Here is an 85,969-nt window from a genome sequence, read left to right as displayed (position 1 = left end):
ATTTTATTAGTGGGCTTGCCTTTTCAATCAAAGACAAGAAAATAGCGCTATGGCCCTCAAACCCTTCTCTGATCAGCCTTTGGCTCTTCATTTGCTAAAACTCTAACCTGCATGCAGATTATTGAGTCAAGCATGCCCGTTAACTCTCTAGCTTTTTCGCTAACCTCTTGATATAAAAAACTTTTTCTTTGAAAACACAAGCAAAACAGGTTGTTTTTCGTGCGGCAATTCTAAGGAAGAAAAAATAAGCTGTACAAAAGAACAGTTTGAGCTGGGCACGCTACCGCCCCAAGATGGCAAAAAAAGTCTTTTCGCATCCTGCGAGCGGGGTTCATCCTATAAGGCACGTTTTATCAAAGATGTGCGGCAGATGCAATAAGACCTTTTCTTATTGATCAGCAACTTAGGCAGGCAGAGTAAGCCTGCCCCCACGCTAAATAGGCCGGCCCGTTAATCAGGATACCCGTGCCTTTTAGGTGGGCTAAGTGCTTAAGGTGCAGTCGATCAAGCATCAAGAGGAGTGATCATGGCGCAAGACGAGTCTTTTTTTAGTCGTTTACCTTTTATAACGGATTTTCAACACGTCTTTCAGCATGAAGCCTACCATCCTCTTCCAGAGGACTGGTGGTTAGTGATCACGGATATTCGCAACTCAACCCAAGCGGTTGCAGCAGGGCGTTATCGAGAAGTCAACTCGCTGGCAGGCTGCACTGTAGCAGCTCTACTCAATGCTCTCCGCCCTTTAGAGATCCCCTATGTTTTTGGTGGCGATGGTGCCAGTTTTTGCATTCCTCCCAGCCATGTTGAAGTCGTGCGCGATGTTTTGGCCGGCTGTCAGCATCTGGCTGAGCATTATTTTGGCCTTTCGATGCGTGCCAGCCTTTTGCCTTATCGCGAGATCAGTTCCAGCGCGTCTTTAGCGGTTTGCCGTTATCAGCAAGCGCAGCATCTTCAACAAACTTTTTTTAGTGGTCAGGGCCTGCTGGTAGCTGAGGCGTTGATCAAAGAGTCAGATCAATGGGCGGTGCCTCAAGGTGCAGATCTTAGCACTGCTGATTTTTCAGGCTTTGAGTGTCGCTGGCAGGCGATCCCGAGCCCAAAGGAATGGATGGTCAGCTGTATTGTGGCCGCGCGGACACCGGACACCAAGCAGCGCTTGGATCTTTATCAGCAGTTGATCCACAAGATGGATGTTTTGGCCCACACCCTCCCCTTTGATGCTTCAGGGCTAGAACTCACACTCGATCCCTCTCAGCTACGTAGCGAGACACTGGTGCGCACGGCTTCGGGAGCAAACGCAACCTGGTCTGCGTTCAAGTTGCGCCTTGAAACCCTGCTTGGCAAGGTGATGATGTTGCTCAAGCTTCACCTCGGCGGAGTGCATTGGGGTGAATATAAGCAAGAGACACGCGCCAATACTGACTTCCGCAAGCTGGATGGGTACTATCGCTGTATTTTTGCCGCTGATGAAAATGAACTTGCACCACTCAAAGCTTGGCTAGAGGAGCAAAAAATGGCGGGTCGACTTTTTTATGGCTTGCACTTAAGCCATGCCGCTCAGCTCACCTGCTTGATTAGCGAAAGCCGTCAACGTCATGTGCATTTTATTGATGGCTGCCAAGGCGGCTATGCACTAGCGGCGCAGGCACTGAAAGCACAAGAGGCCGCTATGGTCCTTCAACGCTGATTTTCTGTTAAGCTCGTCTTCTTTTTCTTCTGCATCCTGTGGTGTCCTTGTTGAACTCTGCCTCTTTTGACTTTTGGCGCACACCTTGGTGGCGCATGCTGTGGATTGGCGCCCTTGGCGGCAGTCTATTTCACTGGCTGCATCTACCCTTAGCCTGGATGCTTGGCCCGCTGCTGGCCAATCTCATCGCCAGTCAACTGGGTTGTGCTGTGGGTTTGCATCCCAAGGTGCGCAGTTTTTTCTTGGGTATTCTTGGCTTAATTTTGGGTGGGCAGGCGTCTCAAGAGACGCTGATGCAGGTGAGCCAATGGCCCGCGAGTCTGGGGCTACTGTGCCTAGGCGTGACTGTGATGATTATCGTCGTCGCCAGCTATTTTCGTTGGATTGCTGGGATGGATCGTGCCAGCTCGTGGTTTTCTGCGGTGCCTGGCGCGATGACGGCGATGATTATGATGGGTGGGCAGGCAGGTGGCGATGAACGCCAAATTGCTCTGGCTCACGCGTTGCGCTTAACCTTCGTTATTCTGCTCGTCCCTGCATTGCTGTGGGCTTGGATGCCGGCCGCCACTTTGTCTCACCAACCCATGCTGTCTCAGCAACCCGCTCAGATGGAAGCGATGCATCTCTGGCTTCTGTTGGGTGTCTGGCCAGCTTGGCAGCTGGGTCAGCGCTTGCGTTTTCCTACCCCTGAACTCACCGGCCCTTTAGCCTGGTCTTTAACTTGGGCTTTACTGGGCTTTCCCTTTCAGAGCCCTTGGCTACTCACCTCAGTGACGCTACTGGTGCTCGGCGCTTCGATTGGCGCCCGTTTTTATGGCACGCCGTGGCAAAGTATGGTGTGGATCGCCAAACACGCTTTAGCTGCGTCCTTACTGGGTCTCACTGTCGCCGCCATCAGTGCGTGGATCATGCATTGGTGGCTGGACGTTCCGCTGATCACGGCGATGTTGACCATGACACCCGGCGGCGTGGGTGAAATGGCCATGATGGCTTTGGCCTTGGGGATCGATCCTGTTTTTGTCGCCGCGCATCATCTTTTTCGCATCCTCGCCCTAATGCTGTTGATTCCGCTACTCGCGCCTTGGTGGCGTACGCCTGCAGCCCCTTGATTCTAGGCTGGCCTATTCATACTGTTCCAAAAACGCGTCTATAAGCTGACACACCCACGTCGGGCATTCCTGATGCACCGCATGAGAAGCGAAAGGCAGATTGGCAAAATGGGCGCTAGGTAAACGTTTTTTTAACTGTACCGCCTCATCTAAAGTAAATAGAAAATCGCTCTCTCCACGCAGAATCAGCACCGGACAGGTGATCTTGGTCACCGACTCGTCTGGGTAACCCTGAGCCGAGGTATCCAGCCACACTCTTTTCACAGCATCGACCAAGGCAGGGAAGTCAGGCTGAGGATGAGTAGACTGATAATCGGCAACAGCTTGAGGAAAGCGAGCTTGCCAAGTCGCTGCAGTGAGCCCCTCGAGTAAGGGGCGCGCTGGATCAGTATCCTGCAAACGCCATTGCGCCCCTAAAGTGATGAGGCTATCTACCTGCTGCACAGCGGCGCTCGCAAGCCGATAACCAACAATGCCGCCATCACTGAAACCGATCACAGAATAATGCTCGACACCAAGATGCTTCAGCACACACTCAACATCGTGTTGATAAGCAGCATAGCTGCTCGGCTGAGGTCCTAAAGTCGATAAGCCATGACCAGAAAAGTCCAAGCTGATCACACGATAGCGCTCTGCTAGGTGATCGGCTAAAGGCTGCATTTCATTCAAGCACCCTAGCCCCCCATGCAGTAAAAGCAAAGTCTTGCCTTGCCCGATAACCTGATAGTGGATGCGATGCGTACCCTGCTCAAGAAAAAGACTGTTTTTCATCTACTTCACCTTATAAACCAATAGAACACAGTGAGCCTAAAAAAACTAAGCTTGCCTACAAGGTCAAGATACTAAACTCATACTGGATAAAAAACCAGTGCTTGCGAATTAATGCAGTAACGCAGGCCGGTGGGCGCGGGCCCATCAGGAAAAACATGGCCTTGATGGCCTGAGCAGCGGGCACAGCGGACTTCAACACGCTGCATGCCATAACGATGATCCGCCACTTGATGCAAACGATTGGCGGCGAGCGGCTGAGTAAAGCTGGGCCAACCTGTACCTGAATCAAACTTATGCGCCGCATCAAAGAGCGCAAGATCACACAGCGCACAGTGATAGGTGCCAGGGCCAGATTTGGCTAAATAGCCGCCACAAAAAGGCGCTTCTGTGCCTTCATGGAGCAGGATATGGCGCTGTTCTTCGGTCAGTTTCAGCGCCAGTTGATCACGCTCTTCAGGGCTGATGGGGGTCACATCATCGGGACGCAGGGAGAAAGACATAGATTAGACCTTATCTGAATCAGGGGATGAGGAATCAGCTTCTTGCTGCAAGCGACCGCTACAGGCTTCGCTGGCTTGTGTGAACCAGGCAGCGAGTTGTGCGGCTTCGCCTTCGAGCGTCAGTTGAACCTGCTGCTGATAATCAACTTGGATTGTGAGATCATACTGCTCCGCCAAGCGACGTAAAAGGGATTCATGCTCAAAACCTGCGCGATAACTGCGCGTTTCGAGCTGACGAATCGGGACCAAAGGCGCATCGTTGAGGGCCTGACTCACCGCCTGACTATAAGCCCGCACCAGACCGCCAGCGCCAAGCTTAATCCCACCAAAATAGCGCACCACACTGGCCAGCACCCCTTCCAGCTCCTTATGCTGCAGCACATTCAGCATCGGAGCGGCGGCTGTACCTGAGGGTTCACCATCATCGGATAAACGAGCCTGACCTTGCAGCAGCAGCGCGAAACACACATGGCGCGCCTCTGGGTGCTGCGCGCGCAGCAGGGCAATCTCCTGTTGTGCCTGCGCCAAGCTATTCACCGGCTGCACACAGCCGATAAAGCGAGATTTTTTGATGTCCAAATGACTCGTGACTGGTTCAGCCAAAGTCCATGCCATGCGTGACTCCCAAGCCCCTCTCCTGCGACGGATTGTATCGAGATCAGGGGCGAACAAATTAGATAACGGTATATCCGTGATGCGTCAGCAACTGGTAGACAGCTTCGAGCGGCAGACCAACAACATTGGTATAGCTACCCTGAATCTGCTCGATAAAAGCAGCCGCCTGACCTTGGATTGCGTAGCCTCCTGCCTTGTCTTGATACTCCTGCGTCGCGATATAGGCTTCTATTTCTGCTGGGTCAAGGGCTCGCATCTTGACCTGCGTGGTGACAAGACAGTGGCTCGTCTGCTGGGCTGTTTTGAGCACCACGCAGGTTTGTACTTGATGCTCGCGCCCAGCAAGGCGCGTCAGAAAGCCAGCGGCTTCTTCTGGACTGGCAGGCTTACTCAGAGCTTGTCCATCGAGCACGACTTCTGTATCGGCGGCAAGAAGCGGCCAGGCTTGCTGGGCCGGTGTCAGGCGCTGCCAGCTGGCTTCGGCCTTGGCTTGAGCAAGACGCAACACACGGACACTGGCCGCTTCACCTTCGATTAGGCTTTCATCTATCTCTGCCGGTTGAATCATCAACTGCAGCGCGGGTTGCAACTGGAGTAAAAGCTGCTGGCGACGGGGCGAGGCCGAGGCCAGGATGATGTGAGTCAGCCGTTGGGGCATGGGCGAGTTCTCTACAGGTCAAATCAAGATCACAACACAGGAAAAAACAAAGGCCCCGCAAGGCCTTTGTTGTGATGCAGTGGCACGCAGCGCAGCGCTTAGTCCTGCGGCATGGCCAAAGGTTCAGGAGAAACGATGATCCCGTTATTGTCCGCGTAAACATAATCGCCTGGAACAAAGGTCACGCCGCCAAAAGACACAGCAACTTGGTATTCGCCCACGCCTTTTTTCTCTGATTTTTTGGGATGGGTGCCCAGTGCTTGCACACCCAGATCCAGATCCGCGATCACATCGACATCACGGATGCAGCCATACATGATCACGCCTTCCCAGCCGTTTTGTACAGCCTTCTCTGCCAGCATATCGCCAAGCATCGCGCAGCGGAAAGAACCACCGGCATCAACAACCATGACCTTGCCTTCACCTGGCTTTTCAACTTCTTCTTTGACCAGCGAGTTGTCCTCAAAGCACTTGATGGTGACGATCTCGCCACCAAAAGAGCCACGGCCACCGAGGTTGCTAAACAGCGGCTCGACGACTTCAACAAGATCTGGGTAGGCATCGCATAAATCCGGCGTTACATAGTGCATATCAAACTCCTTCATTGGATAAAAATAGAACAAGGCTCAAACCACTTTTTCGCCCTATTCAGCCGCATCATTCGCCAGGTTAAACCAGGTGTCTAGCACCGCATCTGGGTTCAAAGAAACCGAGTCGATCCCCTGCTCCATCAACCAGCGTGCCAGATCGGGATGGTCTGATGGGCCTTGACCGCAAATACCGACATACTTGCCTTGTTTTTTACAGGCTTGAATCGCCATCGACAGCAGGCGCTTCACGGCGGGATTTCGCTCATCAAACAGATGCGCCACGATGCCTGAATCACGATCCAGACCAAGCGTGAGCTGCGTCAAATCGTTCGAGCCAATCGAGAAGCCATCAAAGTACTCGAGGAACTCTTCTGCCAGCAAGGCATTGGCAGGCAGCTCACACATCATGATCAGCTTCAAGCCGTTTTCGCCACGCACCAGCCCCTTGGCCTCAAGCAGTTCAGAAACACCCTTGGCTTCGCCGACAGTGCGCACAAAGGGCACCATGATCTCGACATTATTGAGCCCCATCACATCACGCACCTTCTTCAGAGCGCGACATTCAAGCTCAAAGCAATCTTGGAACTTCTCTGAGATATAGCGTGAAGCGCCACGAAAGCCGAGCATCGGGTTTTCTTCTGCTGGCTCATAGAGCTTACCGCCGATCAGGTTCTCGTATTCGTTGGATTTAAAATCAGACAAGCGCACGATCACCCGCTTAGGCCAGAAGGCCGCCGCAAGACTGGCAATCCCCTCAACCAGCTTCTCGACATAGAAATCGACAGGGCCTTGATACCCCTGAATACGCGCCGAGATGGTTTTTTGCAAATCACTCGGCAGACTATCGAATTCAAGCAGGGCTTTCGGATGCACGCCGATCATGCGATTAATGATGAACTCCAAGCGTGCCAGACCCACCCCCTCATTCGGGAGGGCTGCAAAACCAAAGGCACGATCTGGATTGCCGACATTCATCATGATTTTGAAAGGCAGTTGCGGCATGGCATCAATGCTATTGGTCAGCAATTCATAATCAAGAATGCCAGCATAGATAAAGCCGGTATCGCCTTCGGCACAGGAGACAGTCACAGGGCTGCCATCTTCGAGCACTTCGGTGGCATCACCACAACCAACCACCGCAGGAATACCCAGCTCACGCGCGATAATCGCGGCATGGCAGGTGCGGCCACCGCGATTGGTGACGATGGCCGAAGCCTTTTTCATCACTGGCTCCCAGTCGGGATCGGTCATATCGGTGACCAGTACATCGCCAGCTTCGACCTTATCCATTTCGTGTGGGCCGGCCACAATGCGCACCTTGCCTGCACCTATACGCTGACCAATGGCACGACCTTCCACCAGCACCTGCCCTTGTTCCTTGAGCAAAAAGCGCTCCATCACATTGCTGGCATCGCGACTTTTGACGGTTTCAGGACGCGCCTGAACGATATACAGCTGACCATCATCACCATCCTTCGCCCACTCAATATCCATCGGACGCTGATAGTGCTGCTCGATAATCATGGCCTGGCGCGCCAGCTGCATGATTTCGTCATCGCTGAGCGAGAAGCGTTGGCGCTCGGCCAAAGGCACTTCGACGGTTTTCACTGAGTGGCCAGCGCTGGTGGTATCGCCATAGATCATCTTGATCAGCTTGCTACCGAGATTGCGGCGCAAAATAGCAGGGCGGCCAGCTTCCAGCGTGGGTTTATGGACATAGAACTCATCGGGATTGACGGCCCCTTGTACCACGGTTTCACCCAAACCATAGGCGCTGGTGACAAACACCGCATCACGAAAACCCGATTCAGTATCGAGGGTAAACATCACCCCAGCCGCGCCAGTTTCTGAGCGCACCATCTTTTGGATGCCGGCCGACAGCGCGACCTGAGCATGATCAAAACCCTGATGGACACGATAGGAGATGGCACGATCATTAAACAAAGAGGCGAAAACCTCATGTACGGCCTGCTTGACTTGCGCCAGCCCTTGAATATTGAGGAAGGTTTCTTGTTGACCGGCAAAGGAGGCATCGGGCAGGTCTTCTGCGGTGGCGGATGAGCGAACCGCAACTTTGAGATCTGGGTACTGGCTTTCCAGATGGGCATAGGCCTCGGCCAGCGCACTTTCCAAAGCCTCAGGGAAGGGAGTCTCGATAATCCAGCGACGTATCTGCGCGCCTGTTGTGGCCAGCGCTTTGACATCATCCACATCGAGCTGGGCTAAAGCCTGGTTGATGCGCTCAGCTAAGCCATCATGTTGTAAAAAATCGCGGTAGGCCTGAGCTGTCGTGGCAAAACCACCCGGAACCTGAACACCGACAGCACCCAGATGACTAATCATCTCGCCCAGAGAGGCATTTTTTCCACCAACACGTTCGACATCCTGCATACCCAGGTGATCAAACCACAGAATATGCGCATTATTCATCGCTGTTGCACTCAAGACCTGTCTCCCATTGAAATGCGGCTCAATAGCATAAAAAAGCAAATCTAGGCACAATACGGCCAGAATTCACTTTTCACATGGATAGAGCTGAGGTTGCTCGTCTGTGTGCCATCATAACATGTTTTGTATTGAGAATAGGATGCACCCATGCCAAACAAGCGTACTGCCTTTTTCATTTCGGATGGCACCGGGATCACCGCTGAAGCCTTGGGCCGCAGTCTACTGGCCCAGTTTGAAGCGATTCAGTTTGAGATGATCACCAAGCCTTATGTCAATACAGAAGAAAAAGCCTTGCAGCTGGTGGCGCTGATCAATCAGACCTGTGTCGATGAGCAGCAAAGACCCCTGCTGATCGATACCATCGTGGACCAGAAAATCCGCCGCATCATCAACACCAGCCAAGCCTTAAATATTGATGTCTTCTCTACTTTTTTAGCGCCTTTGGAAGAAGAACTGCAAACCCATTCCACCTACTCGGTGGGTAAAAATCACGCACTCACCAAGGAAAAAGAAGACACCTATAAAGCGCGGATTGATTCGGTCCACTTTGCCTTGGATAATGATGACGGCGCACGCACCCACCACTATGACAAGGCCGACTTGATTCTGGTTGGCGTCTCACGCTGTGGCAAAACCCCCACCTGTATTTATATGGCACTGCAATTTGGTATTAAAGCGGCCAACTATCCGATTACTGAGGATGATCTGCTGGATAGCGAGCTGCCCAAGGCCCTGCGTCCTTATCGCCATAAGCTGTTTGGCCTGACAATTGAGCCTGAGCGTCTGGCCTCGATCCGGCATGAGCGCCGCCCCAATAGCCACTATGCCTCACTCAAGGTCTGCCAACGCGAAGTGCAGGAGGTTGAAAGTCTCTATCAACGCCACAATATTGACTATATTGACTCCACCCACTACTCGATCGAGGAGATTTCAACTCGCATTCTCGCTCAAGCAGGGATAGAAAGGCGTTTTCGCCCGAGTATCTAAGGGCGTTGCAATCAGGACTAACCCACTCGCACTCAGGTTGATGATGATGAAATTTAGCTATAGCAACACCACGCAGATTTTTTTTGGTGAAGGACAGATCGCACAACTCAGTCGCTGCTTGCCTGAAGACAAAAAAGTGCTGCTGCTCTATGGCGGTGGCTCGATCAAGAAAAACGGGGTGTATGAACAGGTGGCTCAGGCCCTAGAAGGCCGTCAATGGGGTGAGTTTTCTGGCATTGAACCCAATCCGCAATATGACACACTGATGCGCGCGGTCGAGAAGATCAAACAAGAAGGTTTTGATTACCTGCTGGCCGTTGGTGGTGGATCGGTCGCTGATGGCGCTAAGTTTATTGCCGCTGCGGCCTGCTTTACAGGCGAAGACCCTTGGCAGATTTTAACGCAAGGCGCAACGGTGCATCAGGCGCTGCCGCTTGGCTGTATTCTGACGCTCCCGGCCACGGGTTCTGAAACCAATACCAATTCGGTGGTCAACCGTGGTCATGAAAAGCGCGGTTTCTCCTCATCCAAGGTGCGCCCTGAGTTTGCTATTCTCGATCCGGCCACCACGCTGAGCCTGCCGCTGCACTATTCCATCAATGGTGTCGTGGATGCCTATGTGCATGTGATGGAGCAGTATTTAACCTACCCAGTCAATGCCAAGGTGCAAGATCGCTTTGCTGAAGGTCTGCTGCTGACGCTGATCGAGGAAGGCCCCAAACTCCTGACTACACCCGATGATCTTGAAGTGCGCGCCAATATCATGTGGGCCGCCACCCAAGCCCTGAACGGCCTCTTGGGTGTTGGTGTTCCCCAAGACTGGGCTACCCATATGATCGGCCATGAACTGACTGGTCTTTATGGTGTCGATCATGCCCGCAGCCTGAGCATGGTTTTGCCCGCGCTGATGGATTATTGCCGCCAGGACAAGCGCGCGAAGCTGCTGCAATATGCTGAGCGTGTTTGGCAGCTGAGAGAAGGCAGCGAGGAAGAGCGCATTCAAAGCGCCATCCGCTTGACCGCTGATTTCTTCCACCGCCTGGGAGCACCGATTCATCTGAGTGAGGTGGATCTAGGCGCTGAAGCCATCGATGCCGTGATCGAACAGCTCGAAGCCCATCAGATGTTCCCACTGGGTGAGCAGGGTAAGCTCGGCGCAGAAGAAGTGCGTGCACTGCTCAAGCGCGCGCTCTAGCCCATCGCCGCCATAGATAAAAACAGCCTCATCATGAGGCTGTTTTTTTATTCGTGATCCTTCGCAACGCCGCTATTAACGCGCCAAGCGCTTGAGGGCAGCGCGAATCAGATCCGAAGTGCCCTCCACTTCTTCGGCCACCGCTTTGATCACCTGCGCGGCATCCGCTGGCTTATAACCCAAGGCGACCAAAGCGGCCTCAGCCTCCATCTGCGGGTCCAGACTCAGCGAAGGGCTGGTGCCAACGGCTGTCGCTGAGGGCGTATCCACTGAAGCAGACCAAGCCTTCAGGCGATCTTTGAGATCCAACAAAAGGCGCTCTGCGGTTTTTTTGCCGATACCAGGAACCCGCGTTAAGGTGGCCACATCCTGCTGCTGCACCGCACGCAACAGCGCATTCAGACTCAGCGAAGACAGCAACGCCAGAGCCACCTTGGGGCCAATGCCGCTGACTTTAATCAGCTCACGAAACAACTGGCGCTCGGCCAACTGCATAAATCCATACAGGAGCTGCGCATCTTCACGCACCAGATGGTGAATCCACAGCGTCAACGGCTGGTCTAACTCTGGCAGCTGCGCAAACACCGACAAGGGTAGCTCGACCTCATAGCCCACACCCTGCACATCCAACAGCGCCCAAGAAGGCTGCTTTTCAATCAATCGACCTTGCAAACGCCCTATCATTGACTGTCCTTTCTGTTTATCTTGTGATCTTCATCGCGCTGATCTTCGACCGATAAGAAAACCGGCAGATGCAAATGCCAGCGGATCGCAGCCAAGCGCAACCCCAGCACCACACTCATCGCGACCAGTGTATTAAAGGTTTCCCAGTGATCTGGCAAAAACCAGGTCAGATTGACATAAACAAATGCCCCAGCAAAAACGGCGGTGGCATAGATTTCCTTCTCAAAAATCATTGGCTTCACCGCGGTGAGGACATCGCGCACGATACCACCAAAGACGCCGGTCATCACCCCTGTCACCACAGCAATCAGCGGCGAATGGCCCAAACTCAGCGCCACATTGGCACCAATAATGGTGAAGACCGCTAAGCCTATCGCATCGGCAATCTGTATCGCTTGATGTGGAAAGCGTAAGCGACGGGCGGAAGCAAAGACCAGCACCGAGGTGGTCACGGTAATCCAGATATACAGATTATCCTGCACCCAAAAAACCGGCAGTCGCCCAAGAATTAAATCACGCAGCGTGCCGCCACCGATGGCCGTCACCGTACCCACCACGATCACACCAAACAAATCCAAACGGCGTTGGGCCGCCGCCAGTACACCGGCCGCCGCAAAGACGACCGTGCCAAAAAGATCGAGAATCAGAATAAACAACGGGAGATCAAAGTTCATGAAGTGCATTTCCACAGGACACAAAGGCGAGCATTCTACTGGACCTGATCGCCACTGGATACTGATCGAAGGTCGAGCGGAACACTAAACCCCCTTATGGCGCTGCGGATCATAATCACGCCAACGACTCCCCCCACGCCCCTTGGCTTGCAGCTGCCCTGATAAGGCCAGCAAACCTGAAGAGGTATAGCCGTGGCATAGGGCAATCGCCAGCGCATCAGCAGCATCAGCCTGAGGTGTCGCAGAAAGCTTCAGTAGATGCACAACCATCTGCTGCACCTGGGTTTTATCTGCTGCACCACTGCCGGTGACCGCCAGCTTGACCTCCTTGGCAGAATACTCATGCACCGCAAAACCGTGATTGGCTAAACAGACGAGCGCGGCGCCGCGGGCCTGCCCCAGCTTGAGCGCAGAATCGGCATTTTTAGCCATAAAGACCTGCTCAATGGCTACTTGATCTGGACGATACTGGGCGATCAATTCGCTGATTGAGGCATAGATCTGCGCCAGCTTCTGCGCCAGTGTCTCCCCCTGCAAGCGAATACAGCCACTGGCATGATAACTCAAACGCCCCTGCTCGGCCTGCACCAAGCCGTAACCTGTAATGCGCGAGCCTGGATCGATCCCAAGAATCAGCGCCATGCTGAATCTGCTCGCTGCAGATCATGCCACGACGGGGCTTGCAGATTTGGACTTTTCATCTTTCTCTCAACAATCAGCATTTTAACAAGGTGCTCTTCACCATCCCTCGGTCAAAAAAAAGCCCAACCCCGAAGGGCTGGGCCGACATCCTGCTACCAAAGAGCTTATTCCGCTTCGGTATTGGCCTTCACCCGCAGGCGCAAGCTGAGTTCTTTCAACTGCGCGGGGCTGACTTCACCGGGCGCTTCTGTCATCACACAGGCGGCAGACTGGGTTTTCGGGAAGGCAATCACTTCACGAATCGATTTGGCACCGGTCATCAGCATCATCAGACGGTCCAGACCAAAGGCCAGACCACCGTGGGGCGGTGCACCAAACTTCAACGCATCCAGCAGGAAGCCAAACTTCTCACGCTGCTCTTCTGCACTGATTCCCAGCACACGGAAAACCGCCTGCTGCATAGCTTGATGATGGATACGGATCGAACCACCACCTAACTCTGTTCCATTCAGCACCATGTCATAGGCGCGCGAGAGCTGTTCAGCAGGGTTGGCTTCTAACTCTTCTGGCGTACACTTGGGCGCAGTAAAGGGGTGATGCAGCGCGCTGAGGCTGCCATCGCTGTTTTCTTCAAACATGGGGAAATCAACAACCCACAGCGGTGCCCATTCGCAGGTGTAGAGGTTCAGATCTTCACCCAGCTTGCAACGCAGCGCGCCGAGGGCTTCGTTCACGATCTTGGTCTTATCGGCACCGAAGAAGATGATATCGCCATCTTCTGCACCAACACGATCCAGCAACTGATCGATGATGCCTTCCATAAACTTCACAATCGGGGATTGCAGGCCATCTAGACCATCTGCACGCTTGTTGACTTTAATCCACGCCAAGCCACGCGCACCATAGATACCAACAAACTTGGTGTAGTCATCAATCTGCTTGCGCGACAACTCAGCACCACCTTTGATCTTCAGCGCTGCCACACGGCCTTTGGGATCTGTGGCGGGGCCAGAGAAGACCTTGAAGTCAACATTGGCCATCAAATCACCGACATCCACCAGCTCAAGCGGGATACGCAGATCTGGCTTATCCGAGCCATAACGATCCATGGCTTCAGAGTAAGGCATGTGCGGGAAGTCACCCAGATCCACACCCAGCGAGCCTTGGAAGATCTGACGAATCATGCCTTCAGCCGCACCCATGATATCGGCCTCATCGACAAATGAAGCTTCCATATCGATCTGGGTAAATTCTGGCTGACGATCAGCACGCAGGTCTTCATCACGGAAACACTTGGCAATTTGATAGTAGCGATCAAAACCGGCCACCATCAGCAGCTGCTTAAAGAGCTGTGGCGACTGAGGCAAGGCAAAGAAATGACCTTCATGCGTCCGGCTCGGCACCAGATAATCACGCGCACCTTCTGGTGTGGCCCGTGTCAAAATCGGCGTTTCGATATCCAAAAAGCCTTGTTCTTCAAGGAAGTTACGGATTTGGTGGGTCACGCGTGAACGAAAACGCAGCTTTTCTGCCATATCTGGACGACGCAGATCCACATAGCGATACTTCAGGCGCACATCTTCGCCGACCTTGCCGTGCTCATCGAGCATAAAAGGAGGTGTTTCGGCGGTATTGAGCACTTCAACTTCCTTGGCCAGCACTTCAATCTCACCAGTTGGCATGTTCAGATTAACTGTGCCTTCTGGACGACGACGTACCAAGCCACGGATTTTCAGTACATATTCACTGCGTGAACGATCTGCACGCGCAAAGGCTTCTTCGGTATCCGGGTCAACCACCACCTGCGCTAAACCATTACGATCACGCATATCGAGGAAGATCACCCCTCCATGATCGCGGCGGCGGTGTACCCAACCGCAGAGAAGGACTTCTTGATCGAGGTGACTGGTGTTTAAATCACCACAGTAATGGCTTCGCATAGATAATTCCTGTTTTCTAAGGTCAATGTAAAAATCAGTGAAGGTGACAACAGCCACCTGGGACGGTGATCAGGTCAGGGAAAGGCCCCTGCAACAAAAACAGGGCTACGCGCCCTGTTTTCACCCCCTGGCAGTCTTAACTTGCCGCTGGGCAAGAGGCACAGGCAGCATTGGATGACCCAGCCGAGCTGGATTCAGCCACATTCTTTTTGTTACCACTTTTGAAATCAGTTTCATACCAGCCACCACCAGCTAGACGAAAACCCGCTGCCGAGACTTGGCGCGCTAGGGTGTCCTTGCCACACTCAGGGCAGCGTGTTGGGCCTGCCTCACTCATTTTATGCATCACTTCAAGCTGATGATCACAAGCCTGGCACTGATATTCGTAAATTGGCATGATGTAAGCCTCTTATCTCTGTTACTGCTCTATCCAAAAAGACCAATCAATTGAGAAGTTGATCACAAGGATCAACCCTCTTACAGTCGGGGCAAGGCCATCTCATTTCAAGGGGCGCATTATAGCCTAGTCCGTGAGCTTGTCACCAGAGGCCTGCGAAGGCGATGGCCTACGAGCAGGGGGCTGTTCAAGCTTATGCCACAGGCGCTCAACCAGCGGTTTATGCACCAAGGTGCAACGATAAAGATGGATTTCTAGCGGAATCACCCAATGCGGCCCACCGCAGATCACCAACTGCCCCTCGGCCAGCTCGCGCTCAATGCTAAGCCGAGGCACCCAGGCAACACCCAGACCTTCTAACGCCATACCTTTGATACCTTCAGCCATGGCGGTTTCATAGACGGTTTTAAACTGCAATCCCACTGGCTTTTGGCGTAGCAAAATCCGCAAGGAGCGCTCTAAAAAAGCCCCTTGGGTATAGGCCAGAAGGGGCAGCTCCTGCTCATCTGAAGCATCCAGATCAAAACAGGGCTGGCCTTGGGCATCGCGCGCGCAGACCGGCAGCATTTCGGTACACCCCATCCGCTGCGACGGAAAATGCTCTTGATCCAACTGGAGACTGCCCAAGGGGTCATGGTAGGCGAGCATTAAATCACAGCGGCCTTCGCGCAGCGCATGGGTGGCCTCACCCACATTCATCGCCGTCATCCGTGAGTTGATCGGCCCCGCCACCTGCTGTAAGCGACGCACCAGCTGCGGAAAGAAATTAAAAGCCAGCGAGTGGGCGACAGTAAACTCCAACAGCTGGCCGGCCTCAGCATCCAACCCGCGCAAATGACGCAAGGCCTCCCCGAGCTGTTCCACCACATTGCGCGCGGTAATTAAAAACAGCTGCCCATCGGCGGTGAGCTCCAATGGCGACTGAGTGCGGTCAACCAAGGTCACACCCACCGAGCGCTCTAACGATTGAATCCGTCGACTAAATGCCGGTTGAGTGACGTAACGTCGCTTGGCCGCCTGAGAAAAACTCCGTGTAGCCGCCAGGGCCACAAAATCCTCTAACCACTTGACTTCCAGATTCACACTGCAATCCTCACGACCAGGCACAAGGGCTGAGACAACAGACCACAGGATGCCTGCGACAAAAAGGCGACATTTTAACTGAAATAAATGCAAAAAGATTGGTCATACTCAGCCGAACCGATGATAAAACAGCTATCTTGTTATAGTATTACCGCCTCTCGCTTGCTTATCATCCCCTTTTTTCCTAGCCAGAGTTGTCAAGTCACCATGCTGATCCGCCTTGCTCCACGTTTTTTGCTCTTTTTTCTTCCCTTTTTACTGGCTCTGGCCCTTGTTTTCTTTTTCTTTCCCAGCCCTATGCCTGAACCTGAAGCTGAGCCGCTCAGCCATGAAGTGCTCGAAGTCCTTGAAGCCACTGATTTTCATAATGCGCTGATTCCCGCCTTATCACCGCCGCCCCAGTGGGAACGCTACACCCTGCAAACTGGGGATCGCCTGTCTCACCTATGGCAAAATCGCATGCACCTGCCTTTAGCGACCCTCTATCGTCTACTCGATCAGCAGGAGGGCGCACAACGCCTGCATCGCATTCATCCTGGACAGCATATCGAATGGTTAGCCAGTCGTGATGGACAACTGCTCGCACTACGCATCTGGGCAAATCGCGCTGAAGGCCATGAGTGGGTGCGCGATGGACAGCAGTTCGCCTTTAGCAGTCTCAGCAATCAACGTGAGGTACGCTATGTGCGCCTCGAAGGCGTATTGGACGGCATTCTGATCAACAGTCTGCAAAATATGCCTGAAATCGCCGGTCAGGAAGGAGCCATTGCTGCGGCACTGGATCGTCATCTGCCTTTGCGCCGTGATGCACGCAATGGCGACCACTTCTCCTTGCTGGTTGAACAAGAGTGGCTCAGTGGTGATCCACGGCCTTATTCCACACGCTTGATGGCTTTTGAATACCAAGGGGATCGCTTGCAGATTCGGGCCGCACGCCACACTGACGATCGCTTTTATACGCCCGACGGAGAAAGCCTGATCCCACCCTTTAGCCGCATACCCTTGATGCAGAACTTTCGTATCAGCTCGCACTTTAACCTGAATCGTCGCCATCCGATCACTGGGCGCGTCCAACCCCACTATGGCACTGACTTTGCGACCCCTATCGGCACGCCTGTAGTGGCACCCGCTGACGGTACTGTGCTACGTCGTGGCTGGCATCCCTACGCAGGGCACCATGTGGTGATAGCCCATGGTCAAGGCTATGAAACCCGTTATCTGCACCTAAACCGAATTCTGGTCGATCGCGGCCAAAGCGTCCGCCGTGGCCAACAAATTGCCCAAACAGGCAATTCAGGCCGCAGCACCGGTCCTCATCTACACTACGAACTCCATATCAACGGCCGCCCAGTGAATGCGATGCGGGTCGAGCTGCCCTCGACCGAGCGTCTTGAAGGCCGGGATCTAGAACAATTTACAGAACAGAGCCGCCAACTTTTTGCGACCTTGGATCAGCAGATGACGACACGCCAACTGGCACTGAGTCTTCGCAGTACACCCAGCAGCTAAGGAGTCTCTGATCTATATCATCAACGCAGCATCACCCAGCGCAAAAGTGAATCAGAGGTTGCCTTAATCGGCTTTGAGCAATAGATTTCACTAATCACCCAGAAGGAGCCACTGATGACTTTTCAGGCTGTGATGTTAGAACAACAAGAGCGCCAGACGCTGGCGCGCCTCACCTCGCTGAGCAGTAGCGATCTACCAGACGAAGAGGTGCTGGTGGCGATCGACTACTCCACATTGAATTACAAGGATGCCTTGGCAATCACCGGACAAGCCCCCGTAGTACGCCGCTTTCCGCTGATTCCCGGCATCGATTGTGCTGGCCAGGTACTCGAAAGCCGCCATGCTGATTTCCAGCAAGGCGATAGAGTCCTTCTGAACGGCTGGGGTGTCGGCGAGCAGCACTGGGGTGGTCTGGCACAGCAAGCGCGTCTCAAAGGCGACTGGCTGATCCATCAGCCTGAAGGGCTCACCTCGCGTCAGGCAATGATTCTGGGTACTGCTGGCTACACGGCCATGCTATGTGTGATGGCACTGGAACGCCACGGCATCACCCCTGCAGCAGGCCCAGTGCTGGTGACTGGTGCAGCAGGCGGTGTCGGCAGTGTGGCCGTCGCCCTGCTCGCCCGCTTGGGTTATCAGGTCGTCGCCTCAACAGGTCGACCTGAAGAAGCGGATTTCTTAACCCAACTTGGGGCAACGCAGATCATCGATCGTGCGGAACTGAGCACAGCAGGCAAACCCTTAGCGAAAGAGCGCTGGGCCGCCGCCATTGATAGCGTGGGCAGTCATACCCTAGCCAATGTCTGCGCCAGCTTGCAGTATCGCGGTGTCGTCGCGGCCTGCGGTCTGGCACAGGGGATGGATCTTCCTGCCAGCGTGGCACCGTTTATTTTACGCGGCATCACCCTAGCGGGTGTCGATAGCGTTTATTGCCCAGTCGCAGAAAGAAAAATCGCCTGGCAAAGACTCAGCGAGCTGTTGGATGAGTCCATCTACACCCAACTCCTGCTTGAAGAAGTCTCGTTAGCGCAAAGTCTAGAGCGCGCACCAGCGCTGCTGGCAGGCCAGATCCGTGGCCGCCTGCTGGTGGACGTGAATCGCTGATTCCTGTACATTGCGCTTCACTTTTAGCCCCTGTTTGATGCTGGTTTAAATCGCGGTCAGGTCTTACCTCACCGCGTTTTTATTCGGGCCTTTTATTCTTGTATCACGAAGGTAGAAAGATCATGCGCGCTTCTCAATTATTGATCGCCACTTTGAAAGAAACTCCCAATGATGCGCAGGTGATCAGCCACCAGCTGATGCTGCGTGCTGGCTTGATTCGCAGCATCGGTTCTGGTCTTTACACTTGGCTCCCCTTAGGCCTGCGCACGCTGCGCAAGGTTGAACGGATAGTACGTGAAGAAATGGATCGCGCTGGTGCACAAGAAGTCCTGATGCCGGGTATTCAGCCAGCGGAGCTCTGGCAGGAATCAGGTCGCTGGGAAGAATATGGCAAGGAGTTGCTGCGCCTCAAAGATCGCCATGAGCGCGAATTCTGTGTCGGCCCCACGCATGAAGAAGTGATTACCGACCTGCTGCGCCGCGAACTGCGTTCTTACAAGCAGCTGCCTTGCAACTTCTACCAGGTGCAAACCAAATTCCGTGATGAAATCCGCCCCCGCTTTGGTGTGATGCGTGCGCGTGAGTTCATTATGAAAGATGCCTACTCCTTCCATCTGACCCAAGAATCCTTACAGCAAACCTATGATGCGATGCACGCTGCCTATTGCCGTATCTTCACTCGCTTGGGCTTGGATTTCCGCCCGGTGATTGCCGACAACGGCTCGATCGGTGGTACAGGCTCGCATGAATTTCATGTGCTGGCCGATTCAGGAGAAGACGATATCGCCTTCTCCGATACCTCGGACTATGCAGCCAATATCGAAAAGGCTGAAGCCCTGCCGCGTGAGACCCAGCGTGCTGCGCCAAGCGAGGCGCTGCGTCTGGTCCCCACCCCCGAAGCCAAGACCATTGCTCAGCTGGTTGAGCAGTTTGCTCTGCCGATTGAAAAGACCGTGAAAACACTGATCGTGAAGGCAGCGGAAGGCGGCCTGATTGCCTTGATTCTGCGCGGCGATCATGAACTGAATGAGATCAAAGCAGCCAATTTACCTCAGGTTGCCAGCCCACTTGAAATGGCCAGCGATGAGGCCATCCGTGCCGCCATCGGTGCTGGGCCCGGCTCTTTGGGGCCTGTTGAACTTCCATTGCCCTGCATCATCGATCGCTCAGTCGCGCTGATGAGCGACTTTGCTGCCGGTGCCAATCAAGACGGCCAGCATTATTTTGGCATCAACTGGGAGCGTGATCTGCCTCTGCCCGAGGTAGCCGACCTGCGTAATGTCCAAGCCGGTGATCCTAGCCCCGATGGTCAAGGCCAGCTACTGATCAAACGCGGTATCGAAGTCGGCCATATCTTCCAGCTCGGCACTAAATACGCTGAAGCAATGAAAGCCAGCGTCCTGGACGAACAAGGCAAGCAAGCCATCCTGACTATGGGCTGCTATGGTATCGGCGTGAGTCGCGTTGTGGCTTCGGCCATCGAGCAAAACCATGACGCTGCAGGGATTATCTGGCCAGACAGCCTCGCGCCCTTCACCGTTGCGCTGGTGCCAATGAATGCACATAAATCGGAGCTGGTTCGTGAAACCAGTGAGCGCCTCTACCAAGAACTACAAGCGGCGGGCATCGATGTGCTACTGGATGATCGTGATGAGCGTCCTGGTTCTAAGTTCGCGGATTTGGAATTGATTGGTATTCCACACCGCATCGTGATTGGCGAACGCAGCCTCAAAGAAGGCCAGCTGGAATACAAGCACCGTCGTGCCAGTGAAGCCCAGATGCTGCCTGCCGATCAGGCCTTGGCCTTTTTGCAAGAGCAGATACAGGCTTAAAACCTTGGCTGAAAGCCCGACCTTCTCCCAGAAGATGAGACCCAATCTCGCTCTGGGTTGTTGAAGCCGTTCAGCAAAACGCCCTGCCGATGTCTTGATTGATGATCAGCAGGGCGTTTTTTATAGCTCATCCAGAACTTTCTAAAAACCAGAACTTTCTAAAAACCAAAGCGCCATAAATAATAAAGGCAGCCGGCGAGTGAAAGGGTAAAGACAAGAATCAAATTCACTCGGTAACTATCCTGCCGACGCCGCCGGCGCATGCCATTGAGCAGCAGGCCTGAACCAGAAAGCACCAAAATCAGCAGCATCAATAAAAAAGCTTGAAAGAAAAAAGTCTGGTCCCAGTCAGCCTGCACACTCAAACCCAACCAGCGATCAAAGAAGGTTTCGACCTGCGGGCGGGCATGATCAATCAGCAACAGGGTTGGCAGCATCAGCAGCCAGCTTAAAGCCCCAAAAATACTGATCAAACGTGTCCAAAGATCTGGCTTCTGGCGCCGATCACGAAACAGCCTAGGTTCACGCTCTCTCAACCTATCCACCTTGCCTCTCCTTTCTAACGCCATCACCCATTCCACCTTAAAAAAATACGCATCCAAAAAGCCGTTCCACGATGTTACCTCACTGACGCTGATCCTCGAAGGCATCAGCGCTTTTCTAGGCTATAGATCAAAGCTTCACTTCACCCAGTCCCTTTAAAATAACGCGCTTCAGACTCGAACGCACTCAGTTTTACGCTATGCTTCACTAGCAGATCGTGCTGATATTCAAGGAATCGAAAACGCATGCCCAAATTACAAACCAAAATGATGGCAGCCCTTGTTACCGTCATGCTACTACTGACCCTGGTCATTACCCTTGCCAGCCTGCTGTCACTGCGCGAGTTTTCTATTCGCGCTGCAACCGAGCATACACGGACGGCTGCTGAGATCACTCTGGTGGCGCTCACTGAATCGATGGTCAATGGTACGATTCATACTCGTGATTCGTTTTTACAGCGTATCGCACATGTTGAGGGCCTTGATAGTGTGCGCGTCATTCGCGGCCCGCTGGTAGAAGATCAGTTTGGTCACGGCCTACTTGAAGAAACGCCAGGCGATGCGATCGATCATGCTGTCCTGATCAATGGAGAGGCGGTCTATACTCTCTCGGGCGGTTATCTGAGCCCTTATTTTCGTGCCACCCTGCCCTACATTGCCAGTAGCCAAGGCGAGGTGAACTGCCTCAGCTGCCATGCCGTGCCGGAAAACTCGGTGCTTGGTGCTGTCACGCTGACCGCATCAATTGAACCCATGCGCCAAGCTGCTCTGATTACGGTCTTTTTTCTAGTGCTGGCCGTGCTTGCCTTTGCGCTACTGTGCTTGTTCTTTTTAAAGCGCCTATTGAACCCACTGGTGTTAACAGCGCAGGAAATTCAAGCCGCTGTTGATCAAGCCAGTGCAGGACATTTTGATTTGCGTTTACAACCACGCAGTCAGGATGAGATCGGCAGCATTGCCGAAAGTTTTAATCGCCTCACTGCAGGCATTAACCAAAAGCTCAGTGAAATCAGAAGCAATGTGGCCCATCTGGTCATGACACAACCCAGCCAGCAGGGTGATCTACTTGCCGAAACAGCGCAAACCGTTGCCGGGCTGGTCAAGGTCGCCAAGTTCAAACAGGCTATCGAAGAAGATGAACACATCAGTGAGGTCTATCAACGGATCAGCGATGTGCTGCAAGAAGAGTTTTTGCTGCACACCTTTAGTATTTATGAGGTTGATGCACAACAAAAACGACTGATCACCGTTAATGTCGATGGAATCGCTCAGGCGCCAACCTATTGGTGCTCGGCTGATATCAATGAACACTGTCGCGCTTGCCGTGCCGTCCGCACTGGACACCGCATTGATGGGATAGATCACACCAGTTTATGCCGCTCTTTTGCCGATGAAGCCCGCAAAGAAGAGTCCAGCTATCTGTGCTTGCCGATTCTGCAAGCTGGCGGGGTAGGCTGCGTGATCCAGCTGGTGCTCTCTGCAGAAGAACAGGCCCGCATCCCAACTCAACTCCCCTTGATCGAGGCCTATCTGCGCGAAGCCGCCCCAGTCCTTCAAGCCAAATCCCTGATGGCGAGCTTGAAAGAATCCACACTGAACGATGCCATGACTGGGCTGCGGAATCGACGCTTCCTTGAAGAATACTCAGAAAGCCTGATGAGCCAATGCAAACGCCGCGAAAGTGCGATGACCTTGATGATGCTGGATCTGGACTATTTCAAAACCGTGAATGACACCTATGGCCATGATGTCGGTGACCACATTCTGATTGATCTGGCGCACATTTTTCTGGCGCAGGTACGGGATTCAGATCTGGTGATCCGTTACGGCGGCGAGGAGTTCTTGATCATTCTGCTTGATACTCCAGCCGCAGCCGGCGAAAAGGTAGCAGAAAAAATACGTCTGGCTGTTGAGGAGCATCAATTCAAGGCTGGGCATCAGCTGATCAATAAAACCCTCTCGATTGGTCTGGCCGACTTTCCACATGATGGGCAAGCCTTTTGGCAGGTGCTTAAATTTGCTGATGTCGCCCTGTATACTGCCAAGGATCAAGGGCGTAATCGTGTGATTCGCTTTACACCTGAACTCTGGCTCAGTAAGGAGAAGTATTGATTCTACGTGTTTATCTTTCTTGGGCGCAGTCAGGCCAGGCTTGGCGCTGGTTGGCCCTTCTGCTGCTGCTTGGCAGCCTCACTCTCGGACTACTGAGCTGGGTTATTCCCCGTCTTGATCCACTCCAGCCTTGGGCATGGATAAGCAGCCTGCTGCTGCTCTGGTGGACCAGCTTAGTCAGCCTGTTTCAATCTCCCTTTTTGCAGCAACCACCCCCTTCCACACGCTGGGCAGGCTTGAAGTACAAATGCAAACGCGGCTTATGGCACGCCGCTGCATGGCTTCATCTGCTACTGGGTGGGGTGGTCATGTGGCTCAGCCTACGGCTACTCCTGCTGGCCCTGCAACAAGGCCACGCCTAGAACAGTCTCTGCAGCTCTAGAGGCGCAGTTTAGCTCAACTGACGCAAGAACTCAGAAACCTCGGAAAACTCGGGACGACGCACTTCAACACGGATCGCATCTAGGCCCCAAAGATTGGCTGGATTAATCTGGACTCGCTCTGTCGCATCACAAACATACTTGATGCCATAGTCTGCATCCGAAGTCCGCCTTTTGCGCGGTGAGGGAAAGAAGTTGCCATCTGATTTTTTGATACTGGCCACCACAGGACACTTGGGATCAGGAGTCCGCCCGACCACCACTCCTAGGTCGCCATTATTTAAACGCACAAACACACCGGGTGGATATAAGCCCAGCTCAGTAATAAAAATGCGAATAATTTTGGCGTCTAAAGTGACGCCACCCTGCTGCATCAAATCCTTTAAAGATTCTTTTAAGCGCAGCGGACCACGGTAAACACGTGGTGTCACCATGGCTGAATAGACATCGGCCACAGCGAGCAACCTTGCTTCATAACGCACCGCCTCGCCTGTTAAGCCCGCAGGATAGCCACTGCCATCGAGTTTTTCATGGTGCTGGGCGACGAGCATCAACCAGAGATCATCATCCACACCAGCATTCTTGAGCTGCCGCACACCTTCGATGGGATGACGGTGAATCATATCGCGCTGCTTGTCTGTCAGGGGCGATGTCTGCTGATGGAGAATCTTTTGGTAGGGATTCATCGCCAGGTTGCTGGTCAGCGCGGCAGCTAACACACTCAGGCGAATTTTTTGTGGGATTTTTAATCGATCCAGCACCAGTTCAGTCAGAATGGCAATCTGCAAAGGGTGATGGACAATATAATCAAGTCGATCGTTTAAATGCACTGCGCCCAGCAAGGCATCTGCATCATGCTGAACCAAGCCCTGCACCTGAGTCACCAAATTAAAGATGCGCCGCTTCACCACTCCTGGGCCAAAGACTGTCCCTTTTTCTAGCTGAGCAAAGAGCTCGCCTAAACGAAAACTTAAATCTTCAAACTCAGCAAAGGGGTTCACCTTACGCTTATTAAACTGTGCTGGCTGAGGAAGATCGCTTTCTATTTGATAAGCAAAATAGCCGACTTTTTCAAGGATCAACTGAAACTCGGCGGATTCAATAACTCCGCCCTTCTCTAGTAAAAGCTGGCCCTTTTCATCACAGATCGCCCAAGGTACAGGCTGATTCAGCTGCAACTGACCAGAGTTGATTTTTTGTAGGTCGAGACTGGTAAATGGCATAGTGATCTCTGTAGCAACATTGAGTTCTGCTGATATTCGGCTGACATTCAAATCTTAACTGATCAACATCAAATTTCATACAACCAACTTACACTTTATTGACCCGCTGACAAACCTCATCCAATAAAAAGGCCGACTCGAGGTCGGCCTTGAATGCGGCATCACGCAATTACTTAGAGCTGCTGCTCCAGCGCGGGCACAGCCTCAAACAAATCGGCAACCAAACCATAGTCAGCGACTTGGAAAATGGGCGCTTCTTCGTCTTTGTTGATCGCTACGATCACTTTAGAATCGCTCATACCAGCCAAGTGCTGAATCGCGCCAGAGATACCCGCAGCGATATACAGCTGAGGTGCAACGATCTTGCCTGTCTGACCGACCTGCAGATCATTCGGCACATAGCCAGCATCCACTGCCGCGCGCGAGGCACCAACAGCTGCACCCAGCTTATCAGCCAGCTTGAAGATGACTTCAAAGCCTTCCTGACTGCCGACACCACGACCACCAGAGACGATCACGCCTGCGGCTGTCAGTTCAGGGCGATCAGAAGCGGCAATTTCAGCGCCGACAAAGCTTGATAAGCCTGTATCTTGAACGCTGCTGAGCGCCTCAATGGCTGCACTGCCTGTTTCTGCTACAGGGTCAAAAGCCGTACCACGAACCGTGATCACCTTGACGCTGTCTTCGCTTTGTACTGTGGCAATAGCGTTACCTGCGTAGATAGGACGCTTGAAGGTATCTGCACTTTCTACAGCGATGATTTCAGAGATCTGGTTCACATCCAGCAGCGCCGCAACGCGTGGGCTGATGTTTTTGCCAGAAGTGGTGGCCGCGCTCAGGATATGGCTGTAGTTGCCACCGATTTCGGCTACCAGTGCGGCAAGGTTTTCTGCCAGTTGATGACCATAAGCCGCATTGTCAGCCACCAGAACCTTGCTGACACCTGCCAGCTTCGCGCCTGCTTCAGCGGCGGCTTGGCAAGCTTCACCAGCCACAAGCAAATGCACATCGCCACCGATAGCCTGCGCAGCGGCAACAACGTTAGCGGTCACGGCCGCCAGTTCAGTATTTTGGTGCTCGGCAATAACTAAAATGCTCATTAGACCACCTTCGCTTCGTTTTTCAGTTTATCGACCAGCTCTTCTACGCTGCCCACCTTGATGCCTGCTGAGCGCTCGGCAGGCGCTTCCACTTTCAGCACCTTGAGCTTAGAAGCCACGGTCACACCATAGTCTTCTGGCTTCTTCTCATCGAGAGGCTTTTTCTTGGCCTTCATGATGTTTGGCAGCTTGGCATAACGTGGTTCGTTCAGGCGCAGATCGGCACTGAAGACCGCAGGCAGTTTGACTTCCAGCGTCTGTAAACCACCATCAATTTCGCGCTTCACTTGGGCTTTATCACCATTGACAGTAATTTCAGAAGCGAAGGTGCCCTGCGCCAAGCCGGCCAACGCAGCCAGCATTTGCGTGGTCTGGTTGTTATCAGAATCAATAGACTGTTTGCCCAGCAAGACGATTTGTGGCTGTTCTTCTTCTACAATTTTGGCCAGAATTTTAGCCGCGCTGAGTGAATCCACAGCCGCATCAGTTTCAACCAAAATACTGCGATCTGCACCCAAAGCCATCGCGGTACGCAGCTGTTCTTGCGCCACTTTTGGGCCGATAGAGACAGCAATCACTTCTGAGGCGATGCCCTTTTCTTTCAAACGGACCGCTTCTTCAACTGCGATTTCACAAAAGGGGTTCATCGACATTTTGACGTTAGTCAGGTCGACATCGGTTTGATCCGCTTTCACGCGAACCTTGACGTTGTAATCAACGACACGTTTCACCGCAACAAGAACCTTCATAGATTCTCCGTTCTCTTTAGGGTTGGCACTCACAGATTCAATAAGGTGAATCTGCACGATATAAATCGGTGTTCACGGATGCTGATCGGCTCTTTAAAGCTCACAAAAGACGATCAGACTGTGACTTGCGCTTGATAATGACTCGATTCACGCTTTCAGTCAAACTTCTGCTTAAACTGACGGGTCACATTTTTAAGCTTATAATGGCCGCAGGTCAAACATGAGACAGTCGCTTGACTCTTGGGCTTTTGGCCTGTTGACTGACAGGGTGACTTGACCAAAACCAAACGACCGTTTTAAATACACTCTAACAGCTCTGACTGGGAACGCAAGCCTCTTGCCCTTCCATGCAGATCCCAATAAAAAATGAAAGATTAGCCTGAGGAGAAATACTGTGGAACGCGAATCGATGGAATTTGATGTACTCATCGTTGGTGGAGGCCCAGCGGGGCTCTCTGCAGCAATCCGCCTTAAGCAGCTCGCCAATGAGGCAGGTCAAGAGCTTGAAGTCTGTGTTGTTGAAAAAGGCTCAGAAATCGGTGCCCATATTTTATCTGGCGCTGTCATTGATCCTTGTGCATTGAATGAGCTGATCCCTGATTGGAAAGAAAAGGGTGCGCCCCTTCATACCCCTGTGACCGAAGATCAGGTCTACCTGCTGCGTAGCGAAACCTCTGGCGTCAAACTGCCTGGTTTTGCCGTACCCAAGCCCATGCATAATGATGGCAACTATATTGTCAGTCTCGGTAATGTGACTCGCTGGTTAGGTGAGCAGGCCGAAGCGCTAGAAGTCAATATCTTCCCTGGCTTCCCCGCTTCCAGCATTATTTATGGCGAACAAGGTGAAGTCCAAGGCGTCATCACTGGCGATATGGGGATCGGTGCGGATGGCCAACCCAAGGACAGCTTTGAGCCAGGGATGGAACTGCGTGCCAAGTACACCCTGTTCACCGAAGGGGTACGTGGTCATCTGGGCAAGCAGCTTCTGGCCAAATTTAAACTCGATGAAGGCAAGGATCCGCAGCATTATGCGATCGGCATCAAAGAGCTGTGGGATATTGATCCGAGCAAACACAAGCCTGGCTTGGTGGTTCACGGCTCTGGCTGGCCGCTCAGTGGTGATACTGCCGGTGGTTTCTTCCTTTATCACGACACCAATAATCAAGTTGAAGTCGGCCTGATTGTTGACCTGTCTTACAGCAACCCTCACCTGTCTCCTTTTGATGAGTTCCAGCGTCTGAAGCACCATCCTGTGCTCAAACAGCATCTCGAAGGAGGCAAGCGGGTCAGCTATGGTGCCCGCGCGATTGCCAAAGGCGGTTTTAACTGCCTGCCCAAAATGACCTTCCCAGGTGGTTTTATTCTGAGCTGCAATGCGGGTACGCTGAACTTCGCCAAGATCAAAGGCGTTCACACCGGTATGAAGTCAGCGATGCTGGCCGCTGAAACCGTGTTTGAAGCGCTGCAAGCCGGTGATGAAGGCGGACAAGAACTCACTGCCTTCCAACAGAAGTGGGAAAGCAGCTGGGCTTATGATGAGCTGAAGCGCTCACGCAACTTTGGTCCGGCAATGCATAAGTTTGGCACCTTCTTGGGCGGCACCTTCAACTTTATCGACCAAAATATTTTTGGCGGTAAAATCCCGCTGACGCTGCATGACACCCTGCCTGATCATGCTGCGCTCAAGCCAGCCAGCGAATGCCCAAAAATCGACTATCCCAAGCCAGATGGCAAGCTCAGCTTTGATAAGCTGTCTTCTGTTTTCTTGGCGAACGTGGTGCATGAAGAAGATCAGCCAGTACACCTGCGTTTAACGGATCCTGATCTGCCGATTCGTGACAATCTGCCCAAATACGATGAACCTGCGCAGCGCTACTGCCCTGCCGGCGTTTATGAGGTCGTTGAAGGCGCAGATGGTGCACCACGCTTCCAGATCAACTTCTCGAACTGCGTACACTGTAAAACCTGTGATATTAAAGACCCAGCACAGAATATCACTTGGGTCACGCCAGAAGGCGGCGGCGGTCCGAACTATCCCAACATGTAAGCCAGTAGCAAGCCAAAACAAAGGAGGCCTCGGCCTCCTTTTTTGTCCCTTTGGTGAGCCCATCACAGACCCATCTCTGACTTGGCTAGACGGTTTAATCAAAATACCGGCATAGATAAGCCGTTTGCACTTCTATTTTGACCTGAAACTCACTGGCAGCAGGCACATTAAAGCTCTGCCCCTGATGAAAGGTACGATAGGCGGGATCACCATCGAGCAAAACCTGCATCGAGCCTGTCACCACCGACATTTCTTCAGCCTGACTGGTGGAGAAGGTGTATTCACCGATATCCAACACACCAACAGTGAAACGCCCTTCCTGATTATTGAGCGCGATGGATTTAACCTTCCCTTCAAAATACTCATTGACTTGCAGCATGGTGTTCTCCAGATAAGAACTTAAGAAATAAGAGCTTAAGAAAATCGCGAATGAGCTTCAAAATAGAACCCACTGAATTAAAAGCTGAAACCCACTGCAAAGCAAGTCTTCCTTCTCCTCAGCCATCTTGACCCTTATACTCTTCGGCTTTCTTCATCATCAAGTGAATCTGAGGCATGATCAGTAAAAATCAACTCAAGTTTTTGCGCTCTTTGCATCAAAAAAAAGGCCGCTTGGAACAGCAGGCCTTTCTGGTAGAAGGCGAGAAGAGCGTTGTGGAGCTGCTACACGCCGATTGGAAGGTGATCAGCCTCTATGCCAGTGACGCATTTATTGCACGCTATACCCCTTTACTGCAACAGGGCGACTACCCTGTCTATCCAGCCTCAGCGGCGGCACTCACTCAGGCCAGCACCTTGAGCAACAATCACACGGCCTTGGCCGTCGTGGCCTCGCCAAGACCAGCGGCGCTACAGACCAGCGGCTGGACACTGGCACTCGATCAAATCAATGATCCGGGCAATCTCGGCACCCTGTTGCGTATTGCAGACTGGTATGGTTTTCGTCAGCTGGTCTGCTCACCCGGCAGCGCCGAACTGACTAACCCCAAGGTCATCAGCGCCAGCAAAGGCTCTTTTTTGCGCATACCGCTGCATGTGTGCCCACTAGAAGACTTCTTCAGCCAGCTTGATCCTCAGGTTCCTGTACTGGGCGCTTTTTTAGAGGGTGACTCCATCCATCAGCTCACAGCGGATCAGCTTGGAGACTCAGGTGTCCTACTGCTGGGTAATGAGGCACAAGGGATTCGGCCCGAGCTGCAAGCGCAGGTTAACTGTCGTGTGACCATTCCTTCTTTTGGGCAAGCCGAATCCTTGAACGTGGGCGTGGCCGGTGCCATCTTGTGCGATAATATTCAGCGTTTGAGGGCACGCACATCCACGCGTTAGGGAAGATGGCAGATTAGGCCAGCTGCAACCAGGCTTCATGCAGGGTTTTCACCCCCACCTGCGCAAACTCAACACGACACAAACGCTTAGGCTGATCGCCTTGAATATCAAGGAGTCGGCCGCGCCCAAAACGCGAGTGTTCAACCTCAGCTCCCGGCTGCCAAGCACGCAATGCGCCCGTGTGTATCGGGGCTACTGGCGGGGAGACTGCCTTAAGATGCTCCTTTGCGGCAAGAAAGCGCGGTGCGGCACCAGGATGGACCTGCTGCCAATAATGACCCTGTAACTCTGGGTAGCGAACCTGCAGCTGAGCCGGTGGCGCAGGTGCTGCAAGCGCAGCGGCCAACTGCAAGGCATCCTGTAGCTGAGCCTCCTCTACAAAGCGGCTCACAGGACTGGCGGCCTCACCGCTGGCCAAGACTAAGGTGTGCTTGGCCCGCGTCATCGCCACATAGAATAAACGCCTTTCGGCCTCTTCTTCTTGGGCGCTCAACCGCCCAAAGCGCCCCATATAAGGGAAATCACCTTCGTTCAGGCCATATAGGCCCACCCAGCGCCATTCCAGCCCCTTTGCGGCATGCACCGTCAAAATCACAGGCACCCCTTCCTGCTGCTGTGCCTGCATCGCACTGCCTTCTTGCTGCGCCTGCTCCAGCTCGGTGATCCAGGCCTCAAGACTGGCTGGCCCGCGCTCGGCATAACGCCGCAGACCTTCAATCAAGCGCAGGGCTTCATCCGCCGCTTCTTGATTGGCGGCAGCCTTTCGCAACACTTCTGGGGCCCGCGTGGCCTCCATAATCTGATCAATCAGCTGCACTGGACTCAAACGCCGGGCCTTCACACGCAGCTGCTCGAGGAGTTTTAAGCGCTGCTGCACACGCCGCCTCTTCGCTATTGGCCACTGCGCCAAGACCGCATCGAGACCAATACTGCCCGCCTGACGCTGGGCCTGTACACACTGCTGGCGCTCAGCTTCGCTTAAATAGAGGGTAGGAAAGCTCAGCAGTTGATCAAAATCCTGCTGCACCTTGGGGTGATCAAAGTTCAACGCCTGCCCAGATTGGCCAAAAAACGCCAAGCGCGCATAGGCCATTAAGCCCTTGATCTGAGGACGATTAAAAATAAAGTGCTCTTGGCGCAACAGGCGAAAAGGCTGATGGGCCTTCAAAAAGGCCAGCTGCACCGCCAGACTTTGTGACCAGCTGCGCACCAGAATCGCCGCTTCTTGCTGCTGTTCCGTAGCGGCAGCCTGATAGGTTTGTAACAACCAGCTTGCGCCCTGCCCCTGAACCAAGGTCGCTGGCTCGGCACGAGGGCTCGCCAGCGTGATTTGCGGGGGGCGTTCAAGGTTATGCTGAATCAATTGATTAGCTGCCAGTGCCAGCGCATGACCAAAGCGAAAGGTACGACTGAGCGGATAATCTGTCACCGGTGAAAAGTCCGCATGGAAGTGCCTGAGCATATATTCAGGTCGTGCACCACGCCACTCATAGATACACTGATCAACATCACCGACCACCATGACCTGCGCCTGCCCAACCAGCGCCTTGAGTAAGCGCTGCTGAACGGCGTTAATATCTTGATACTCATCAACAATGACCTGCTCCAGATAACCCTGCAAGCGGGCCTGCAACTCGGGCTGTTCGACTAGGCGCATCACTGGCCGCCAGAGCAGATCATCAAAAAACATCTGCCCTTCTTGCTCTAATAAGGCTTCCAGACGCGCAAAAGCCTGGACAAAGTGCTGGTACTGACCACTGAGGTTCAAGCTGGCATAACAGTCTGCAGCTGTTTCAAGACCACTTTTTACCAGAGTGCAGAAGCTTTTAAAGCCTTCCAGCGTTTCTTCTTCTAACCACGGAGCCGCTTCTTCCTGCTGCTCCTGAGCAAGTAGCGTTAAGGCTTGGCGGGTCAAACGATCGACCATCCATTCTTCTTGCACCAAGCGACGCCTTGGCAGTACGCCCCAGCGGACAAAGCTCTCTGTCAGACGATGTCCCAACGAGTGAAAGGTGCGGACATCAGGTGGACGAAGCGGAGTACCGGCTAAAGCCTGCATCAACTTGGCCTGAAAATCTTCTTTGGCGGCACGGTTGTACATCACAATCAAAATGCGCTGCGGCGGCACCTGCTGCTGTAAAAGATGCACCACGCGCGCGACGAGGGTCGTCGTCTTGCCTGATCCAGCCACTGCACGCACACGCGCATGGCCCTGCTGATGCTGCACAACCGCCTGCTGTTCCTCGGTCAACACGCGTCAACATCCTGATAAGAAAGCAAGAAGGTTTGCTGGCAGCTGGTCAGCACCCATGCGGGACGACCATCCCAATCTGCTTCTTCGGCCCATTCCAACATGCGGTAGTAGGCCTGAGTCAGCCAGCGGGCTTCAACGCCCGCCCAAGTGGTGATATAGGGACGGACCTGGCGTTCGCTTGGCTGATCTGCCCCCTCATCGACTTGGCTCTCCACTAGGCGCAACGGATGCGCCGCATCCAGCGTCAGCCAATCTCCATACTGGGTTTCGCAGCGAATTTCTGGCCCATCGGTACCGAGATGACGTTCGCAGTCAATCACGAGCAAAGGGGTTTCCTCAACGCGCACGCGGTTTTTTTCTGTTGGTGTCACCAGATAATATTCGCCATCCGCCTCACGCCTGAGCAGGCGCGTTAGCAGACGGGCTACATCGGGGCGTGTAAAGGGACGGCCTTCATAAAACCACTGACCAAAACGATCCACAAAAAAATCAAGCGTCAGCAGCTGAGTCGGTGACCAGCTTTCAACAGGTGGCCGTGCTGTTTCTTGCGCCAAGGGCAAGCTGCGTTGAATAAGGCCCTGCAAACGAGACACAAGCGCCTCCTAGACTGTCTGATCACTGGGGAGCGTATCAGCACGCTTCTTGCCGCGCTGGCCTCGGTTGCCCATACGCACGCCAATATCCATCATAAAACGAAAGAACTCATCCTTATCCTGGATGACATCCTGAAAAAATTCAGATTGGTACAAGACTGCCGCACCATGCACAAAAGCCCAGGCCGCACAGTAGTGAAAATAAGGAGGCACATCTTCTAGCAGCCCCTCATCGACCCGCGCGCCTATCAGCTCGGACAGACTTTCCAAATTCTTGGCACGAAAACGATGCAGCTCATCAATCATATCCGGCACCACATTGCTTTTAACCAGCTTTTCTTCAAGGCGGTTAAAAAGCAGATACTTGGCTGGCTCTTGCATACGAAACTCAAAATAAGCGCGTGAGAGCGCTTCTTTATCTTGAGAAATTTTCGGTGATTGAAACAAGGCGGCCATTTCGCGTTCATAATCCACCATTAAACGCAGGTAGATCTCTGATTTTGTGCTGAAGTGTTTGTAAATGGTGCCCTTGCCGATACCCACCTGCTCGGCAATCATCTCCACGGTGACGCGATCTTCGCCCTGCTGCAAAAACAGCGTGAGGGCGGCTTCCAAAATACGCTGTTCACGTTGGCGAAATTCACGCACTCGGCGGGCTTGTTTTTCTACGGGAGATTCAACCATGGACAACTCCTAGCGGCGAGCCACCCTCAATCGGATGACCAGAAAACAAAGTTTGGTCACAAGATTAATCAGCTTCGGGCACGAAAGCAAGCCTTCGCCACTCGCAGCGGCTAGCTGTTCAACTCGAACTCAGGGGTGAATACAGGCCGCGCACACTGAAAAAGACGGAAAAAGTTCTCGGTCGTTTGCTGAGCCACCAGCTCTGGGCTTAAACCGCGCAGCTCTGCCAGACAACTGGCCACCTCACGCACATAACCAGGCTCATTCTGCTGGCCACGAAAAGGCACAGGAGCGAGATAGGGCGCATCGGTTTCAACCAGTACACGATCCAGCGGTACCACACGCGCCACTTCACGCAGCGCCTTGGCAGAATGAAAGGTCACAATACCAGAGAAGGAGATATACAACCCCATGGCGATCACTTCACGCGCAAAGGCCAGATCTTCGGTAAAGCAGTGAATCACCCCCTGCCCGCCACGCTCACAAAAAGGGCGCAATAAAGCCAGGGTATCCTCAGCAGCATCACGGGTATGCACAATAACCGGCTTGTTCACCGCCAAGGCCACTTCAAGATGCTCAGCAAAAGAGGCGCGCTGTTGCGCTTGGTAGGTCTGATCATAGTGGTAATCAAGACCCGTTTCGCCTATCGCCACGACCTGCTCATGACGAGCTTTTTCAAGCAGATCCGCAGACGTCAGCGCTGGGGCCTCTTGGTAATGCAGCGGATGCAAACCCAGGCTTAGGCTCACATCAGCAAAAGGTGCCACCAGCGCTTGCAAAGCATCAAACTGGTGCGGATCAACATTAACCGATAAGAAGTGCTTCACACCCCGGCGACGCGCAGCGGCCAGCACCTGCGCCAGATCCGCGTCAGCCCCGACCGAGGTACGGGTTAAATCCAGCATATCTAAATGGCAATGGGAATCAACTAGATGCATCGTATTCTCTCTCAATGGATCGAGCTGCGCCCTCCTTGACATCTTCGCTTGATCTTAAATCGTTTGGGTGGGTTTATCGCTCTGTAGCAGCTCGCCAAGCAGCTTCTCGATCTGCTGACGTGGTGAGATCACACCCTCTTCAACCTGCTCAAAGTGGATGCCAACACCCGGCGTTCGACGCCCTTGCGCACCCACAGGCGTGCGCCATGCCACACGACCGTGAAAGCGCCGTGGCTCTGCTTCGCCAGGCAGCTGCACACTGACAAAAATCATTTGCCCAGGATGAAAATAGCTCGCCGTTGGAATAAATAGGCCGCCATTTTTGAGAAAAGGCATATAGGCCGCATAAAGGCTGGGGAGATCCTTGATTGTCAACGTAAGATGCTTAGATGTTTCATTCATCGTGCAATGCCCTCTGAAATGTAATCACCAGACCTTCTAAAAAAAGTTCTTCATTTGGATGGGTAAGCAGATGCCTTTGGCGCTGCTCTAGCTCTTGCTGAATCGCCAGCAACTGATGGACTGAAAAACAATCTGCCCACTGCTGATAGAGTGGCTGCTGGCGCGTATCATAAACCGCGGCCTCACCGGCCATCATCAAACGCAGCGTATCCGCGCACCAGTTTTGCAAAGTGGTGATCATCCACGCCAGCGGCAGCTTCTTCAAGGGCGCGATCAATTCCAAAGGATCAGCGCCACAGGTGAGCTGCTCCATTAAACGCACCAGTTCAACACGCTGCTGCTCAACACCGCTTTCCAGCAATTTCAAGGCGGCAAAGGGCCGACCACCTGCCGCACGCAGCAGCTGCTCCGGCTGCTGATCGGCGCTCAGCTGACAAGTGAGCCAAGGCAGGGTTTCTGCTGAAGGCGGAATAGAAAGCGCCCAGTGTTGGCAGCGGCTTCTCAAGGTGGCGGGCAAGCGCGATGGCTGATCACTGACGAGCAGAAACAAGGTGGATGGCTCGGGCTCTTCGAGCGTTTTCAATAACGCATTCGCTGCGTGCAGATTCAGCGCCTCCGCTGGCCAGAGCAGGACGACCTTATAGCCCCCCTTCTGCGCACTCTGCTGTAAACGCTGAGTCAGATCGCGGATGGCATCAATACGGATCGCCTTCCCTTCAGCCTCGGGCTGAAGGTTATACCAGTCTGGATGAAAGCCGCTTTCGAGCAGCTGACAGCCAGCACAATGCCCACAAGGATGCTGACCCTGAGGCTGCTCACAGAGTAAAAAATGAGCCAGCGCACGCGCTAAAGTCCGCTTGCCTAAACCGGCCTCTCCACTGAGCAACAACGCATGCGGCAAGCGATCAGCCTGATATTGCTGATGCCACTGCTGCCACAGGCTGGCATGCCAGGGCAGAGGCAAGGCGGGTTTTTGTTCAGCCTTGGCGACAGACATCAGTGCGCCTCGGCTTGCCAAGCCGCCATCAAGCGATCAAGCGGCTGAGCCAGTTGCTGCTGCACCTGCTCCAGCGGTTGCGCGGCATCAATCACATGAACACGTTGCGGATCAGCTTCTGCCCGTGCCAGATAAGCTTGACGCACTCGGGTGAAGAAAGCTTGATTTTCCTGCTCAAAACGGTCCAGCTGCTGCCCACGCTGATCAAGACGAGCGGCAGTGTGATCCAGCGGCAAGTCCAGCAAAAAGGTCGCATCAGGGCGACGCTCCTTTTGCACTAACTGCTCCAGATACGCAATATCGGCAACAGGATAACCTCGACCACCGCCTTGGTAGGCAAAGGTGGCATCGGTAAAACGATCACACACCACCCATTTTCCTGCCGCCAAAGCAGGATTAATAACCTGCTGCAAATGCTGGGCACGTGCGGCAAACATCAACAGTAATTCAGCCTCTGCACTCAGGGGTTCTGCTGGCGAGGCTTGTAGCAGCAAGCCGCGCATCTGCTCTGCCAAAGGTGTACCGCCTGGCTCTCGCGTGGCCACCCAAGGAATAGACGCCTGATCCAGACGCTGGGTTATCCAACGTAAATTGGTGGTTTTGCCCGCGCCCTCGCCGCCTTCCAAAGTCAAAAATAAACCGGGACGTTTAGTCATCAGCAGGTGTCTCCGTGTTCGCTGGAGCTGGCCAGGAGCGATAATCTTCGCGACGATTCAACTGATACTGACGCACCGCGCGATTATGCTCTTGCAAGGTGCGCGAGAAATGATGGGTTCCATCTCCGCGCGCCACAAAATAGTAGGTCTCCCCTGGCGCTGGGTCGACACTGGCGCGCAAGGCAGCCTCACCAGGCAAGGCAATGGGCGTAGGCGGTAAACCATGAATCACATAGGTATTCCAAGGTGTAGGTTCACGCAGATCACGACGAGTAATACGCCCCTGGTAACGATCACCCATCCCATAAATAACAGTCGGATCAGTTTGCAGGCGCATTCCACGCTCCAAACGCCGCACAAACACACCCGCAATATCACGCCGCTCGTGGGGCGCGCCTGTTTCTCGTTCGATGATCGAGGCCATAATCAGAGCCTCATAAGGCGAGGCATAGGGCAGGGGCTCCTGACGCTCGGCCCAGACAGTCTCGAGCAAACGCTGCATACGCTGGTGCGCTTGACGCAGGATATCCAGATCACGCATCCCCTTGTGATACACATAGGTACTGGGAAAAAACCAACCCTCTGCCGGCTGATCCGGCTGACCTAGGGCTGCCATGATTTCCGCTTCCGTCCATTCGGCTGTCAGCGGCTCAAGATAAGGCGCGGCGGCAAGGCGCGCACGAAAATCATTGAAGGTACGGCCCTCTGGAATCGTTAGGCTATACTGCACCACTTGGCCGGATTCAAGCAGTGATTTCAGCTCCATCAAGCTCAAACCAGGTTCAAGACGATACTCCCCTGCACGAATCGCGGCCGGATCTTGCGTCAGGCGTAGCCAAAGGCGCAGAGGCAGCAAATGCTGCACCAGGCCTTCGCGTTCCAGCTGCTGAGCCACCTGCATAAAGCCGCGTCCTGCGGGCACATCAATATTGCGCGAAGTATCCAGCTGCAAAGGCTGATGAAGCTGCTGCCAGCCCCACACAGCAGCCAGCCCGATGAGAAGAAACAGGGCCAAACTGAAAGCAAAAAATAACTTTTTGATCATAAAGAATCACAGTGAACTGACTGAGGAAGGGACAGGCAACCCCATCTGAGGATGAAAATCTGCCATCAGTGCCAGCGTTGCCCTCCCAACAGACCAGTGCGCCAGAGTACCACCAGCATGGTCAAGGCGCGTAATCGGCCAAATACCCTGCACACTATTGCAAAGAAAAATTTCATCGGCCTGCTGTAGATCAATCAGCTGGGTTTTAACTTCAGCGACCTCTACACCCAGCAAGCGAATGAGCTGCCTGCGCATCACACCCGCCAGTGCGCCCGATCCCAAGCAAGGCGTGTACCAACGCCCCTGAGAACGCCAGAAGAGGTTACGCGCTATGCCTTCTTTGATCTCACCTTGCGCACTGTAGAGCAGGGCTTCACGATAGGGTGCGGGACAAGCATCTGCAGCCAGGACTTGTGACAAGCGATTCAAATGCTTGGTCTCTGAATGCGGCCCAGAGGCTGGGCAGGCCAGCCACCAGACAGGCTGACCCAGATACAGACTAGGCTCAATCTGCATAGGTTGCGCATGGACAAGGCGATGCCAAGGCAAGCTGGCTTGCTGACGCGCATATCCCTGACCACCGGGACCAGCGAGCAGCATAACCTTCAGACGCCCTTCACCCTGCTGCTGCGCCAGCTGCATGACTTCTTGCTCTAGACTCTGCCAGAGGCTGGCATCCAGACTGACGCCCAGTTGATCCAGGCCTTTTTGCAAACGCTGCTGATGATCTGGCCAGAAAAGCGGCTGCTGCTGCCAAAGGCGCACACTGGTGAACAAGCCTTCGCCAAAAGCGAGGGCCCGGCTGGCCAGTAACCAATCAAGATCACTGGGCAGCGGTGCACGACCATCCAGCAGCAACAGGGACATGGCTTAAACCTGACTAAAAATCAGGCTGCCATTGGTGCCACCAAAGCCAAAGGAGTTGGACAGGGTGTGCTGGATGCGCATCGCGCGGGCTTGATGCGGGACATAGTCGAGACGACATCCCTCTTCTGGCTGATCCAGATTGATCGTTGGTGGCGCCACCTGATCGCGTATTGCCAGAATACAGAACACCGCCTCGACAGCACCTGCTGCACCCAAAAGGTGGCCGATCATCGATTTGGTTGAACTGACTGCGACCTGACTGGCTGCCGATCCCAGAGTTTTTTCTATCGCCAGACTTTCTGCGATATCACCAGCGGGAGTCGAGGTACCATGCGCATTGATATAGTCGATCTGATCTGGATTGAGTCCAGCATCACGCAGCGCATGCTGCATCGCCGCTGCGGCACCACGACCATCTTCGGGCGGTGAGGTCATATGATAAGCATCATCACTCATACCAAAACCGGTCAGCTCAGCATAGATGCGTGCGCCACGGGCCTTAGCGTGTTCATATTCTTCCAAAACCAGCACACCCGCACCATCACCTAATACGAAGCCATCACGGTCTTTATCCCAAGGGCGACTGGCTGCTTGCGGATCATCGTTACGTGTAGATAAGGCGCGCGCTGCGGCAAAACCACCGAGACCCAGTGGAGTGCTTGCTGCTTCAGCACCACCACAGATCATCACATCCGCATCACCATAGGCGATCGTACGTGCTGAGTAACCGATATTATGCGTACCTGTCGTGCAGGCGGTGGTAATGGCAATGTTCGGTCCACGGTAGCCATAGCGAATGGCCAGATTACCGGAAATCATATTGATGATCGAACCAGGCACAAAGAAGGGAGAAACCTTACGCGGGCCACTATTGAGCAAAGCCTCATGGCTTTTCTCAATCATCTGCAAGCCGCCGATACCTGACCCCAGAGCACAGCCGATACGCTCGGCATTGGCCTCGGTCGTCTCCAGCCCTGCATCCTCTATCGCTTGAATCGCTGCTGCCATACCATACTGAATAAAGGTATCCATTTTGCGGGCATCTTTAGCCGGCATATAGTCTTCTACATTGAAGTTCTTCACTTCAGCAGCAAAACGGGTACTGAAGGCGCTCACATCAAACTTTTCGATCAGTGACATGCCACTGCGACCAGCAAGAATAGCTTCCCAGGATTCCGTGAGCGTATTACCCAGCGGCGTGACCAAACCCATCCCCGTTACCACAACTCTTCTTCGAGACATGCCTCTTCTCCACACTGAGGTCGAGCCGACCCTTTTATCCGATCTAACTGCACTGCACCGAGACAGTCAGACACAAAAAATTGGCGCGATTATAGCTTAAACAATAAAAAACCGCTGCACCTGTTTGAGGTGAAGCGGCTTAATGCTCGGCGAGCTGGGCCAGACACCCAGCCCTTCACAACTTACTGGTGAGCGTTAACGTAGTTAATCGCTTCTTGTACAGTCGTGATTTTTTCAGCTTCTTCGTCAGGAATCTCTGTCTCAAACTCTTCTTCCAGAGCCATGACCAGTTCAACAGTGTCCAGAGAATCAGCGCCCAGATCCTCGACGAACGAGGAAGAGTTCTGAATTTCCTCTTCTTTTACACCCAGTTGTTCGGCGACAATCTTCTTTACGCGCTCTTCGATGGTACTCATAACGTTTTATTACTCCTGATTAGACTCTTGCCGTGCAGTGCACTTGATGATTTGCAGGCTAGTTTATAAACCGAGACTCAGCGATGCAAGGTAAAAATTCAAACCACTGATTTAACTTGTTAAATCACTGACTTAAAAATCACCTGCGGCTCAGCCTCGAAGAAACACTCTTAACGCATATTCATACCGCCATTCACATGCAGGGTTTCACCAGTAATATAGGCCGCCTGAGGACTGGCTAAAAAGCCGACCGCAGCCGCAATTTCCTCTGGTTGCCCAAGACGTGAAAGCGGGATTTGTTGCGCCAGGAAAGCTTTTTGCTCTTCTGGCAACACCTCAGTCATATCTGTTGCAATAAAACCAGGAGCAACAGCATTGACAGTAATATTGCGCGCGCCTAACTCACGGGCCAAAGAGCGTGTCATGCCCTCCATCCCGGCCTTGGCTGCCGCATAGTTGGCTTGACCTGCATTGCCCATCGTCGCCACCACAGAGCTAATATTGATAATTCGCCCCCAGCGCGCCTTGGTCATGCCTTTCAAGCAGGCCTTGGTCATACGAAATACAGACTTGAGATTGGTGTCCATCACCTCATCCCATTCTGTCTCTTTCATACGCAACATCAAGTTATCTTGTGTGATACCGGCATTATTGACCAGAATTTGCGGTGCGGCATATTTTTCTGTCACTGCCTTTATTAACTGATCGATTGAGTCAGCATCAGTGACATTCAGCACCCAGCCCTCGCCTTGAATTCCAGCCTGCTGAAAGGCTTCGCTGATCGCCTGTGCGCCAGAAGCACTGGTTGCCGTGCCAATGACCGTCGCACCCAATGCGGCCAATTGCAGTGCAATAGCACGACCAATACCACGACTCGCCCCCGTCACCAGCGCAACGCGCCCTTCGAGATTCTGCTGCATAAATGAAGAAGTCATTATCGCGTCCTATTCAGCTTCTACACGAAACAAGTCAAGAGCGGACATCACCGAATCAGGATCATTGACCGCCAAGGATTTTGCATTCTTAACAATGCGCTTATTCAAGCCAATCAATACCTTGCCTGGGCCACACTCAACATAGGTATCCACGCCCTGTGCTGCCATATACTCAACGCATTCTATCCAGCGTACTGGACGGAAGAGCTGCTCAACCAGATGCGCACGAATCACGTTCACATCAGACTCAGGCTGAGCATGGACATTTTGCACTACGGGAACACGCGGCTTATTGAGCTGGATACGCGCCAACTCTGCTGCCAGCTCTTCGGCGGCTGGACGCATCAGCTCACAATGCGAAGGCACACTCACGGGCAAGGGCATGGCTTTACGCGCACCTGCGGCTTGGCAAGCAGCGATCGCACGCTCGACTGCAGCTGTACTGCCCGCAATCACGATCTGACCTGGCGCATTGTAATTAACAGGCTGAACCACCTCGCCCTGCGCTGCACTTGTACAAGCCTGCTCGACTTCTTCGGCTCCGAGTCCGAGAATCGCGGCCATCGCGCCTTCACCAGCCGGAACCGCAGCCTGCATCAACTCACCGCGCTTACGCACCAGACGCAAACCATCAGCAAAATCAAGGGCACCACTGCAGACCAATGCAGAATACTCGCCTAAACTATGACCCGCCAACCAAGCAGGAGGCGCTCCCTCAAGCTCCTTCCAGACACGCCAGATGGCAACACTGGCGGCCAATAGGGCAGGCTGGGTTTGATCGGTTTGATTGAGCTGCTCGACTGGGCCTTCCTGGACAAGCTGCCACAGATCATAGCCCAAAACCGCAGAAGCTTCTTCAAAGGTCGCTCGCACTACGGCATAGCGCTCGGCCAGTTCAGCAAGCATCCCCAACTGCTGGGAGCCTTGCCCTGGGAAAACAAAGGCTAGGTTAGAAGCCATAAATCACCTTGTTGTCTTTCTTTAGCGGGTTTTTATGGGCGCGCATTCTAGCATAGCGGCGACAGAAGACCATGCTTTTACTGAGAAAAAGCACAGTAAAACTCAAACACCAGTTTGAAAACCAATCCTTAGAGGGGGTCTTCAGCCCTTGATTTTGCAGGACTGCGCGTGGTTTTTACATCCATATATTCACGCTGAATCACGGTTTCTAAAGCATTCACCGCACTCACCAGCTCTTCAAAAACCACACGTTTATTTTTCAATTCGCCAATCTGTTCCATATTCGGTGCCTGCCCCTGTTGCTGATCCGCAAGCTGCAACACAGCCTGTACATACTCAGCGCGCGCCTGCGCGACCATCGTCAGCAAGGGAGTCAAGGACTCCATCGACAGCTCAGGCACCAAGGGGTTAATAATCGAGCGATTCACACCACGACGCAGGTTATCTAGCTCAATAAGGAGACGATTTTTCATTTTTAATCCTTTTTTCTTCTTCATAGCACCTGTCAAGACCGACGCTTGAGGCTGCCTTTTAGGTACAACACCGACCCAATCAACCCAGGAGAATACCCGCACGATGATCCATCCGGCATTCTCACTCAGTATAACCAGCGCCCACTGAAAAACCTTGGCTTTTAAGTCAGGATCTGTATCTCTTGTGCTGTCAAATGTCGCCATTGCCCCTCAGGACAGGTCACTGGATCCAGTAGCAGCTCACCGATGGATTCACGATGCAAGCTCACCACATGATTACCCAAGGCAGCGAACATACGGCGCACCTGATGATAGCGCCCTTCAGTCAGGCCCAGCTTCACCCTGGTTGGACTCAAGCGCTCTAACTCAGCAGGCAGGGTTGGTTTTTCTTCACCTTCCAATAACAAGCCTTCGGCCAATTTGATTTCGGCCTCAGCACATAAGGGTTCAGCCAATTCAGCCAGATAAACCTTTTTCTTTTTATGCCGCGGCGAAGTCAAACGGTGCGCCCATTGACCATCATCGGTCAGCAACAGGAGTCCTGAGGTCTCGACATCAAGCCGCCCCACGGGTTGAATCCGATCCAGCTGAGGCACATCGAGCAAGTCAAAAACCAGCGGATGATGGCTACTTTTGCGTGAACACTCATAACCCAGCGGCTTATTGAGCAGCAGATAACGTAAGCCCACTTCTTCAAGCAGCTCGCCCTGCCAGCACACACGATCTTCGGCAGAGACAGCCATCGACGCCTGTTTAGCAGGCTCACCATTGACGGTCACCTCACCTTGCGCCAACTGCTGCTTGACCTGCCCTCGCGTTAAACCTGTGGTATGACTAATAAATTTATCTAGGCGTTGAGTTTTCTGACCCATCGTGTGTAATCTTCTCTTTTATCTTGATTTTGATAAGGCAGGAATACCATGAGTCGCTACTGGAGCCCCCAGGTTCATCAACTGTCACCCTATATTCCCGGTGAACAGCCACGCATCCCCAATCTCATAAAACTGAACACCAACGAAAGCCCTTATGGACCTTCGCCTCGGGTCATGGAGGCCATACAGGCCGCCAACAATGAAACGCTGCGCCTCTACCCTGATCCTCAGGCCACAGCGTTAAAAGCGGCGCTGGCTCAGTATGCGGGGCTCAGCGCCGAAGAGGTTTTTGTGGGCAACGGTTCAGACGAGGTCTTAGCGTTGGCCTTCCAGGCTTTTTTCCAGGGCCGCACCGAACCCCTGCTCTTCCCCGAAATCACCTATAGCTTTTATCCCGTCTACTGCCAGCTATATCAAGTGGCTTACAAGATGCTGCCGCTCAGGACTGATTTTACCCTGCCCCTGACAGATTATCAGCAACCAAACGGCGGCATTATTTTCCCTAACCCCAATGCACCCACTGGGATCGCGGTCTCACTGGCCGAGATCAGCCGCCTTTTAGAGCACAATCAGGATTCAGTGGTTATCGTTGATGAAGCCTATGTTGATTTCGGCACCGAATCGGCGGCGTCGCTGATTCAGCGCTTCCCTAACCTACTGGTGACTCAAACCTTCTCAAAATCCTGGGCTTTGGCCGGTCTGCGAGTCGGTTTTGCCTTGGGGCATCCTGATTTGATCGAGGCGCTGAACCGCGTCAAAGACAGCTTTAACTCCTATCCACTGGATCGCCTCGCGCTGGTCGGTGCCCAGGCTGCATTGGAGGACCTGCCCTATTATCAGGCTTTAAACCAGAAGATCATCGCCAGTCGTGAGCAGCTGAGCCAAGACCTCACTGCACTGGGTTTTGAGGTGCTGCCTTCCAAAGCCAACTTTGTATTTGCGCGCCATCCGCACCATAGTGCAGCAGATCTAGCAGACCAACTGCGCCAAAATGCGATCTTAGTGCGCCATTTCAAACACCCCAAAATCGATCAATTCTTGCGCATCACCCTAGGAAATGAAGAGCAAAATCAAAAACTTATTAAAACATTGGCGCATTTAGTGACGACTGACCGCTAGGTCATGCCGCACCAGCATGGAGCATACCCTAGACGCATAGCATAAGCTTGCGCTATATTAAGGCACCTTTTTTCAGGGGCCTTTTTTTTGGCCTGCCACAACAACCTTGATCCACTTCGCAGTGAGGCCACTTGCCAGAAAGGCGCTCACGAGCAGCAGAACTCGGCCACTGTGCAAGCTCACTGCCTGTAAAAAGAACATCTCTTCTTCTTTTTATTTGATCATCAACCAAGGAAACTCCATGCCCTACGTTCATGACACGATCGCTCGTCTTCAGAAAAGCAGCCCAGCTCAGACTGAATTCTACCAAGCTGCTGAAGAAGTCCTCGAATCGATTCGCCCACTTCTTGATCGCAATCCACGTTACCGCGAAGCCAGCATTATTGAGCGCATCATCGAGCCAGAAAGACAGATCTTGTTTCGGGTCACCTGGCTCGACGATCAAGGCAAGATCCAGGTCAACAAGGGCTATCGCATTCAGTTCAATTCTGCACTTGGCCCCTACAAGGGTGGCCTACGCTTTCACCCAAGCGTGAATGCCGGCATCATCAAGTTTCTGGGCTTTGAGCAGATTTTCAAGAACGCCCTGACTGGCCTACCGATTGGTGGTGGCAAGGGCGGCTCAGATTTCAATCCCAAAGGCCGCTCTGATGCTGAAATCATGCGTTTTTGCCAATCCTTTATGACTGAACTCTATCGTCATATCGGCGCGACAATTGATGTCCCTGCTGGCGATATCGGTGTTGGCGCTCGTGAAATCGGCTATTTGTACGGACAATACAAGCGTCTGACTGGCTCTTATGAAGGTGTGTTGACAGGCAAGGGGCTGAATTGGGGTGGCTCACTGGTACGCAAAGAAGCCACGGGTTATGGCGCGGTGTACTTTGCAGAAAACATGCTCGGTGGTCGCAGCGACAGCCTTGATGGTAAAACCTGTCTCGTCTCTGGCGCAGGCAATGTGGCCATCTACACGATCGAGAAACTCTATCAGCTTGGTGCGCTACCCGTCACCTGCTCTGACTCTCAAGGCACCATCTATCATGCCGAAGGCATCGATCTTGAGCTGCTGAAAGACCTGAAAGAAGTCCGCCGCACCTCTTTAGAAGACTACCTCAAGGTCCATCCTTCTGCGCAGTATATTGCTGTGAAAGACTATCCCAAAGATGGCCATGCCGTATGGCGCTTCCCTGCTCAGGCGGCCTTCCCATCAGCAACACAAAATGAGCTGACTGCGGCGGATGCCAAAGCCCTGCTCGCCAATGGTGTCATCTGTGTCAGCGAAGGGGCCAACATGCCTTCAACAGCGGATGCGGTGGATCTCTTCTTGGCCGCTAAAATCGCCTACGGTCCAGGCAAGGCAGCCAATGCTGGCGGCGTGGCCACCAGTCAGTTGGAAATGGCGCAAAATGCCAGCATGTCGATGTGGAGTTTTGATCAGGTTGATCAGCGCCTACAAGGCATTATGCGCGGTATTTATGAGCAAAGTGCCAATACAGCTGCTGAGTTCAACGACCCGACCAACTTTGTACTGGGCGCGAATATTGCCGGTTTCCGTAAAGTGGCCGATGCCATGATTGAACAGGGCGCAGTGTAACGCCGCCCTTGCCAATCTGCTTCTTTTCAAGGGGCAGATTGGCTTCTCTCCTCACGCCTTCTTTTTATTGTCTAACGCCCAGTGCGATAACCAACACGAAAACCACCCCAATGCTGCCCCTGCAAATAGATGGGTACAGAAAGATCATGTATCACTTCACCTGTATCACGCTTGTAGGTCTGCACCAATAAAGGCAAGGTGTTTTTGGCACCACGCTGACCTGTTGCATCAGTAAAGATACGCTTGCTCCGACTCTTAATCAGATCCACCTGCTGATCGCCTGTTGGCGGATGGGCATATTCTTGATTATGCGTTGGCACATAACCACGGCGATCAAAAACGATGGCATAGTAAAAGCCAGATGGAAAGGCCTGACGCAAGGGTTCTTGAATCTGCGGCAGATGACGATCGGTAAAGGCATCAAAGGGAGTGGTGTACTTTTGCGGCTGAGTTCCGGCAATCGGTTGGTAATGCGGCTCAAAGAAATCCTGTCGACTCAACTCGCCTTTTTGGATGGCCTGTTCAAAAAGAGCGGCGATCTGATCGGCAGCTTGACGCGCCAGGGTATAGGCCTGCTGATGTGCTGAGTCAATTTTCTGCATCGCCAGCTCGCCATTCATCTGCTCAGCAGCCAGCATAAGCTGCTGAGCCAACTGCGCTAACTGATGCATCGAGGCCTGCCCATCGACCGCCTGCTGATCCAAGCCAACCAAATCCTCACTGACCTGCTGCATATGCTGGTGGCTGGAATTCACCGCCACAGCAATCTGCTGAATCTGCTGTTCTACTTCATCAAACTGCTCACCCATCACCTCAAGGCGCTGCCCAACACCATCCACCGCGCCCACACCTTGAGTCACTCGCTCCATCAAACTCCCAATCTGCGCCACGACTTCGGTTGTGCTCTGCTGGATTTCATCGATCATCTGCTCCACTTGGCGCGTCGAGTCGGCCGTACGCGCGGCCAGATTGCGCACCTCATCGGCCACAACCGCAAAACCACGGCCTTGCTCGCCTGCGCGTGCTGCCTCGATTGCCGCATTCAACGCGAGCAAATTGGTTTGTTCAGCAATGCCTTCTATGACTTGCGTGACCTGCTGGATACTGCGACTTTTTTCATCCAAAACAGCAATTAATGTCAGCGCCTGTTGGGAACCACCGGCCAACTCATGCATTTCGGTTTGAAGATGCTGCAAGGCCTGACGGCTGATCTGGCTTTCTGCTCTCGCCTCAGCTGCTTTATCAGCAACATGGGTGGCATGCTGAGAAACCTGCTCAATAGCCACTGCAATCGAACTGGCGGCCTGATTGACGCGTGAGGCGGCTTGCCCCTGCTGGCGAAACCCCTGATCCAGCTCATCGGCATGATAGGAAACTTCAGCCGTTGAAATCGCCGTCACACTGGCACGTTCCGACAAGCGCACCGCCATTGTTTTCAGCGCCCAATAGTCTTGCAGGGCCAGGGGGGCATGCTTTGCAGGACGCAAAGACTCAAGCTGGCTTGCATTCGCATTCAAAATAGACGTGTACTGATCCTGGACCGGAGCGGATGGAGGCCGCACATGATGACTGAGTATAAACGCACCCAGCGCCAGCACCAGACCCACCAACCGCCATCCTCCTTCCGCAAGCAGCAAGATACCGAGCGCAAGCAGCAAGATGCCCCCACTGAGTAACAGTAATCTAGGCATGCTTTATTCCTCGATTTTATTATCTTTATTTTATCAACTAGGACTGACACTCAGCTGAGAAGCCTCTGAGCGTACACATCTCACTGACTAAGAGAAGGTCTCTATCTGGCCTCCAGTGTAAACATCTGCACCTAGGCTCACCAGACACGCGACTGTGCAACTTTAGGCTTAGGCACCGCCAATGGCGGTAAAGCCATCAACTCAGGCACCTGCTCAGCCCAAGACTCGAGTTGATCGCTCTCGGGCCGCTCATCCCACCAGATCGCCAAGGCATGGCTCCCCCACTCTATTGCAAAAACACCTGCGGGCAGCTGAGTCATCCAATGTGCAAGTGCTGCTTGCTGCTCAGAGGTGAGGCTTTTTGTTTCACCCTGCTGTAGTATCCAGCCTTCAATCCAAGGCGCGCCAAACTGACCGACTTCACGGGCCACCTCAACACGCATCCAACGCCAAAAACTCAGCAAGGGCAGCGCATCTGGCTGGCGCATCCAACGATAAGCGGCACCTTCAAGCCGAGTGTGATCATCGATTTTTAACGGCAACACACTGACTTTGACGCCTAAACGCCGCGCCTTTTCCCTTAAAGCAACCAATTGTGTCTGGCGTGCGCTGGGCTTTAACCAACTGACAGGTAACAAAATGAGCACCAGAACAAGAAATATCCATCCAATTTGCGACACAAGCACCTCACGGTTATCAATCTAAGATACAATCGGCATATGGCTGGTCTTTTGTTGAAAAAAGATCAACCCGCTGGGTCTGAGATCACACCAGGCCGAGCGAATGGATACTCTGCCGTTCAGATCACCACCTAGATGAAGGACACCCTAATCATGAGTCAAGCTTACCAAAATATTCTCGTCGCGATTGATCTTTCAGATGAGTCACGCTTGGTTTTAGAGCGCGCCCAGGAAGTCGCTCAGCGCAATCAACAGGCTAAAGTGCATGTACTGCACACCCTCGAACCCCTTGGGTTTGCCTATGGTGGTGATATCCCGATGGATCTAACCAGCATTCAAGAACAGCTGGATGAGCATGCTCGTCAGCGCCTCAGCAAGCTACTGGAAGGCATCGATATTCCTGCTGAGCGTCAACATATTTTAGTGGGTATGCCGGATACTGAGGCCCATCGCCTTGCCGAAGAACTGAATATTGATCTGATTGTGGTTGGCAGCCATGGTCGCCACGGTCTCCAGCTCTTGCTGGGCTCAGTTTCCAGCGGTGTTCTCCACGGCGCACCTTGTGATGTATTGGCCGTACGTGTAGGCAAGAAGGGATGAAGCCAGAGCACGACCAACTGCTAGACACCTCAGGGCTTTACTGCCCTGAGCCAGTGATGCTACTGCACCAGAAGATGGCAGAGCTGACTTCAGGTGAGGTTCTACTGGTCGTGGCAACCGATCCAGCCACAACGCGAGACATCCCCAAGTTCTGCCGTTTCTTGCAGCAAGAGCTTTTAGAGACCGAAGAAGGCGAGGTTTTTCGTTACTGGATACGCAAGGTCAGCTCTTCTTAAAGAAACCGACCCCAAGAGGTTGCACCGAATAGACTAGAGAGCCTCGTTGACGCCCTCTAGTACCTGAGTTGCCCAAGCACGACTGGTCAGCCAGACTTGATTCAACTGAGCAACCAGATCTGGGGCGCGATCGTGCATCTGTGCGTTTTCAAAGGCTTCAACAAGATTCAGCAGCTTACCTAAGCGCTGCTCGCGAAACAAAATTGCGCGCTTAACGTCTTCACCCAAGGGCAGCTGCGCCACAATCTCCACAAGCGTCCCGCCCATCAGCAAATCCATCATCGACATCAATCCCGCCATAAAAGCCGTGCGTGGATTAATCTGCGTCATGCGGGCAGCCAACTGCTCACACATCGCTGCACGCGTTAAGGCTTGCGGCAAACTCAACAGGCTTGAAGGACCATTATTCGCCAGCATCACCGTCATCACAATGGTTTTGACTCGCTCCAAGCCTAGGGTATTCAAGGCTTGGTGAATGGTTGTGACTTCGTTCAAGCGACGAAACATGGCGGAGTTAGTATATTTCAGCAACAAGAAGGTCAGCTGAGGATCCTGCGCAATCAAAGGCTCCAGCTTGGCATAATCAGGCTCCGGCTCTTGCAACTCCGCCATAATACGAATCTGCGCACCCTGATTACTGCCGCGATTACGCGAGGTGGCTTCACGCACCTCTGGCTTGGCATAAAAGTAGCCCTGAAAAAACTCAAAGCCTAAATCACGATAGCGCCGAAAGGTATCCAGATCTTCGACCTTTTCGGCCAGTAAACGCAGGCCATGTTCTTGATAGAGCGCGATATCTCTGGCACGCACAGGCTCGAATAAATCGACCTTGATGATGCTTGCCACATTCAATAAAGGGCGAGTCTGCTCAGTCAGCTGGAAATCATCTAAAGCCACGTCATAGCCCAGCGCGCGGATTTTTGCCAATGCCGCGACGATTTCAGGTTCACCGGAGACACTTTCCAGCACCTCGACCACCACCTGCTCTGGATTCGGCGGTAAAAGCTCTGGTTTAAGCAGCCATTCACGTGGCGCATTAAAGAAAATTTTGCGCTGCCCAACCAGCTTATCGATTCCTGTCTCATAAAAAGCAGCACTGCAAGCCCTTGCCGTGGCCGTCAACTGATCGTCAATCTGCGCAAAACTGGCAGAAGCACTGGATCGATAAAGAAGCTCATCCGCAACATGGCGCATCTTACCATCACAAATGGGCTGCAGAGCTATACAGTAGTTCTCGGGAGGGGCAGACGCGCTATTCATATTCATCCTTGCGACTTCTAGATCGCAGTATCAACAGGCAGATCATGATGGCCTTGCTCTGAAAATTCAGAGTCAAGCAAACACTCAGGCTTCATGCCTTTTATCTTATCTGCCATTATACCCAATCTAGCGCAATCTATGCACAAAATGTCACAGGCAAGCCGAAAGAAAATACAGCGCCTTGCTGCGAATAGCGTTATTTTAAAGACATCAAAAGCCACTGCGATAAAAACAACGCTCTGAGAAAGGCCGCAGAAAAACCATGCTTGAGAAACTCCGACCCGGCGAGCTCACCGTAGGCCGCAAAACCACGATCGATATCTATGCCAAAGGTGGCCGCCTCCTGCTTTCACGCGGCGCCATGATCGCCAATGAACAACAGATCGAAGTGCTGATGGAGCGAGGCTTGGTCAAGCGCGATAGCAGCCAACGCGTTGATTATAGCAGCGAGTTCAAACCCTTCCGCTACAGCAACAAGGTCAACCCTTTTCTGGAAATGGAGGAGTATGAAAGCCTGCTGCGGCGCGCTTTTCGCCATACCAAAAGCCAGAATCCAGGCGCCAAAGAAGCCTTCTACCGCGATATACGCCAACTCTGTACGCAGATTTATGGCCTCGCACAGCAGGCACCTGATGCACTGCTTGGCAGTATCCACTGGCCAAACACGCGCGATCATTCGGATTACGGCATCCACCATCCGCTACAATGCGCCGCCATGATTGCGGTCATGGCATCAACGCTACAACTCAACAGCGAACAGACCTTCGCCACGCTGGCTGCGGCTTTAACTGCCAATCTCGGCATGCTGAGCATACAGGACAAGCTCAACAAGCAAAAAGATCCCTTGAGCGAGGCACAACGCACCACCATTCGCCAGCACCCTGAGCGCTCACTGGAGATCCTCACCGCGATGGAGATCAAAAATCCAGTATGGCTACGTGCAGTGCAACATCATCATGAACGCTTAGATGGGAGCGGTTATCCGCAAGGGTTAAAAAATAATGCTATTGCCAGCGAGGCCAAGCTTCTGGCGTTAGCCGATATTTATATTGCGCTGCTCAGCCGACGCGAATACCGCGAGGCCTTACCTGCTAAACTGGCTTTGCGCAAGATCTTTGCAGAACGCGGTACCTTGGTGGGTCCGGCTCTCACCAAGCTCTTCCTACAGCAGATCGGCCTTTACCCACCTGGCACTGCTGTCAAACTCCGCAATGGCGATGTTGCTGTCGTGACCCATCGGGGAGCAGAGCTTCAGCACCCGATTTGCGCAGGTATTCGCGGCATCAATGGGCAAGCCTATATGCATCCTCCGCGTCGCGACACCCAAGAAACAGACTACGCTATCGTTGAGAGCCTTTCTAATGAGCTGCTGAAACCCCTACAGCCTTTCTTGTTTTGGGGCCTGCATGTGCGTAAGGCCATCGAACTTTAAGCCACAACTCAGCCCTAAGCTTTCCAGCCCCCTCTTTGACACGCATAAAAAAACCGCCACATAAAGTGGCGGTTTTGTGTCAGCTTGGGTTCCAGCTTAGTTCTGGTTTTCCATCTGCTGCTTGATCAGGTCACCAATGGTGGTGGGGCCAGCTTGCTCAACTTGCGTTTCGCGCTGCGCAGCCATAGCATGCTCAGTTTCAACCTTGTCTTTTGCTTTGATCGACAGGCTGATCACACGGTTCTTGCGATCAACATTGACGATACGAGCTTCAACTTCGTCGCCTTCTTTCAGAGCGTTACGCGCATCTTCTACACGCTCAGCACTGATTTCAGAAGCCTTCAGGACAGCCTGAACTTCATCATTCAGGTTAACCAGTGCTTCTTTCGCATCAACAGAAGCCACGACACCCTTCACGATCGAACCCTTGTCGTTCAGCGCCAGGAATTCGTTGAAAGGATCGCTTTCAAGCTGCTTGATGCCCAGAGAAATACGCTCACGCTCTGGATCGATCGACAGGATGATGGTTTCAACTTCTTCGCCTTTCTTGAACTTACGTACGGCTTCTTCGCCTGCTTCGTTCCAAGAAATATCAGACAGGTGAACCAGACCATCGATACCACCGTTCAGACCAACGAAGATACCAAAGTCAGTGATGGATTTGATCGCACCAGAAACCTTGTCACCCTTGTTGTACTGACCTGAGAATTCTTCCCATGGGTTCGCACGGCACTGCTTGATACCCAGAGAAATACGACGACGCTCTTCGTCGATATCCAGGATCATCACGTCGACTTCGTCGCCCAGGTTGACAACGGCCTTAGGATTAACGTTCTTGTTAGTCCAATCCATTTCAGAAACGTGAACCAGACCTTCAACGCCTTCTTCCAGCTCAGCGAAGCAGCCGTAGTCAGTCAGGTTGGTGATGCGTGCCTTGATGATAGAGTTCTCTGGGTAGCGCGCTTTGATTTGGATCCATGGATCTTCACCCAGCTGCTTGAGGCCCAGAGAAACACGGTTACGCTCACGATCAAACTTCAGTACCTTCACGTTGATCTCGTCGCCAACAGCTACGATTTCAGAAGGATGCTTGATACGCTTCCACGCCATATCCGTGATGTGCAGCAGACCATCAACGCCGCCCAGATCAACGAAGGCACCGTAATCAGTCAGGTTCTTAACGATACCTTTCACTTCCTGACCTTCGGCCAGGTTAGCCAGCAGCTGGTCACGCTCAGCAGAGTTTTCTGCTTCCAGTACAGCGCGGCGAGAAACAACGACGTTGTTACGCTTGGCGTCGAGCTTGATGACTTTAAAGTCAAGTTCTTTGTTCTCAAGGTGTGCAGTATCACGAACAGGACGCACATCCACCAGAGAGCCAGGCAAGAAGGCGCGAATCGTATTGATATCGACAGTGAAACCGCCTTTGACCTTGCCGTTGATGATCCCTTTGACGACTTCGTTTTTCTCGAAAGCTGCTTCCAGCTCAATCCAAGATTCAGCACGACGTGCTTTTTCGCGAGATAAGCGAGTCTCACCAAAACCATCTTCAACGCTTTCCAGAGCCACCAGGATTTCAGCACCGACTTCAAGCGCGTCGCCGCTATCAAACTGGTTACGTGGAATCACGCCTTCAGATTTTAAACCGGCGTTGACCGTTACCCAGTCACCATCGATATCAACGATAGTGGCTTTGATAATGGAACCAGTTTCCATGTTGACTTGTTGCAAGCTTTCTTCAAAGAGTTCGGCAAAGGATTCAGTCATGAAATTTGTACTCAATTAATGTCTTTTTAATGCGGCAATGGCCGCCCTCCGCGCCACCAGCAAACGCGGGCCTGGATTATTTCCAAGCAGGGATGTTAGCGCCGGTTAAGCAGGGTGGAATTTTCATTTGAGAAGCTGCGATTCCAACCTACTCTACACCCACTGCGAGGACCTCCGTACTACTCGACTTGAAGCCTTCTTAAGCGGAGGATGCTTAAGAGATCAAGCCACGGCTTTTCGCCTCAGCAAGAATCAGGTCGATCACATCTTGGATGCTGAGTTCTGTTGAATCCACAATGAGTGCATCATCAGCAGGCTTCAGCGGCGCAGTGGCGCGATTCATATCACGCGCATCACGCTCCATGATGTCCTTTTTAAGGTCCGATAGACTAGCAGCTATACCCTTCTCATGCAACTGCTGCTGGCGGCGGCGAGCACGTTCATCGGCACTGGCCGTCAGGTAGATTTTTAAAGGTGCTTCAGGGAAGACGACTGTTCCCATATCTCGCCCATCACAAATCAACCCTGGTGCCTCAGCAAAGGCACGCTGGCGTGCCAATAAGGCTTGACGCACCGCTGGCAAGCTCGCCACCTGCGAGGCTAAACCACCAACTCGCTCAGTGCGAATTTCATGGCTGACATTCTCACCTTCCAGCACGACCTGAACCAGGTCGTCATCACCGGTAATAAACTGCACATCCAAGTGCTCGGCTAAAACACTCAAAGCCTCTTCCTGATCGAGTGCAACGGCATGATGCTCTGCTGCCAACCCGACCAAGCGATAGAGAGCACCTGAATCTAACAGATGCCATGACAAATGATGCGCCAGACGACTGCTGACCGTCCCCTTTCCTGCGCCTCCCGGGCCATCCAGGGTAATCACCTTTGCGTGCATAACTTCTCCCATCCATTGATTGGTCAGACCAACAACAGCTGACCAGTGGGCGGCATTATACCTAGAAAGATGGCGAATAGGTTACACGAGCGGATTTTGCCAAGCTTGCAGCTGAGCCAGCAGCTCACCTTCGAGCGCGACAGCCTTTTGTGTTTTCATATCGGTAATCACAAAGGTGATCTCAGCATCAGCGACCAGCTTATCTGTGCCCTGAAGGTAGATGACCTGCTTCATCACTGCACTCTTCCCGCCAATACGGCTGAGCGAAGTCTGAATATCAATCAGCTCATTCATATAAGCACCACGGCGGTAGTTGATATTGATATTCACCACCGCCAAGCCCAAGCCCGAACTCATAAACTGCGCTAGATCTGCCTGTTTTTCGAGAAACTCCCAGCGGGCTTCTTCGAGAAACTCCAGATAGCGTGCATTATTAACATGACCATAAAGATCGAGATGATAGCCACGAATTTTAATCAGTGTACTGGTGTGCATGATGGATTCCTTGCAATAGCGGACAGGGGGCGCGAAGGGTGCGATGGCGAACCACCGCAGCGACATCACGCCACATCGAGTCAGGAGTGTAAGACTTTCACGCGGATTTTAAAACGGGCGTTTTTTCTGAGCCAGATTGAGCACCATCAAGAGTAGCGCCATCAGGGGTAGCGCGATCCAAAACAAGCGCTAGAATCGAGCCAACCCTAAGCTAACCGACAAAAAGCCAAGTTTGATAAGCCACAAACACCAACAGCAGGAAACCGCCCTCATAGCGATTAATTCGCCCCGGCCGACCCAAGGCAAACACCAGCATCAGCAAGGTTAGGGCCAGCATCAATGGCAGGTCACGCCAAATCAAATCCGGCGCCAGCTCACCGCTCACCAGCAAGAAGGGCAGAGGCAAGACGGCCAACAGATTAAAGATATTTGAGCCAATGACATTACCGATCACTAAATCGGCCTGCTGACGTCGCGCCGCGGCAATGCTGGCGGCCAGTTCGGGCAGGCTGGTGCCTACGGCCACCAATGTGAGGCCAATGACCAGATCACTGACACCCAGACTGAGCGCAATACCCATCGCTCCATTGACAAACAGGCGCGCGCTGATGACCAGCAGCACCAGACCAATCAACAGCTGCCCCAAAGCAGCAGGTGTTGAAAGCGGTGCAAGGGTGTCGCTGACCTCATCCACCAAGCGCGTATCTCGCCCCTGACGTGCCAACCAGTAGCTCCAGCCAATAAAGCCCGCCAGAGCCGCGAAGAGCACCCACCCCTTCCAACTTTGGAGCTGTAGATTCCACAAAAGGCCCGCCGCCAAAGCACTCACGGCCAATAAAATGGGCAGTTCACGCTTCATGGTTTGTGATTGCACCACTATCGGTTGCATCAAGGCGGTCAAGCCAAGAATCAGTGCAATATTGGTGATATTCGAACCCAGCGCATTCCCAACCGCCAAGCCTGGGTTTTGATCTACTGAAGCCTGGAAAGCAACCAGCATTTCTGGCGCAGAGGTGCCAAAACCCATCAACAGCATACCGATTACCATCACCGGCACACCAAAGCGTTCCGCCGTCACACAGGCCCCAGTCACAAAACGATCCGCGCTATCAATCAGCAGATAAAGCCCAGCAATCACCAAAAAAATATTTTCTAACACGGTTTTATCTCAACATGGCTATCGAGCCGGAGGATCAGGGACGAACCGGCTCCAACACACCGCGCACTTGATCTTCAACACCCCATAAATCGAGCACTGAGGCCTCAGTGTGCAGTCCAGCGCGCCATCTTAGCTGATAGGGCATACCGCGCAAGTGGTGCAGACGCTCAATGATGCCTGAGCCTAATAGCTCCATAGGCAGTACAAAACTCCACACCTGCTGTTGCTGCTCTTGTGCCGCTAAAAGCCAGTCACCTTGCGCTGTGATCTGCTGCAAGGGCAACCACTGGCCCTGCGAATCTTGCCACTCCACTCTGACAGGATCGAGCAGCACGCCAAAAGTATTCGGATTGATGAGTGTTAACGCCAAATCCAGCGCCACATGATGAAGATCAACCCAGCGCCAGCTCACTTGGGCATCGAGTTGCTGAAGCAGCTGCGGTACGCGCAGAGTGTCCTGCTGCTCAACCTGCGCCCGCACCCGCTCTTCTGCATCGAGCAGCTCAAGTTGCAAGCGATATTCAAGCCCACCCTGCACCTGTTCTAATGGCAGAAGCTGATGATCGAGCGCCAAAAAAAGCACCAAGGCTTCTTGATCAACCCATTCGAGAGTTTTAATGCCTTCTAGTGTCGCCAAGGACTGTGCTTGATCGAAGAGCTCCAGTCGGTAATGCCAGAGATAGCCATTTTCATGCTGAGGTGCAAAATGAGCTACAGCCACCCCCACAGCGAGCACAGCCTGATCATTCTGGCGTAATAGCTCGACCTGACCCAACTGCAACTCAGGCTCAGGGGCAAGCCCGGGAGCACGCAGCAAAATCAGCAGCAAAGGAAAGACCAGAATGGCCAGCAGAACCCACTTTTGTAGACGCGACATACTTCTCTCCCTGTCGGTTAATCAACAATACACCTAAGAAACCTCTGATCAACATCATGAGCGCAGGGCAGCATTCATTCCAGACGAATACCGCACTTCGTGCATCCATGTAGGTCGCAAGCGAATCAGAGCTTCCTAGGTTTTTCCTTTACAGCAGCCTGGGCTTGCTGTGGCAGGAAGATCAATAGAAAAACAATAAGAGAAATGACCTCAGGCACCCAACCAGCGATCTGATGCACCTTGATTTCTCCCCGCTGGCCGGAACAAAGGGCCGACTTCTGATGTATAATGCCGTGCAGCAGGTCATGAAGACAAGCCTTCACCTAAGCGCCGCGGATGACCTAAGAAACCTCAGATAAACTCTTGCGCCTGCTTAGGCTGCGTTGATCAGAGGCTTCCTCAAAGCGCTTTATGAGCTTCGAGTTCTTTATTGATACCTGACCACCGAACAAGAGAGAAGACAATGACAGATCAAACCCATGCCCAGCAGCATCAGAATGTCGATCGCGGTGAAATCGCCAAGTTTGAAGCCCTGGCTTCACGTTGGTGGGACCCAGAAAGTGAGTTTCGTCCTCTGCATGCCATCAACCCCCTGCGTGCCAACTGGATTGATGAACATGCTCAGGTGGCAGGTAAGAAAGGCGTTGATATTGGCTGTGGTGGCGGCTTATTGACTGAGGCACTTGCTCAGCGCGGCGCGCAGATGACCGGAATCGATATGGGTGAAGCACCGCTTTCTGTCGCGCGCTTGCATCAGCTGGAATCAGGTTTAGAAGTCAACTACCGTCAGATGACGGCTGAAGCCCTCGCTGCTGAAGAGCCTGAAAGCTATGATTTTGTGACCTGCATGGAAATGCTTGAACATGTCCCTGATCCTGCTGCCGTCATCGCCGCCTGTGCTCGTTTGGTGAAACCGGGCGGACAGGTTTTTTTCTCGACACTGAACCGCAATCCCAAGTCCTATTTATTTGCGATTATTGGTGCAGAGTATCTGCTGCGCTTACTGCCCAAAGGCACGCATGAATACACCAAATTCATCAAGCCATCAGAGCTAGGACAATGGGCGCGCCAGGCTGAGTTAGAAGTGAACCAGCTGATGGGCATGACATATAACCCCCTGACCAAAAAGTACAAGCTCACCCCACGCGATGTGGATGTGAACTATCTGATGTTCTGCACTAAAGGCTAAATCATGTTTCGATTTTCTTTGCGTACAGCGGCTGCCTTACTCAGCAGCCTCAGTCTGGCCACGCTAATCAGCGGTTGCAGCCTCCCTCTGACCACAAGCGACACGCCGCCGCCACTGAGCCTGCCTGCTGACTTTCAGGCCAGCGGCAATGAGCCACCCTGGCTACTGCGTATCGAGCAGGAACAGGTGTACTTTGCGCAAGGCTATACCCCTTCTTGGCAGAGACAGACTATTCACAATAGTGATGGATTGACCCAGCAGATCGAGACCGAACAGCTGCGCATCCAAATTCGGGAGCAGGTCTGTCGCGATAGCATGAGTGGTATGCCACACCCCTATAGCGTCAGCATCACGCCAACGCACACAGATGGCGATGCACAACTCCAGGGCTGTGGCGGTGATCCATTGACCTTGCTCGTCGGGCGTTGGCAGCAACCGCAAGAAGAGAGCAAGCCACTAGAAATCACCTTCACCAGCGAAGGGCAGGTTTATGGCTTCAGTGGCTGTAATCGCTTCTCGGGCCGCTTTGATCTCAGCGGTGAAAGCCTGACTTTCCCTCCCCTTGCCTCAACCCGCATGGCCTGTGCTGAGCCAGCCATGACGCGCGAACAGGATTTCTATCAGCGTTTAAATCAGGTGAATGGATTTGACCTCGACAGTGAGGGGCGTCTACATTTACTAGATTCCGCTGGTGAGCGACTTGAATTTGTGCCCTACCCCTAAAAACCAAGGAGAACAAGTTGGACACTGAACCCCCACGAAGTCAGCCCATCCAGGCCATATTATTTGACCTGGATGGCACACTCGTTGATACCGCGCCTGACCTGGCGCAGGCCTTGAACCGTCTGCGTGAAGAAGAAGGTCTGTCGCCCCTGCCCTATGCCTTGATCCGCGATCAGGTTTCCAACGGCGGCAATGCCTTGATTCAATTGGGCTTTGGCCTAACCCCTGACCACCCAGATCAACCGCGCCTGAGGCAAAGACTGCTCGATCTTTATGCCCAAGCGCCAGCACAATATAGTCAGGTTTTTCCTGGTCTTGACCAGCTGTTACTCGAACTAGAGCGCCAACCCCTGCCTTGGGGCATCGTGACGAACAAACCGCGCTTCTACACCGAGCTGGTGCTACGCGGGCTCAAACTCCACCCGCAGGTGGTGGTCTGCCCCGAAGACCTCGGTGTCAGCAAACCTGATCCAGCCCCGCTGCTTTTTGCCGCACGCCAACTGGCGGTTGCCCCTGAGGCGTGCGTGTATATCGGGGATCATCAGCGGGATATCGAGGCCGGAAAAAGGGCCGGTATGCGCACCCTGACAGCAGGCTTTGGCTATATACCGCGCGATGAAAACCCTCAGCACTGGCAGAGTGATTTTATTGCTGAAACAGCAGCAGCACTGGTGCACTGGCTCCAACCCCGCCTGGCCGATGAACTGGCTTTCGCCTTTGGCTAGAGCAGGTTAACCCTGCATTAAAAAACGCCCCATCCAGTCAAGAACTGCATGGGGCGTTGTGCTTTCTGGCTCACTCAGCGATTAGCCCAGTAGGCGCACCAGCAACGGAATCAAAAAAGCACTCAATAAGCCCGTTAATCCCATCGACAAGCCGGCAAAAGCACCAGCCAGTTGGCTGACACTAAAACTTTGCGCTGTACCAAAGCCATGCGCGGCTAAACCCATCGCAAAGCCCTGCACGGCCTGATCTTCTATTTTCAGCCAACGAAAAATAAACGGCCCCAGCACACAGCCCACCGCACCAGTAATCAGCACGATGCCAGCTGCCAAGGCAGGAAAACCACCCAGCTGCTCAGCAATACCCATCGCGATCGGTGAAGTCACAGATTTAGGCAGCAAAGAGAGCAGCGTGCCCTGCTCACCACCCAGCCAGGTCACCAGAAAATAGGTGGAAAGAACCGCAGTCAAGATACCCGCCAGACACGCCAGAATCAGCGGCACGAACTCGCGACGAATCCGCTCACGGTGATCAAACAGGGGCACGGCCAAAGCCACTATGGCTGGCCCCAGCAGAAAATGAATAAACTGCGCGCCTTCAAAGTAGACGCCATAAGGCGTCTCAGTGAGCAGCAAAAAGCCGACCAACAGCGCAATCGCCACGAGCACTGGATGCAAGAAGGGGGTACCGCGTGCGCGCCGATTAATCCACTGCGCCGCCATAAAAGCCAAGAGCGTCAGCAGCAAATGCAATAAGGGGCTGGCCGCCAGATACACCCACAAATCAACAAAGCTCTGAGGGACGAGGCTATCTAATACAGAGCCATCCAATACAGTACTATCCAGTACAGTGCTATCCAATACAGAGCTATCTGGTGCAGGGCGATCAGACATCAGGCGTCTCCTTACTCAAACGACGACGCAAAAACTGCAACACCAATAGCGTCACCACCAAGGTTAAAGCCGTGCTCACCACCAGTGTCACCGCAATCACCCACCAATCCTGCTGCAACAGGCGGCCAAAATTAATCAAGCCCACACCCGCAGGGACAAACAAGAGCGGCAGGTAGCGCAGCAAGCCTTCGCTCGCTGCACGGACATCACTGGGAACCTGACGTTTCAGCAACAACACGGCCAGCATCAAGGCCATCCCCAGCACCGGCCCAGGCACAGGCAGGCCCACCAAACGCACCAGCAGCTCGCCCACCAGCTGAAAAAACAGGAGCCAGGCAAAACCAAGCAACATTAGTTAAATACCACCGTTTTGTTGCCATGCACCAGCACGCGATCCTGCAAATGCCACATCAAACCACGCGCCAGCACGGCCTTCTCAACATCACGGCCAAGACGCACCATATCCGCTGCAGTCTGACGATGATTCACGCGCACGATGTCCTGATCAATGATCGGACCAGCATCCAGCTCCTCGGTGACATAGTGACAGGTTGCCCCAATCAGCTTCACCCCACGCTCATAGGCCTGATGATAGGGTTTCGCTCCTGCAAATGAAGGCAAAAAGCTATGGTGAATATTAATGATTTGATGCGCGTACTTCTCGCAAAGCGCCGGTGGAATGATTTGCATATAGCGCGCTAAAACCACGGTATCGGCCTGAGCCTCATCGATCAGCCGCTCAATTTCAGCGTAGGCTTCGGCTTTATTATCTTTGCGTACTGGGACATGAACAAAAGGAATACCGTGCCATTCAACCAGATCCTGTAAATCCTGATGATTCGAAATCACCAATGGAATATCACAGGCCAGCTCACCACTTTGCCAACGGTGTAATAAATCCACCATACAATGGGCTTCTTTAGAGCACATCAGCACAACACGCTTGCGTGTTTGCGAGTCAGAAATCTGCCACTGCATGTCATATTCTTTGGCAATCGGGCTAAATGCCGTGCGAAAAGCATCCAGACCAAAAGGCAGTGAATCGGCACGAATTTCATGGCGCATAAAAAACTGCTGTACTTCTAAGTCCGAATGGTGATTCGCCTCAGTAATCCAGCCGCCGTACATGGCCAGAAAGTTACTCACCTTGGCCACGATACCAACACGGTCAGGACAGGAAATAGTTAATGTATAAGTTGGATGCATCGCCATCTTCGCCTTATTGACTTGCTTACCCAGAGAGGGAAAAAGAAAAAACAAAAAAAGTTGAGTCGGCATCAAGCCGACCCAAATAGGATTAAGGATCTAACGCTCGGTTAGAGTTCAGCGTTGTGGTAGACGTTCTGCACGTCATCTAGATCTTGCAGCAGATCGAGAAACTTCTCTAACTGGGGACGATCTTCATCGCTGACCGGTGTCATCACCTGGGGCACAAACTGAATTTCATCGACAGCAAAATCCAGCTCACCAAAAGCAGCCACCAGCGCCTGACGGGCCTTGGCATAATCGGTATGAGGTGCAAAGACCGTGATCTGGCCCTCTTCATTTTCGATATCAGTGACATCAACATCAGCTTCCATCAAGACTTCGAGCACCGCTTCCTCATCACCTTGAAAGACAAAAATAGCACAGTGATCAAAGAGATGGCTCACACTGCCTTGCGTGCCGATTTTGCACTTCACCTTAGTGAAGCATTGGCGCACATCTCCAAAAGTCCGATTTGGATTGTCTGTTAAGCAGCTGACAATCGCCATCACATTACCAGGGCCATAGCCTTCATAGCGCGCGACAGCAAAGTCTTCGCCACCAGCACCCTGCGCCTTTTCAAGCGCCTTCTCAATCACATGCCCTGGAACCTGATCTTTCTTAGCTTTTTCAAGCAGGCCACGCAGAGTCAGGTTCGCACTCGGGTCGGCCCCGCCCGATTTAGCACAGGCATAGATCTCACGCCCATATTTGCTATACACCTTGGTTTTCGCCGCAGCGGTTTTTGCCATGGATTCTTTGCGGTTCTGGAAGGCACGTCCCATCTGATTATCCTATTTTGTTACGAGTTAAAAAACGTGGAATCGATGTGAAGCAAAAACAGCGAGTTTACTACACTTTCACTGCTTTTGAACTGTCCTTGCAGCCCAAAGCCCAGATCAGCTGGCCTCTTTTGGTCGCGCCACAGCCTTTCATTGACCGATATCGCACCAAAATAGATCACAAAAGCCAACACACCCACCTCGATGCACTTTTTCTGGGCGCTCAATATGGCGAGTTTGCCCTTTGAAGGGGCAAAATCCGAGCACTGGCCATTCTGGCCCGCTTCTTGCGTTCAATAACAGCATTGTTCATTCTTTTATTCACATTGATCCCGGATACGATGAGTTCCATACACCTGCCACTTCATCTTCTTCCCAGACAAGGTAGCCCGGACGCTATGCGCATACACAGCCACTTCCAACCGATTATTAGTCTGACGCATCGGCGTGTTGTGGGTTATGAAGCCCTGTTAAGAGCCTCCATCGCGGGGCAAGCCTGCTCTCCTATCGAGGCCTTCCAGCGTGCCAGTTGCGAAGGACGCATCCAGCAATTTGATCGCGCCTGCATCTCCAACCATCTTCGCGCCTTTAGCCAACTCGCCACCGAAGATCAATGGCTGTTTTTAAATCTACGCAGCGAAACCATCCACCCTGACAACCAACGCTCAGCCTTTTTAAAACGCTTTTTAGAGCGCAAGGGTCTGGGCAGTGAGCGTATGGTGCTTGAAATTCTCGAAGACGCCATTGATGACCCACAACAACTGAAGGCTTTTGTGGAGCACTACAAGGCCGCCGGCTATTTAATCGCCATCGATGATTTTGGGACGGGCGCCTCTAATTTTGATCGTATTTGGCAGCTCGAACCTCATATCGTGAAGCTGGATCGCTCTATGCTGGTCAATGCACGCAATAACAGCAAGCGGCAGCGTTGGCTGGCACGTTGCATTGCACTCTTGCGCGAAACCGGCGCGTTGGTCTTGCTTGAGGGGGTGGAAACAGAAGACGATGCCTTGCTGACACTCGACAGTGAAGCTGACCTGGCACAAGGCTACTATTTTGCACGCCCCAGCGCTGATGGCGCCTTTGAAGAAAGGCGTTTACTGGATTCCATTCAGGGTTTGCATCAACAGGCATTAAAAGGCCAATTGCAGCGCCACCTTGCTCAGCTGAACAAAGAAAAAGAAATCAAAAATCATCTTTTGCAAGCCGCGCAAGCCTTACAGCAACAAGGTGACTTTGCACAATCCACACTGGCACTGCAAAATCACCCGGCCATTGAACGGGTTTACCTGCTCAATGCGCAAGGGGTGCAAACGGTTGAAAACATCTGCGCAGCAGATAAAAAAACCGCGCCTATCTATCGCCCATTAAGCAAGAGTGTTGGCGCACTCTGGGCCAGAAGAAGCTATTTTCGCAAGGCGTTGGAGCAACCAGGGCAAATTCAACTTTCAGAGCCTTATCTGGGCCTGCCTGATGCCAGCTTGGATCGCACCCTCTCCATCGCACTTCAGGTGGGTCAGCCAGCCCAGCTTTTGGTGCTTTGTGCCGATCTGCCCGCTGCTTATTTGGAGCCTTGAGTCCAACCCAGCAGCCCAGTCAGTGGCAGGCACAAGAACAAGCTTCTAAGATACAAGCAGAAACCGCTCCCTTGGACATTGAGGCTCGATGATGAAAGCACCCTTGTTATTTAATCTTGATCTGATCTTTGAACAACCAGATCAAGATCCAGCCGAACTCACCACCCATCTAATCGAGCAGCTCCATGCTGAGGTTGGGCAACTCGATTATCGCCTCTTCCCTGATGGAGAGAGCTATCTGCGTAGTATCACGGATGTACATGCACGCGATTGCCTGCTGGTCTGTAGCCTGCACAACCCTAATCCCAAGCTCTTACCCCTACTCTTTCTGGCTGAGCTCTTACGAGAAATGGGCGCAGCGCGTATCGCGTTAGTGGCACCTTATTTAAGTTATATGCGCCAAGATAAGCGCTTTATGGCTGGTGAATGCGTCACATCACGCCATTTTGCACGCTGGATCTCCCAAAGTTTTGATTTTCTTGTCACGGTGGATCCGCATCTTCATCGCTATGCCTCACTCGATGAGATCTACAGCCTGCCCAGCCTGGTGATTCGCTCATCAGCCAGTGTGGCGAACTGGATACAAAGAAAGGTCTATCAGCCATTGATTATTGGGCCAGATAGCGAAAGCCGCCAGTGGGTCGAAGAAGTCGCTCAGCTGGCTCAAGCGCCTTTTGAAGTGCTAGAAAAAACCCGCCTGAGCGATACCGAAGTCCGTGTATCAGTCCCGCATGTTGAGCGCTACCCGGATCACACCCCAGTGCTGATTGATGACATCATCTCCAGCGGCCACACTCTACTAGAAACACTGGGCCATCTTCATGCTGCCAAAATGCCACCAGCGGTGTGCATCGCAACACATGGTCTCTTTGCGGCCAATGCATGGCAAAGACTGAAAGCCAGTCATACGGCTCAACTGGTGACCTGCAACACGGTGCCACACCCCACCAATCAGATTGATCTCGCTCCTGCATTGGCAAGCGGCCTGCGCACTTGGCTATACCCAGACATGAGATTAGAGCCAGGTGATCAGGAAAAATGATAAGGCCGCCTTATATTCAATTGACAACACACAACTCACCCTCAAAGCACACAAGCAGCATAATGCTCAACTCGCCCCCTGCACCACGGGGGCCGCATCAGAGGCTCCCTAGGCTTTTTTCATCGCTGAGTTGTTTTTTTTCGTCTCGATACAGCCCTGACACCTCTGTTTGATAGACTGATCCAGATCAATTCAAACCCCAGTATGGCACAAGGCGCTCTGCAGCCCTCGCGGCTCTTTACGGCAGCGCAACAAAGCTCTATTCTTGTTTTCTATTGACCTATAACCATTTCTGATACCCAAGTCACAGGCTTGTCACTATTCCACTATAGGTGCATTGATTGTGACCTCTGCCTCCCTATAATCGCCTCCATAATAAACTGGATAGGGTAAAACCAAGATGACAGCAAAGAATGTGGATGTATTGCTGGTAGGTGCCGGAGCCATGAGCTCAACCCTTGGCATGCTACTCAAGCAGCTCAATCCATCCCTGAGTATAACGATGGTGGAACGCCTTGATCAGGTGGCTCAGGAAAGCACTGATGCTCTCAATAATGCTGGTACAGGTCATGCTGCTTACTGCGAGTTAAACTACACCCCTGAAACACCCCAAGGTGAAATCGATACGACCAAGGCGATCAAAATCAATACCGCCTTCGAGCAAAGCTTGGAGTTCTGGTCTTATCTGGTCGAGCAGGGCGCCCTACCCGAGCCACAGCAATTCATCAATACCTCGCCCCATTGCAGCTTTGTCTGGGGTGAGAAGAATGTCGGCTTTTTACGCAAGCGCTATGCCACGCTGAGCCAGATGCCTTTATTTGAGGATATGGAATACAGCGAAGATCCAGAGCAGATTAACCAGTGGATGCCACTGATTATGCGCTCTCGCCCAGCAGGCGAGCCGATTGCGGCAACACGGGTCGCTTATGGCTCGGATGTTAACTTTGGTGCATTGAGCCGCGCTCTGGTCCAGAATTTACAACAGCAGCCTGACTTCGATCTCCTGCTCAGCACTCAAGTGGAACAATTTGAACGTCAAGCTGATGGCCAGTGGCTGGTGAAATACAAAAATCGTCAGCAAGGCACCCAAGGTCAACTGCTAGCGAAGTTCATCTTTATTGGTGCTGGTGGCGCTGCCCTGCCTCTGCTACAAAAAACGGGTATCAAAGAAGGTTTGGGTTACGGTGGTTTCCCAGTCAGTGGCCAGTGGCTCATCTGTAAAAACCCTGAGCTGATCGAGCAACACCATGCCAAGGTTTACGGCAAGCCACCCTTGGGTGCGCCTCCCATGTCCGTTCCTCACCTGGACACGCGCATTATTAACGGCAAGAAAGCCCTCCTTTTCGGGCCTTTTGCTGGCTTTACCACCAAGTTTCTTAAGCAGGGATCTTTCCTTGATCTCTTCTGCTCGGTCAGCAGCAGCAATCTACTCCCGCTGATGTCGGTTGGCATGAAGAATATGGATCTGACCCGTTACTTGATCAGTGAATCACGCCAGTCGCATAACGATCGCGTGAACGCACTGCGTCAGTATTTCCCTGAAGCCAAGAACGAAGACTGGGAATTGTCTATCGCAGGGCAGCGTGTTCAGATCATCAAGCGTGATCCCAAGGGCGGCGGCAAGCTGGAGTTTGGTACTGAGGTGCTGGTAGCAGAAGATCGCAGTGTCGCCGCGCTTTTAGGGGCCTCACCCGGTGCGTCCACAGCTGTACAAGCCATGCTTCAGGTGATTGAACGTGCCTTCCCTGATTTGATCAACAGCGAAGAAGGGGCGAGTAAAATCCGTACCATGATCACTTCCTATCAAAAGGATCTGGCCAAGGATCCCGATTTGCTGCGCCAAGTGCGCACACGCACGCTGAAAACACTGCAGCTGGGTTAACCATCACCTGCGCTCTGCGTCAAAACTAAAAAGCCCTCACTGAGCGATCAGCGAGGGCTTTTTGATGCGTGACTTTTTGACAACGTCAGCAGCAGGCCAAGTTAAGTGCGCGGTAAGGTCACGCCTCTCTGGCCTTGGTACTTGCCACCACGATCCTTATAGGACACATCACACACCTGATCACCACCAAAGAACAGCATCTGAGCGACGCCTTCATTAGCGTAGATCACCGCGGGCAAGGGCGTCGTATTGGAGAACTCCAACGTCACATGGCCTTCCCACTCAGGTTCCAGCGGCGTGACATTCACAATAATGCCACAGCGGGCATAGGTGCTTTTGCCCAGACAGACCACCAGTACATCGCGCGGTATACGGAAATACTCGACTGTCCGCGCCAGCGCAAAAGAGTTAGGTGGAATAATGCAGCGGTCTCCGCGCACCTCAACAAAGCTCTTATCATCAAAGTTTTTGGGATCAACAATACTGGAGTTGATATTGGTGAACACCTTGAATTCATCGGCACAGCGCACATCATAGCCATAGCTGGATGTGCCGTAAGAAATAATCTTCTGCTCTTGGTGTGTCCGTACCTGACCAGCTTCAAAAGGCTCGATCATGCCCTTCTCTTGTGCCATCTGGCGAATCCAGTGATCGGATTTAATGCTCATGTGTTGGTTCCTAAGCGTCTTGCTTGTTATAAACGTGTCGTATGTTGATTCAAGAAGCCATCCTGACGCAGCATGGCTTTGATTCCTCTGACGGCCTGACGGATGCGATCCTGGTTTTCGATCAAGGCAAAGCGGACATAGCCATCACCATAGTCGCCAAAGCCGATGCCTGGCGAGACACACACCTTGGCTTCAGCCAGCAGCTTCTTGGCAAACTCCAGAGAACCCAGATGCTGATAAGGCTCAGGGATTTTGGCCCAGATATACATTGAGGCCTTGGGCTTATCAACCATCCAGCCTGCCTCATGCAGCCCTTTGACCAGCGTATTGCGCCGCTGGCAGTATTCATCGCGTATCTCGGCGACACAGCTCTGATCACCTTCTAAGGCGGCAATCGCTGCTACTTGCAAGGGCGTGAAGGTGCCGTAATCATGGTAGCTTTTGATCCGCGCCAGGGCCTGCACCAGCTCGGGATTACCGACCATAAAGCCAATCCGCCAACCCGCCATATTGTAGCTTTTCGAGAGGGTAAAGAACTCGACTGCCACTTCTTTTGCGCCTTCAACCTGCATAATCGACGGTGCCTGCCAGCCATCAAAAACGATATCGGCATAAGCCAGATCATGCACCACCAGAATCTGATGCTGACGCGCCAGCGCCACCACTCGCTCAAAGAAATCCAGCTCAACACACTGGGCTGTTGGGTTCGAGGGGAAGCCCAGGATCATCATTTTGGGCTTGGGAATACTCTCGCGGATGGCTTTTTCCAGCTCAGCAAAAAAATCCACACCTGGAATCAAGGGCACAGAGCGCACCTGCGCTCCAGCAATGACCGCACCATAGATATGGATCGGATAACTGGGGTTGGGCACCAACACCATATCGCCTTGATCCAAGGTCGCCAGCATCAGATGCGCGAGGCCTTCTTTGGAGCCAATGGTGACGATGGCCTCCTGCTCTGGGTCGATATCGACCTGATAACGCTGCTGATACCAGTTGGCAATCGCACGACGCAGGCGGGGAATCCCACGCGAGGTGGAATAGCCATGTGTATCGCCCCGCTGGGCTACGGTACAGAGTTTTTCAACAATATGGGGCGGCGTAGCGCCATCTGGGTTGCCCATGCTGAAATCAATAATATCCTCGCCACGGCGGCGCGCGGCGAGCTTGAGCTCAGCTGTAATGTTAAAAACATAGGGAGGCAGACGATCAATACGCGTAAAACGGCGTGCACTCTGCACACCAGAAGAAGATGACATAAAACACCTCAAAATAAACGTGAGCGCCAGGACCCTTCCTAGCGACGCTGATCCATCAAGACCAGTGGAGCGAGCTTAATCTTTTTCGTCTGGACTGTATAGCCCCGCTTGGATGTCCTGCTGATGTCTGGTCATCCAAAACAGCAGTTCATCGGCTGGTAGTGGTCGAGCATAATAATAGCCTTGCACCTGATCACAACCCAGCGCTTGAACACGGCTGAGCTGCGTGGCGGTTTCTACACCTTCGGCCACCAGCTTCAATCCCAGACTGCGACCCAGTGCCACTATCGCCTCCACTAGACTCTGGGCCTCCCCTGCCTCACCCAGATCACGAATAAACTCACGATCGATTTTCAACACACTGATCGGGAAGCGTTTTAAATAGCTCAAGGAAGAGTAGCCAGTACCAAAATCATCAATCGCCAGACGTATCCCTTGTGTTGTGAAGGCTTCCAGCCAGGCTTGAGTATCATCATCTCGCTCCATCAGTAGGCTTTCTGTAATCTCAATCACCAGATCACTGGCTTCTAGCCCATGACGCGCCAAGAGTGCTAACACAGATGCAGCCTGCAAACCCAACTGCTTCTGCCGTCCAGAAACATTGACCGCCAAACGCAAGGCATGGCCTTGCTGCCTCCAACGCGCCAAATCACGCACACTCTGCTCCAGCACCCACCAGCCCAGCTCACCAATTAAGCCCGTATCTTCTGCCAAGCCGATAAAGTCAACCGGTGAGATCCAACCGCGCTGTGGATGCTGCCAGCGCAACAGAGCTTCAACGCCCTCGACTCGACCTGTATGACTGGAGATCTGCGGCTGATAATGCACAGAGAACTGCCCTGCGGCCAATGCTAGACGCAAGTCCTGCTCAAGTTGCATCAGATAGTCGGCTTCACGCTGCAAACGCTGGGTAAAAAAGCGCAAGCAATTGCGGCCAGCCTGCTTGGCTTGATACATCGCCAAATCAGCATTGCGCATCAGGCTATCGGCATCTTGCGCATCATTAGGATAGAGCGCAATCCCGATGCTACACCCTATCTGGATATCTCGTTCAGCGAGGACAAAAGGCTCGCTGGCACAGGCAATCATCTGCTCAGCGATCAAGGTTGCTTCCTGCGCTGAATGCAGCTCTGGCAACAACACCACATACTCATCACCACCAAAGCGTGCCAAGGTTGCTGAAGCGGGCAAGCAGGCAGTAAAGCGCGCAGCCACCTGAACCAGCAGTTGATCGCCAGCCTCATGCCCAAGGGTATCATTGACATTTTTAAAGCGATCCAGATCGATAAAACACAAGGCCAGCAAGCGATGCCGCTGAGGTTGTGCCAAGGCTTGTTCAAGGCGATCAATCAGCAGAATACGGTTCGGCAGCTGGGTCAAGGCATCATAGTAGGCCTGGCGCTTGATCTGCTCTTCGTGCTTTTTATGCTGGGTAATATCCGTAAAGACAGCCACATACTCATGCACCTGATCCGCCGCATTGCGCAAAGTCGTGATCGAAAGATGCTGCGGATAGATTTCGCCGTTACGCCGCCGATTCCAAATCTCACCGCTCCACTGGCCATCCTCCAGTAACGCCAGCCAAAGCTGACGATAAAAAGCACGATCATGACGACCTGAGGCCAGTAGATGAGGGTTCTGCCCAAGCACCTCTGCTGCGGCATAGCCAGTAATCCGCTCAAAGGCTGGATTGACCAAGGTAATCCGCACAGCGGCATCAACAACCATAATGGCTTCGTTGCAGTTCTCAAACACCGCCGCCACAGTGCGCAGTTCCTGACGGCTCTGCTGTATACCGCTGATATCTGTACGCACACAAACACGTCCACCTTCTGGTGTGCCGCTATCACTGGCCTGCAACCAACGGCCATCATAGGTTTCTTCTAAAAACTGGTGGACTTCTTGTGGCTTGAGATAAGCGCGGCAGCCACTGGCTTTTAAGTAGCGTTGCAAGCTGGCATAGCAGCGCGACCAGTCGCGTCTTTCCTGCTCATTCATCCACGGATAGGTACGCTGCCAAGCTTGATTACACAAGACCAAACGACCTTGGCCATCAAAAAGAGCAAAGGCCTCGGATAAACCACTGACCGCTGTTTCTAGGCGCTGACGGGCTAAACGCGATTGCTGACTGCTCAATTGCCAACGATAGCCAGCCAAGGCTAAGCCCAGCACCAAGAGCAAAGTAAGACCGACCATAATGCGTGCACGCCGCTCTAAAAGCGCTACCCGCTCGGCATAATAGATCTGTTTTTGTTGCTCTAGAGCATCCAAGACTGGGCGGCTTTCGATCAACAAATACGCCTGCACATCCTGACTCAGTCGTGCCAGATGGCTCAGATTGCGTTCGGCATGATGCTTAAAATCAGCCAAGGCGGCCGAGGTCACCGGCAAGGCCTGCAAATCAGCCAGATGACGCTGGACTTCATGCAGGCTGGCTAGGTCACCAAAAAGATGAAAACGGTATAAAGCACTCAGCAGTTGATAACGCTGGGCCTCACCGATCACACCCTGTGCGGAGAGCTCTGCATTGAGCTGCGGTAAATACAGCAAGCCATTGCGACTCAAAGCAGCATAGTGCTGAATATCCAGCACCAGCGCTTCCTTGTGCTCCTGCAAGGTAAAATAGCTACTCAGCAGGGTTTGGGTCACAGGATCATCCAGTTCAGCCCACTGTTCTAGCGCCTGCTGCGCCAGATAAATCTGCTGGCGCGCCTGGGCCAGATGATCATAGTTGCGCCCACGCGCATGGGCGATCTGGACTATCTCACGATCACTGACTGCATCCAGCTCACGCAGCTGATTAAATAGCTGTACCGCAAATTGATATTGTTGCTGATACACACTGCGATTTTGCTGAAAAAGCAAGGCAATCAGCAGCAAACCAGCGAGAAAAAGAAGGGGGATCAGCCAGATCCAGTGACGCCTCATGGTTGCTCTACCTGGCGTTCAGGATGCTCACCCACCAGCGCGGTTAAAAAAGCGGCGATGGCACGGCGGTGCTCATCAGGCAAATGACGACCGAGCTGATAATGCGCCATCATATCAATCGCCTCTTCCAGACTTGAGGCACTGGCATCATGAAAGAAATAGCTTTGCAAGGCGGCCGATCTGAGGCCAGGTACGCGGAACACATAGCGATCATCATCGCGTCCTGTCAAGCGATAACGTCCCAAATCCGCATGATTGAGTGCAGCGCCCTTCAACTCCATATAATTGTGTAAAGATCCCATCCGCGCCACCATATTGCCACCCAAGTTAGCACCCTGGTGACAGCTGACACAGCCATAATCGATAAAATAACGATAGCCGCGCTGCTGCTGTGCATCCATTGCGCTCGTCTCACCAGCCAGCCACAGGTCAAAAGGCGAATTCAGCGTCACCAAAGTACGCTGAAAATCGGCCAAGGCTGAACGTAGCGTCTGCGGCGTCATCCCTTCGGCATAGGCGGCTTCAAAAGCGGCGACCAACTGACGATCTTCTGCCAGACGCGACAACACCTCTGGCCAACTACTCGCCATTTCCAGCACGTCATGCAAGGGGCCATCCACCTGCTCTTCCAACGTGCGCACACGACCATCCCAGAACTGCATCGGGTTTAAGCTGGCGTTGTAAACCGTTAAAGCGCGAATCTGCCCCTGCGCACCATCCACGCCAACAGAAAGAGGCAAGGCATCCGCACCGTGCGAGCTTAAATCATGGCAGCTAGCGCAGCTGACCTGCTGATTCGCTGACAAGCGCGGATCATGAAACAGCGCCCGCCCCAGCTGATACACAGCCGGATCAATCGCGGGGGGCGGCGGTACCGGAGCCAGTAACGGATGGGCGGCAACAAGGCTGAAGCAGAGCAAAAAACCACTCAGCAACAGCAGACGAGGTAGCAGGAATCGATTCATCGCGCCTTTCTAAAGAATAAAACAGCGGCTGTCAAAGATGCAGATCAATAAAACTTAACTACACTTGATTATCGACTGTCACACAAGAGCGACAAGCATGACGCAAAAAACGGCACACTGCTTGGCGGCTTGTTGCTAAAAATTCAATCAGCGCGTTAGCGTTGACCACACACTCCAGGTGAATGCGATATTCTCATGGATCCGCTCTGTTTGCTGTACAAAGGAAGCTTGCTATGCTGAATCGACTGAAAATGACCCCAAAGCTTGTCCTGCTGTTTGGCGCCCCCCTGACCCTCTGCTTGGTTTTTGCTGCCTTTTTACTGACCGAGCAGGTCAGCCAGCGCGTGGTTAAACTGACTGAAGCCAGCATGCGTGAGTCAGCACAGAACAATGCCGATCTGGTCAGCAGTTGGCTCGACTCGCAGATGGCCGTTGTGCGCTCACTGACACAAACAGACACCTTCAGCTCAGGGGATCCAGAAGCCATCTCTGCGCTGCTACAGCACTTTATGGCCCAGCCCAATAGTTTTGAGGTCATGTTTTATGTTGATGCACAGGGCGAGGCTTATTACCACAATCTGGATCGACGCCAGCGTGGTGACCGCGCCTACTTCCAGGAAATTGTTGTGCAGCGCAGCCGTGAAGCGGTGATTGCCAACCCCACTCGCTCAGGCACCAGCGGCAACCCCATCACGCTCCTTGTCCATGCCGTCAAAGACAGCAATCAGCAGGTGATCGGTATTCTGGCCGCCACCGTCACGCTGGATCAATTAACACGGATAGTGGATCAAGTTTCACAAGATCAAGCCCAGGCCTGGCTGATCGACTCTCAAGGTGTTTATCTGGCGCATCCCCAAGCAGATTGGCGGATGAGCCGCAATGCACTGCAGGCGGATAACCCCCGCTATGTTGAAGTCAGCCAGCAGATGGTGCGTGGTGATTCAGGCGTGGCACAGCTTAGACTACACAATCAACGGGATTATCTGGTGGCCTATCACCCTGTAGCATCAACCCGTGGCTGGTCATTGGCTGTGGCGCTGCCGCAACAGTTGGTTATGGAAACAGCCAATCAGCTGCGGCTTTCGTTACTGGGTGGCTTTGCGTTTATCCTGCTGGTACTGCTGGGTATCGTGCTGCTGGTGGCCAAGATGGTGGTACAACCCGTCAACGCAACCCGCCTCGCGCTAGAGCAGATCGCACAAGGAGATGGTGATCTGACACAAAGGCTGGATGAAGATCGACAGGATGAGTTTGGTGATCTAGCGCGCAGCTTTAATCACTTTGTCGATGGGATTCACAGTCTGGTCAAACAGGTCGCAGATGCCGGCAATCAGCTGAGTGCCGCTTCAGAAGAGCTGGCCGCATCCAGTCGCGAAGCCAATCAGCAAGTACAGCAGCAACAACAAGAAACCGATCAGGTGGCCGCGGCTATGACCGAGATGGCCGCCACCGTCATGCAGGTTGCCGGAAATGCCGCTCAAGCAGCGCAGGCGGCAGAAGAGTCGAATCGCTCCACCCAAAAAGGTGCCGAGGTCGTCAGCAAAACCGCCCAAGAGGTCACTTCACTGGCTGAGGAAGTACAAATGGCCACTCAGGTCATCCAAAAGCTGCAAGAAGATACGGAATCCATTGGCAGCATTTTGGATGTGATTCGCGGTATTGCCGAGCAGACCAACCTTTTAGCACTCAATGCAGCCATAGAAGCGGCACGTGCCGGTGAGCATGGTCGCGGCTTTGCCGTCGTCGCGGATGAAGTCCGTGCATTGGCCAATCGCAGCCAGCAATCAACTGAAGAAATTCAGCAGATGATCGAAAAGCTCCAGCAGGCTGCCCGCCAAGCGTCAAGCGCCACACAAAGCGGCTACCAAAAAGCCCACGAGGTAGTGGAATGGGCTCAACAAGCTTCAAACCAACTGGCGACCATCAGTCAGGCCATCACCACCATCAGTGATATGAACCTTCAGATTGCCAGTGCCACTGAGCAGCAGTCTGCAGTGGCAGACGATGTCAACCAAACGCTTTCGCGGATCAGCACCAGCGTTGACCAGCTCTCAACAGGCTCGCAGCATATCGCTCAGGCCAGTGACGAGCTCGCCCAGCTGGCCAGTGATCTGCAAAATCGCGTTGGGCGCTTTAAGGTTTGAGCCGCCTGAGTGAACATGGAATAATGCTGGGCTTATTCAGTGGTGGCGGACTCGTGCGCCCCACTGACTTCTTGAATGGCTCAGAAAGCCCAGCCGACGGAGTTCTCCCCCAACAATGAAAGTGGTGAGTTTCAACATCAACAGTATTCGCGCGCGCTTGCATCAACTGGAAGCGCTGATCGAGCAACAGCAGCCTGATATCATCGCCCTGCAAGAAACCAAGGTGAATGATCCCGACTTCCCTGTGGCCGCAGTCGAAGCCCTCGGCTATGAAGTCCATTATCATGGGCAGAAAACCCACTATGGTGTCGCGTTGCTCTCGCGCCAACCAGCGCTGAATGTCCGCAAAGGCTTCCCCACAGATGATGAAACAGCACAAAAACGCCTGATCACCGCCGACTTTACCTGCGCAGATGGTCAGCCTTTAACACTGATCAATGGCTACTTCCCGCAGGGCGAGAGCATTAAGCATGAAGTGAAGTTTCCGGCCAAACGGCGCTTTTATGCCGATCTGCAAACCTGGCTCGAAAAAGAGTTTGATGCCAATCAACGGGTACTGGTGGTCGGCGACTTTAATATTTCCACCACCGATCTGGATATCGGCATCGGCGAGGCCAACCGCGTTCGCTGGCTCAAAACTGGCAAAACCAGCTTCCAGCCAGAAGAAAGAGAGTGGATGCAGCGCTTGCTCGACTGGGGACTGATCGATACCTATCGCCTGCACCATCCAGAAGACACCAGTCTCTACAGCTGGTTTGATTATCGCAGTAAAGGCTTTGAAGATGATCCCAAGCGCGGCCTGCGTATCGATCTGCTGCTCGCCAGTCGCGGTCTGGCACCCTACTGCACCGCATCCAGCATTGATTATGTATTGCGCGGGATGGAAAAGCCCTCGGATCACGCCCCAGTCTGGAGTGAGTTTGATTTTTCAGGCGCTCGCTAAGCCATAACATGCTGAGTCATCCTCTCAAAACTGCGGGCCTTCTCTCTGAGCAGAAGGCCCCAGTCTTTTTCAGAGACAGCATCCCCAAAAGCGCCCCACTCCAAGAGGCTAGCGCCAAAAAAGCAGCAGCATCGGCAACAAACCGAGCAGCGCCACGGCCATAACGGCCAGCAGGATTCCAGCAGTACGCAGAGGCTCAAAAGCAGCGCGCTGCCAGAAACTCAGGCGAGGCGAGGTGTCTTGCTGAGCCTGTTGCTGGCGTTGTTGCTGATAGGCTTGCAGCAAGTGGATCGCCCGTTCGAGATCTTCATCCTGCACGAGCCAGATAGCCGGCACGCTCAGATGCAAAAAGCCTGCGGTGGTCTCAAAATACTCGATCTGCGCGTCTTCTAGCAGAGCGCGCACTTCCTGCGCCTCATCATCGGGCACACCACTGAGACGAAAAAAACGCCGCGCCATTAAAGCTCGACTCCCTTCTGCGCGATCACACCCGCATGGAACGCATGCTTGATCTCACGATGTTCGGAAACGGTATCAGCGACTTCAATCAACTCAGCGCGCGCACCACGACCTGTGATCACCACATGCTGCATGGCTGGTCGGGCGGCCAGCGCAGAGAGCACCTCGTCCATGGCGATATACTGATACTTCAAGGCGATGTTCAGCTCATCTAGCACCACCAGATCATAGCTTGGATCTTCTAAAAAAGCCTTGGCCTGCGCCCAGCCTCGGCCGGCTGTGGCAATATCCTGCTCCAGATTCTGGGTTTCCCAAGTGTAGCCTTGCCCCATCACGTGGTAGCTCACTTCATCAAAACGCCGAAAAAAAGCCTCTTCTCCGGTGCTAAAACTGCCTTTAATAAACTGCACGATCCCCACGCGCATACCGTGTCCAAGCGCGCGTGCCGCCATACCAAAGGCCGCTGTGCTTTTGCCCTTTCCGTTTCCTGTATGGACAACCAGCACACCTCGTTCTTGCTGCGCTTGTTCAATCTTCTCATCGACAACGGCTTTATGACGCTGCATACGCTGCTGGTGACGCTGTTGTTTCTCTTGTTCAGACATACTGGCCTCATCGGACTCACGAATTCAGCGCCAACTCTACCCTTTCCTTGACAGGCTGCCAACAATCGCGACAATAGGCGACACTTTGCAGGTGCCCTTGGAGTCAAGCAAAAAGGGTTAAACGGGAAGCAGGTCATACCTGCGCTGCCCCCGCAACGGTAGGATGTTGTCAAGCCTTGCGCCACTGTGCAGATGCATGGGAAGGCGGCTTGTGATGATCGTGATTGATCCGCATCTCAGCCCGGAGACCGGCCTGTTGAGTGTGCCTGTTTTCAGGCTGCTGGTGATGCGGAGGGCTTCACCTGGCCAAGTATCCAAACTGGTGCACTGCATCAGGCTTAGCCTTGTCCTCCCTCATCGCTCCTTTTTTATGCGATTGAGGAAACCGACGTTGAATAGCTATAAAAAAACTACTTTTGTGCTGACTGCCATCGCTGTCGCACTCAGCCATCAGGCAGGAGCCGCCCAGCCAGCAGGAGCACAAGAGCTTGACCCCTTGATTATCAGCGCCCAGCGCCTGAGTCAACCCTTAAGCCAAACCCTGGCCGCGGCCACAGTCATCACCCGTGCAGAGATCGATCGCCTGCAACCAGCCAGCTTGGCTGACCTGCTCCAAGGTCAGGCAGGGGTTGAGATCGGGCGGACGGGGAATGCACTGGCACAAACCAGTGTGTTTATTCGTGGTGCCAACTCTAACCACACCCTGATTCTGCTGAATGGTCAAAAACTCAATGACCCGACTTCAGGCACAGCCAGCCTCCAATTTATTCAGCTCAGTCAGATAGAGCGGATTGAGATCCTGCGCGGCCCACAATCCAGTGCCTGGGGTGCAGATGCTCTCGGTGGCGTGATCAATATCATCACCCGCGAAGCCAACCAAGATGGCTTGCAAGGCGAGATCAGCCAAAGCTGGGGCGCAGATCGCACTTGGCAAACTGGCTTACAACTGGCGGGTCGCTCAGGCGCCACCCAGTGGAATGGTCAGCTCAGCTGGGCAGCCAGTGATGGCTTCAACGCCCAAACCGCCGATACCAGTGGCGAAGAAGATGGCTACCAGCAATTCAGCGCGGCAGGTCAAGTGGCGCACCAGCTGAATAAGGATCATCGTTTACAGCTGACCCTGCACCATACGCAAGGCGATAATGACTATGATGGCTGTTCTGATCCAGTGACTTGGGCAACCTCTCATGATTGTGAGCAAGAATTTAGCCTAACCAGCGCCCAGCTGGCTTGGCAAGCGCAGCTCAGTGCTGGCTGGCAGATGCAGCTCAGTGGGGCTTCCGTCCTTGAACACCGTGAGCAGTTCCGCGAAGGCACAGCCAATGGCGAGACCAAAACCCGTCGCGATGAGCTTCAGTGGCAGCATAGCTTCACCGCAGAAGACTACAGCGCCAGCCTTGGTGTCGATTTAGCCCAGGAAAAACTGCTTGAAGCGCCCAGTTTTGCAGAAGATCAACGCCGCTTGTGGGGTGTCTATGCTCAAGGCCAGCATCAACTGGCTGAACAGCTGATCATCAGCAGCGGTGTACGCTTTGACGATGATGAGTATTTTGGCAGCCACACCACCGGCCATCTTGGTCTGGCGTGGCAGCTCAGCTCAACTTATCAACTTGGGGCCAGTGCCAGTAGCGGCTATCGAGCGCCAAATCTGCAAGAACTCTATGGTGCTTGGGGTGCCAACCCAGATTTGAATCCAGAAGAGTCACTCAATTATGAAGCCTGGGTGGCCTTTGATAACCAGCAGGGGGCACGCTCACGCCTGAGCTTTTTCCATAACACCATTGATGAGCTGATTACCTGGAGCAACAGCCAATATCAGAATATCAGTGAAGCCCGTATTCGCGGTGTCGAGCTCTCAAGCCAGTATCGCTTAGAGGACTGGCGTCTGGGCGTCCAGCTGACTTGGCAAGATCCAGAAAACCGTGAGACAGGCACACAACTGCTGCGACGTGCCAAGCAACATGGCCGCATCGATATCGACTATCTGGGTTCCAACTGGAGTCTTGGCAGCAGCCTGAAAGCGCAATCCAGCCGTTATGACTGGGATGGCCCAAGCCTTCCTGGCTATGCCACCTTGCATCTGCGTGCTCAGTGGGACGTGACGCCCGCATGGCAGCTCAGTACCCGTGTCGATAATCTGCTTGATAAGGATGATCAACTGGCTTCGGGTTACAACACCCAAGGCCGTTATTGGGAAGCCCGTGTTGCATATCGCTTCTAAGATCGGCAGGGCAAGCAAAAGCAGCGGGCACCCCTGGGTGCCCCTGTTACTGATCAGTGCGCTCTTTTGCGCCATGCCGCTTCAAGCCGCACCGGCACAGCGGATCATTACCCTCACCCCACACCTGACTGAATTGATCTATGCGATCGGCGCTGAAGCACGCCTTGTCGCTACAGTCGAATTTAGCGATGAACCCCCAGCGGCACGTGATCTGCCCCGCATCGGCAATTATCAAGCGATCGATCTCGAAGCCCTGATCAGCCTCAACCCAGATTTGATTCTGGCTTGGCACAGCGGCACACCGCCAGCGCTGATGCAACAATTGACTCGGCTGGGCCTGCGCGTGGAAGCCTCTGAGCCACGATTACTCGAAGATATTAGCGCCGAACTGCGCTGGCTCGGTCAACTCACCGGACATCAACAGCAGGCTGAAGCCGCTGCCAGTGCCTTTGAAGCACGCCTGGCTGAGCTGCGTACACGCTATCAGCAGGCAACACCCCTGCGCGTTTTTTACCAAATCTGGGATCAACCGCTGATGACCATCAACGGGCAGCACTTTATCCATCAAGCACTCGAAGTCTGCGGCGGCGAGAATGTGTTTGCCCATCTTGGCCCGCTCACGCCCCGGCTCAGCCGTGAAGCCGTGCTGCTCGCCAACCCTCAGGTGATGCTCAGTGGCGGCATGAGCGAAACCTCCACAGAATGGTTAACGGCTTGGCAGGATCTCCCCGCCATTGAGGCGGTGGCGCAACAGCAGCTGTATTTTGTGCCGCCTTCTTTAGTGCAACGGCCCACGCCTCGACTACTTGATGGCATCGAGGCGATCTGCGATCAGCTGGCGCTCAGCCGTCAGCACTATGGACTTCACCCATGATGAAAGCCCATCCCCTGCTCGCGCTGCTGCTCTTGCTGCTCGTTTGTCTGGCCTGCCTGATGTTTGGCTTACTGACTGGCAGCCAACCTCTTTCTCTGGCGCAGCTCCATGCCGTGCTGACCGGCCAAGCCACGCCCTTAGAACAGCTGTTGGTTCTAGAACTACGCCTACCCCGTTTGCTGACCGCGCTGGCCGTGGGCGGTCTGCTGGCCGTGGCCGGTGTACTGATGCAGCTACTGTTACGCAATCCTCTGGCTGATCCTTATATTCTTGGTCTCTCTGGTGGAGCCGCCTTCTGCGCTCTGCTGGCGATGCTGGCCGGCTGGACACTCCTCTGGATCAATCTGGCAGCCTTTGGTGGGGCCCTGTTTTCTAGCCTGCTGGTTTTTGGACTGGCTTGGCTCAGCGGTCCAATGCAGCCAACACGCTTATTGCTGACCGGTATCGTACTGGCTTCAGGCTGGGGTGCTGGGTTGAGCCTGCTGCTCTCGATCACCCCTGAAAGAGCTTTACCAGGCATGCTCTACTGGCTGATGGGGGATCTGAGCTATGCCCGCCAGCCTTCTCCCCTTCTGCTGCTTCTTGGCAGCAGCCTGCTGATCCTGGCCCCCTTCAGCCGTGCGTTGAATCTGCTTGCTCGCGGCCAGCAGCAAGCACAGGTGCTGGGTGTGGCAGTCCGACCACTGGAAACCCTGCTGTTTATCTCTGCGGCCCTGATCACTGCGACCGCTGTTGCCAGTGTCGGCAGTCTGGGCTTTATTGGTCTAGTTGTCCCACATCTGATGCGCTTATGGATTGGCAGTGATCATCGCTGGCTTTTACCCGCCAGCGCGCTCGCAGGTGCGAGCCTGCTCATGCTGGCCGATACCGCCGCGCGTAGCCTGCTTGCCCCGCAGCAACTGCCTGTCGGTGTGATGACCGCGCTGATTGGTGTACCAGTATTTCTCTATCTACTGCATCGGCAGGCCAAAACATGAGCCCCGCGTCCAGCGTGGCACCACTGACCACCCAAGACTTGCGTCTTGCGCTGCCTCAACATCAGCAGGCGGCTCCGATCAGCTGGACACTGCAAGCCGGTGAATGCTGGGCTTTACTAGGCCCCAATGGTGCAGGAAAAACCACCCTCTTGCAGACACTGGCCGGACTCCAATCACCCGCCCAGGGACAGATCCATCTTGGCGGCGAGCTGATCACTCGTTACAAGGCGCGCGCGCGGGCACGCCAGATCGGGCTGGTTTTTCAGCAACAACAGGATGCCTTTCCGGTCACACTGACTGAGCTGGCCGCCATGAGCCGCTTTGCACATCAAGGTTTATGGGGGCGCACAACGCAGGCTGATCAGCAGGCGGTGGATCTCGCCCTCACCCAGCTGGCACTCCAACCTTTGCGCCAGCGATTACTCACCCAGCTTTCTGGCGGTGAGCGCCAGCGCTTGGCACTGGCCTGCTTGATGATTCAGGACCCCGCCATCTGGCTGATTGATGAGCCATGCAATCATCTGGATCTGCGCTTTCAAGTACAGATTCTGCATCTTTTACAGCAACAAACGCAGCGCGCACTAGTGATGAGTCTGCATGATCTGAATCTGGCCCTGCGATTTTGCAGCCATCTTTTCTTACTCTATCCCGATGGTCGTGCCTGCTGGGGGCCCAAGGAGGCAATGCTGAATCTCAGTGCCTTTGAAGACCTCTATCAGCAGCCATTAAAGGCCTATCAAGTGGATGGTCACTGGCAGTTTTACCCTCTCAGCCCCAGCTGAGAACTGGATTCAGGAGACTTGTATGTCCTGCTCAACACCTTCCTCCACCTATACACCACCGCCACTCGCCAGGCCTGTCTCACCGGCTGCGCGCGCGCACTATCAAGCCCGGCTGGATGAAAAAACCAAACCCCTCGGTGCCCTCGGTGGACTCGAAACCCTGGCACTGCGTCTGGCCTGCTTAATCGGTGGCGAGCAGCCTGAACTGCAAGATCCACAAGTGATGGTGTTTGCTGCGGATCATGGCTTGGCCGCGGAAGGCATCTCGGCCTTTCCTCAAAGCGTCACGCACCAGATGCTGCTGAATTTTCTTTCAGGCGGTGCTGCAATTAATGTCTTTGCTCGTCAGCATCAGCTGGCTTTAACGCTCGTCGATGCTGGTGTGATCGGCGATCTTCCTGCGCACCCACAACTGCGCCACTATAAGCTGGGCCAAGGCACGCAATCGAGTCTCCATCAAGCCGCCATGACGGAAGCCGACTGCATCACTGCCATCAAAACAGGCCAACAGCTGGTGAGCGCCATGCCCGGCAATCTGTTGATTCTTGGTGAAATGGGCATCGGCAATACCTCAGCCGCCAGCCTGATCATCAGCCGTCTCCTTGGCCTGCCCATCACAGAGGTAACAGGACGAGGCACCGGACTGGATGATCCAGGCCTCGCTCGTAAACAGCAGGTGTTAACGCAGGTGCTCGCGCGCCATCCACAGGTCAGTGATCCTCTGGGCGTTTTGGCCACCTTCGGCGGCTTTGAGATCGCGATGATGACTGGCGCACTGCTGCAAGCCGCCAGTGAAGGCCGCGTGCTGCTGATGGATGGTGTCATCGCGTCCAGCGCGCTACTGGTGGCTGAACAGCTTCAACCTGGGATCAAAGACTGGGCGATTTTCAGTCATCGCTCCGCTGAGCCTGGCCATGCGCTGCTGTTAGAAGCGCTGGGAGCCGAACCCCTGCTCGATCTCGGTCTGCGTCTTGGTGAAGGCACCGGAGCCGCACTGGCCTATCCACTGTTAGTCTCCGCACTGGCGATGCTCAATCAGATGGCCAGCCTCACTGAAGCGGGTGTCAGTGGCCCAGCAGGCAAGATCGAATGCACGTCTTGAAGCAGGAGCTGCGTCTGGTGCTGGTGGCACTGCAATTTTTAACCCGCCTGCCGCTGCCCCAGCTCGCCCAATTTGATCCTCAGTGGCTGCACCAGAGTGCGCGTTATTTCCCGCTGGTGGGATTATTGATCGGCAGTGGTCTCGCGCTGGCTTTTGCACTGCTCAGCTGGCTGTTTAATCCGGTGATCGCGGCGCTGGGTTCGACAGCCTGCGGCCTGATCCTGACCGGGGCCTTTCATGAAGATGGCTTTGCCGATACCTGCGATGCACTCGGGGGCAGTGTCAGCCGCGAAAAGGCACTCGACATCATGAAGGATTCGCGCCTTGGCACCTATGGCACAGCAGGGCTGATCCTGATGCTGGGTCTCAAGGTGAGCCTACTGGCCAGCCTGCCAATCACCCTCGCCTGCTGGGCCTTGATCTTCAGCCATAGCTGGTCACGCTGGTTCAGTATCAGCCTGATAGCCTGCTTACCTTATGCCGGAGATCTGGAGCACGCCAAAGCCAAACCCCTTGCCCAACATCTCACTCGCACTCAAGCCGCGACGGCCCTAGTTCCACCGCTAGCGCTGCTGCTTGGCACGAGCTGGCTGGCTTGGCCTTGGTGGAGTGCAGCCCTGCCGCTCGCGTTGATGCTGTTCAGCAGCCTCTGGATGAGTCGGGTACTCAAAAAACGCCTCGGTGGTTATACCGGAGATGGACTGGGCGCCACCCAACAATTGGCTGAGCTGGCAAGCTACGCTGGCTGGTTTCTGGTGTGGGCACATGTCTAACTGGATCTGGCGGCACCCGCGCCCAGAAGGAGTTTTGGGCCGCTGTATCGGCCAGACAGATGTCCCTGTTGATCCACGACGATTGAAGCGCCTTGCCGATCGCCTAGAGCGCCATGCGCGACAGCATCAACTTGCGCGTCAGGTGTATGTCAGCCCCTTGCAACGCTCCCAAGGTGTCGGCGCTTGGCTGGCCCAGCGGGGCTGGCAGGTCATCGTGGCACCAGAGCTGATGGAAATGCATTTTGGGGAGTGGGAAGGTCGCGCCTGGTCGAGCATTGCGCCAGCAGAAATCGATGCCTGGTGCGCCGACTTCTTCCACTATGCACCCGGCGGCGGCGAAAACCTAGCGCAGGTCTTTGAACGGGTCGAGTGCTGGCTACGCAGCCAGCGCGAACCCTGGTTGATGGTAGGCCATGCCGGCTGGATCAACGCGGCACGCTGGATCACTGAGCGCCCGAGTGAGCGGCCCCAAGCGACAACTTGGCCTCTTAGTGTTAAATATGGTAAAAAACTAGCCTTGCGCTGCGTTTTCTAACTGGATTGACGAGGTTTTATGCCTAGCACTCGCCCTCTGCGCCTCGTGGTCGTTGATGATGAACCCATGATGCGCGAGCTGCTCAAAGAGTTTTTGACGGATATCGGCCATCAGGTCATCGCCGAAGGCAATACTGGCTATCGAGCGATCGAACTTGCCAAGCAGCATCAACCCGATCTGGTGTTTCTTGATATCAACATGCCCGAGCTCAGCGGCTTAGATGCCCTCGCCAGTATTAAAACCCTATGCGAGAACCAACTGGTGATTATGGTGACCGCTTGCAGCACCAGCAGCGAAGTCCAACAAGCGATCCGCACAGGAGCCGATGGTTATGTCCTGAAGCCCTTTCGTGGACAACAAATCAGCAGCGCCATCGACAAGGCATTGGCCAAAAAAGCCGCGTTGGCACACAAGCCGCCAGCGCAAGAGTGAATAGAGCTTTCTAGAGCGCTAGGCGCTGCTGCTGAAGCGCCTGCAACTGATCACGCAAAGCCGCTGCACGCTCAAACTCCAGATCCTTCGCCGCCTGACGCATCTGCTGCTCCAAGGTTTCCAACAAACGATCCAACTCTGCCGGAGTTTTCATCGTTAAGGCGCCATAATCAGCGGCAGGTTCGGCCACCTTCTTCAACTGACCTGCGCCCTTCTTACTGCCTGGGGCCTGCGCACCTTCAAGAATATCGGCCACCGATTTATAAATCGTCTGCGGTGTGATCCCCCGCTCGGCATTGTAAGCGATCTGTTTTTCACGGCGCCGCGCTGTTTCATCCATGGCTTTTTGCATCGAGCCAGTGACACGATCGGCATAGAAGATCGCTCGTCCACGCGCATTTCTTGCTGCACGCCCCAGCGTTTGAATCAGCGCCCGCTCTGAGCGCAAGAAGCCTTCTTTATCTGCATCGAGGATCGCCACCAGCGACACTTCGGGCATATCCAGCCCCTCACGCAGCAGGTTGATCCCGACCAGCACATCAAACTCGCCCAAACGCAGATCACGAATAATTTCGACCCGCTCGACCGTATCAATATCTGAGTGGACATAGCGCACCCTAACCCCCTGCTCATGCAGATAGGTCGTCAGATCTTCTGACATACGCTTGGTCAGCGTGGTCACCAGCACTCGGTCACCCTGGGCGACGACGTGATGTATCTCCTGCAATAGATCATCAACCTGATTCTGCGCTGGTCGCACCTCGACTTCTGGATCCAGCAGGCCAGTGGGCCGCACCAGCTGCTCAACCACCTGCCCAGCATACTGGGATTCATAATGCGAGGGGGTTGCTGAGACAAAAATCATCTGCGGTGCCAATGCCTCCCACTCTTCAAAACGCAGTGGACGGTTATCCAGGGCCGAAGGCAGACGAAAACCATAGTCCACCAGCGTTTCTTTGCGCGAGCGATCCCCCTTATACATCGCGCCAATTTGCGGCACAGTGACATGGGATTCATCAATCATTAATAAAGCATGGGCTGGCAGATAATCAAAGAAGGTCGGCGGGGCTAAACCTGGCTCACGGCCAGATAAGTAACGCGAATAGTTTTCTATCCCCGTGCAATAACCCAGCTCAATCATCATCTCGATATCGTATTGGGTGCGCTGCTCAAGACGCTGCGCCTCAACCAGACGATCATGAC

The 85,969-nt window shown here is 53.5% G+C and carries 83 protein-coding genes and 1 riboswitch (1 of these 84 running past the window's edge); of the genes, 32 read left to right on the top strand and 51 right to left on the bottom strand.

Going from position 1 to position 85,969, the window contains the following annotated elements:
• The first annotated feature begins 526 nt into the window (after positions 1-526).
• Positions 527-1,687 (top strand): DUF3095 family protein, encoded by a 1,161-nt coding sequence (locus V6U78_RS10890; RefSeq protein ID WP_405340551.1) that lies wholly within the window; start codon positions 527-529, stop codon positions 1,685-1,687.
• A gap of 95 nt (positions 1,688-1,782) precedes the next feature.
• Entirely contained in the window at positions 1,783-2,796 is a 1,014-nt protein-coding gene (locus tag V6U78_RS10885; RefSeq protein WP_405340548.1) for an AbrB family transcriptional regulator, read from the top strand.
• Positions 2,797-2,808: 12 nt separating this feature from the next.
• Here V6U78_RS10885 and V6U78_RS10880 read toward each other — a convergent pair whose 3' ends face one another.
• The 6 genes from V6U78_RS10880 to ppsA all read right to left on the bottom strand — a co-directional run bounded on the left by V6U78_RS10880 (position 2,809) and on the right by ppsA (position 8,360).
• A complete protein-coding gene (locus tag V6U78_RS10880; RefSeq protein ID WP_405340545.1) occupies positions 2,809-3,567 on the bottom strand; it encodes an alpha/beta fold hydrolase in 759 nt (252 codons plus the stop codon).
• A 77-nt stretch (positions 3,568-3,644) separates the two neighbouring features.
• Positions 3,645-4,067 carry a peptide-methionine (R)-S-oxide reductase MsrB gene (gene msrB / locus V6U78_RS10875; protein ID WP_405340542.1) on the bottom strand — a complete coding sequence of 141 codons (423 nt, stop codon included), beginning with the start codon at positions 4,065-4,067 and terminating at the stop codon, positions 3,645-3,647.
• Between the two features lie 3 nt (positions 4,068-4,070).
• On the bottom strand, positions 4,071-4,682 hold the full coding sequence (locus V6U78_RS10870; protein WP_405340539.1) for an IMPACT family protein: 612 nt from the start codon (positions 4,680-4,682) through the stop codon (positions 4,071-4,073).
• A 58-nt stretch (positions 4,683-4,740) separates the two neighbouring features.
• The gene (locus V6U78_RS10865; RefSeq protein ID WP_405340536.1) at positions 4,741-5,340 is read right to left on the bottom strand and encodes a Maf family protein; all 600 of its coding nucleotides are present in this window, start codon (positions 5,338-5,340) and stop codon (positions 4,741-4,743) included.
• Positions 5,341-5,438: 98 nt separating this feature from the next.
• Positions 5,439-5,930, bottom strand: a complete 492-nt coding sequence (rraA, locus tag V6U78_RS10860) for a ribonuclease E activity regulator RraA (protein ID WP_405340533.1) — start codon at positions 5,928-5,930, stop codon at positions 5,439-5,441.
• 54 nt (positions 5,931-5,984) lie between these two features.
• A complete protein-coding gene (gene ppsA / locus V6U78_RS10855; RefSeq protein WP_405340566.1) occupies positions 5,985-8,360 on the bottom strand; it encodes a phosphoenolpyruvate synthase in 2,376 nt (791 codons plus the stop codon).
• Positions 8,361-8,525: 165 nt separating this feature from the next.
• Between ppsA and ppsR the strand changes: the two genes are divergently transcribed.
• Together ppsR and V6U78_RS10845 are read left to right on the top strand one after the other, a co-directional pair.
• Positions 8,526-9,365, top strand: a complete 840-nt coding sequence (ppsR, locus tag V6U78_RS10850; protein WP_405340530.1) for a posphoenolpyruvate synthetase regulatory kinase/phosphorylase PpsR — start codon at positions 8,526-8,528, stop codon at positions 9,363-9,365.
• A 43-nt stretch (positions 9,366-9,408) separates the two neighbouring features.
• Entirely contained in the window at positions 9,409-10,560 is a 1,152-nt protein-coding gene (locus V6U78_RS10845; RefSeq protein ID WP_405340527.1) for an iron-containing alcohol dehydrogenase, read from the top strand.
• Positions 10,561-10,635: 75 nt separating this feature from the next.
• Here the strand turns inward: V6U78_RS10845 and ruvA are convergent, their stop codons facing one another.
• The 6 genes from ruvA to V6U78_RS10815 all read right to left on the bottom strand — a co-directional run bounded on the left by ruvA (position 10,636) and on the right by V6U78_RS10815 (position 15,980).
• Entirely contained in the window at positions 10,636-11,244 is a 609-nt protein-coding gene (gene ruvA, locus V6U78_RS10840; protein ID WP_405340524.1) for a Holliday junction branch migration protein RuvA, read from the bottom strand.
• Positions 11,241-11,918 carry a trimeric intracellular cation channel family protein gene (locus V6U78_RS10835; protein WP_405340521.1) on the bottom strand — a complete coding sequence of 226 codons (678 nt, stop codon included), beginning with the start codon at positions 11,916-11,918 and terminating at the stop codon, positions 11,241-11,243. Before V6U78_RS10835 ends, ruvA begins: the two co-directional genes overlap by 4 nt.
• A gap of 84 nt (positions 11,919-12,002) precedes the next feature.
• A complete protein-coding gene (ruvC, locus tag V6U78_RS10830; protein WP_405340518.1) occupies positions 12,003-12,560 on the bottom strand; it encodes a crossover junction endodeoxyribonuclease RuvC in 558 nt (185 codons plus the stop codon).
• A 164-nt stretch (positions 12,561-12,724) separates the two neighbouring features.
• Positions 12,725-14,500: an aspartate--tRNA ligase gene (aspS, locus tag V6U78_RS10825; RefSeq protein WP_405340515.1), complete on the bottom strand. Its 1,776-nt coding sequence runs from the start codon at positions 14,498-14,500 to the stop codon at positions 12,725-12,727.
• Between the two features lie 136 nt (positions 14,501-14,636).
• Positions 14,637-14,897: an FmdB family zinc ribbon protein gene (locus V6U78_RS10820; protein WP_405340512.1), complete on the bottom strand. Its 261-nt coding sequence runs from the start codon at positions 14,895-14,897 to the stop codon at positions 14,637-14,639.
• 126 nt (positions 14,898-15,023) lie between these two features.
• Positions 15,024-15,980: a LysR substrate-binding domain-containing protein gene (locus V6U78_RS10815; RefSeq protein ID WP_405340509.1), complete on the bottom strand. Its 957-nt coding sequence runs from the start codon at positions 15,978-15,980 to the stop codon at positions 15,024-15,026.
• Between the two features lie 207 nt (positions 15,981-16,187).
• Between V6U78_RS10815 and V6U78_RS10810 the strand changes: the two genes are divergently transcribed.
• From V6U78_RS10810 to V6U78_RS10800, 3 genes are all read left to right on the top strand, one after another.
• Complete coding sequence (locus tag V6U78_RS10810; protein ID WP_405340506.1) at positions 16,188-17,489, top strand: peptidoglycan DD-metalloendopeptidase family protein; 1,302 nt, start codon at positions 16,188-16,190, stop codon at positions 17,487-17,489.
• A 114-nt stretch (positions 17,490-17,603) separates the two neighbouring features.
• On the top strand, positions 17,604-18,593 hold the full coding sequence (acuI, locus tag V6U78_RS10805) for an acrylyl-CoA reductase (NADPH) (RefSeq protein ID WP_405340503.1): 990 nt from the start codon (positions 17,604-17,606) through the stop codon (positions 18,591-18,593).
• A gap of 122 nt (positions 18,594-18,715) precedes the next feature.
• Positions 18,716-20,425 (top strand): proline--tRNA ligase, encoded by a 1,710-nt coding sequence (locus V6U78_RS10800; protein ID WP_405340500.1) that lies wholly within the window; start codon positions 18,716-18,718, stop codon positions 20,423-20,425.
• Positions 20,426-20,583: 158 nt separating this feature from the next.
• Here V6U78_RS10800 and V6U78_RS10795 read toward each other — a convergent pair whose 3' ends face one another.
• A complete protein-coding gene (locus V6U78_RS10795) occupies positions 20,584-20,970 on the bottom strand; it encodes a hypothetical protein (protein ID WP_405340498.1) in 387 nt (128 codons plus the stop codon).
• A 243-nt stretch (positions 20,971-21,213) separates the two neighbouring features.
• Between V6U78_RS10795 and V6U78_RS10790 the strand changes: the two genes are divergently transcribed.
• Complete coding sequence (locus V6U78_RS10790; RefSeq protein WP_405340495.1) at positions 21,214-23,079, top strand: diguanylate cyclase; 1,866 nt, start codon at positions 21,214-21,216, stop codon at positions 23,077-23,079.
• Positions 23,076-23,441 (top strand): hypothetical protein, encoded by a 366-nt coding sequence (locus V6U78_RS10785; protein ID WP_405340492.1) that lies wholly within the window; start codon positions 23,076-23,078, stop codon positions 23,439-23,441. Before V6U78_RS10790 ends, V6U78_RS10785 begins: the two co-directional genes overlap by 4 nt.
• A 29-nt stretch (positions 23,442-23,470) precedes the next feature.
• Here the strand turns inward: V6U78_RS10785 and V6U78_RS10780 are convergent, their stop codons facing one another.
• The 3 genes from V6U78_RS10780 to V6U78_RS10770 form a co-directional block, all read right to left on the bottom strand.
• Positions 23,471-24,682, bottom strand: a complete 1,212-nt coding sequence (locus tag V6U78_RS10780; protein WP_405340489.1) for an HD-GYP domain-containing protein — start codon at positions 24,680-24,682, stop codon at positions 23,471-23,473.
• A 173-nt stretch (positions 24,683-24,855) separates the two neighbouring features.
• Entirely contained in the window at positions 24,856-25,782 is a 927-nt protein-coding gene (locus tag V6U78_RS10775; RefSeq protein WP_405340486.1) for an electron transfer flavoprotein subunit alpha/FixB family protein, read from the bottom strand.
• Entirely contained in the window at positions 25,782-26,531 is a 750-nt protein-coding gene (locus V6U78_RS10770) for an electron transfer flavoprotein subunit beta/FixA family protein (RefSeq protein WP_405340483.1), read from the bottom strand. Before V6U78_RS10770 ends, V6U78_RS10775 begins: the two co-directional genes overlap by 1 nt.
• Positions 26,532-26,940: 409 nt before the next feature.
• On the opposite strand from V6U78_RS10770, the gene V6U78_RS10765 reads away from it, so the two are divergent.
• Positions 26,941-28,578, top strand: a complete 1,638-nt coding sequence (locus V6U78_RS10765) for an electron transfer flavoprotein-ubiquinone oxidoreductase (protein WP_405340563.1) — start codon at positions 26,941-26,943, stop codon at positions 28,576-28,578.
• 94 nt (positions 28,579-28,672) lie between these two features.
• Here V6U78_RS10765 and ppnP read toward each other — a convergent pair whose 3' ends face one another.
• On the bottom strand, positions 28,673-28,957 hold the full coding sequence (gene ppnP / locus V6U78_RS10760; protein ID WP_405340481.1) for a pyrimidine/purine nucleoside phosphorylase: 285 nt from the start codon (positions 28,955-28,957) through the stop codon (positions 28,673-28,675).
• 176 nt (positions 28,958-29,133) lie between these two features.
• Here ppnP and V6U78_RS10755 point away from each other — a divergent pair, with 176 nt between their 5' ends.
• Entirely contained in the window at positions 29,134-29,904 is a 771-nt protein-coding gene (locus V6U78_RS10755) for a TrmH family RNA methyltransferase (RefSeq protein WP_405340478.1), read from the top strand.
• A gap of 13 nt (positions 29,905-29,917) precedes the next feature.
• On the opposite strand, the gene V6U78_RS10750 is transcribed toward V6U78_RS10755, so the two are convergent.
• The 15 genes from V6U78_RS10750 to V6U78_RS10680 all read right to left on the bottom strand — a co-directional run bounded on the left by V6U78_RS10750 (position 29,918) and on the right by V6U78_RS10680 (position 43,238).
• Positions 29,918-32,158: an ATP-dependent helicase gene (locus V6U78_RS10750; protein ID WP_405340475.1), complete on the bottom strand. Its 2,241-nt coding sequence runs from the start codon at positions 32,156-32,158 to the stop codon at positions 29,918-29,920.
• Positions 32,152-32,751 carry a DUF1285 domain-containing protein gene (locus V6U78_RS10745; protein ID WP_405340472.1) on the bottom strand — a complete coding sequence of 200 codons (600 nt, stop codon included), beginning with the start codon at positions 32,749-32,751 and terminating at the stop codon, positions 32,152-32,154. Before V6U78_RS10745 ends, V6U78_RS10750 begins: the two co-directional genes overlap by 7 nt.
• A gap of 9 nt (positions 32,752-32,760) precedes the next feature.
• Complete coding sequence (locus V6U78_RS10740; RefSeq protein WP_405340469.1) at positions 32,761-33,435, bottom strand: TetR/AcrR family transcriptional regulator; 675 nt, start codon at positions 33,433-33,435, stop codon at positions 32,761-32,763.
• A 110-nt stretch (positions 33,436-33,545) separates the two neighbouring features.
• On the bottom strand, positions 33,546-34,373 hold the full coding sequence (locus V6U78_RS10735; RefSeq protein WP_405340466.1) for a TatD family hydrolase: 828 nt from the start codon (positions 34,371-34,373) through the stop codon (positions 33,546-33,548).
• 54 nt (positions 34,374-34,427) lie between these two features.
• The gene (locus V6U78_RS10730) at positions 34,428-34,775 is read right to left on the bottom strand and encodes a PilZ domain-containing protein (RefSeq protein WP_405340463.1); all 348 of its coding nucleotides are present in this window, start codon (positions 34,773-34,775) and stop codon (positions 34,428-34,430) included.
• A complete protein-coding gene (locus V6U78_RS10725) occupies positions 34,768-35,772 on the bottom strand; it encodes a DNA polymerase III subunit delta' (RefSeq protein WP_405340460.1) in 1,005 nt (334 codons plus the stop codon). Before V6U78_RS10725 ends, V6U78_RS10730 begins: the two co-directional genes overlap by 8 nt.
• A complete protein-coding gene (gene tmk / locus V6U78_RS10720) occupies positions 35,772-36,428 on the bottom strand; it encodes a dTMP kinase (protein ID WP_405340457.1) in 657 nt (218 codons plus the stop codon). Before tmk ends, V6U78_RS10725 begins: the two co-directional genes overlap by 1 nt.
• Positions 36,421-37,473, bottom strand: a complete 1,053-nt coding sequence (gene mltG / locus V6U78_RS10715) for an endolytic transglycosylase MltG (protein ID WP_405340454.1) — start codon at positions 37,471-37,473, stop codon at positions 36,421-36,423. The genes tmk and mltG overlap by 8 nt, the downstream gene beginning before the upstream one ends.
• A gap of 6 nt (positions 37,474-37,479) precedes the next feature.
• Positions 37,480-38,340 (bottom strand): aminotransferase class IV, encoded by an 861-nt coding sequence (locus V6U78_RS10710; RefSeq protein ID WP_405340451.1) that lies wholly within the window; start codon positions 38,338-38,340, stop codon positions 37,480-37,482.
• A 3-nt stretch (positions 38,341-38,343) separates the two neighbouring features.
• Positions 38,344-39,582, bottom strand: coding sequence for a beta-ketoacyl-ACP synthase II (gene fabF, locus V6U78_RS10705; RefSeq protein ID WP_405340448.1), 1,239 nt, complete (start codon positions 39,580-39,582; stop codon positions 38,344-38,346).
• A gap of 182 nt (positions 39,583-39,764) precedes the next feature.
• Positions 39,765-39,998: an acyl carrier protein gene (acpP, locus tag V6U78_RS10700; protein ID WP_405340445.1), complete on the bottom strand. Its 234-nt coding sequence runs from the start codon at positions 39,996-39,998 to the stop codon at positions 39,765-39,767.
• 170 nt (positions 39,999-40,168) lie between these two features.
• Positions 40,169-40,933 carry a 3-oxoacyl-ACP reductase FabG gene (fabG, locus tag V6U78_RS10695; RefSeq protein ID WP_405340442.1) on the bottom strand — a complete coding sequence of 255 codons (765 nt, stop codon included), beginning with the start codon at positions 40,931-40,933 and terminating at the stop codon, positions 40,169-40,171.
• A 9-nt stretch (positions 40,934-40,942) separates the two neighbouring features.
• Entirely contained in the window at positions 40,943-41,893 is a 951-nt protein-coding gene (gene fabD, locus V6U78_RS10690; protein WP_405340439.1) for an ACP S-malonyltransferase, read from the bottom strand.
• Between the two features lie 128 nt (positions 41,894-42,021).
• Entirely contained in the window at positions 42,022-42,366 is a 345-nt protein-coding gene (locus tag V6U78_RS10685; RefSeq protein ID WP_405340436.1) for a hypothetical protein, read from the bottom strand.
• A gap of 161 nt (positions 42,367-42,527) precedes the next feature.
• Positions 42,528-43,238 carry a pseudouridine synthase gene (locus tag V6U78_RS10680; RefSeq protein ID WP_405340433.1) on the bottom strand — a complete coding sequence of 237 codons (711 nt, stop codon included), beginning with the start codon at positions 43,236-43,238 and terminating at the stop codon, positions 42,528-42,530.
• A gap of 48 nt (positions 43,239-43,286) precedes the next feature.
• On the opposite strand from V6U78_RS10680, the gene hisC reads away from it, so the two are divergent.
• On the top strand, positions 43,287-44,357 hold the full coding sequence (gene hisC / locus V6U78_RS10675) for a histidinol-phosphate transaminase (protein ID WP_405340430.1): 1,071 nt from the start codon (positions 43,287-43,289) through the stop codon (positions 44,355-44,357).
• Positions 44,358-44,598: 241 nt separating this feature from the next.
• Complete coding sequence (gene gdhA, locus V6U78_RS10670; protein ID WP_405340427.1) at positions 44,599-45,951, top strand: NADP-specific glutamate dehydrogenase; 1,353 nt, start codon at positions 44,599-44,601, stop codon at positions 45,949-45,951.
• 71 nt (positions 45,952-46,022) lie between these two features.
• Here gdhA and V6U78_RS10665 read toward each other — a convergent pair whose 3' ends face one another.
• Together V6U78_RS10665 and V6U78_RS10660 are read right to left on the bottom strand one after the other, a co-directional pair.
• Positions 46,023-47,642, bottom strand: a complete 1,620-nt coding sequence (locus V6U78_RS10665; RefSeq protein WP_405340424.1) for a methyl-accepting chemotaxis protein — start codon at positions 47,640-47,642, stop codon at positions 46,023-46,025.
• A 137-nt stretch (positions 47,643-47,779) separates the two neighbouring features.
• Complete coding sequence (locus V6U78_RS10660) at positions 47,780-48,280, bottom strand: hypothetical protein (protein WP_405340421.1); 501 nt, start codon at positions 48,278-48,280, stop codon at positions 47,780-47,782.
• A 195-nt stretch (positions 48,281-48,475) separates the two neighbouring features.
• On the opposite strand from V6U78_RS10660, the gene V6U78_RS10655 reads away from it, so the two are divergent.
• A complete protein-coding gene (locus V6U78_RS10655; protein ID WP_405340418.1) occupies positions 48,476-48,922 on the top strand; it encodes a universal stress protein in 447 nt (148 codons plus the stop codon).
• On the top strand, positions 48,919-49,158 hold the full coding sequence (tusA, locus tag V6U78_RS10650; protein ID WP_405340415.1) for a sulfurtransferase TusA: 240 nt from the start codon (positions 48,919-48,921) through the stop codon (positions 49,156-49,158). Before V6U78_RS10655 ends, tusA begins: the two co-directional genes overlap by 4 nt.
• A gap of 33 nt (positions 49,159-49,191) precedes the next feature.
• Here tusA and V6U78_RS10645 read toward each other — a convergent pair whose 3' ends face one another.
• Positions 49,192-50,418 (bottom strand): EAL and HDOD domain-containing protein, encoded by a 1,227-nt coding sequence (locus V6U78_RS10645; protein WP_405340412.1) that lies wholly within the window; start codon positions 50,416-50,418, stop codon positions 49,192-49,194.
• Positions 50,419-50,680: 262 nt separating this feature from the next.
• Between V6U78_RS10645 and V6U78_RS10640 the strand changes: the two genes are divergently transcribed.
• On the top strand, positions 50,681-51,850 hold the full coding sequence (locus V6U78_RS10640; protein WP_405340409.1) for an HD-GYP domain-containing protein: 1,170 nt from the start codon (positions 50,681-50,683) through the stop codon (positions 51,848-51,850).
• A gap of 96 nt (positions 51,851-51,946) precedes the next feature.
• Here the strand turns inward: V6U78_RS10640 and rpsA are convergent, their stop codons facing one another.
• From rpsA to V6U78_RS10615, 5 genes are all read right to left on the bottom strand, one after another.
• Complete coding sequence (rpsA, locus tag V6U78_RS10635) at positions 51,947-53,617, bottom strand: 30S ribosomal protein S1 (protein WP_405340406.1); 1,671 nt, start codon at positions 53,615-53,617, stop codon at positions 51,947-51,949.
• Between the two features lie 214 nt (positions 53,618-53,831).
• Positions 53,832-54,512: a (d)CMP kinase gene (gene cmk / locus V6U78_RS10630; protein ID WP_405340403.1), complete on the bottom strand. Its 681-nt coding sequence runs from the start codon at positions 54,510-54,512 to the stop codon at positions 53,832-53,834.
• An 81-nt stretch (positions 54,513-54,593) separates the two neighbouring features.
• A complete protein-coding gene (locus V6U78_RS10625; RefSeq protein WP_405340400.1) occupies positions 54,594-55,007 on the bottom strand; it encodes an acyl-CoA thioesterase in 414 nt (137 codons plus the stop codon).
• Positions 55,008-55,218: 211 nt separating this feature from the next.
• Entirely contained in the window at positions 55,219-56,166 is a 948-nt protein-coding gene (locus tag V6U78_RS10620) for a calcium/sodium antiporter (RefSeq protein WP_405340397.1), read from the bottom strand.
• 34 nt (positions 56,167-56,200) lie between these two features.
• The gene (locus V6U78_RS10615; protein ID WP_405340394.1) at positions 56,201-57,043 is read right to left on the bottom strand and encodes a hypothetical protein; all 843 of its coding nucleotides are present in this window, start codon (positions 57,041-57,043) and stop codon (positions 56,201-56,203) included.
• A gap of 463 nt (positions 57,044-57,506) precedes the next feature.
• On the opposite strand from V6U78_RS10615, the gene ubiG reads away from it, so the two are divergent.
• From ubiG to V6U78_RS10600, 3 genes are read left to right on the top strand one after another with little or no spacing between them, the layout of a single operon-like run.
• Entirely contained in the window at positions 57,507-58,232 is a 726-nt protein-coding gene (ubiG, locus tag V6U78_RS10610) for a bifunctional 2-polyprenyl-6-hydroxyphenol methylase/3-demethylubiquinol 3-O-methyltransferase UbiG (protein WP_405340391.1), read from the top strand.
• A gap of 3 nt (positions 58,233-58,235) precedes the next feature.
• Positions 58,236-58,955 carry an META domain-containing protein gene (locus tag V6U78_RS10605; protein ID WP_405340388.1) on the top strand — a complete coding sequence of 240 codons (720 nt, stop codon included), beginning with the start codon at positions 58,236-58,238 and terminating at the stop codon, positions 58,953-58,955.
• 17 nt (positions 58,956-58,972) lie between these two features.
• Complete coding sequence (locus tag V6U78_RS10600) at positions 58,973-59,680, top strand: HAD family hydrolase (protein WP_405340385.1); 708 nt, start codon at positions 58,973-58,975, stop codon at positions 59,678-59,680.
• Between the two features lie 81 nt (positions 59,681-59,761).
• Here V6U78_RS10600 and V6U78_RS10595 read toward each other — a convergent pair whose 3' ends face one another.
• From V6U78_RS10595 to V6U78_RS10580, 4 genes are all read right to left on the bottom strand, one after another.
• Positions 59,762-60,571, bottom strand: coding sequence for an LrgB family protein (locus tag V6U78_RS10595; protein ID WP_405340382.1), 810 nt, complete (start codon positions 60,569-60,571; stop codon positions 59,762-59,764).
• Positions 60,564-60,923: a CidA/LrgA family protein gene (locus V6U78_RS10590; RefSeq protein ID WP_405340379.1), complete on the bottom strand. Its 360-nt coding sequence runs from the start codon at positions 60,921-60,923 to the stop codon at positions 60,564-60,566. The genes V6U78_RS10595 and V6U78_RS10590 overlap by 8 nt, the downstream gene beginning before the upstream one ends.
• Entirely contained in the window at positions 60,923-61,777 is an 855-nt protein-coding gene (purU, locus tag V6U78_RS10585) for a formyltetrahydrofolate deformylase (RefSeq protein WP_405340560.1), read from the bottom strand. Before purU ends, V6U78_RS10590 begins: the two co-directional genes overlap by 1 nt.
• Positions 61,778-61,887: 110 nt before the next feature.
• Positions 61,888-62,601, bottom strand: a complete 714-nt coding sequence (locus tag V6U78_RS10580; RefSeq protein WP_405340376.1) for a YebC/PmpR family DNA-binding transcriptional regulator — start codon at positions 62,599-62,601, stop codon at positions 61,888-61,890.
• A gap of 395 nt (positions 62,602-62,996) precedes the next feature.
• On the opposite strand from V6U78_RS10580, the gene V6U78_RS10575 reads away from it, so the two are divergent.
• The 3 genes from V6U78_RS10575 to mqo all read left to right on the top strand — a co-directional run bounded on the left by V6U78_RS10575 (position 62,997) and on the right by mqo (position 67,099).
• Complete coding sequence (locus tag V6U78_RS10575) at positions 62,997-64,175, top strand: EAL domain-containing protein (RefSeq protein ID WP_405340373.1); 1,179 nt, start codon at positions 62,997-62,999, stop codon at positions 64,173-64,175.
• Between the two features lie 88 nt (positions 64,176-64,263).
• Entirely contained in the window at positions 64,264-65,217 is a 954-nt protein-coding gene (locus V6U78_RS10570; RefSeq protein ID WP_405340370.1) for a ribose-phosphate diphosphokinase, read from the top strand.
• A gap of 400 nt (positions 65,218-65,617) precedes the next feature.
• Entirely contained in the window at positions 65,618-67,099 is a 1,482-nt protein-coding gene (gene mqo / locus V6U78_RS10565; RefSeq protein ID WP_405340367.1) for a malate dehydrogenase (quinone), read from the top strand.
• A 101-nt stretch (positions 67,100-67,200) separates the two neighbouring features.
• On the opposite strand, the gene dcd is transcribed toward mqo, so the two are convergent.
• From dcd to V6U78_RS10545, 4 genes are all read right to left on the bottom strand, one after another.
• Positions 67,201-67,767 (bottom strand): dCTP deaminase, encoded by a 567-nt coding sequence (gene dcd / locus V6U78_RS10560; protein WP_405340364.1) that lies wholly within the window; start codon positions 67,765-67,767, stop codon positions 67,201-67,203.
• Positions 67,768-67,793: 26 nt separating this feature from the next.
• Positions 67,794-69,026, bottom strand: a complete 1,233-nt coding sequence (gene alaC / locus V6U78_RS10555; RefSeq protein ID WP_405340361.1) for an alanine transaminase — start codon at positions 69,024-69,026, stop codon at positions 67,794-67,796.
• A 75-nt stretch (positions 69,027-69,101) separates the two neighbouring features.
• The gene (locus V6U78_RS10550; protein ID WP_405340358.1) at positions 69,102-71,954 is read right to left on the bottom strand and encodes an EAL domain-containing protein; all 2,853 of its coding nucleotides are present in this window, start codon (positions 71,952-71,954) and stop codon (positions 69,102-69,104) included.
• Positions 71,951-72,919, bottom strand: a complete 969-nt coding sequence (locus tag V6U78_RS10545) for a cytochrome-c peroxidase (protein WP_405340356.1) — start codon at positions 72,917-72,919, stop codon at positions 71,951-71,953. The genes V6U78_RS10550 and V6U78_RS10545 overlap by 4 nt, the downstream gene beginning before the upstream one ends.
• A gap of 233 nt (positions 72,920-73,152) precedes the next feature.
• Between V6U78_RS10545 and V6U78_RS10540 the strand changes: the two genes are divergently transcribed.
• Positions 73,153-75,063: a methyl-accepting chemotaxis protein gene (locus tag V6U78_RS10540; RefSeq protein WP_405340353.1), complete on the top strand. Its 1,911-nt coding sequence runs from the start codon at positions 73,153-73,155 to the stop codon at positions 75,061-75,063.
• Between the two features lie 115 nt (positions 75,064-75,178).
• Positions 75,179-76,006 (top strand): exodeoxyribonuclease III, encoded by an 828-nt coding sequence (xthA, locus tag V6U78_RS10535; RefSeq protein WP_405340350.1) that lies wholly within the window; start codon positions 75,179-75,181, stop codon positions 76,004-76,006.
• Between the two features lie 108 nt (positions 76,007-76,114).
• Here the strand turns inward: xthA and V6U78_RS10530 are convergent, their stop codons facing one another.
• A complete protein-coding gene (locus V6U78_RS10530) occupies positions 76,115-76,465 on the bottom strand; it encodes a DUF6164 family protein (RefSeq protein ID WP_405340346.1) in 351 nt (116 codons plus the stop codon).
• Positions 76,465-77,070, bottom strand: a complete 606-nt coding sequence (gene cobO / locus V6U78_RS10525) for a cob(I)yrinic acid a,c-diamide adenosyltransferase (RefSeq protein WP_405340344.1) — start codon at positions 77,068-77,070, stop codon at positions 76,465-76,467. The genes V6U78_RS10530 and cobO overlap by 1 nt, the downstream gene beginning before the upstream one ends.
• A gap of 72 nt (positions 77,071-77,142) precedes the next feature.
• A riboswitch (cobalamin riboswitch) is annotated at positions 77,143-77,341 on the top strand.
• Positions 77,342-77,461: 120 nt separating this feature from the next.
• On the opposite strand from cobO, the gene V6U78_RS10520 reads away from it, so the two are divergent.
• From V6U78_RS10520 to V6U78_RS10485, 8 genes are read left to right on the top strand one after another with little or no spacing between them, the layout of a single operon-like run.
• Positions 77,462-79,291 carry a TonB-dependent receptor domain-containing protein gene (locus tag V6U78_RS10520; protein WP_405340341.1) on the top strand — a complete coding sequence of 610 codons (1,830 nt, stop codon included), beginning with the start codon at positions 77,462-77,464 and terminating at the stop codon, positions 79,289-79,291.
• A gap of 37 nt (positions 79,292-79,328) precedes the next feature.
• Positions 79,329-80,165, top strand: a complete 837-nt coding sequence (locus V6U78_RS10515; protein WP_405340338.1) for a cobalamin-binding protein — start codon at positions 79,329-79,331, stop codon at positions 80,163-80,165.
• Positions 80,162-81,142, top strand: coding sequence for a FecCD family ABC transporter permease (locus V6U78_RS10510; RefSeq protein ID WP_405340335.1), 981 nt, complete (start codon positions 80,162-80,164; stop codon positions 81,140-81,142). The genes V6U78_RS10515 and V6U78_RS10510 overlap by 4 nt, the downstream gene beginning before the upstream one ends.
• Positions 81,139-81,924 carry an ABC transporter ATP-binding protein gene (locus V6U78_RS10505; RefSeq protein ID WP_405340332.1) on the top strand — a complete coding sequence of 262 codons (786 nt, stop codon included), beginning with the start codon at positions 81,139-81,141 and terminating at the stop codon, positions 81,922-81,924. Before V6U78_RS10510 ends, V6U78_RS10505 begins: the two co-directional genes overlap by 4 nt.
• 22 nt (positions 81,925-81,946) lie before the next feature.
• Positions 81,947-83,026, top strand: coding sequence for a nicotinate-nucleotide--dimethylbenzimidazole phosphoribosyltransferase (cobT, locus tag V6U78_RS10500; RefSeq protein ID WP_405340329.1), 1,080 nt, complete (start codon positions 81,947-81,949; stop codon positions 83,024-83,026).
• Positions 83,014-83,799 carry an adenosylcobinamide-GDP ribazoletransferase gene (gene cobS, locus V6U78_RS10495; protein WP_405340326.1) on the top strand — a complete coding sequence of 262 codons (786 nt, stop codon included), beginning with the start codon at positions 83,014-83,016 and terminating at the stop codon, positions 83,797-83,799. Before cobT ends, cobS begins: the two co-directional genes overlap by 13 nt.
• Positions 83,792-84,334 carry a histidine phosphatase family protein gene (locus V6U78_RS10490; protein WP_405340323.1) on the top strand — a complete coding sequence of 181 codons (543 nt, stop codon included), beginning with the start codon at positions 83,792-83,794 and terminating at the stop codon, positions 84,332-84,334. The genes cobS and V6U78_RS10490 overlap by 8 nt, the downstream gene beginning before the upstream one ends.
• Positions 84,335-84,352: 18 nt before the next feature.
• Positions 84,353-84,766, top strand: a complete 414-nt coding sequence (locus tag V6U78_RS10485; protein WP_405340320.1) for a response regulator transcription factor — start codon at positions 84,353-84,355, stop codon at positions 84,764-84,766.
• Between the two features lie 10 nt (positions 84,767-84,776).
• Here the strand turns inward: V6U78_RS10485 and uvrB are convergent, their stop codons facing one another.
• On the bottom strand, positions 84,777-85,969 hold the 3' portion of the coding sequence (uvrB, locus tag V6U78_RS10480) for an excinuclease ABC subunit UvrB (RefSeq protein WP_405340317.1). It continues 826 nt past the right edge of the window; the window shows 1,193 of its 2,019 coding nt (coding positions 827-2,019); its start codon lies off the right edge, out of view; it ends in the stop codon at positions 84,777-84,779.

Origin of the sequence: Marinospirillum alkalitolerans, from assembly GCF_045055655.1 — a bacterium.
GTDB classification, from domain to species: domain Bacteria; phylum Pseudomonadota; class Gammaproteobacteria; order Pseudomonadales; family Halomonadaceae; genus Marinospirillum; species Marinospirillum alkalitolerans.
The sequence above is the reverse complement of the archived record's forward strand: the minus strand, read 5'-3'. Positions and strand labels throughout refer to the sequence as shown.

Excerpts from the sequence above, each read along its gene's own strand:
- V6U78_RS10890 (WP_405340551.1), top strand. The coding sequence starts at position 527 with ATGGCGCAAGACGAGTCTTTTTTTAGTCGTTTACCTTTTATAACGGAT.
- V6U78_RS10885 (WP_405340548.1), top strand. The coding sequence starts at position 1,783 with ATGCTGTGGATTGGCGCCCTTGGCGGCAGTCTATTTCACTGGCTGCAT.
- V6U78_RS10880 (WP_405340545.1), bottom strand. The coding sequence starts at position 3,567 with ATGAAAAACAGTCTTTTTCTTGAGCAGGGTACGCATCGCATCCACTAT.
- msrB (WP_405340542.1), bottom strand. The coding sequence starts at position 4,067 with ATGTCTTTCTCCCTGCGTCCCGATGATGTGACCCCCATCAGCCCTGAA.
- V6U78_RS10870 (WP_405340539.1), bottom strand. The coding sequence starts at position 4,682 with ATGGCATGGACTTTGGCTGAACCAGTCACGAGTCATTTGGACATCAAA.
- V6U78_RS10865 (WP_405340536.1), bottom strand. The coding sequence starts at position 5,340 with ATGCCCCAACGGCTGACTCACATCATCCTGGCCTCGGCCTCGCCCCGT.
- rraA (WP_405340533.1), bottom strand. The coding sequence starts at position 5,930 with ATGCACTATGTAACGCCGGATTTATGCGATGCCTACCCAGATCTTGTT.
- ppsA (WP_405340566.1), bottom strand. The coding sequence starts at position 8,360 with ATGAATAATGCGCATATTCTGTGGTTTGATCACCTGGGTATGCAGGAT.
- ppsR (WP_405340530.1), top strand. The coding sequence starts at position 8,526 with ATGCCAAACAAGCGTACTGCCTTTTTCATTTCGGATGGCACCGGGATC.
- V6U78_RS10845 (WP_405340527.1), top strand. The coding sequence starts at position 9,409 with ATGATGAAATTTAGCTATAGCAACACCACGCAGATTTTTTTTGGTGAA.
- ruvA (WP_405340524.1), bottom strand. The coding sequence starts at position 11,244 with ATGATAGGGCGTTTGCAAGGTCGATTGATTGAAAAGCAGCCTTCTTGG.
- V6U78_RS10835 (WP_405340521.1), bottom strand. The coding sequence starts at position 11,918 with ATGAACTTTGATCTCCCGTTGTTTATTCTGATTCTCGATCTTTTTGGC.
- ruvC (WP_405340518.1), bottom strand. The coding sequence starts at position 12,560 with ATGGCGCTGATTCTTGGGATCGATCCAGGCTCGCGCATTACAGGTTAC.
- aspS (WP_405340515.1), bottom strand. The coding sequence starts at position 14,500 with ATGCGAAGCCATTACTGTGGTGATTTAAACACCAGTCACCTCGATCAA.
- V6U78_RS10820 (WP_405340512.1), bottom strand. The coding sequence starts at position 14,897 with ATGCCAATTTACGAATATCAGTGCCAGGCTTGTGATCATCAGCTTGAA.
- V6U78_RS10810 (WP_405340506.1), top strand. The coding sequence starts at position 16,188 with ATGCTGATCCGCCTTGCTCCACGTTTTTTGCTCTTTTTTCTTCCCTTT.
- acuI (WP_405340503.1), top strand. The coding sequence starts at position 17,604 with ATGACTTTTCAGGCTGTGATGTTAGAACAACAAGAGCGCCAGACGCTG.
- V6U78_RS10800 (WP_405340500.1), top strand. The coding sequence starts at position 18,716 with ATGCGCGCTTCTCAATTATTGATCGCCACTTTGAAAGAAACTCCCAAT.
- V6U78_RS10790 (WP_405340495.1), top strand. The coding sequence starts at position 21,214 with ATGCCCAAATTACAAACCAAAATGATGGCAGCCCTTGTTACCGTCATG.
- V6U78_RS10780 (WP_405340489.1), bottom strand. The coding sequence starts at position 24,682 with ATGCCATTTACCAGTCTCGACCTACAAAAAATCAACTCTGGTCAGTTG.
- V6U78_RS10775 (WP_405340486.1), bottom strand. The coding sequence starts at position 25,782 with ATGAGCATTTTAGTTATTGCCGAGCACCAAAATACTGAACTGGCGGCC.
- V6U78_RS10770 (WP_405340483.1), bottom strand. The coding sequence starts at position 26,531 with ATGAAGGTTCTTGTTGCGGTGAAACGTGTCGTTGATTACAACGTCAAG.
- V6U78_RS10765 (WP_405340563.1), top strand. The coding sequence starts at position 26,941 with ATGGAATTTGATGTACTCATCGTTGGTGGAGGCCCAGCGGGGCTCTCT.
- ppnP (WP_405340481.1), bottom strand. The coding sequence starts at position 28,957 with ATGCTGCAAGTCAATGAGTATTTTGAAGGGAAGGTTAAATCCATCGCG.
- V6U78_RS10755 (WP_405340478.1), top strand. The coding sequence starts at position 29,134 with ATGATCAGTAAAAATCAACTCAAGTTTTTGCGCTCTTTGCATCAAAAA.
- V6U78_RS10740 (WP_405340469.1), bottom strand. The coding sequence starts at position 33,435 with ATGGTTGAATCTCCCGTAGAAAAACAAGCCCGCCGAGTGCGTGAATTT.
- V6U78_RS10735 (WP_405340466.1), bottom strand. The coding sequence starts at position 34,373 with ATGCATCTAGTTGATTCCCATTGCCATTTAGATATGCTGGATTTAACC.
- V6U78_RS10730 (WP_405340463.1), bottom strand. The coding sequence starts at position 34,775 with ATGAATGAAACATCTAAGCATCTTACGTTGACAATCAAGGATCTCCCC.
- V6U78_RS10725 (WP_405340460.1), bottom strand. The coding sequence starts at position 35,772 with ATGTCTGTCGCCAAGGCTGAACAAAAACCCGCCTTGCCTCTGCCCTGG.
- tmk (WP_405340457.1), bottom strand. The coding sequence starts at position 36,428 with ATGACTAAACGTCCCGGTTTATTTTTGACTTTGGAAGGCGGCGAGGGC.
- mltG (WP_405340454.1), bottom strand. The coding sequence starts at position 37,473 with ATGATCAAAAAGTTATTTTTTGCTTTCAGTTTGGCCCTGTTTCTTCTC.
- V6U78_RS10710 (WP_405340451.1), bottom strand. The coding sequence starts at position 38,340 with ATGTCCCTGTTGCTGCTGGATGGTCGTGCACCGCTGCCCAGTGATCTT.
- fabF (WP_405340448.1), bottom strand. The coding sequence starts at position 39,582 with ATGTCTCGAAGAAGAGTTGTGGTAACGGGGATGGGTTTGGTCACGCCG.
- acpP (WP_405340445.1), bottom strand. The coding sequence starts at position 39,998 with ATGAGTACCATCGAAGAGCGCGTAAAGAAGATTGTCGCCGAACAACTG.
- fabG (WP_405340442.1), bottom strand. The coding sequence starts at position 40,933 with ATGACTTCTTCATTTATGCAGCAGAATCTCGAAGGGCGCGTTGCGCTG.
- fabD (WP_405340439.1), bottom strand. The coding sequence starts at position 41,893 with ATGGCTTCTAACCTAGCCTTTGTTTTCCCAGGGCAAGGCTCCCAGCAG.
- V6U78_RS10685 (WP_405340436.1), bottom strand. The coding sequence starts at position 42,366 with ATGAAAAATCGTCTCCTTATTGAGCTAGATAACCTGCGTCGTGGTGTG.
- V6U78_RS10680 (WP_405340433.1), bottom strand. The coding sequence starts at position 43,238 with ATGGGTCAGAAAACTCAACGCCTAGATAAATTTATTAGTCATACCACA.
- hisC (WP_405340430.1), top strand. The coding sequence starts at position 43,287 with ATGAGTCGCTACTGGAGCCCCCAGGTTCATCAACTGTCACCCTATATT.
- gdhA (WP_405340427.1), top strand. The coding sequence starts at position 44,599 with ATGCCCTACGTTCATGACACGATCGCTCGTCTTCAGAAAAGCAGCCCA.
- V6U78_RS10665 (WP_405340424.1), bottom strand. The coding sequence starts at position 47,642 with ATGCCTAGATTACTGTTACTCAGTGGGGGCATCTTGCTGCTTGCGCTC.
- V6U78_RS10655 (WP_405340418.1), top strand. The coding sequence starts at position 48,476 with ATGAGTCAAGCTTACCAAAATATTCTCGTCGCGATTGATCTTTCAGAT.
- tusA (WP_405340415.1), top strand. The coding sequence starts at position 48,919 with ATGAAGCCAGAGCACGACCAACTGCTAGACACCTCAGGGCTTTACTGC.
- V6U78_RS10645 (WP_405340412.1), bottom strand. The coding sequence starts at position 50,418 with ATGAATAGCGCGTCTGCCCCTCCCGAGAACTACTGTATAGCTCTGCAG.
- V6U78_RS10640 (WP_405340409.1), top strand. The coding sequence starts at position 50,681 with ATGCTTGAGAAACTCCGACCCGGCGAGCTCACCGTAGGCCGCAAAACC.
- rpsA (WP_405340406.1), bottom strand. The coding sequence starts at position 53,617 with ATGACTGAATCCTTTGCCGAACTCTTTGAAGAAAGCTTGCAACAAGTC.
- cmk (WP_405340403.1), bottom strand. The coding sequence starts at position 54,512 with ATGCACGCAAAGGTGATTACCCTGGATGGCCCGGGAGGCGCAGGAAAG.
- V6U78_RS10625 (WP_405340400.1), bottom strand. The coding sequence starts at position 55,007 with ATGCACACCAGTACACTGATTAAAATTCGTGGCTATCATCTCGATCTT.
- V6U78_RS10615 (WP_405340394.1), bottom strand. The coding sequence starts at position 57,043 with ATGTCGCGTCTACAAAAGTGGGTTCTGCTGGCCATTCTGGTCTTTCCT.
- ubiG (WP_405340391.1), top strand. The coding sequence starts at position 57,507 with ATGACAGATCAAACCCATGCCCAGCAGCATCAGAATGTCGATCGCGGT.
- V6U78_RS10605 (WP_405340388.1), top strand. The coding sequence starts at position 58,236 with ATGTTTCGATTTTCTTTGCGTACAGCGGCTGCCTTACTCAGCAGCCTC.
- V6U78_RS10595 (WP_405340382.1), bottom strand. The coding sequence starts at position 60,571 with ATGTCTGATCGCCCTGCACCAGATAGCTCTGTATTGGATAGCACTGTA.
- V6U78_RS10590 (WP_405340379.1), bottom strand. The coding sequence starts at position 60,923 with ATGTTGCTTGGTTTTGCCTGGCTCCTGTTTTTTCAGCTGGTGGGCGAG.
- purU (WP_405340560.1), bottom strand. The coding sequence starts at position 61,777 with ATGCATCCAACTTATACATTAACTATTTCCTGTCCTGACCGTGTTGGT.
- V6U78_RS10580 (WP_405340376.1), bottom strand. The coding sequence starts at position 62,601 with ATGGGACGTGCCTTCCAGAACCGCAAAGAATCCATGGCAAAAACCGCT.
- V6U78_RS10575 (WP_405340373.1), top strand. The coding sequence starts at position 62,997 with ATGCGCATACACAGCCACTTCCAACCGATTATTAGTCTGACGCATCGG.
- V6U78_RS10570 (WP_405340370.1), top strand. The coding sequence starts at position 64,264 with ATGATGAAAGCACCCTTGTTATTTAATCTTGATCTGATCTTTGAACAA.
- mqo (WP_405340367.1), top strand. The coding sequence starts at position 65,618 with ATGACAGCAAAGAATGTGGATGTATTGCTGGTAGGTGCCGGAGCCATG.
- dcd (WP_405340364.1), bottom strand. The coding sequence starts at position 67,767 with ATGAGCATTAAATCCGATCACTGGATTCGCCAGATGGCACAAGAGAAG.
- alaC (WP_405340361.1), bottom strand. The coding sequence starts at position 69,026 with ATGTCATCTTCTTCTGGTGTGCAGAGTGCACGCCGTTTTACGCGTATT.
- V6U78_RS10550 (WP_405340358.1), bottom strand. The coding sequence starts at position 71,954 with ATGAGGCGTCACTGGATCTGGCTGATCCCCCTTCTTTTTCTCGCTGGT.
- V6U78_RS10545 (WP_405340356.1), bottom strand. The coding sequence starts at position 72,919 with ATGAATCGATTCCTGCTACCTCGTCTGCTGTTGCTGAGTGGTTTTTTG.
- V6U78_RS10540 (WP_405340353.1), top strand. The coding sequence starts at position 73,153 with ATGCTGAATCGACTGAAAATGACCCCAAAGCTTGTCCTGCTGTTTGGC.
- xthA (WP_405340350.1), top strand. The coding sequence starts at position 75,179 with ATGAAAGTGGTGAGTTTCAACATCAACAGTATTCGCGCGCGCTTGCAT.
- V6U78_RS10530 (WP_405340346.1), bottom strand. The coding sequence starts at position 76,465 with ATGGCGCGGCGTTTTTTTCGTCTCAGTGGTGTGCCCGATGATGAGGCG.
- cobO (WP_405340344.1), bottom strand. The coding sequence starts at position 77,070 with ATGTCTGAACAAGAGAAACAACAGCGTCACCAGCAGCGTATGCAGCGT.
- V6U78_RS10510 (WP_405340335.1), top strand. The coding sequence starts at position 80,162 with ATGATGAAAGCCCATCCCCTGCTCGCGCTGCTGCTCTTGCTGCTCGTT.
- V6U78_RS10505 (WP_405340332.1), top strand. The coding sequence starts at position 81,139 with ATGAGCCCCGCGTCCAGCGTGGCACCACTGACCACCCAAGACTTGCGT.
- cobT (WP_405340329.1), top strand. The coding sequence starts at position 81,947 with ATGTCCTGCTCAACACCTTCCTCCACCTATACACCACCGCCACTCGCC.
- cobS (WP_405340326.1), top strand. The coding sequence starts at position 83,014 with ATGCACGTCTTGAAGCAGGAGCTGCGTCTGGTGCTGGTGGCACTGCAA.
- V6U78_RS10490 (WP_405340323.1), top strand. The coding sequence starts at position 83,792 with ATGTCTAACTGGATCTGGCGGCACCCGCGCCCAGAAGGAGTTTTGGGC.
- V6U78_RS10485 (WP_405340320.1), top strand. The coding sequence starts at position 84,353 with ATGCCTAGCACTCGCCCTCTGCGCCTCGTGGTCGTTGATGATGAACCC.